This window comes from Pseudomonas sp. SW-3, from assembly GCF_016615645.1.
In the GTDB taxonomy this organism is placed as follows: domain Bacteria; phylum Pseudomonadota; class Gammaproteobacteria; order Pseudomonadales; family Pseudomonadaceae; genus Aquipseudomonas; species Aquipseudomonas mandelii.
In genome coordinates, this window is sequence record NZ_CP067098.1 from 3,602,845 (window position 1) to 3,718,187 (window position 115,343).

Sequence of the window (115,343 nt, forward strand, 5' to 3'; positions counted from 1 at the left end):
CTACACAATGCTTCTGGATCGTTCATTATGGCCGTCGGTTTCAGGTTGACATCAAACCGCCCTTCTCCAGCATCCCGAAGTGTCCAGTTGAGCAAACGCCCTGTGCTGGTCGAACGCATTACGATGCCATCCACCCCCTGCAAATCGCCAGGAACAACGGGCATTGTCCGCCCCTCCAACCACTGCGGAGCTGCAACAGCGACAAGATGAAGTTTGGCCAACTCTCTCGCTACGATTCCCGGAGATAATTCAATACCGCCACCAATGGCCACATCAAAACCTTCACCAATCAAATCGACGCGACGGATTTCCAAGTGCCAGTCCGGAACTACCTCGGGGTAACGCTGTTTGAAACTTTTGAGTAGTGGCAGGACATAATCGTAAGCGAAAGACGGAGACAAATTGACCCGTAATCGCCCTGCCGGGACTTCTCGGGCATCACCTATTTGCGCGATAGCACCTTGGATGGTTTCGACGCTGCCCGAGACTTGCTGGTAGAACAATTCTCCTGCCTCAGTGAGGGTCAGGCTTCTTGTGCTGCGCTGGAAGAGTCGGGTGCCTAAATTGGCTTCGAGCCGTGCCACATTCTTACTCACGGCAGCAGCGGAAATCCCCATACGCCTGGCTGCTTCGGAAAAGCTGCTGGCCTCCGCGGCGCGAACGAACGATTCCAGATTGCCGAGGGTTTCCATGGTCATCTCCAACTTTTGGTTGAAGGTGATTCTACCGATTGGAGACTAATTTATCCCTGATGCTTTGGTCATGATTGTGCCTACCGGATCATTACGATTGGAAAGCAAAGACTCATGACAAAAATTCTAGTTACTGGCGCGACAGGCAGATTGGGCAATGCAGTCTTGCGTTCACTGGTACAAAAAATCCCGGCATCAAATGTTGTGGCAATGGCACGTGATACTGAAAAGGCTGAGCCTCTGGCTGCCTTAGGCATAGAAGTGCGCTACGGGGATTACACCGACTACGATTCGTTGGTGGCGGCATTCGAAGGAGTTGAAAAAATCTACCTGGTATCAGCCGTTGCGTTCAGTGATCGTGTTGCCCACCATACAAACGTGATCGTTGCTGCCGGCCGGGCGGGTGTTCGCCATGTGGTTTACACCAGTATTCAACGGATCAACGATGAGCTGGCACCTATTGAAGGGGTGACGGAGAGCGATATTGCTACCGAGCGACTTCTTGAAAAGTCGGGCCTCACGTACACGATTATTCAACATCCGTTATACGCCGACGACTTGCCCTTCTTCATCGGTGCCAATGCGGCAAATGAAGGCTTCAGCGTCCCAGCAGGCCAAGGTCGAATTGGGCCAGTCACCTACGCAGAGCTTGCAGAAGCAGGTGCTGCCTTGCTCACCCAGACTGGGTACGAGAACCGCACCTGCTTGCTAAATGCAGGACAGACGTGGTCATTCCAAGATGTCGCAGACGGGTTTTCTCGATTGACGGGCATGCCCATTGAGTACCAGCCAATTTCCGCTGAAGCATTCATTGCAGCTCGGGAAAGTGAAGGCTGGCCAACTGCGGTCGCGAAATTCATCAGCGGCTGGGGTAACGCCATCGATAATGGCGCTTTTGACCAGAGCAGTCGTACGCTTGAAAAACTGTTGGGCCGTAAGCCAAAACATTTGGAAGGGATGCTAAAGGAAGTCTTCAAACTTTAAGTAAAGCCACTTCCCCAAGCCCAATCTCTTGTAGCAACCGCTGGAGAAACGCCAAGCCGTTTAACCCCACTTTCTGCACCTAACCATTTTCTGTACGCCGGCAAGACTCCGGCAAAGCAGGCTGTGATCAGGTTCGGAAAGCCTGGAGGCATACAATCCCCAAACCGCTGGCGCTCCTGCGACACCACATATTGGCAATGACCTGGACCTTGAAGGACTCGAAATAGGGACGGCATTCTTGTGGAATGGGCGTCCGCTTAAAAAGGCTAAAAAGAGTGAGAGATGTACGGGTCCGGAAATGCGTCATCTATCTGGAAACGGCTATCAGCAAAGCGCGGATTTCAATGTACTCATTGATGTACTTAAAATTCGTGGCTGCAGGTAGATTTCGGTAGAATTCGCCGGAACGAAAAAAGAGGCCGAAGCCTCTATTTTCTAGATTTGCAGAGCTCAATGGAGCTCTGCAAAACAACATCTGGAGCGGGAAACGAGACTCGAACTCGCGACCCCGACCTTGGCAAGGTCGTGCTCTACCAACTGAGCTATTCCCGCGTCTTGGTGTGGCGCATTCTATAGAATCCAGAAGCCCCGTCAACCCTTTGATTCAAAAAAGTTTTATTTCTTTTCCACGTCGGTCTTCAGATGCGGCCAGGCAGCCCGCAGGTATTGGACCATGGACCACAATGTCAGTCCGGCAGATACCAGCAGCAAGGCATAACCGATCAAGACCCAGAAGGTAAAGTCCGATGGATTGGCCAGCAGGATCACCAGCGCCAGCATTTGCGCGGCGGTTTTCCATTTGCCCAGGTTCGACACGGCAACGTGAGCCCGTGCACCGAGTTCGGCCATCCACTCGCGAAGTGCCGAGACGACAATTTCGCGACCGATGATGACGGCCGCCGGCAGCGTGAGCCACAGGTTGCCGTGTTCTTGCACCAGCAACACCAGCGCAACGGCCACCATCAGCTTGTCAGCCACGGGGTCAAGGAACGCCCCGAATGGTGTGCTTTGCTCCAGACGACGGGCCAGATAACCGTCCAGCCAGTCTGTGGCGGCGGCAAATGCGAAGACCGAAGCGGAGGCCATGTAGCTCCATTGGTACGGCAGGTAGAACAGTAAAATGAAGATCGGGATGAGCAGGACGCGTAGAACGGTAATCAGATTAGGGATATTCATCGGCACAACTGGCTACGAGGTGAGGTGGCATTCTACTCGCTGTGCAGATTTGCATAAATCAACTCTGCGAGCTTTTTACTGATCCCGGGTGCTTTGGCGATCTCTTCGATGCTGGCACGAGACAGCTCCTGCAATCCACCAAAATGTTTTAACAAATCTCGGCGGCGTGTCGGTCCGACGCCTGCAACGCCCTCAAGTGTCGAGGTGCGCCGGGTTTTACCACGGCGGGCCCGGTGCCCGGTAATGGCGAAACGGTGGGCTTCATCGCGTATCTGTTGAATCAGATGCAGCGCGGGGGAATCACCGCGCAAGGTAAATTCGTGAGCTGCGTCGTTGAGGTACAGGGTTTCAAAACCGGCCTTGCGCGTCGCCCCCTTGGCCACGCCCAGCAGAATCAGATCAGGCACCGCCAGCTCATTGAGCACGTCGCGGGCCATCGACAGCTGACCCTTGCCGCCGTCAACCAGCAGAATGTCCGGCAACTTGCCCTCCCCGTCCTTCAGTTTACTGAAGCGTCGGGTCAGGGCCTGGTGCATGGCCGCATAGTCGTCGCCCGGGGTGACGCCTTCGATGTTGTAACGACGATAGTCGGACTTGATCGGGCCTTCCGGACCGAACACCACGCACGACGCCACGGTGGCTTCGCCGCTGGAGTGGCTGATGTCGTAGCACTCCAGGCGCTGTGGCGGCTCGTCCAGGTTCAAGACTTCTGCCAGGGCATCGAAACGCGCGGCGACGTGTTGACGGTTGGCCAGCCTCGCGCCCAACGCCTGCTCGGCATTGGTGACCGCCAATTGTTGCCAGCGTGCTCGCGTACCCCGTACCCGATGGCTGATGGTCAACTCGCGACCGCGCAGCTCTTCAATGGCCGCAATGAGGGTCGGAAAGTCTTCGTGAACCACGTTGACGATCAGTTCGCTCGGCAGGTCGCGCTCAGGACTGGTAATGAAGTACTGGCCGAGAAAGGCAGCCATGACCTCGGAAACGTCCTCGTCGATGCCGACCTGAGGGAAGAAGTTCTTGCTGCCCAACACCCGCCCACCGCGCACGCTGATCAGGTGAACACAGGCACCGCCCGGATTGACGAACGCAGCGATCACATCGATATCGCCGGTTCCGCCTTCCATGCTTTGCTGATCCTGGACTCGACGCAGCAGCGAAATCTGGTCACGCAACTCGGCGGCGCGCTCGAACTCGAGGTTGATCGCCGCCTCTTCCATGCCCGCGGACAACTCGTCGGTCAGCGCATTGCTGCGGCCTTCAAGGAACATCACTGAGTGGCGAACGTCCTCGGCATACACTTCGGGCTCTACCAGCCCGACACACGGGGCCTTGCAGCGCTTGATCTGGTATTGCAGACAAGGGCGCGTGCGGTTCTTGTAATAGCTGTCTTCGCACTGGCGAACAAAAAACGTTTTTTGCAGCAAGCTCAAGCTTTCGCGAATCGCGCCCGCGCTGGGATACGGACCGAAATACTTGCCCTTGGCCTTTTTCGCACCGCGATGAATGCTCAGACGAGGAAACTGACCATCCGAAAGAAAGACGTAAGGGTAGGATTTGTCATCGCGCAGCAGGATGTTATACGGCGGACGCCACTCCTTGATCAGCGTCTGCTCAAGCAGCAAGGCTTCCGTTTCGTTGGCCGTGATGGTGGTTTCGACCTGGGCGATACGGGCGACCAGCGCCGCCGTCTTGGGCGCGAGACCGGATTTGCGGAAGTAGCTCGACAGGCGATTTTTCAGGTTCTTGGCTTTGCCGACATACAGAAGGCGAGCATCGCTGTCGAACATGCGGTAGACGCCGGGGCGCCCACTGACGGTCGACAGAAAAGCGCCTGGATCAAAGACTTCGGTCATTTTCAGAGGCTGGCATCGACCATGCCGTGACGCACCGCCAACAGCGTCAGCTCGACATCACTGCTGATCGAGAGCTTCTCGAAAATGCGGTAACGGTAAGTGTTGACCGTTTTGGGCGACAGGCAGAGCTTGTCGGAAATGATCTGGACTTTCTGACAGCCGACAATCATCAATGCGATCTGGATCTCGCGTTCCGACAGCGCGTCGAAGGGCGAATCGTTGGTGGGCTGAAAGGATTTGATCGCCAGTTGCTGCGCAATCTGCGGGCTGATGTAGCGTTGCCCGGCAAACACCAGGCGAATGGCCTGGACCATTTCCGGCAACCCGGCGCCCTTGGTCAGATAACCGGCGGCACCGGCCTGCAGCAGCCGCGTAGGAAATGGATCTTCCTCGCACACGGTGACCGCGACGACTTTGATGTCCGGATGACTGCGCAATAACTTGCGCGTGGCTTCAAGACCGCCGATCCCGGGCATCTTGACGTCCATCAGCACCACATCGGGTTTCAACTCACGCGCTTTAAGCAGGGATTCCTCCCCCGACTCAGCCTGGCCGACTACTTGCAGGCCATCGATGTCAGCCAGCATTCGTGTAATGCCTGTACGAACGAGATCATGGTCATCGACTACTAGCACCCTAATCAAGCAGACACCTCGCGATATGGTCTTATTGGGTTGCCGGACACCTTAGCAAAAAGCGACTGGCAGACCTAGCGGCAAGCGCTATATAAAAAGTTTCAATACATCTTGAAAGGCTTGTCGCTAGCGTGTTTCAGCGATACAGCTCATCGAGATCACGCTGCATTCTCAGGAAACACTCGTCTTGGCCGGCTACCTTCAGTCCTTTTCTCTCGTACAGCGCTTTGGCCGGATTCGTTTCAAAAACTGTCAGGCGTAATGCTGGACGCCGTTCCTTGCACGCCATGGCCAATACCTGATCGATCGCCCAGGAACCGGCACCCTGCCCCTGAAACGCTTCCAGCACGTGCAATTCGCGGATATACAAAGCCCTGGAGTCGCGACTGAGGCTCACATAACCCAGCAAGACATCGTCCCGGACAATCAACCAGTTCTCGCGCCCGGCCCAGGCGACATCGAACGCCTCGTCCTGCCAGAGCAGGTCATTTTGAATGTAATAGCGGAGCATGTTGCGACAGGTCAGTTCGCGAGCGAAATCAAGGTCGCCGGATGTTGCCGGGCGCCAGTCAAAAGCCATTAAAACCTCCGCAGGTGCCAACGATCAGTGTCGTCATGGTTCGCCCTTGTGACATCACTCGTGAGTGACGCCCAAAGTGTGTCACAAACCTCGACCACTCAAGCGATAGAAAAGGTGATCGGTCATCGATAGCATTTTCTGATTGAAACCGCGCACCGGCCTCTAGTAAGCTCGGGGCATTCATCGGAGACAGACCATGTTCAACGCCCTCTTACCGCTTCGTACCGCCAGCGCCTCGCGCTCGGTTACGGCTGCCCGGGCGACTGACGTTTGTGCTCCGGTCAGCTTTTATTTTGGGTATTGGTTTAGCCACTGGCGCGCCTGATACCCACACGGCGCCCACTTTAAACGGGTCGCCACCAGAGAATTCTCAACCCCCGGTCGGCTTCCCGACCGGGGGTTTTGTTTTTTCAGCCCCTGATTTTTTTGCGACACACCAGACAACCAGAGGATTTACGAAATGAACTACGCCACTTATTACCGTTACGACAGTTTTTCCGCCTGGCGATTTAGCAGCCTCCGCTCGGGACAGCCTGCCGCCTCCGATCGGTCACCCACAGGTGGCAAGCACACACACGCAGCCAATCCGGCCAATTGTCGAACACCCCAGTAGGGCCGAGCGCGCGGGAACGAACCCGCCGCCAGCCCAGGAAGCCTGAATATGAACTCGTCCGTCTCTGCTCTGCCGCTGTCCACCTTGAGTCCCGCCAATGAAGCGCTGACCCTGCGTCTGCCCAGCTCGTTGCAACTCAAGCAGCAACTGCCCCTCAACAACGCCCTGACCCGGCAAGTCGCCGCCCACCGCGACGCGGTCCGCGCGATCCTCAACGGTGAAGATTCCCGTCTGCTGGTCATCGTCGGCCCTTGCTCGATTCACGATCCCCAGTCCGCCCTCGAATACGCCACCAACCTCGCTCGCCTCGCCGCCGAAGTCAGCGACCAGCTGTTGCTGGTAATGCGCGCCTACGTCGAAAAGCCTCGCACCACGGTCGGCTGGAAAGGCCTGGCCTACGACCCGCAGCTTGACGGCAGCGATGACATGGCCGGCGGCTTGACCCTGTCCCGTGAACTGATGCGCGAGATGCTGCGCCTCGGCTTGCCAATTGCCACCGAACTGTTGCAACCGATGGCGGCCGGCTACTTCGACGATCTGCTGAGCTGGGTCGCCATCGGTGCCCGCACCACCGAGTCGCAAATCCACCGGGAAATGGCCAGCGGCCTGAGCATGCCCGTCGGATTCAAGAACGGCACCGATGGCGGCGTGGCCGTTGCCAGCGATGCCATGCGTTCGGCCGCCCACCCGCATCGTCATTTCGGTATCGACAGCCAGGGGCATCCTGCGATCATTCAAACCCCGGGCAATCCCGATACCCATCTGGTGTTGCGCGGCGGTCATCGCGGGCCGAACTACGATCGCGACAGCGTCGCCCAAGTGAACAGCGACTTGACCCGACTCAAGATCCCCGCACGGATCATGGTCGACTGCAGCCACGCCAACAGCGGCAAAGACCCGGCTCGTCAGCCCGCCGTATTCAACGATGTGCTTGAGCAACGCCTGCAAGGCGATCAATCGCTGATCGGCATGATGATCGAGAGCCATTTGTTCGAAGGCTGCCAGCCCTTGAGCCCATCGCTCCGCTACGGCGTATCGGTGACTGATGGCTGCCTCGGCTGGACCGGAACGGAACACCTGTTGCGACAGGCCGTCGACCGGCTGCGGGCACAGAACGGCGTTCAGCGACCGGCATAACCACCGCCGACCTTCCAGCCCTCGATTCGAGGGCTGGGCGTCTGAAAAGCGAATCGGTTGACAGGTAAACGGCGTTGACACAGTAGGCCGTTGCATTGATGCGCTCGGCGAGCGACAAAAAGATGTCCAAATATTCCGAACGGGACCTCAGGCTCTTTCGAACTTTCCTACGTTTTCTATACCTTTTTCATCAACTTACAGCGGATTCCTCATACATCGCCGAGCCGCTGGTGTGCTTTAGAGTGAGCCCATATTCACCTCTCTGAACCATCGCGAAAAAGGAATGAACATGCTACGGAATGCAACTACTCAGTATCCAATCCTGTTGATCCACGGCCTCTTCGGCTTTGATCGCATTGGCAAAGTCGAACTCTTCCATGACGTCAAGCAGGCCCTCAGAAGTGCCGGTGCAAGAGTGTTCATCCCCCACCTCTCGGCTACCCAAAGCAACGAAGTGCGCGGTGACCAACTGTTGGCACAGATCGAACGGGTGCTGGAAGGAACCGGCGCCCACCAGGTCAACCTGATCGGTCACAGTCAGGGTGCCCTCGCAGCACGTTACGCCGCCGCCATCGCGCCGGAGATCGTCGCGTCGGTGACTTCGGTCAGCGGCCCGAACCACGGCTCGGAACTGGCCGATTTCCTGCGCAAGGCCCTCACACCGGGACGCCTGCCGGAACACGTCGCGGCCACGGTTGCCACGCTGTTTGCTGATTTTCTGTCGTTGCTCAGCGGTCATCAGCGTTTGCCGCAGAACGCCATCGCCGCGCTCAACGCCTTGACCACCGAAGGTGTGGGCGCGTTCAACGACAAATACCCGCAAGGACTGCCGAAAACCTGGGGCGGCAAGGGGCGCGAACTGGTGAACGGCGTGCGTTATTACTCCTGGAGCGGCACATTGCAGGGTGACCTTCTCGATAAAGGGCTGGGGGCGGTCAGTCCGCTGCACGGTTTCCTCCAGGCCTTCTCTCGCTACTTCACCACCGAGGCAGAGCAAAATGACGGCATGGTGGGCCGCTACAGCTCCCATTTAGGCAAAGTCATCCGTTCCGACTATCCGCTGGATCATCTGGACAGCCTCTGTCAAACCGCCGGCCCGCTGCGCAAGGGCATCGATCCGATTGCCTTGTATGTGCAGCATGCCGAGCGCCTGAGAAATGCCGGCCTATAATCTGTCCGGAACTTTGTCGAGAAATAGGCCACTGAATCCGGTAGGCTCCGCACTTTACTGAACATTGAAAGGAGAATTTTCCATGGCTAAAGCCACTGCCCGTCACATCCTGGTTAGCTCGGAAGACAAGTGCAACGAACTCAAGGCCCAGATCGAAGGCGGCGCTGATTTCGCCGAAGTTGCCAAAGCCAACTCCACTTGCCCATCCAGCCGCCAGGGCGGCGACCTCGGCTCGTTCGGTCCAGGACAGATGGTCAAGGAATTCGACACCGTCGTCTTCAGCGCACCTATCAACGTGGTGCAAGGCCCGGTCAAGACCCAGTTCGGTTACCACCTGCTGGAAGTGACCAGCCGTCAGGACTGATCAGCACTCTGATATTCTGCACAGCGGCCCGCCTTTTGGCGGGCCGTTGTGTTTCGGATACGTAATACGGCTGGCGAGGGACGCGCCGCTAGCGTACAAATTGCGGTTATCGACCACCCGGCTCTAAGGCTGACAATGCGACTGGCTTTCCCCACTTTGTTGTTCACTGCCATGGCCCTGCTGTTGAGTGCCGTCGGTGTGAATGCTGCACCGCAACATGCGTTGACCGTGTACGGCGAACCGGCGAAGTACCCCGCCGGCTTCAGTCATTTCGCCTACGCCAACCCGCAAGCCCCCAAGGGCGGCACGATGCGTCGCTCGGCCATCGAGATCGGGCATTTCGACCATATATTGCCGTACATCGACAAAGGCATTGGCGTCACGCAGATCGACGGCTTGCTCTACTCGCCCCTGGCCCAGCGTTCGCTGGACGAACCCTATACCGTGTACGGTCTGGTGGCACAGAAAATGGAGCGCTCCGACGACGGTATGTCGCTGCGCTTCTATTTGAATCCGAAGGCGCGTTTCGCCGACGGCACACCGATCACCGCCCAGGACGTGCGCTACACCTTCGACCTGCTGATGACCCAGGGCAGCCTGCGCTATCGCACCCAGTTCGCCGACGTCAAAGGCGTCGAAGTCGAAGCGCCGCTAACGGTCCGGTTCGACTTCAAAAGCAACGAAAACCGTACCCTGCCCCTCGACATCGCCACGTTGCCGGTATTTCCCGAACACTGGTGGAAGACCCGTGACTTCGCCAATGGCGGTGGTTATGAGGCGCCATTGGGCAGCGGCCCTTATAAGGTGGGCAAGGTCGACTCCGGCCGCAGCATCACCTTCGAGCGCAATGCCACCTGGTGGGGCAAGGATTTGCCGGTCAGCCGCGGCCTCTACAACTTCGATCATTTCAGCATCGAGTACTTCGGCGATACCGACGTCGCCCGCCAGGTCCTGCGTGGCGGCGCCTATGACTACAACCGCGAATTCTCCGCGACCGGTTACTCCATCGGCTACGAAAGCCCGGCCCTGAGCGACGGTCGCCTGCAAAAAGCGCATCTGGCCACAGAAGCTCCGCAATCGGCCCAGGGTTTTGTCTTCAACCTGCAAAAACCGATATTCCAGGACCGACGAGTGCGCCAGGCCCTGGCCATGCTCTGGGATTTCGAGTGGAGCAATCGGCAGATGATGCGCGACCTGTACATCCGCCAGCAAAGCTTCTTTTCCAACACCGACCTCGCCGCCCGCAAACTGCCGGACGCCGGAGAGCTGGCCATTCTCGAACCGCTGCGTGGGCAGATTCCCGACGAAGTCTTCACCCAGGTCTTCGAAGCGCCGAAAACCGATGGCAGCGGTCTGATTCGCGACAAACAATTGCAAGCGCTGGACTTGCTCGAGCAGGCCGGCTGGAAACCCGACGGCGACCAACTGGTCAACGCCGATGGCACGCCACTGAGTTTCACTTTTCTGGTCAGCCAAAACGGCATGGACCGATTGCTCCTGCCATACAAGCGCACCTTGAAACAGATCGGCATCGACCTGAACATCCGCCGCATCGACGCGTCCCAGTATGTGAATCGCCTGATGAGCCGCGATTACGACATGATCGTCACCGGCTACCCGGTCACCACTTCACCGGGTGGCGAGCTGTTCAACTACTTCGGCTCGGTCTCGGCCAACGACCCCGGCGCCAACAACTACATGGTGCTGAAGAACCCGGCGGTCGACACCCTGATCAACGGCCTGGTCCGCGCCAACACCCAGCCCGAAATGCTGCGTTACGCCCACGCACTGGACCGGGTGCTGCAATGGAACTACTACTGGATTCCCAACTATTACCCGCCGGGCACTTCAACGGTGTGGTGGAACCGGTTCGGCATGCCCAACGAGCAGGCCAGTAATGACGAAGCCATCGAAAGCTGGTGGGAAGTGAGCACCACGCCGCTGACCAACCAGCAGATGACGGCGGAAAAAATCCGCCGTGGCACACCCGGAGGGCCGCATTGATGTGGGCTTACATACTGCGGCGTCTGCTGCTGATCATCCCGACGCTGGTGATCATTCTTCTGGTCAACTTCGTCATCGTCCAGGCTGCACCGGGCGGTCCGGTGGAGCAGGCCATCGCGCACTTGCAAGGCATCGGTGGCGCCAGTGTCGGCGGCGGCTCCGGGGAGACCATGTCCGGCACCTCCCGGGCCAGTCGCGGTCTCGACCCGCAATTGATCAAGGACATCGAAAAGCAGTACGGCTTCGACAAGCCCGCACACGAACGCCTGTGGCTGATGCTCACCAGCTACGCGCGCCTGGACTTTGGCAAGAGCTTCTTCCGCGGCGCCACCGTCACCGACCTGATCCTGGAAAAAATGCCGGTGACCATTTCCCTCGGGCTATGGGCGACGCTGATCACGTACCTGGTGTCGATCCCGCTGGGCATCCGCAAGGCCGTGCATCATGGCAGCCATTTCGACATCTGGAGCAGCACGGCAATCATCATCGGTTACGCGATGCCGGCGTTCCTGTTCGCGATGTTCCTGATCGTGGTCTTCGCCGGTGGCACCTCTCTGAACTGGTTCCCGGTGCGCGGACTGGTGTCGGACAACTTCGAATCGCTGTCGACCGTGGGCAAGATCGCGGACTATTTCTGGCACTTGGTGCTGCCGGTGACGGCGTTGGTGATCGGCGGTTTCGCCACGCTGACGATCCTCACCAAGAACTCGTTCCTCAATGAAATCACGCGCCAGTATGTGGTCACCGCACGGGCCAAAGGCTTGAGCGAACGACGCGTGCTGTACGGCCATGTGTTCCGCAATGCGATGTTGCTGGTGGTGTCGGGGATTCCCCAGGCGTTCATCAGCGTGTTCTTCGCCGGGTCGCTGCTGATCGAAGTGATTTTCTCCCTCGATGGCCTGGGGCGCATGAGCTATGAGGCTGCCGTGTCGCGGGACTATCCGGTGGTGTTCGGCTCGCTGTTTATCTTCACTCTGTTCGGGCTTTTGATAAAACTGATCGGCGACCTCTGCTACACCCTGGTCGACCCGCGTATCGACTTTGCCGCGAGGAACGCCTGATGTTCAAGCTCTCGCCGTTAGGCCGTCGCCGCTTTGAACGCTTCAAGAAAAACCGTCGGGGCTGGTGGTCGCTGTGGCTGTTCATTGGCCTGTTTCTGCTGACCTTGGGCGGTGAGTTGATCGCCAACGACAAACCGCTGGTGGTCAGTTATCAGGGCCAGTGGTACTTCCCGGTATTCAAGCGCCACACCGAGCAGGAGTTCGGCGGGCAACTGCCATTCCAGGCTGACTATCGCAGCGACTACGTGCAAAAGCTGATTCACAAGGACGGCGGCTGGATGCTGTTCCCGCCGATCCCGTTCAGCGATGACACGCCCAACTATGAACTCAATACACCGGCGCCGAGCCCGCCCTCCAGCGTCAACTGGCTGGGCACCGACGACCAGTCCCGGGACGTCATGGCCCGGGTGATTTTCGGCGCACGGGTGTCGATCCTGTTTGCGTTGATGCTGACCTTCGTCAGTGCCTTGATCGGCATCGCCGCCGGCGCTTTGCAAGGCTATTACGGCGGCTGGGTCGACCTGCTGGGTCAACGCTTGCTGGAGGTCTGGTCCGGTCTGCCAGTGCTGTACTTGCTGATCATTCTTTCGGGGTTCGTCGAACCGAATTTCTGGTGGCTGCTGGGGATCATGGCGCTGTTTTCCTGGCTGGCGCTGGTCGACGTGGTGCGCGCCGAGTTCCTGCGCGGTCGCAATCTGGAATACGTCAAAGCCGCCCGGGCGCTGGGCCTCACGGATCGAAAAGTGATTGTCCGGCATATCCTGCCCAACGCCATGAACGCGACCTTGAGCTACCTGCCGTTCATTCTCACCGGCGCCATCTCCACCCTCACGGCCCTGGATTTTCTCGGCTTCGGCATGCCGGCCGGCAGCGCATCGCTGGGCGAGCTGATCGGGCAAGGCAAGCAGAACCTGCAAGCGCCGTGGCTGGGGCTGACGGCGTTTTTCACCCTGGCGCTGATTCTTTCCTTATTGGTGTTTATCGGCGAGGCGTTGCGCGATGCCTTTGATCCCCGATCCTGACGCGGACTGTAGATATGAGTACCAACCTGATCGAAATCCGTGACCTCAGCGTGGCCTTCAATGGCCAGACGGTGGTGCGCAATCTGTGCCTGGACATCCATCCCGGCGAATGCCTGGCATTGGTCGGCGAATCGGGCTCCGGCAAATCGGTGACCGCCCACTCGATCCTGCAACTGCTGCCCGAGACCGGCACCCGGACCACGGGCAGCATTCGCTATCGCGGCAAGGAGTTGCTCGGGGCCCCGCCCCAGGTGTTGCGTGAGCTACGCGGCAACCGGATCGCGATGATCTTCCAGGAACCGATGACCTCGCTCAACCCGTTGCACAGCATCGAAAAGCAGATCGGCGAAACCCTGCTGGTGCACAAGGGCCTGACGGGCAACGCGGCGCAAGCGCGGATTCTGGAGTTGCTGCAACTGGTCGGCATCCAGAAACCCAAAGAGCGGCTCAAGGCCTATCCCCATCAGCTGTCCGGTGGCCAGCGGCAACGGGTAATGATCGCCATGGCCCTGGCGTGCGAGCCGCAGTTGCTGATCGCCGACGAACCCACCACGGCGCTGGACGTGACAGTGCAGCGCAAGATTCTGATTCTGCTCAAGTCCCTGCAACAGCGTCTCGGCATGTCGCTGCTGTTGATCAGCCACGACCTCAATCTGGTGCGCAGCATCGCTCAGCGTGTGTGCGTGATGAAGGCCGGGGAAATCGTCGAAGAGGCCACCTGCGAAACGATCTTCACCGAACCGAAACATCCCTACAGTTGCGTGCTGCTGAACGCCGAACCGGAAGGCGAAGCCCTGCCCCGGGACGAGCGCGAGAACGTTCTGGAAGTGGACAACCTGCGCGTGCAGTTTGCCCTTGGTGGCGGCTTGTTCCAGCGCAAGACGTATCTGAACGCGGTGGACGGCATCAGCCTCAACATTCAGCGTGGCAAGACCCTGGGCATCGTGGGCGAGTCCGGTTCGGGCAAATCGACCCTGGGCCAGGCGATTCTGCGTTTGCTCGATTCCGAAGGCAGCATTCGCTTTCAGGGCGAGGCACTGGACGGTCTGACGCAAAAGCAGTTGCGGCCATGGCGCAAGAAGATGCAGGTGGTGTTCCAGGACCCCTTCGGCAGTCTCAGTCCACGCATGTCCGTGGCGCAGATCATCAGCGAAGGGCTTGAAGTGCATAGCCAATTGACCGCTGATGAATGCAAAGCCGAAGTGATTCGTGCACTGGAAGAAGTCGGCCTCGACCCGCAAAGCCGTGATCGCTATCCCCACGAGTTCTCCGGTGGCCAGCGTCAGCGCATCGCCATTGCCCGGGCGCTGGTGCTGAAACCGGCGCTGATTCTGCTCGATGAACCGACCTCGGCACTGGATCGCACCGTGCAGAAACAAGTGGTCGCCCTGCTCCGCCAACTTCAGGAAAAACACGGCCTGACCTACCTGTTCATCAGTCATGATCTGGCGGTGGTACGCGCCCTGGCCCACGACATGATCGTGATCAAGGACGGCAAAGTGGTGGAAAGCGGTGCCAGCCACGACGTATTCGATTCGCCGCAGCATCCGTACACCAAAGAGCTGTTGGCGGCGGCGCATACGCGGTAGGCATAATCGCGTCCACATCGATGAACCGCGTCGCGGCCTTCGCGGGCAAGCCTCGCTCCCACAGGTTTTGTGGTTATCGTTGAATTTGTGGCTCGACACAAATCCTGCAGGAGCGAGGCTTGCCCGCGAAGAGGCCCGCCAAGACAACACACATTCTGGACATGAAACCCATGAACACCACCGAAAGCCTCAAGGACTACCAGCGCGTTCGCCTGCTGGCGATCCGTTCGCTGTTCGAGATCATCGAGCAATCCAGCGAGGGCACGGTGATTGTCGACCGCGACGCGAATATCGTCTGGATGAACGAGCGCTATGCCCGCCGCTTCGGCCTGGAATCAGCCGAAGTGGCCATCGGCAAAGCGTGCGAAAGCGTGATACCGGGCAGCTTGTTACGTGAGGTGGTTCGCACCGGTCGCCCGATTTTGCTGGATATGCAGGACACGCCGAAAGAACCCCTGGTGGTCATGCGCTTGCCGATCCACGACGACGCGGGCGCCGTCATCGGCGCCATTGGTTTTGCGCTGTTCGACGAATTGCACAGCCTGTCTCCGATGCTCAAACGCTACCTGAGCATGCAGGAAGAACTGGCCTCTACCCGCTCGTTGCTGCGGTCGCGCCAGACCAAATACAACTTCGCCCACTTTATCGGGACCAGCGCCGCCAGCCTGGAAGTCAAACGCCGCGCCCGGCGCAGTGCCAGTGCCGAGTCACCGGTGCTGTTGCTCGGCGAAACCGGCACCGGCAAGGAGCTGCTGGCCCAGGCGATCCACGGCGCTTCACCCCGCGCGCACAAAGCCTTCGTCAGCATCAACAGCGCAGCGATTCCCGAGTCTTTGCTCGAAGCCGAATTCTTTGGCACCGCGCCGGGCGCCTTCACTGGCGCCGATCGCAAGGGCCGGGCCGGCAAGTTGCAGATCGCCCAGGGCGGCACGCTGTTTCTCGATGAAATCGGCGACATGCCGCTGCCGCTGCAAAGCAAGTTGCTGCGCGTTTTGCAGGAAAAGGAATTCGAGCCGGTCGGTTCCAATGAAGTGATCCAGAGTGATGTGCGAGTGATCGCAGCGACCTCCACGGACCTGGAAGCGGCGATCAAGCGCGGCGAATTTCGCGCCGATTTGTATTACCGGCTCAACGTGCTGCCGATCAACGTGCCGCCTCTGCGCGATCGTCTTGATGACTTGCCAGCGCTCAGTGAAGCGATCCTTGAGGAACTTCGCAGCCAGCATGAGCTGAACACCGAAGCCTTGGACCTGCTGGCGCATCACGCCTGGCCGGGCAATATCCGTGAGCTGCGCAACGTGCTGGAACGCGCGGCGCTGCTCAGTGATGACCTGGTGCTGAATGCAGGGGACATCCGCGCGGCAATCGGGACGTTCACACCGGTGACGCGTGTGGCGCCGAGGGTCGTTGAGGCCGTTGCGCATGAGACGTTCAGTGAGGCGCGGGAGCGGTTTGACCGGCAATTGATTGAATCTGCCCTGGCACAATGCGGGGGCAAGGTGATTGAAGCGGCGGCGCGGTTGGGGCTGGGTCGGTCGACTTTGTATAAGAAGATGGTGGCGCTAGGGATTGCCGAGTCTCCATAAAGAGACATTGATCTCTATTGGTAGACAGGGCCTCTTCGCGGGCAAGCCTCGCTCCTACGGGACCAAGGCGCTCTTGTTTGTGCGGACGACCGCAAATCATGCAGGAGCGAGGCTTGCCCGCGAAGGCACTCTCACAGCCGCAAAAAAATCTCGAATAAGAGACAAATCATTCAGAATCACCTTATAAAATAGTTAAATATCCTTATATTTCAATACCTTAAACAAATGGCACGAATCTCGCTAAAGCCCTCTCCCACAAAAGTCCCACCCTACAAAAATAACAATCCAGGAGACACACCATGAGTGTGATCATTGCCTTGGCAGCCCTCGCGCTGCTGATGCTGGCTGCTTACCGTGGCTACAGCGTTATTCTCTTCGCCCCGATTGCCGCCCTCGGCGCCGTCTTGCTCACCGACCCTTCCGCCGTCGCCCCTGCCTTCACCGGGGTGTTCATGGAGAAAATGGTCGGTTTCATCAAACTGTATTTCCCGGTGTTCCTGCTCGGCGCGGTGTTCGGCAAGCTGATCGAGCTGTCGGGATTCTCACGCTCCATCGTCGCGGCAGCGATTCGGTTGCTCGGTACACGTCAGGCGATGTTGGTGATCGTGTTGGTCTGCGCCCTGCTGACTTACGGCGGCGTGTCGCTGTTTGTGGTGGTGTTCGCGGTCTACCCGTTTGCCGCTGAAATGTTCCGCCAGAGCAACATCCCCAAGCGCTTGATCCCGGCGACCATCGCCCTCGGCGCGTTTTCGTTCACCATGGACGCCCTGCCCGGCACCCCGCAGATCCAGAACATCATCCCCAGCACCTTCTTCAACACCACCGCGTGGGCGGCGCCGTGGCTGGGTGTAATCGGCGCGATCTTCGTAGTCTGCGCCGGCATGCTGTTTCTCCAACGCCAGCGCAACAAGGCGCAGGCCGCCGGTGAAGGTTATGGCACCGAACTGCGCAACGAGCCGGAAACCGCGGCCAACATCAAACTGCCGAATCCATGGATTGCCCTGTCGCCGTTGCTGGCAGTCGGCATCATGAACCTGCTGTTTACCCAGTGGATTCCGCAGTGGTATGGCAAGACCCACAGCCTCGCACTGCCGGGCATGGCCGCGCCGGTCACCACCGAAATCGCCAAGCTCACGGCGATCTGGGCAGTGCAAGCGGCCTTGCTGGTCGGCATCATCATGGTGCTGGTGTTCGGCTTCCAGGCGATTCGCGGCAAGTTGGCCGAGGGCAGTCGAAGTGCAGTCAGCGGTTCATTGCTGGCGGCGATGAACACCGCGTCGGAGTACGGTTTTGGTGCGGTGATCGCCTCCTTGCCGGGCTTCCTGGTATTGGCCGACTGGCTCAAGAGCATTCCCAACCCGTTGGTCAACGAAGCGATTACCGTAACCCTGCTCGCCGGTATCACCGGTTCGGCGTCGGGCGGCATGAGCATTGCGCTGGCGGCCATGGCCAATGACTTCATCGCTGCGGCCCACGCTGCCAACATTCCGTTGGAAGTGCTGCACCGAGTGGCTGCGATGGCCAGTGGTGGCATGGACACCCTGCCGCACAACGGCGCAGTGATTACCCTGCTGGCGGTCACCGGCCTGACCCACCGTGAAGCCTACAAAGATATTTTCTGTATTACGCTGATCAAGACCCTGGCGGTTTTTGTGGTGATCGGTACTTTCTACGCCACTGGCATTGTGTGAGGTATTCATGACGACTCTTTCGGGCAAGACTGCACTGGTCACCGGTTCCACCAGCGGCATCGGCCTGGGCATTGCCCTGAGCCTGGCCAAGGCTGGCGCCAATCTGATTCTCAACGGTTTCGGCGATGCGTCCAAGGTGATTGCCGAGGTCGAGCAATTCGGTGGCAAGGTCGGCCATCACCCGGCCGACGTCAGCGACCCGGTGCAGATTGCCGACATGATTGCTTATGCCGAGCGTGAGTTCGGCGGCGTCGACATCCTGGTGAACAACGCCGGTATCCAGCACGTAGCGGCGGTAGAAGACTTTCCCGTGGAACGTTGGGACTCGATCATTGCGATCAACCTGTCGTCGGTGTTTCACAGCACCCGCTTGAGCCTGCCGGGCATGCGCACCAAAGGTTGGGGGCGGATCATCAACATTGCCTCGGTGCATGGCCAGGTGGGCTCGGTGGGTAAAGCCGCCTATGTCGCGGCCAAACATGGCGTGATCGGCTTGACCAAGGTCGTCGGGCTGGAAACGGCAACGACCAATGTGACCTGCAACGCCATTTGCCCGGGCTGGGTATTGACGCCGCTGGTGCAGAAGCAGATTGATGCTCGCATAGCGACCGGGATCGAGCCGCAACAGGCGCAGCATGATTTGCTCGCGGAGAAGCAGCCGTCGCTGGAATTCGTCACCCCGCCGCAATTGGGCGAACTGGTGTTGTTCTTGTGCAGTGAGGCCGGAAGCCAGGTGCGCGGCGCGGCGTGGAATATTGATGGTGGGTGGTTGGCGCAGTAATTCGGCAGTAAACCGCGTTATCGTTCTTCGCGGGCAAGCCTCGCTCCCACAGGTTTTGTGGTTGCAGCCGGATTTGTGGCTCGACGCAAAACCTGTAGGAGCGAGGCTTGCCCGCGAATGAATCTGAAAATAGAAGAAGAGGCAAGCCATGTCCGACATCCTCTGGCAACCCAGCGCCGAGCGCATCAGCAAAACCCGCATGGAGGCCTTTCGGCGCTTCATCATTAAACGGCACCACATTCACCTCGACGACTACCCCGCCCTGCACCAATGGTCCATCGATCAGCGCGTAGCTTTCTGGCAGGCGATCGTCGACTTCTTCGACATCCGTTTCCACGATCAGCCGGACGCAGTGCTGGTGGAAGGCGCGCAAATGCCCAGCGCCGAGTGGTTCCCAGGCGCCACCCTGAATTTCGCCGAGCACCTGCTGCGCCGTCGCGACGATGCCGTGGCGATCATTGCGATTGGCGAGAACGGCCAGCGTGAACACCTGACCTGGGCGGAACTCGCCGAGCATGTCGCCGGTTTTCAAAACAGTCTGAAAGCCGCTGGCGTCGGCCTCGGCGACCGTGTCGCCGCGTGCATGCCCAATACCTGGCAAACTCTGGTGGCCATGCTCGGCACCACCAGCCTGGGGGCGATCTGGTCCTGCTCATCACCGGACTTCGGCACCCAGGGCGTCATCGACCGCTTCGGCCAGATCGAACCAAAAGTGCTCATCACCTGCGCCGGTTATCGCTACGCCGGCAAGGACATCGATCAGACCGCCAAGGTCAATGAAATCCTCGAACGCCTGCCATCCTTGCAACAGTTGATCCTGGTGCCCTATGCCCGACCACAGGCACGCATCGAACAGTTCCACACCCGAGCCAACGTGACGCTGTGGGATGATTTTTACGACATCGGTGGCGAGCCGGATTTCGTCCCCGTGCCGTTCGCCCATCCGCTGTACATCCTCTACTCCAGCGGCACCACCGGCGTGCCGAAATGCATCGTCCACAGCACCGGCGGCGTGTTGCTGCAACACGTCAAGGAACACGGCCTGCATTGCGATCTCGGCCCCGGCGACCGTTTGTTCTACTACACGACGTGCGGATGGATGATGTGGAACTGGCTGGTCTCTGCCCTGGCCGTGGGCAGTGCAGTGGTGCTGTACGACGGCTCGCCGTTCCATCCGGACCCCCGGCGTTTGATCGACCTGATCGACGATGAACGCATCAGCGTCTTCGGCACCAGTCCAAAATTTCTCGCCACCCTGGAAACCCACGGGATCAAACCGCGCGAAAGCCATGACCTGAGCAGCCTGAGAACCCTGCTTTGCACCGGTTCCGCGCTGTCGCCGCAGAGTTACGACTACGTGTATCGCGACCTCAAGAGCGACCTGTGCCTGGCCTCGATGTCCGGTGGTACCGACATCGTTTCGTGCTTTGTGAACAGCAATCCTTTTGAGCCTGTGCGTCGCGGCGAAATCCAGGGCAAAAGCCTGGGCATGGCGGTCGAAGTCTGGAATGACCACGGCAAGCCAGTGATCGGCGAGAAAGGTGAACTGGTCTGCACCCGGCACTTCCCGGCGATGCCCATTGGTTTCTGGAACGACCCGCAGCAAGAGAAGCTGCACGCTTCATATTTCAGTCAGTTCCCCGGCGTCTGGGCCCAGGGCGATTACGCCGAACAGCTGCCCCACGGCGCGATGATGATCCACGGCCGCTCGGACGCGGTGCTCAACCCGGGCGGCGTGCGCATCGGTACCGCGGAAATCTATCGTCAGGTGGAGAAGGTCCCACAGGTGCTGGACAGCGTGGCCATTGGTCAGCAATGGCAGGATGACGTGCGGGTGGTGCTGTTCGTGAAGTTGCGCGACGGCGTCGAACTGGATGAAGCTTTGCAGCAGCAGATCCGCCAGGTCATCCGCGCCAACACCACACCCCGGCATGTACCGGCGAAGATTGTCGCGGTGACCGATATCCCACGGACCATCAGCGGCAAGGTCGTCGAGCTGGCGGTGCGGAACGTGGTGCATGGGCAGAAGGTGAAGAACACCGATGCGTTGGCCAATCCCGAGGCGCTGGAGCAATTTCGGGATCGGCCGGAACTGGCTTTTTAAACGGTTCGATCGAACGCTCGGGCCGGGGCTGCCGTGCCCTGTGCAAACCTCTGCGCAGTCACGGGTTTGTTCAGCGTGATCAGCACCGGATCGACAATCGCACGTTCGGGGTTTGCTTCCAGCGTGCTCCGCAGGAGGGACATGTTGCGGTCAAACCCGCCTTCGTCGGTGTACAACTGGCTCAGCAGCGAAGTGACCACCGCCAGTGAGTCGGCGTTTTCAAAGGCTTTGGCACGGGCGTGACGGGCATTGCCTCCATCTGTCACCGCAAGCTGTCCGGAGGCCAGGTTCAACAGCGACGCCACGTCCAGCGACTGCCCACCGCCAACGTTGCCGGCGTCGCGGGCATAGGCGACATCACCGATCTGCGCAGGTCCGTGAAACAGCTCATGGATCAAGTCGTCTGCGACGACGTCAAGGTTGAAACCCTGGCCGATGAAGTGACGGTTGAGATTGACGGTGTAGATTTCAACGAACTTCGCGTCGGATTGCCCGGTTGCACCTTTCCACTGCTGGTAAGCGTTCGTGTCGAAAGCGGCAATGTGGTGGGTGTCCTTGAGTGGATCAAGGACGAAGTTACTGATGGAAACGCCCGCGAAGTCCGCCCTTACCGCTCTCAAATAATTCAATAACTGATTGATTGCTTCATTCGAATCGCTTCCCATCAGCAGCCTCGCGACCAGCGTGCGCTGCGCCTCAAAGTCACGGTGGATCAAGGCATTGATTGCGTTTTCAATTTTAGTCCGGGCTCGCGGCAGACTTTGTTCAATGAACTGTCGGGTGTAACTGACAGGCAATGTCTTGGTTGGGCGCGGCAAGGCGACAGGCGCCATGTAGGCAAAGTGCTCCAGTTTGGGCCCCCAGGCTTTGCCCAGGCGGTCGAGGGCATACCATTGGAGTTGGTTGCGCGCGGCCACCACTGACAGGGTCTCACCCACTGCACCACGTGGCCGCCAGCTACCCTGTCCGGTGTGGACGTGACTGGCGGCGCGGAGCAGGTCATAGGATTTGTGGCTGCCATGGAGTCTGCCCAACTGGGACTTCGCCAGTCCAAGAAGCGCTTCAGCCTGACTGCTGAAACGTAACGCGCCCTTATGGATGAGTTTGCCGGCACCATAAAACACCGTTGGCACATCATCCACGGGGTTGAAGAGGGAAATGGAGGTGACAAAGGCCAGTTTGGTCAGACGGGCGCCTTTGGACGACAGGGAGATCGCCTTCGACGAGATGCTCAGCGCTTTGGCGCCCGCCCCCACGAATGCCCCGCCCAACGCCATGGCGTCCATGACGCAACCGTAGATCCCGTCTACGACCTTGTTGTGCTCTCCGGAAGACAAATCCTCGATGCACTTTTTGAACGGAACCACCAGATTCACGATGTAATCTGCAGTCTCTTCGCCTTTTTTGCGTTCGGTTTCAAGCGCTGTCGGCACGGTGGCCATCAACTCGATTTCGTCCAACGTGCGCAACGGATGATTGTTCACAACGAACGCCGCAATTCGCGCCAGTTGCGGATTGCCAACATTCATATAAGTACTCTGCTGGCGAGCCGTTACTTGCAGTGGCGCGGGGAGTTCGCCCAGTTTTTCAATAATTGCCATGTCGCTGCTGGCGTCATTCCCGGCGAAAACGCCGTCGGTATATTCAATAACAGAAAGAGGCAACCATTCGGGGGGCGCAGGTCGTTCCGGCGCATTCAGGTCCCCGGTGAAATCCATTCTCGCGGCCGTTCGCAATTTGCCTGTTGAGATGATCAGCGAGGCGAGCGTGTTGTTTCTCCGTAACTCACCCCGCAAGGTAAACAACTCATAACACACCGCCGTGTTTGCGTGAGTTGCAAACATGACAATGCCGAAGCGTCCCTTGACAGCATCGCTACCTTGCCGGGTTTCGTAAGTCGTTGAAACAGGGACCGGCGATATTGAAAAGAAAGACTCGGTTCTGGTGGCCGGAAGACGAACGGTAAAAAAGCTGATTTTTCCGTTCAGAAAGACGTCCAGATCATGAGGAAGCATGTGTGAAAGGGCCAACTTGATGTTGCTCGCCAGCGCGTTATTCAACTGGCCGTGATAATCGCGCAATTGGCGATGGTACTCGACATTGTTGGGGGGCAGGCTTCGCAACCTTGGAAAGCGACTATAAAGGCTAGTGACGGAGGGGTCGTACTGAGTTGGTCTTTTGTAATGGGTGATACCGGCCAACAAATCAGGGGTCCCGGAAATAACTTTATCGGGAAAGACCGCAGGAAAATCCCACTGGCCACCTTCCAGATCCGCCGACATATGCAACTCGACCATGGACATGGGGTTGGAGGACGCATAAAGGCCGGGGTGTTGATAGAGCACTTTATCGTCGAGAAAATCACACTCCGGCACCGCGCCTTGCAAGGCTTCGCGCGCGATGGTTTCGCGGTTGGGCATCGGGATGGAATAGACGCGCGCCAGATGGGTGAAGTTTTCCGCATATGCCTGGAACGCGGTGATGGCCCGCTCGGTGGTGTCCTTTGCCGCTTGAGTCAGCTCGCTTGCGCTGATAACGCTGTTGATCAGGGCCCAGTCGACGATCGGATCGATCATTGCCAAATCCCGCAGTCGGGACAGCGGCTCGCTGACAGGCTCCAGTTCGACATACGCCATGATTTGCGCATACGTCAGCACACGCGACGCGCCCTTCCTGACCGCTTCCGCCAAGGCAACGCCATGGCAAAAGGTTACCCAGGCAACCGACCCCATCGTCATCGACGATGGCACGCCCCTGACCAGAAATTCCGGCGCAATGTCCGCCAGCAGCAGATGACACGCCAGTGGCACCGCCGCAGGATCAACCCAGCCCTTGGTATAGAGAAACGCTTGCAGCTCTTCGCGGACCACGGCCGGCGACCGCTCTACGTTACTCGGCGCATATAAAGCGAAACCACCGAGACTCTTGCGATCCCCGGTGCTACCAAGAGACGGATAAAGATCCAGCAACAGGCTGGTGACCAGCAGTTGCTCGAGATCTTGCGCAAAGACGTTCTGCCCGGGATGTGCGCCGAACCAGTCCGACGCTTCCAGAATCTCCCTGGCACAGGCCTGGGCCACCGGATGCTTGACCAACGCGACGATCCGCTCGGCGGCATTTTCGTGTGTCGCAACGGCGCGTCCCGTTTCGCGGTACAACATGTCCAGCAGTCTGGTGTTCTGGGTAACACGCTGAGTAACCTGCCGAATGGCGGTCCGTTGCTCAGCCGACAAGACGGCTAACGATGAATCATCCGTAACCAACTGCCCCCAATAGTGCCCCAACTCATCGACATCAGGATCAAACTCGAAAAGCGCGATCAGGTTTCTGGTTTCGCTCGCGTTCGTTGGAACCGTCAGGCCATGAAACCTCAGCCATTGGTCCACATCGACGAAATCTTCGGTGTAAATGTATCCACCGGCTTGCCTGGCAATATCACCTACCACCAGCAGCTTTTGATAATAGTGCGACGCCTGGACGATATTCACGTCGACGACTTCCCACACTTGCCGGTCTTTTCGGAATATCTCAAGTCCGCCGTTTTCGTTAATACGGGTTGCCGCCATATTCTCCGGACGGTGGCGACGGAGTTCGTCCATTACGACCGTGTAGTTGGCCAGGTTATTCCATGCCACTCGCCCCGGCATATGGACTTCATACAGCGAAGAACCTTTTGCCAGCTCAAACTCATAACCTTGCCAACAGTACGGCCCTTCATCCTCTTGATCCTCGAAGACACTTTGCAACAAGCGCGCGACCACTTGTCGTTCAGCGGCATCGGCCCTTAACCACTGGTGCTGGACTTCGGAAACGGCTCCGGACAACGGATAGTCTTTATATTTCAACTTAACAACCATAAAACAACCTTATGTATTTAGTTCACTGATTCATTAATCGAAGGTGAATCCTGACCCACCAAAAATTAACTAAACAGTAAAACTTCATAAGACAACATTTCATCGTCGCCGCCTTACCCACCTCATCAATCCACTAACCCCCAGTCCCCAATGGGCGCATTGGCGGTCGAAGGCCCACCGCCATACAGCTTGAGGCGCAACTTCAGATTGCTCAGCGAATCCGCATGTTTTAGCGCCTCTTCCTCACTGATTGCGCCTTCCATCACCAGTGCATACAGTGCGCCATCGAACGTCTGCATACCGAACTCTGCGGACTTTTCCATGATGTCTTTAAGTTCGTCCAGTTGATTGCGCCTTATCAAGTCACCGATCGTGGGTGTTCCCAACATCACTTCCACTGCCGCCCTGCGCTGACCGTCAAGAGTCCGCACCAATCGTTGGGAAACAAAGGCTTTCAGATTGTTGCTCAAATCATGCAGCAACTGCGTCCGCCGCTCTTCGGGAAAGAAATTGATGATGCGGTCCAGCGCCTGATGGGCGTTGTGCGCGTGCAACGTCGAGATCACCAGATGGCCCGTATCGGCAAACGCCAGCGCGTGCTCCATGGTTTCGCGGTCGCGGATTTCGCCGATCAGTACCACGTCCGGGGCCTGGCGCAGGGTGTTTTTCAGGGCAGCATGAAAACTGCGGGTATCGACGCCGACCTCACGCTGGTTGATGATCGACTGCTTGTGCCGATGGATGTACTCGATCGGGTCTTCGATGGTGACGATATGGCCAGTGCTGTGGCGGTTGCGGTAATCGATCAGCGCCGCGAGAGAGGTTGACTTGCCGCAATCGGTGGCGCCGACGAACAGTATCAATCCTTGTTTGAGCATCACGGTTTCGAGCAGCACCGCCGGTAGTTTGAGGTCTTCGAAACGCGGGATGTCGAGCTTGATGTTGCGTGCAACGATTGACACATCGTTGCGTTGCTTGAAGATGTTGACCCGAAAGCGCCCGATACCCGCCAGGGAGATTGCCAGGTTCATCTCCAGTTCCCGATCGAACTCCAGGCGCTGTTCGGCGTCCATGATGGACTCGGCAATGGCCGCGACTGCTCCCGGCTTGAATGGCTGGTCGGTCAGCGGCTTGAGCACACCGTCGAACCGCGCACTGGGTGGTGCGCCGGTGGAAAGATAAAGATCGGATCCATTCCGGTCAGACAGTATCTGCAACAGTGCATCGATTTCCATGGCAAAAAACACCCGCGAAGCATTCAATGAAAAAGTAATGACCCATGGCAGATCATCCAGCGTCTACCGCCCTGCAAGGATAGTAGACGCCGCGCCACCGACTTAAGTGCAGGACAATTTGATGAACGCAACACTGACGGGCAGCGATGCACAGGCCTTGATCGCCAGACTGGACTGGACACGCACCCCGCTGGGCGCTGCCAGCACCTGGCCACAGAGCCTGCGCACTGCCGTGGACATCGTGATTCATTCACCGATGCCGATGCTGTTGCTGTGGGGTCCGCACCTCACGCAGATCTACAACGACGGCTTCGCCCTCCTCGCCGGCAGCAAGCATCCACACGCTTTCGGACAACCGACGCACCAGATCTGGCCAGAACTTCAGGACTTTACCAGCCCCATTTACAGCGCTGTCCTACAAGGCCAGGTGCGTACCTACAGCGAACAACGTTTTACCTTGCAACGCGACGAAGGTGATTCCGACTTCTGGCTGGACCTGACCTACAGCCCGATCCGCGATGAAAACGCTGAGGTTGCTGGCATTCTGGTCACCGCCATCGAAACCAATGAACGCCGACGCATCGCGCTGGAACTGGAACAGCGGTCGGCCGCCAGTCTCAAGGCCCAGCACGAAACCGAACAGCGCCTGCAACTGGCGCTGGCGGCCACCGACGCCGTCGGCACCTGGGATTGGGACATCGGCGAAGATCGCTTCATCGCCGATGCGCATTTCGCCGAACTGCACAACATCGACCCACTGCTCGCCAGTCAGTTGCCCATCAGCGCCTACCTCCAGGCCGTGCACCCGGAAGATCGCGCCATGGTCGCCCGCAGCATCAAATATTCCATCACCCACGGCACCGAATACGCCGAGGAATATCGCTTGCTGCAACCCAGCGGTCACCTGCGCTGGGTGTTTGCCCGCGGTCGCTGCTACAAGGACCACCATGGCCGGCCGATCCGCTTCCTTGGCGCCGCGCTGGATCTGACCGAACGCAAGCTCACCGAGCAAGCCCTGCGCCAGAGCCAGACCGAGTTGCAGCTGATCATCAACGCCATGCCCATCCTGATCAGCTACGTGGACAGCGAGGAACGCTTTCGCTTGAACAACGCCGCTTATCTGGACTGGTATGGCCTGACACCGCAGGAACTCTATGGCCGCACCATTCGTGAAGTGCTGGGCGAGGAAGCCTATGCCTTGCGCGCCGAACACATTGCCCTGGCGCTGACGGGCAAGTCTTGCTGTTTCAGCATCAATACCCCGCACCGGGACGGCAGTAACCGCCATGCCTTGATGAATTACTTGCCGCGCCACGGTGCCGACGGCACGGTGAATGGTTTCTACATCTTTGTCATTGACGAAACCGAGCGCAAACAGACGGAAGAAGCCCTGCGCAATCTCAACGATACCCTTGAGGAACGGGTCGCGGCCCGCACCCAGCAGTTGGCCGAAGCCAACCAACGGCTGCAAAACGAGATGTTCGAGCGTGAACGCGCGGAAGACGCCTTGCGCCATGCACAGAAAATGGAGGCGGTCGGGCAGCTCACCGGCGGCATCGCCCACGACTTCAACAACATGCTGACCGGGATCATTGGCAGCCTCGATCTGATGCAGCGCTATATCGCGGACGGGCGCGCCGCCGAGATTGGCCGTTTCACCGAAGCCGCGGTGTCCTCGGCCAATCGTGCCGCCGCCCTGACCCATCGGCTACTGGCGTTTTCCCGGCGTCAGTCGCTTGATCGCAGGCCGCTGAACGCCAATGACCTGGTGCACTCCCTGGAAGACTTGTTCAGCCGGACCAAGGGCGATCACATCGAACTCAAACTGCTGCTGGCCGGCGAGGTCTGGCCAGTGAGCACTGACGTCAGCCAACTGGAAAACGCTCTGCTCAACCTCGTCATCAACGCCCGGGACGCCATGCCCGATGGCGGCGAGTTGCTGATCGAAACCGCCAACGTTTACCTCGACGGCAGCGACATCACCACGTTGGAACCGGTCAAGGCCGGGGATTACGTGATGATTGCCGTCAGCGATAACGGCACCGGGATGACACCGTCGGTGCTGGCCAAGGCGTTCGACCCGTTCTTCACCACCAAACCCATCGGCCAGGGTACCGGCCTTGGATTGTCGATGATTTATGGGTTCGCCCAGCAGTCGGGCGGGCATGTCAGCCTGTTCAGTTTGCCGGGCAAGGGCACCAGCGTTCGCCTTTACTTGCCCCGATTGCACGCCACGGAACCGGAAAAAGTACTGCTGCCGTTCACGGGCGAGGCTCCGGCGGCGATTGCCGGCGAAACCGTGGTGTTGGTGGAAGACGACCCGGCGGTGCGCATGCTGGTGCTCGACCTGCTCAACGAGCTGGGTTATCACGCCCACGAAGCCGAGGATGCGAAGACCGCCCTGCCCTTGCTGGAATCCGACCTGAGGGTCGATCTGCTGGTGACCGACGTAGGCCTGCCGGGCATGAACGGTCGGCAACTGGCAGAGATCGCTCGCCAGCACCGTCCCGAACTCAAGGTCCTGTTCATGACCGGTTACGCGGAGAAAGCCGCCGAACGCCAAGGCTTCCTGGAAGAAGGCATGGACATGGTCGCCAAACCGTTTTCCATTGACCTGTTGGCCAACAAGATTCGCACGATGATCGGCCAACCGGAGTGAGTTGAGGCATAATCGCGCGCCCCGCTGGCATCAACATAGCCACCACCGTTGCAAGGTATACCCCCCATGAAAGCTCAAGCCCGCCATATTCTGGTGAAAACCTCGGAAGAAGCCGAGCAGCTCAAACAACGCATCGCCAAGGGCGAAGCCTTTGATGTGCTGGCCAAGAAGTACTCCACCTGCCCGTCCGGCAAACGCGGGGGCGACCTGGGTGAAGTGCGGCCCGGGCAAATGGTCGGGGTGATCGACGCGGTGATCTTCAAAAAACCGCTGCGGGTGGTGCATGGGCCGATCAAGAGCAAGTTCGGGTATCACTTGGTGCAGGTGTTTTACCGGGATTGATGGGTTTGGCTTAAAGGCCCAGTGGCGAGGGAGCTTGCTCCCGCTGGGCTGCGTAGCGCCCCCAATTTACGGCTGCTGCGCACCCGAACGGGAGCAAGCTCCCTTGCCACAAAAGCTTATTTCAATCTTTGGGAATCAGTGCTCCAGGCACTTGAATCACCCGACTCGCCAACCGATGCCCCGCCTCGGCCGCCTCAACCGCACTTCCACCCTTGAGCCGACTGGCCAAATACGCCGCGCTGAACGAATCCCCCGCCGCCGTGGTGTCCACCACGCGCTCGACCTTCTGCGCGGGCACCTCGAACGACTCGCCATCACAGCGAATCAGGCACGCCTCGGCGCCACGCTTGAGCACCACTTCGGGGGTGCCAATCTGCTCGTAAGCGGCAAACACCGCCTCGCCATCGGAAAAATGAAACAGCGCCTGCTCGTCATCGACGGTCAGCAACGCCAGATCGACATAGGGCAAGACGCTGCGATAAGCCGCCCGCGCCTCTTCGACTGACGCCCACAAGCGTGGCCGGTAGTTGTTGTCGAACACGATCCGCGCATCCCGCTGGCGGGCCTCGATCAGGGTTTCCAGCAGTTTCACCCGACCTTGCACGCCGAGCACTGCCAGGGTGATGCCGCTGAAATACAGCACGTCGTAATCCGGCAGCGCGGCCAGGATCGGCGCGGCGGCCGGGGTGGTGAAGCAGTCGCGCACGGCCGCTTCGTTACGCCAATAGAGGAAGCGGCGCTCGCCCGCCGCATCAGTCTGGATGCAGTACAAACCGGGCAGTCGCCCGGGCAGGCGCTGAACCATGCCCAACCCGATGTGTTCGTCGGCCCAAGTCTGGCACATGGCATCGCTGAAACTGTCGTCGCCCAGTGCGGTGACGTAATCGACGATGCCGCGGGTGCCGAGTTCCCGGGACAGGTAGACCGCAGTGTTCAAGGTATCGCCGCCGAAGCTCTGTTGCAGCGTGCCATCGGCGCGTTGTTGCAGCTCGATCATGCACTCGCCGATCAAGGCGATGCGCGGGGTGTTGGGGCCGAGGGTGTTGATGGTGTTCATTGTTGTGGGGTCTCTGGTATTGCGGTGTTGTCTGGGAGGATGCCATCGCGATCAGGCTCACTCCCACATTGGATCTTCAGTGTTCACAAGATCCCTGTGGGAGCCCGCTTGCTGGCGAAGGCCGCGCCTCGGTCCGAAGCCTTAGAAACAGGTTTCCATGGTTTCGATGACGTTCAGCTGCTCATCCACCAGACACCCCGTGCGCCACTTGTCGAACGTCAGGCACGGGTGCGAAGTGCCGAACGAAATGATGTCGCCCACCCGCAACTCAACCCCCGGCGCCACGGTCATGAACGCGTGCTGGTCCATCACCGCCGTCACTTTGCAGGCGCTGACATCGTCGCCGGTGGCAGGCACCACGCCGGCCTTGTAACGCAGCAGCGGCACCGGCAACCCCGCGTCGTAGGCGACGTCGCGTTTGCCCAGGGCGATCACCGCGAAACCCGGCTCCGGCAACGACTGCACATGCGCCCAGACTTCCAGCGCCGGGCGCAGGCCCTCGTGCAGATCGCTGCGGCGGTCGAGCACGCAGCATTGCGCTTCCTTGTAGATGCCATGGTCGTGAGCCACGTAGCTGCCGGGGCGCAACACGCTGAGGAAGCGTCCACCCGCGTTCTGCGCTTCGAAGGATTCGGCGATCAAGTCGTACCAGGCCGAACCCGACGCGGTGATGATCGGCTTGGGAATCGCAAAGGCGCCGCTGTCCTGCAACTGCACGGCCAGGCGCACCAGGGAGGCGGCGAATTCACGAATGCCTGTGACCGCATGATCACCGTGGATCACGCCCTCGTAGCCTTCGATGCCGGTCAGCGCCAGCGCCGGTTGGGCGTTGATGGCTTTGGCCAGCGCGATCACTTCCGTTTCACTGCGGCAACCGCAACGACCACCGACCACGCCGTACTCGATCATCACGTTCAGGCGCACACCGCGCGAGGCGAAGTACGCGCCCAGGTCAGCGACGTTGTCCGGGTGATCGACCATGCAATGGAAGTCGAACGTCGGGTCCGCCAGCAAATCGGCGATCAGCGCCATGTTCGGCGTACCGACCAATTGGTTGGCCATCAGCACCCGACGCACACCGTGGGCATAGGCCGCGCGGGTTTGCGTGGCGCTGGCCAGGGTGATGCCCCAGGCGCCGGCGTCCAGTTGGCGCCGGAACAGCGCGGGCGTCATGCTGGTTTTGCCGTGGGGCGCGAGTTCCGCGCCGCTGTTGCTGACAAACGCCTGCATCCAGCGAATGTTGTGTTCCAGCGCTTCGCGGTGCAGCACCAGCGCAGGCAGGCTGACGTCGCGCACGAGATTGGCGCCAGTCTGGGCAAAGCCCTTTTCCACAGCGGCAGTGTTTTGGGCAGAAGACATGGTCGAACTCCTCACATTCGCGGCTGCAGACAGCCGCTTTTATTCGTTGATACGCCGGGCCAGGCTATTGGCGCTGTCGATCAGCACCCGGCGATAGTCGTTGTAATTGTTCTTGGCGTCGTCCCGTGGGGCGACGATGCACAGGGTCGCAATGGCCACGCCGCTCGGGTCTTTGACCGGGGCGGCGAAGCAATGGGTGAAGGTGTCGGCGACGCTATCGAAAGAGAAGAAGCCATCGATACCGGCCTGACGGATTTCCTTGAGAAACTGCTCCAGCGGCAGGCGTTCGCCGTCGGGCAGGATGAAGTCGTCGTGGTCGATCAGGTCAATGATCTCCTGATCACTCAGGTGCGCCAGCAGCAGGCGCCCGGAAGCAGTCCAGGGGATTGGCGCGTTCTCGCCGATGTCCGAGGAAATACGGAAATGCCGCTCGCCCTCTTTCATCAGCGCGACGGTGTATTTGCGCCCGTTAAGCAGGCACATCTGCGCGGTTTCATGGGTCTGGCTGACGATGTCCTGCAAAGCGTGATCGGCTTCGCGGGTCAGGTCGAAATGGCGCAAATGCGCTTGCCCGAGAAAGTACAACTGACGGCCGAGGTAGACGTGACCGTCCTTGCCCACGGGTTCGAGAATGCGTCGTTCCAGCAGGGAAGCGACCAGTTCGTAGATCGTGGATTTCGGGCTGTCGATGCCGCTGGCGATTTCATTCGGGCGCAGCGGTTTGCCGACTTCCTTGAGGAAATCGAGGATATCGAACGCCCGGTCCAGACCGCGAGCCCTGCGCTTGATGGTGTCTTCGGTCATGTCAGTGGTTCCCATACAAATTCGCCGGGGAGTTTACCGCTAATGATCGTTCCCACGCTCGACGGGGGAATGCCTCAATGGACGCTCTGCGTCCGCTTTGGGACGCGGAGCGCCCCGGGCTGCATTCCCCCGCAGAGCGTGGGATCGATCATTAGGCTCAGGCCTTTTTCTTGTACGCGATGCAGTCGATCTCGACCTTGCAATCGACCATCATGTTCGCCTGCACACAGGCCCGGGCTGGTGCGTGCTCGCTTTTGAAGTACTCGGAGAAGACCTTGTTGAAACTGGTGAAATCCCGCGGATCCTCCAGCCACACGCCAGCACGCACCACGTCTTCCAGGCCATAACCGGCCTCTTCGAGAATCGCGATCAGGTTCTTCATGGCCTGGTGGGTCTGCTCGACGATGCCACCGGTAATGATCTCGCCGTCCACCGCCGGCACCTGCCCGGAAACGTGCAGCCAGCCATCGGCTTCAACGGCTCGGGCGAATGGGCGAGGCTGACCGCCAGCGGCGGTGCTGCCGGTGCCGTAACGAGTAATACTCATGAGTGTTTCTCCTGATCGAAAAAATATAAAAGTTAAAACCGCGTGTTCTTGAGAAATTCGGCAAGACGCGGCGATTGCGGGCGTTCGAACAGCTCCTTGGGAGGCCCCTGCTCTTCGATCCGCCCCTGGTTCATGAAGACGATCTTGTCCGAGACCTCGAAGGCAAAACGCATCTCGTGGGTGACCAGCAACATGGTCATGCCTTCGTCGGCCAGGCCCTTGATCACGTTCAGCACTTCGCCGACCAGTTCCGGGTCCAGGGCCGAGGTCACTTCATCGAACAGCATCAGGCTCGGGTTCATCGCAATCGCCCGGGCAATCGCCACGCGCTGTTGCTGACCGCCGGACAACTGGCCGGGATAGTGGTCACGACGCTCCAGCAGGCCAACCCGCTCCAGCCATTTCTCCGCCAGCGCCACCGCTTCTTCCTTGTGTAGTTTCTTGACCTTGAGCAAGCCAAGGGTGACGTTCTGCAGCGCGGTCAGGTGCGGGAACAGGTTGAACTGCTGGAACGCCATGCCGGTCATTGCCCGGTGCCGGGCGATGACTTTTTCCGGGTGACGCACGCGCTTGCCGTTGACCTCGTCATAGCCGATGGACTCGCCATCGAGCACGATCTGCCCGCCCTGGAATTCTTCGAGCATGTTCACGCAACGCAGCAGCGTGGTCTTGCCCGAGCCGCTGGAGCCGATCAGCGTGACCACGTTGCCGCGCTGCATGGTCAGGTCGACGCCCTTGAGCACTTCAAGCTTGCCGTACTGTTTGTGCAGGCCGCGAATGTCCAGCAGGGCCTGGTTCTGTGTCGAAACTTGAGGTTGAGTCATGGCAAGGCCACCCGCTTTTCAATGTGCCGGCCGAGTAATTCGATGGCGTAGTTGATGACGAAAAACAGAAATCCGGCGAACAGGTAAAACTCCAGCGTCATGAAGGTACGCGCGATGATCTGCTGCGTGCTGAGCAACAATTCCGCCACTCCGATGACTGACAGCAAGGTCGACGCCTTGACGATTTCGGTCGACGAGTTGACCCAGGTCGGCAGGATCTGCCGCAACGCCTGGGGCAACAACACGTAGCCGAGCGCCTGATAAAACGTCAGGCCGATGGCCTTGCTTGCCTCCATCTGGCCACTGGGCAACGCTTGCAACGCGCCGCGCACAATCTCCGCGACGTGGGAGCCGCAGAACAGCGTCAGCCCCAAGGCACCGGCCTGAAACGCGCTGATTTGCCAGCCCAATGCGGGCGCCATGTAGAAGCAGGCCAGCACCAGTACAAACACTGGTGTGCCGCGAATAATGTCCACGTAAAACCGGAACGGTGCGCGCATCCAGAACTTGCCGTAGGTCAGCACCAGACCGGTAACAATACCGACCATCGTACCCAGCAAAATCGCCAGGGCCGAGACCTGCACACTGGTCAAAAAGCCCTGCCACAGAACTTCCCGCGCCACCCATAACTCATGCAACCAACTGGGGGATTCGTACATGGTGGCCTCCTATCGGCGGATCGCCAGACGCTGCTCGAGGTAACGCAGCATCATGGCAATGAGGTAACAGGCCGCAACATAGAGCGCTGTGGTCACCAGCCAGGTTTCGATCACCCGGTAGCTCTCGACATTGATCTTGCGTGCGTAGTAAGTCAGCTCCGGCACCGCAATCGCGGCGGCCAGCGAGGTGTCCTTGAACAGCGAAATGAAGTTGTTCGACAAGGCCGGCAACACATTGCGCAGCATCACCGGCACGGTGACGTAGGCCTTGACCTGCCACTCGCCCAACCCGATCGCCAGGCCCGCTTCACGCTGCCCCTTGGGAATGCTCAACAAGCCACCACGGAACACTTCAGTCAGGTACGCCCCGGCGTACAGCGACAGGGTGATGATGAACGACGGGATCTTGTCCAGCCGGATCCCCAGGCTCGGCAAGGCGAAGTAGATCAACAGAATCAACACCAGAATCGGCGTATTACGGACCACCGTCACATACACCGACGCCAGCACCCGCAATGCACGGTGCTTTGACAGCAAAGCAAACGCCATCATCAGGCCGATCACGCAACCGATGGCGATCGACACCAGCGCCAGCTCAAGGCCCAGACCGAGCCCCGCCAGCAAGGTGTCGAAATCGCGCCATACGGCGGCAAAGTTCAACTGATAGTTCATGGTCAGCAGTACCTTGAACGGGGCGCGTCATCGGCGCCCCGCTCTCACGGGATCATTTGAATTCGACAGGGAAACCGATGGCCGGGGTTGGCAGATCTACACCGAACCATTGCTTGAAGGATGCCGCGTAAGTCGGGAACTCAACGCCGGTCATGGCTTCATGCAAGGTGGTGTTGACGAAGTTCAGCCAGTCCTGATCGCCGCGCTTGACCGCGCAGGCGTAGGTCTGCGGGCTCCAGGCGTAGGCCGGGCTGCGATAGCGGCCAGGGTTCTGCACCATCAGGTATTTCACCGACGATTGATCGGTGGCGGCGGCGTCGGCACGGCCGGAGTTCACGGCCTGATACATCAGATCAACACTGTCGTACTGATCGACCTTGGCCTTGGGCAAGGCTTGATGCACCAGCTCCTCGGCGTACACGTTCTGCAGCACCGCCACGGTCACGCTGTCGTTGGCGGCCTTGAGGTCTTCGATTTCCTTGTACTTGCTGTTGGCCGGCAGCAGCAGTCCGACACCTTCGCGGTAGTAAGGCAGGGTGAACGCCACTTGCTGGGCACGGCTGGCGGTCACGGTGATGAACTGGCAACTGATATCGACCTTGTCCGTCAGCAGGTTGGGAATCCGCGCATCGGACGACTGCACCACGAATTCAACCTTGGTCGGGTCGTTGAACAACCCCTTGGCAATCATTTTCCCGATATCGATATCAAACCCCTGCAACTTGCCATCCGCTCCCTGGAAGTGCCACGGCGCATTGGTACTGCCCGTGCCCACGATCAGTTTCCCGCGGGCCAGCACGCTATCGAGCTTGCTGTCCGCCGCCTGGGCCACGCCCATGGCAGCAGCCGAAGCAGCGACAAGAAAAATACACGCTTTAAACAAGGAAGGTCGGCGTTGCATGGCAAGCACTCCAGGGTGATGTTTATTCCGCTATACCGGACATAGGTGTGTAACAACGGAATAGACAGCAGAAAGTGTGCCACAGACTTGGCGATAAATCCTAGGGAAACGGGAAAGCTAACGAATTCAACTGGATAGTAAATATTCGGGTTGAACCGAGAGATTGTGCGGTAGGTGGGAAAAACGCTACCGCAGGCAACAAGCTGGGAAACAAGGCCACATTTGGGTGCGTTTTCACTCACTCAAAAGCGAACGTGCATGACGGAGAAAACCGGTACGCCTACTGTGCCGTTCGTCAGGAAGTGGGCTTTACCTGTCAGATCTGACAGTTGTGGTAAATGCCAAAGGAAGGCCAAATCTGCTTGACCCCCGTATCAAGGTCCATCCGACAAGCAGTCCTGACAGGATGTGATAGGGACTCAAACATCACTTACAGGATGTCCAGCATGTCTGAACAAAACAGTAATTTGCTGCTAAATGGTGATTTCACGGAACGGGACCGGCACTGGGGAGTGCCATCCCCAGACACGGCGAAATTTGAAAACGGTTATTGCCTCGTGCAGGCAGGAGCTGAGTGTCATCAGATCATCCACGCTACAGAGGGTAAATATCGGCTCACTCTAAAAATGAAAGCAGATCCACACTTTATCTGCAAAGCGTGGGTGCTGCTGGCACCTTCATTCACGTTAATCAGCCTTGAACCCTTCAGTGGCAACGACTGGTCGGTGCAGTATTTAGATTTCGAGGCCCCTGCTGATAACACTCTTATCACTGTAAAGCTGGGATCGGACTATCGCCAGCCCCATTTCGGGGCGTACTTCGATGATGTCCGGCTTGAGCGCCGTTAAAACCTGAATGGCTGGTGACCGACGATCACGGTCACCAGTTTTTCATCGTTGTGGCGTGTTTTTCTGAATATGGGGAATTTCAATGCACTCGTTAACCGCCCACCACCCCCTGGCCCCGATCTACCGAAAAGCCCTGAAAACCTGGCGCCCAGTGATTTTGTACTTCGGCAGCCAGCACTGTCCGGCCTGCGAAATGGCCGGGCCGATCTTCCGTCAGGTTGCCGAGGCCTATCGGCATCACGCGCACGTCTACATGCTGAACACCATTGAGTCGCCTCGGCATCCGCACGTCACCGGAACTCCAACCGTGCTGTTTTATCAGAACGGTAAACTGCTGAAGAAGCTCAAAGGGATTGGAACCGAACAAACGTTGAAAGAGGATTTCGCCAGGCACATTGGCAGGGTGAAACCGGCGAAGGAGAAGCGTAAACCGACGCACGATCTGACATGGTTGCGACGGACCTTGCGCCGGCTGTGCACGGTGCCTCGTGCCACTGAGCGGTTGAATCGCCGGGTTTGCTGTTAGGTTGGGGCATTGGGGGTGTTGGGTAGATTGCTTTCGCGAGCAGGCTCGCTCCTACATTGGATCTTCAGTGTTCACAAGATCCCTGCTCGCGAAAGCTTTTGGCCTTAGCGATTTTTGACCTGCTCGATGTACCTGGACACCGCCGCCGATTTCTCGAACCGTCGATGAATCAACGACAACCACGACGTCGCCTCGCAGCCCTTGATCGTGCGGTACAACACACCGGGCAACCCGACATGCCCGACCACCGACGCCGGCACGACCGCCACGCCCTGCCCCAGCGAAACCAGCGCAATGACCGCCACCAGACCGCCCGGCTGCGCGCCCAGTTTCGGTGCAAACCCGCCCTCGGCGGCGACTTGCAAAGTGCCGCTGATTTGTTCTGGCAGGATGAACGTCTCGTTTTGCAGATGCTCCGGAGCAATCTCTGGCAGTCGGCACAACCAGGACTCGGAGGACAGCGCCAGCACAAAGCCTTCTGCATCCAGGCGAACGGCTTCCAACCCCTCGGGCAAGGTCATCGGTGAGCGGACATAGCCCACATCAAATCGCCCCTCGACCACCATGGCTGGCAATGACGCCATAGGGCTTTCCCGAACATTCAAGCTGACGTCCGGGCATTCACGACCAAAAGCCTGCACCTGTTTTTGCAGCACCCCCGAGTACACCGCCGACGCCACGTAAACGAGTTCGATATGGCCAATATCCCCGCGTCCGGCCCGCTGGGCATTGTGCTGGGCGTACTCGAATTGCCGCACCGTCGCCTCGGCTTCGATCATTAACGCCGCGCCGGCCTCGGTCAGGCTGACTTCACGTGTCTGGCGCACGAACAGTCGCGTGCCGAGTTCGTTCTCCATGTCCTGGATCTGCCGGGTCAAGGTCGGCGGCGCGATACCGAGTTGTTCGGCGGCGCGGGTAAAGTTGCCTTGCCGGGCAACGGCCAGAAAGTAGCGGAAATGCCGTATGTCCATGGGTGCATTAGCTCAAAGGTAATGAAGTCCCGGTGCCGGGCTAACAGAGCCGACAATCGACCGCGATAAGCTCAATGGCAATCACAGTAGAGAGCCAACGCCATGTACGTCAAACACCTTTGCGCCGCCACGATCAACGACCTTGCCCAAAAGGCAATCACGTCATGACCCGGGTCAGTCCGCGCCTTACGCTGCTGACGGCCTCCGGCGTGTGCTCGCTGATCGTGCTCGACACCAACATCGTCGCCGTCACTCTGCCGACCATCGCACGGGACCTGGGCGCGAACTTTGCCGACATTGAATGGGTGGTCAGCGCCTACATGCTGGCGTTCGCAGCGTTGTTGCTGCCCGCCGGGAGCATCGCCGACCGCTTTGGCCGGCAGAAAACCCTGCTCTGGGGCCTGGGGATTTTCATCCTTGCCTCCATCGGTTGCGGCGCGGCGCCCACGGCGTTGTTCCTTGACATTGCGCGGGCGGTCAAGGGTGTCGGCGCGGCACTGTTGCTGACCTCGGCCCTGGCCTCCATCGGCCACACCTTTCACGATGAAGTCGAACGGGCCAAGGCCTGGGCGTTCTGGGGCGCGTGCATGGGCGTGGCGATGACCGCTGCGCCGACGGTCGGCGGGCTGATCACCGAATATGTGGGCTGGCGCTGGATCTTCTACCTCAACCTGCCGGTGGGCGCGTTCTTGATGTTCATGGTCTGGCGCGCTGTGCCGGAATCCAGGGACCCCCAATCGGCGCGACTCGATCCCTGGGGCAGCCTGGCGTTCAGTGCGAGTTTGCTGTGCCTGATCTGGGGCTTGATCGAAGCCAATCGAATCGGTTGGAGCAACCCGCTCACCTACGCCCGGATCATCGGGGGCGCGCTGCTATTGGGGCTGTTTGTACTGATTGAGCGGATGCAACAGCGGCCGATGGTCGACCTGAAATTGTTCAGGCATCCGCGTTTCATCGGCGCCCTCCTTGGCATGTTTGCCTACGCCGGTTGCGCTCAGGTGATGATGACGTTGCTGCCGTTCTACCTGCAAAACGGCCTGGGCTTCTCGGCCATCGCGTCGGGGCTGGGGATGTTGCCGTTTGCCGTGACCATGTTGATTTGCCCGCGCATCGGCGCTCGGCTGGCCAATCGACTTGCCCCAGCCACGCTGATGGCGGCGGGTTTGACCCTGGTCGGCAGCGGCAACCTGCTCAGCGCCTGGGCCGTCAGCAGCGGCGGCTACCTGCCCTTCGCACTGGCCATCGCCGTGACGGGCGCCGGTGCCGGCCTGCTCAATGGCGACACGCAAAAGAACATCATGGCCTGCGTCCCTCGCGAGCGCACCGGCATGGCCTCAGGCATGAGCACCACCATGCGTTTCAGCGCGATCGTGCTGGCCATCGGTGTCTTTGGCGCGCTGCTGTCCAGCCACACCGAATTGCTGTTGCGCACCAGCCTGTCGACACAGGGTCCGCAATGGCTCGGCCAGACCCAGGGCATTGCCTCACGGGTGGTCGCCGGAGACATGACGGCGGCGATGAACCTGCTGCCGGAAACCGCGCGTGCGTTGGTCGAGCCACTGGCGCGTCAGGCCTTCGTCGGCGGCTTCAGCCTGCTGCTTCTGGTCGCTGGTTTGCTGGCCCTGCTGGGGGCACTGGTGGTCGGCACGCTGATGCGCAATCCGATCCCTGCGCCGAAAAGTTTTTCCCTGAGCCTGGAATAAACCCCAACGGGGCTCGTCGTACTGCCACTGAAATCGTTCAGTAGTCACTACGAGAGCCCCATCATGAAACGCATTCTGTCCGCCCTGTTTCTCATCAGCCTGAGCGGTGTTGCAGCGGCCGCCGCCGTCGACAACTCCAGCACGCCGAACGTCGAGGACTACAAGTATTCGACGCCGCTCCATATCGCCAAAGTGCTTAACATGACCCGCGACGATGGTTGCGGCCCCCTGCCGCGGGAGATGACTTACATTGATACCGCGGGCACCACCCATGTCCTGCGCTACCAGGCCTTTGGCGATAACTGTCTCGGTCAGAACTAATGCTGGATCAACGCCAGCACTCGCTCGGCATTCTCACCGCACGCCATTCCTTCGGGCCGCGTCTGGATGTTCTCGATCAACCCCAGCAACTGCGCCTTGTTTTGCGCCAGGTGCAGTTGCATCGCTTCGATCTGTTCGACTTTGCGCCCAAGGCTCGCCACCAGTGCATCGTCGTCGAACTCGCCTGTTACGGCGTCTGGCAACAATAACTTGAGCTCGTCGAGGCTGAACCCGGCCTGCTGTGCGCACTGAATAATCTTCAGGGTTTGCAGAACTTGCGGCGGGTAACGCCGATAGCCGTTGGCCATGCGCTCCACTTGCCGGATCAGGCCTTGAGCCTCGTAGAACCGAATGCGCGACGCGTTCAACCCGCTCAATTGTGCCAATTCACCAATCTTCATCTCGGCCTCATTTGCCTGCTTGACATTAAAGTTAACTTTAAGCTTAGCCTCTTCGCATTACTGATGAGGAGTCAAGCATGTCACCCTTTCAAACGCTGAAGTTACCCAACGGCCAGACCCTCGACAATCGCATCGCCAAAGCTGCGATGGATGAGAACCTTGCCGATACCGGACAAGCGCCTTCTACTGCGCTGCTCAAGTTGTATCAGGCTTGGGCCGAAGGTGAAACGGGCCTGTTGCTGACCGGCAACGTGATGATCGATCGCCGCGCCATGACCAGCCCTGCAGGTGTCGTACTGGAAGACGAGCGCCATCTTGAGCTGTTCCGTCAGTGGGCCACCATTGGCCGCTCCGGTGGCGCGCATGTGTGGATGCAGCTCAACCATCCCGGGCGCCAGATCATGGCCAACCTCGGTCAGCAAGCCTGGGCACCCTCCGCCGTGGCGCTGGACCTGGGTTCTTTTTCCAAGATGTTTGCCGAGCCCAAACCGATGTCGGAAAGCGATATCGCCGAGGTTATCCAACGCTTCGCCACCAGTGCCGCCCTTGCAGAGAAAGCCGGTTTCACCGGCGTGCAGATTCACGCGGCACACGGCTACCTGATCAGCCAGTTTCTGTCGCCCTTGACCAACCGTCGGACTGACCAGTGGGGTGGCTCCCTGGAGAATCGCGCCCGGCTGTTGCTGGCCGTGGTCAGCGCCGTTCGCCAAGCGGTGTCGCCTCAGTTTTGCGTCTCGGTAAAGCTCAACTCGGCAGACTTCCAGCGCGGCGGTTTCGACGCTGACGACGCCCGCCAAGTGATCCAGTGGCTCAACGACCAACCACTGGATTTGCTCGAACTCTCCGGGGGCAGCTACGAAGCACCAGCCATGCAAGGCGACGCCCGCGACGGCAGGACCCTGGCCCGAGAGGCGTACTTTCTGGAAATGGCCGGCGAACTGGCTAGCGTTGCGAGCATGCCGGTGATGGTAACGGGTGGGATTCGACGTCTGGCCATCGTCGAACAGGTGCTCGACAGCGGCATCGCCATGGCCGGTATCGGCACGGCGCTCGCCATTGAACCGCAGCTGGTGAAACGCTGGCGCGAAGGCCAGAACAGCCACCCGCAGTTGCCGCCGATCCTCTGGAAACGTAAACCGCTGGCCGCCCTGGCGAACATGGCCGTAGTGAAGTTCCAGCTCAATCGCCTGAGCCGCGGACGCAAGACCCGGCCACAGGTTTCAGCGCTATGGGCGCTGATCGTTGATCAGCTGTATCTCGCCCGGCGCACGCGTCAGTACCGGCAGGCGATGGGCAAGTAATCTCAAATCGGGGTGAGTCATGGTTGCCGCAGCGTTGTCCTCTTTTAACCCTGAGGACCATTCATTAACCACTGGAGCACCCCATGGCGAAAATCACCCTTGCCCAGCAACTGGCGACCACCCTTGAACAAGCAGGTGTGAAACGCATCTGGGGCCTGACGGGCGACAGCCTCAATGGCCTGACCGAAGCCCTGCGCACCATGGACAGCATCGAGTGGATGCACGTGCGCCACGAGGAAGTCGCCGCGTTCGCCGCCGGCGCCGATGCGGCGGTTACCGGGGAACTGGCGGTCTGCGCTGGCAGCTGTGGGCCGGGCAATCTGCACTTGATCAACGGGCTCTTCGATTGCCATAAAAACCATGTGCCGGTGTTGGCCATCGCGGCGCAGATTCCCTCTTCGGAAGTAGGCCTGAATTACTTTCAGGAAACCCACCCGCAGGAACTGTTCAAGGAATGCAGCCACTTCGTCGAGCTGGTGAGCAGCCCGGCGCAGATGCCCCAGGTGCTGCATCGGGCGATGCGCAGTGCCATCCTCAATCGCGGTGTCGCGGTGGTGGTGATTCCCGGCGACGTCGCGCTGCAGGAGGTCGAAGACAACCTCAAACCCTGGCCGGCGCTGTCCAAACCTCGCACCCTGCCTGCGCCTCACGACCTGGATCGGCTGGTCGAATTGCTGAGTCAAAGCAACGCCGTGACGCTGATGTGCGGCGCCGGGTGCGCGGGCGCCCACGATCAGGTGGTGGCATTGGCCGACGCCCTCGGCGCGCCGGTGGTGCATGCGTTGCGCGGCAAGGAGCATGTGGAGTGGGACAATCCGTTCGACGTCGGCATGACCGGGTTGATCGGCTTCAGCTCCGGTTATCACGCGATGCTCAACTGCGACACGCTGGTGATGCTCGGGACTGACTTTCCCTATCGCCAGTTCTACCCCTCCGACGCCACCATCATTCAGATCGACCACGACCCGCAAGCCCTCGGACGGCGGACCACGCTTGATCTGGGCATCGCCGCCGATGTTGGTGAAACCCTCGCCGCGTTGCTGCCGCGCCTGCCTTATCGTGGCGACCGGAGCTTTCTCGAGTCATCCCTCAAGCACTACCAGAAGGCCCGTCAGGGGCTGGATGACCTGGCTCAACCGTCGGCGCCGGGTCGGCCGATTCATCCGCAATACCTCACTCGCCTGCTCAGTGAGCTGGCCGATGACGATGCGATCTTCACTGCCGACGTGGGCACGCCGACCGTCTGGGCCGCACGTTATCTGAAAATGAACGGCAAGCGCCGATTGCTCGGCTCGTTCAACCACGGTTCCATGGCGAACGCGATGCCCCAGGCCATTGGCGCGCAAGCGTCATTTCCCGGGCGGCAGGTAATTTCGCTGTCTGGCGATGGCGGCTTCAGCATGTTGATGGGGGACTTCATTTCGCTGGCGCAACTCAAGCTGCCGGTGAAAATCATCGTCTACGACAATGCCTCGCTCGGGTTCGTGGCCATGGAAATGAAATCCAGCGGGCTGCTGGACACCGGTACGGACCTGCACAATCCAGACTTCGCGGCGATGGCCAATGCCATGGGGATCCTGGGGATTCGTGTCGAGGAATCCGAAGCGCTGGAACCGGCCTTGCGCCGCGCGCTGGCGCATGACGGGCCCGTGCTGGTGGACGTGGTGACGGCGACCCAGGAACTGGCGATGCCCCCGACGATCAAGCTGGAACAGGCCAAAGGGTTCAGTTTGTACATGCTCAAAGCGGTGATGAGCGGGCGTGGGGATGAGGTGATTGAGTTGGCGCGTACTAATCTGTTCCGCTGACGCGCCTGGACCGCATCGCCCCCTTCGCGAGCAGGCTCGCTCCCACATTGGATCTCGGTTGTTCACAAATCCTGCTCGCGATGGGCCCCCGTGAGGCCAACGATTACTGCCCGGAAAAACGCAATCGCGACAACTGTCGCAAATTCCCCTCGACATAATAATCATCCGTCCAACTGTCATCCGCCGCCAACGGCCGGACCTGCTTTAGCGCCAGTTTTTTCGCGTAATAGCGAAACCGGTAATGCTCATAAAACCGAAGCAACTCCAGACCATAACGGTCCGCCAGGTCGGTATCGCCGCGGATGATCAGGTAGTTCTCGTCATTGCTGTTGCTGGCCGCCGCACTGAGGTTATGACTGCCGCTGATGATCGTTGGCGTTTCGCTGGTGAAATCCGTGACGATCGCTTTGGTGTGCACCAGCAGGTTGCCCTTCTGTCCTTCCTTGCTTTCCAGGAGCCAGCCTTCAAGGCCGGTATTGAGCAACGCAACCGTAGTGAATTCGGCGCTGCGGTCGGCGTGAAAACCGGTGATCTTGCTCACGGAGTTCTGCAGGCCGTAGCGCAGAATGTCGTCGTGGGGCTTACCGAGCAACGCGTTGAGGATGGCGTCGGGCAAGGTAAAGGCAGTGACGAACAGCAGGTCTTTCTTCGCCGCATTGATGATGTCGACGAACTCATGCAAGTCGCCCTGACCCGAGCGCGGGGAGAATCCGGCGAACAACGGTTGGCTCGGGTCCATCGGGTTGTGTTCGGTAATCCACTGCCGCGCGGCACCGACATTCGCCGGTGTGCCCCAGACCTGCTCGAACGTTTGCAGATAACGGGCGCCGACCCGAGCATCGTCCAGCACATGCACCACGTTGGCCTGACGGTAAATGCCGTTGGGCGTGAAGTTGGTGCTGCCGCAGAGCACGGCTTCAGGCTGACGCAGACCCGCGGCATCGAACCGGCTCAGGACGATGAACTTGTTATGGAAAATACTGTGGGTGACGCGTCCGCGCTTGTTTGCCGCCGGGATCTTTTCCAGGCTGGCCTCGTTAAAGGCGGTGGTGTCTTCGCCCGGTTGCGCGTGATACAGAACGCGAACGTGCACCCCGCGCTCCCGCGCCGCGTTCACCGCCTCGACAATCACCGGTAACTGGTATTCATAGATGGCGACATCCAGTGCCCACTCGCTGCCGACGGCACGCTCGATAAACCCCAGCAAACGCCCGAGCAGACCGTTTTCCAGCCATCGGCGCGGGGCATCGGGCCAGGATTCCAGGGGCAATCTTTCCTTGCCGCCAAGGAGCGCGTCGAGCTCTGGAAACTTGCGCTGGAACGCCTGGCTGGCGGCCACGGCGCGGTTGAAATTGACACTCTGGTTGCCGGGATGGCCGTCGTCGGAAGTGACCGTCACCTCCAGGGATTCGCCCAGTTGCGGCGCATCGGCGCTGCCGTAAGCCAGATAGACCCGGTATTGGATCGTCAGCCCCGGATTGACCGCGTAATCGGCCCAGCGAAATTTCTGCAAAGGCGCGATATTGCTGGGGGTGGCGTGGTATTGAGGGAAGGTATGGGTCTTGCCCGGGAACGTCAGGCTGTTGAATAGAAACTGCCAGGGTTTGCTGCCCTGCTGCTTTTCGATGGCGAAACCCAGCAGGCCTTTGCGGCGGGGTTCGGCCACATCCATGGCCAACAGCACGCCATTGGTGCCGGCATAGGCTTTGACGCGGAAATCGTTCTGATGGTTAACGGCAAGTGCGCGCATGATTCACTCCTTTGATCGAATGCACTCAGAGCATAGGGGAGCGATGCGGATTCACCATGAATTCCGGAACCGGGGTGATGCCATCGGGTGCAGGCTCGCTCGCACAAGGGATCTGCGGCGTAAACAAATCCTGCACGCGATGGGGCCTTTGCAGACAACACAGTCCTCAGCCTGAAACCAGCTCATCAATGTGGCGATAATCCGCTTGCAACTCTGCCGCCATCTGTCTGGCCCGACCTAACCGAATCGGCCCGCGCTCGATATCAATCAATAACCCCGGGCAGTCCAGCACCGGCAACCCCGGCCAGTCCTTCAATCGCCCATCGGTCACCAGCAGCAACCTTTGCTGTTCCGCCGGAAAGCGTTTTTTCCGTGCCGCCAGCCAACGCCCCGCTTCACCCAGCGCCGCCAACAACGGCGTGCCGCCGCCCGCGCCCAGGCCATCGAGCCAGGCACGCAACCCCGCCGACGCTTTCAAGCCTTGCACCTGCCACTTCGGCGCCTGACCGCTGGCAGTCAACAAGGCCAGGCGCGCGCGTTGGCGGTACGCATCGTCGAACACTTGCGCAAGTAAACCCTTGGCATCGCTCAACGCCTGATGACGGCGTGTCGAGGCCGATGCGTCGACGATCACCAGCCACAGTTCATGGGAGGAACGTGTGCGCAGGTGGAACAGCACATCTTTGCGTTGACGCGGCCGACCATTGAGCAAAGTGCCGGGCCAGTTGATCGAGCCACTGCGCGCAGCGTGACGCTTGCCCTGTTTACCGTTATCCAGTCGGCCTGCGCGGGGTCTGGCATTCGCCCCCGCGTCAGATCGAGGGCGAATGCCTAGGGCTTTTTTGGCCAGCTCGGCACTTCACGTCGGGCGCCGACCGGCAGGGCCTGAGCGGGCATTTCGCCCCATTGGCCCTGGCCTTCGCTCGGGCTGGAAGATTGCGCCGAGGGCGACTGATTGTGGTGCGGCGCGGGTGGCGATTGCTCGCGACGACGATGACGCAGGGCAAACTCGGCGACGGCGTCGATGTCTTCCTCGGCGATGGCGCCCGCCCCTCGCCATGCGGCGTGGGCACGGGCCGCGCGCAACCAGACCAGATCGGCGCGCAGGCCATCGACACCGGCGGCAAAACAGCGCTCGGTAATCTGCGCCAGTGCGGCATCATCCAGGGGGATGCTCGCCAATGCGCCGCGCGCCTTCTGGCAACGTTCACGCAGGGACTGCTGCTGGCTTTCCCACTCGACGCAGAAACCCTGGGGATCGGTGTCGAAATCCAGACGCCGGCGAATAATCTGGCCACGCTCGACCGGTGCGGTGTGACCACTGAGGGCGACGTTCAGGCCAAAACGGTCGAGCAGTTGCGGACGCAGCTCGCCCTCTTCCGGGTTCATGGTGCCGATCAGGACGAACTTCGCCGAATGCCGATGGGATATACCGTCGCGCTCGATCAAGTTGGTGCCGCTGGCGGCCACGTCGAGCAACAGGTCAACGAGGTGATCGGGCAGCAGATTGACTTCATCGACGTACAGCACACCGCCGTCGGCCTTGGCCAGTACGCCGGGGGAAAATTGCGCGCGGCCTTCGCTCAGGGCGGCGTCGAGATCGAGGGTGCCGACCAGCCGTTCTTCGGTGGCACCGAGGGGCAAGGTGACGAATTGACCGCTAGCGAGCAAGTCCGCCAGGCCTCGGGCGAGGGTCGACTTGGCCATGCCGCGCGGGCCTTCGATCAGCACGCCGCCGATTTTCGGGTCGATGGCGGTCAGATAGAGGGCGAGCTTCAGATCGTCGGCGCCGACCACGGCGGAGAGCGGGAAATGCGGGGTGTCGGTCATCTTCAATACTCGGTCATGGTCTGTAGCAGGCACACTTTGTACCTGTAGGAGCGAGGCTTGCCCGCGAAGGCGTCTATTCAGTCGATATCACTATTGAATGTGAAGGCCTCATCGCGGGCAAGCCTCGCTCCTACGGGGTTTGCGGTGTATCAGCCGTCTTCTTCTATGTCCAGCAACAGGTTTTCCAGCGCCTCGCGATACGCGCCCGGTTCCTGCCACATTCCCCGCTGCTGCGCTTCGAGCATGCGCTCGGTCATGTCGCGCAGCGCATGCGGATTATGCTCACGCACAAAATCCCGGGTTGCCGGATCGAGCAAATACGCATCCGCCAGCAACGCATATTGATGATCGTCGATCAACCGGGTCGTGGCGTCGAACGCGAACAGGTTATCGACCGTCGCCGCCAATTCGAATGCGCCTTTATAGCCGTGACGCTTCACGCCGTCGATCCACTTCGGATTCGCCGCCCGGGAGCGGATCACCCGGTTCAACTCTTCCTTCAAGGTGCGGATCTTCGGCAAGTCCGGCTGACTGTGATCGCCGTGGTAACTGGCCGCCGCTTCGCCGCTGAGGCTTTCCACGGCAGCGAGCATGCCGCCCTGGAATTGGTAATAGTCGTTGGAATCGAGCAGGTCATGCTCGCGATTGTCCTGGTTTTGCAGCACCGCCTGCACCTGGCTCAGACGCTGGGCGAACTGTTCGCGGGCGGCGGTGCCTTCATCGGACCCGCCGTAAGCGTAGCCGCCCCAGTTCAAGTAAACCTCGGCCAGATCTTCGCGGCTTTGCCACAGACGACCGTCGATGGCGCCCTGCACGCCTGCGCCATAAGCACCGGGCTTGGCCCCGAAGATGCGCCAACCGGCCTGACGCTTGGCCGCGTCTTCATCAAGGCCCGATTGCATCAGTGCTTCACGTTCGGCGCGCACTTTGGCGGCCAACGGGTTGAGATCGTCCGGCTCGTCCAGCGCGGCGACCGCTTGCACGGCAGCGTCGAACAGGCGGATCAGATTGGCGAAGGCATCACGAAAGAATCCGGACACGCGCAAGGTCACATCCACCCGCGGACGGTCGAGCAAGCTCAGTGGCAGGATTTCAAAGTCGTCGACCCGCTGACTGCCGGTGGCCCAGACCGGACGCACGCCCATCAGCGCCATGGCCTGGGCGATGTCATCGCCGCCGGTGCGCATGGTCGCGGTGCCCCAGACGGACAGGCCAAGCTGACGCAGGTGATCGCCGTGGTCTTGCAGATGCCGTTCGAGAATCAGGTTGGCCGACTGGAAACCGATGCGCCACGCCGTGGTGGTTGGCAGGTTGCGCACGTCCACCGAGTAGAAATTGCGACCGGTCGGCAGCACGTCCAGACGACCGCGACTCGGCGCGCCGCTGGGGCCGGCCGGGACGAAACGACCGCTCAGGGCATCGAGCAGGCCGCGCATTTCTGCAGGGCCGCAGGCGTCCAGGCGCGGGGCGACGACTTCGCGCAGGCTGTCGAGGATGGCGCGGACGTCGGACCAACCCGCTGGGAGTTTGTCGGAATGCTGCATAATCGCGCTGGATTGCGCAGCAGTCCCATTTTCCGGGTCCGCTTCGCGAACCAACGGGAGCAAGCTCCCTCGCCACAGAGGCTCGTTCCCATGAGGTTCGGCGTTGGTATTCAGAGTTTGCGCAATGAGTTGAGCAGCGAACAGTTCGAGGCGTTCGCGGGTATCCCCGGCGGTGCGCCAGGCCTCCTCATTAAGCGATTGCAGTTCCACAGGACGCGGCCCGGTCCATGGCTCGGCCAACGCACAATCCAGCGGATCAAACCCCAGTTCAAACGCTTTGGCCAACGCCCGCAGCAGGCTTGATTGCGCGCCACGACCGTCGCCACGGGGGATGCGCAACAGCGCCAATAACGTATCGATGCGCAAGCGCCCGGTCGGCGACTCGCCAAAGATGTGCAGGCCATCGCGGATCTGCGACTCTTTCAAGTCGCACAAGTACGTGTCCAGCCGTGGCAACCAGATCGCCGCATCGACGTCGCTGTTGAGCTTTTCGTCCAGTTGCAGTTCACGGTCGATGTGCGTGTCGCGCACCAGTTGCAGGATGTCGCGCTGCAACTCTCGGGCGCGGCGCGGATCGAGCAATTGCGCTTCGTAATACTCGTCGGCCAGCAGTTCGAGATTGCGCAGCGGGCCGTAGGTTTCGGCGCGGGTCAGCGGCGGCATCAGGTGGTCGATGATCACCGCTTGGGTGCGACGCTTGGCCTGGGCGCCCTCGCCCGGGTCGTTGACGATGAATGGATAAATGTTCGGCAGTGGCCCGAGCAGCGCATCCGGCCAGCAGTTTTCCGACAGCCCGACGCCTTTGCCCGGCAGCCATTCGAGGTTGCCGTGCTTGCCGACGTGGATCACGCCGTGGGCGCCATAGGTATGGCGCAGCCAGAAGTAGAACGCCAGGTAGCCGTGGGGCGGTACCAGGTCCGGGTCGTGATACACCGCACTCGGATCAACCTGATAACCCCGCGCCGGTTGAATGCCGACGAAGGTCAGGCCAAAGCGCAGCCCGGCGACCATCATGCGGCCGTCACGGCACATCGGATCGCTTTCGGGCGTGCCCCAGCGCTCCAGCACCGCTTGCTGATTGGCTTTGGGCAATTGGTTGAACATCAGCCGATAGTCGTCCATCGCCAAACTTTGCGCGCAGGGACGCTGATCAAGGGTGTCGAGGTCGTTGCTGACGCCGCCAAGCAACTGTTGAATCAACGCAGTGCCGCTGTCCGGCAACCCGGCAGGCAGCGGATAGCCTTCGGTGTGCAGCGCCCGCAGGATGTTGAGCGCGGCGGCCGGGGTGTCGAGGCCGACACCGTTGCCGATGCGCCCGTCACGGGTCGGGTAGTTGGCGAGGATCAGCGCGATGCGTTTTTCGCTGTTCGGTACCCGGGCCAGATCGATCCAGCGCCGCGCCAGTTCGGCGACGAAATCCATGCGCTCCGGTTGCGCCCGATAGCACACCACCTCCGACTGACTGCGCTCGCTGCGCCACGCCAGGTCCTTGAAGCTGATCGGCCGGCTGATGATCCGTCCGTCCAGTTCCGGCAACGCGATGTGCATCGCCAGATCACGGGGGCCGAGGCCCTGTTCACTGGCGAGCCAACCCGGCTCGTTGTCCTGGGCGCAGATCGCCTGGATCACCGGAATATTGCGTCGAAACGGCCGCAGATGCGGCGCTTCGGGGCTGGATTGAGCGAAACCGGTGGTGTTCAAGATCACCCCCGCCTCGACGTCGTCCAGCAGGTCCTCGACCACCGTCAGGCAGCCGGGTTCTTTCAGACTGGCCACAGCAATCGGCAACGGATTCAAACCCGCCGCCTGCAAACGCTGGCAGAAAACATCGATGAACGCGGTGTTCGCTGCCTGTAAATGCGATCGATAGAACAGCACCGCTGCCACTGGTTGACCGGCCTGCCAATCGGCTTGCCAATCGTGAAGGTCGGCGGGGCTTTTTTGCGGGTGGTATATCGCCGTGCGCGGCAGGGTTTGCGGCTCGGCCCAGGCGTAATCGCGATCCAGCCAGCGATTGGCCAGGCAGCGGAAAAAATCCAGGGCATTGGCCATGCCGCCCTGACGCAAAAACTGCCAGAGCCGGTCACGGTCGGCGGCGGCTACGGTGCTCAGGTCGCTGAGTTCCGGGTCCGGGCGGTCATCGCCAGGCACCAGAATCAGCTGAACACCGCGCTGGGACAGCTCCACCAGACGCTCGACCCCGTAACGCCAATAGGCGATGCCGCCGTGCAACGAAATCAGAATGACCTTGGCGTGGCGCAACACTTCGTCGACATACAGGTCGACCGACGCGTGATTCTGCACCTGCATCGGGTTGGCCAGGCGCACGCTCGGGTAGTTGTCCGGCAACTGTTGCGCCGCTTCGGCGAGCAGCGCCAGGCTGGAATCGCCGCTGCACAGGATCACCAGCTCGGCGGGGGTTTGTCCAAGGTCGGCAATGTTGTCATCCGACACGAAACCGCCGGGCTGGGTCCTGAGCAGGTGCATGGCTTAAACGCTGAGCGCGGCGCGCAATTGCGCTTCAAGCAGCGTGGCGTCCAGCTCCTGACCGATCAACACCAGACGCGTGTTGCGCGCTTCATCGATGCCCCACTGACGGTCGAAGTGCTTGTCGAAACGTGTGCCCACGCCCTGAATCAGCAAGCGCATCGGTTTGTTCGGAATCGCCGCGAAACCTTTGACCCGCAGAATGCCGTGCTGGACCACCAGTTGGGTCAGCGCGTCCAGCAGCAGGCTTTCGTCGGCTTGGGGCAACTCGATGGAAATGGAGTCGAAGGCGTCGTGGTCGTGATCGTCTTCACCTTCGTGGTGGTGATCGTGATGGCTGTGACGGCTGTCGATGTGTTCTTCGGAACCGGCACCGAGACCGATCAGCACGTCCAGTGGCACGCGGCCGCTGCTGGCTTCGATGACTTTGACGGCCGGTGGCAGTTCTTCGGCGACTTCCAGGCGCACCCGGGCCAGATCTTCAGGGCTGATCAGGTCGGCCTTGTTGAGGATCACCAGGTCGGCGCTGGCCAGTTGGTCGGCGAACAGCTCGTGCAGCGGCGATTCGTGGTCCAGGTTCGGGTCGAGTTTGCGCTGGGCATCGACCCGATCCGGGAACGCGGCGAACGTGCCAGCGGCGACGGCCGGGCTGTCGACCACGGTGATGACCGCGTCAACGGTGCAAGCGCTGCGAATTTCCGGCCACTGGAAGGCTTGCACCAGCGGTTTTGGCAGGGCCAGGCCCGAGGTTTCGATGAGGATGTGGTCGAGATCGCCGCGACGGGCGACCAATTCGCGCATCACCGGGAAGAATTCTTCTTGAACGGTGCAGCACAGGCAGCCGTTGGCCAATTCGTAGACGCGGCCGTTGGCCTCTTCTTCGGTACAGCCGATGGAGCACTGCTTGAGGATTTCGCCATCGATGCCCAGCTCGCCGAACTCGTTGACGATCACCGCAATGCGGCGGCCCTGAGCGTTGTCGAGCATGTGCCGCAGCAAGGTGGTTTTGCCCGAGCCGAGGAAGCCGGTAACGATGGTGACGGGGAGTTTGGCCAGTGTTTTCATCGGATGCCCTTTGGCAAGGTGGCGGGCATACGGGACGACAATCGCTGCGACGGATGCGCGCGCGGAAGAGTTCGCCACCGGATCACCCCGCCCGGTTGTAGTGAGAATCTGTGTCGAGGCAGGTCTCCTGGCTGACGGTGTGCCGGTCGATGGACCTGGCATTCGCTGCGCCTTCCCGCGAACCCGTTGCACAGGGTTTGCAGTGGCGTGGCAGCGAACATCACCGTTCACAGTTGCGGGGGCAGCCGCGGCATCGACCGCGTTCCCTTCTTAGCTTCGGCAAATGCCGAAGAACCTCGAAAGCGCAAGGCTACGCATGGTGTGGGGGCGGGTCAATGTCTTGTGGCGCTCTCACCGGCGCCTTCGCGGGCACGCCTCGCTCCTGCGGGACAGCGGTGCGTTTACAGGAGCGAGGCGTGCCCGCGAAGAATTCACCTGGCTATCGAATGAGAACCCATGCCAATTGACGTCAAACCCCCGCCCATGCTCTCCTACACGCCTTGTTACGGGTGCCCTTCACAGGGTGAAACGGGAAACCGGTGAATCATGTGCTTTACTCCAAGCCATGTCAGTCCGGTGCTGCCCCCGCAACGGTAAGCGAGCGAAGCGTCAGATCCACTGTGCCAGCAGTTCGGCATGGGAAGGTGATGCTTGCAGGTTCAGGCGCAAGCCTTGACCCCTCGTGAGCCCGGAGACCGGCCCGCAACACAAAGTGACCTTTACGTCACTGAATAACAAACCCGCGGTGGGCGGGCGCTGTTTGAACCTCTGCGCGCCCGACTCGCAGGGGTCTTCCATGCGCTCTATTCACCCGCTGACAGACCAGAGGGATGCGCCATGTCGATCATCAGCAGCACCGACCACAGCACCGCCAGTACCACCACAACCCTGAGCCAACGCCTGACCGCCGCCGTGTGTGCGTCGATCCTTGGCGCGTGCCTTGTGTATTTCGCTGGGTTCTCGCACATCGAAGCGGTGCACAATGCCGCGCACGACACCCGTCACAGCTCTGCCTTCCCGTGCCATTGAGACCTGCTGACATGATCAAGCGTATTGCGCAAACCGCAGGTTTCACAGGGCTGCTGGCCGCCCTGCTGCTGACGCTGCTGCAAAGTTTCTGGGTCTCGCCGCTGATTCTGCAGGCCGAGACTTACGAAAAATCCGAGCCGGCCGCTGTTGAAGTTCACGAACACGCCGCCGGTGTCGCCGCTCACACTCACGACGCCGAAGCCTGGGAGCCGGAAGACGGCTGGCAGCGCCTGCTGTCGACCACGGGCGGTAACCTGGTGGTCGCCGTCGGTTTCGCCCTGATGCTCGCTGGCCTCTACACCTTGCGTGCACCGACCAAAACCTCCCAGGGCTTGCTTTGGGGCCTGGCCGGTTACGCGACCTTCGTGCTGGCCCCGACCCTCGGCCTGCCGCCTGAACTGCCGGGCACTGCCGCGGCTGATCTGGCGCAACGGCAACTCTGGTGGATCAGTACAGCCGCCTCCACGGCGGTCGGCATCGCCTTGATCGTGTTCAGCCGTCACTGGCTGATGAAGATCCTTGGCGTGGCGATTCTCGCCGTTCCGCACGTGATCGGCGCGCCGCAACCGGAAGTGCACTCGATGCTCGCTCCGCAAGCGCTGGAAGCGCAGTTCAAAATCGCGTCGCAGCTGACCAACGTCGCGTTCTGGCTGGCCCTGGGCCTGATCAGCGCCTGGTTGTTCCGCCGCAAAAGCGATGGCCAATACCACGCATGATTGATCCCCGCACAGCGCCGACTTTAGTCGTCGGCCTGGGCTGCCAGCGCGGCTGCCCCGCCAGCACGTTGCGGGCGTTGATCGATCAGGCATTGCAGGCTCATCAAATCGGACTTCACCAGATCAAGGCCCTGGCCAGTATCGACCTGAAGCGTGATGAGCCTGGCCTGGTCGAGCTCGCCGAACAACTGGCGTTACCGCTGATGTATTTCAGCAGTAAGCAATTGGAAGGTTACAAACCCCAACTCAGCCATCATTCGGACATCGCGTTCGAACGCACCGGCTGCTACGGCGTGGCGGAAAGTGCCGCCCTGGCCCTCGCCGAACACTTGGCCCAGGCCCCGGCAAAACTGCTGATTTCGCGACAAAAATATGCCCAGGCCACCCTGGCATTGGCCTGCGTTGCGTAAGATCCCCGATAATCCCCGCCTTCGATCATGAGCAATCTTCATCTGAAGCCTTGCCCAAGCCCCTTTTCTGACAGACTCTTTATTCAAAGGAACGGACGATGACCGTCTACTTCATTGGCGCAGGTCCCGGTGACCCGGAACTGATCACCGTCAAAGGCCAACGGCTGATTCGCAGTTGCCCGGTGATCATCTATGCAGGCTCTTTGGTGCCCGCCGCCGTGCTCGAAGGCCATGGTGCCGAACAGGTGGTCAACAGCGCCGAATTGCACCTGGAGCAAATCATCGAACTGATCAAGACCGCCCATGCCAACGGCCAGGACGTGGCGCGGGTGCATTCCGGTGATCCGAGTCTTTACGGCGCGATTGGCGAGCAGATTCGCTGTCTGCGTGAACTCGGGATTGCGTTTGAAATCATCCCGGGGGTCACAGCGACTGCCGCGTGTGCGGCGCTTTTGGGGGCTGAACTGACCCTGCCCGACATTTCACAGAGTGTGATTCTGACTCGCTACGCCGACAAAACCGTGATGCCGGCCGGCGAAGAACTGGGGAGCCTGGCCCAGCACGGGGCGACCATGGCGATTCATTTGGGGGTCAATCATCTGGAGAAGATCCTGGCGGAGTTGCTACCACATTACGGCGCCGACTGCCCGATTGCGGTGATTCACCGGGCGACCTGGCCGGATCAGGATTGGGTGGTGGGGACGATTGCGGACATTGCCGCGAAGGTTGAAGCCAAGGGATTTCGCCGCACGGCGTTGATTCTGGTGGGTCGGGTGTTGGGCAGTGATCAGTTCAGTGAGTCATCGCTGTATCGCGCCGGACATGCACATCTCTACAGGCCATAGGGCCCTCCCACATTGGATCTGCGGCGGAAACAGATTGGGTATCCAATGATAGCCCCCTGTGGGAGCGAGCCTGCTCGCGATAGGGCCAGTGAATTTCACCCATAAAAAAACGGCACTCACGGGTGCCGTTTTTTCATTTCGCAGCGAACACCTTACTTAGTAGTAGGCGTTTTCTTTCTGCGTGTGGTCAGTTACATCGCGTACACCCTTGAGCTCGGGAATGCGCTCGAGCAAGGTGCGCTCGATGCCTTCGCGAAGGGTGACGTCTGCCTGGCCGCAGCCCTGGCAACCGCCGCCGAATTTCAATACGGCGATGCCGTCTTCGACCACATCAATCAAGCTGACCTGACCGCCGTGGCTGGCCAGCCCCGGATTGATCTCGGTTTGCAGGTAGTAGTTGATGCGCTCGTTGACTGGGCTGTCAGCGTTGACCATCGGCACTTTGGCGTTGGGCGCCTTGATCGTCAGTTGGCCGCCCATGCGGTCGGTGGCGTAGTCGACGACCGCGTCGTCCAGGAAAGCTTCGCTGAACGAATCGATGTAAGCGGTGAAGCTTTTGAGCCCCAGCGCGGTGTCTTCAGGTTTCTCTTCGCCCGGCTTGCAGTACGCAATGCAGGTCTCGGCGTACTGGGTGCCAGGCTGGGTGATAAAGACGCGGATGCCGATACCCGGGGTGTTCTGCTTGGAGAGCAGATCAGCCAGATAATCGTGTGCGGCGTCGGTGATGGTAATAGCGGTCATGGAAACTCCTCGCAGGCTTGGGCGCAGTTTACGCCAATCATCGCGCCGTACAAAGTCCTAGTATTTTTGTCGGGAAAGAGCCGGAACAGCGTTGCTTGCCGGTTCGCCGTCGATCCACTCTTTAAGCCACCGATAGCTGCATTTTTCTACATATTCGTAACTTGCCCAGGAAGCCACGCCGATGGTCACCACACAAACGGCGAACATCACGTAGGGATTTACCCCATAACGCTGGGCGACAAATCCGCCGACAGACAGCACCAGCACATGCATCAGGTAAACCGAATAGGAACAATCGCCAAGCACCTTGAACAGACGGGTGTTCTCGAAAAAGCGTTCCAGCGCCATGCACGCCATCACCAACACCGCACCGGGCACGCCCCAGGCCAGGAAGCGTGGCTGCGGTGCCAGGTTATAAATCGCCAGCAACGCGCCGCCAATCCCCAGCAAGGGCAGCCAGACACCGGGCTTGATCCAGCCCCGCCGGTAGATCATGCCGATGGCGATCCCCAGCAGAAACTCATAAACAATGTCCGAGCGGTAGAACTCGCTGATCCAGCCATAACCGGTCCACGCCTGGCACACCGCAAACAGCAACGCCGCGACGATCAGCAGCCGAACCTGCAAACGGAACAGCAATGCCCAGGCAAACAGCACGTAGAACAGCATTTCGTAATTCAGCGTCCAGCCGACATTGAGGGTCGGATAGATGCCGTAGCCACCGGGGTTTTGCGTGGGAATGAATAACAGCGACAGCAGGACATGTGACCAGTCGACCGTCTGATCCGGCAACACAGGCTGTGCGAACACGACCACCAGCGCCATCAGCACCGTGTACAGCCAGTACGCCGGAACGATGCGAAACAGTCGATACAGGAGAAACCGTGCAGGTGGCAGCGATTTCCCTTCGGTGGACAGGAAGATCACCAGGCCACTGATGACGAAAAAGATATCAACGCCCACCGCGCCCTTGTCGATGAACATCTGACCCACGGGACCACGGGCCTTGAAGTCGAAAAATATCTGCATGAAGTGGTGGCAGACCACCGTCCATGCCGCGACGGCGCGCAGTGCCTGTACTGAAATCAACATCGGCGCCCCTCCGATCGCACTTCACACATCACCGCAGACCCCTGTAGGAGCGAAGCTTGCTCGCGAAGGCGATCGACCGGCCAACAATGATGTTGAATGTACCGGTCTCTTCGCGAGCAAGCTTCGCTCCTACAGGGGAATGGCGGTGCCTATTGAGTCCGACACCGACCAGCAGTCAAAGGTCGATTAAAGATTCTCGTACCGGTTCATATCCAGCACGCCCTCTTCCACCGGCTCGGTTTCGTGGATGTAGCGACTCAGGTCATGGAAGTAGAACCAGAACTGCGGATGGCTGCGGCGAATGCCCCAGCGTTCGACGATTTTCTCGAAGCGGTGCGCATCCTTGGCGTTTTCCATCGCATCGACGAACGCCGGCACCTGGTCGGCGGGTATGTTGAACATGAAGTTGGGGTAGCTGCTGAGCACGCCCGGGAAAATGGTCAAAGTGTCGAGCCCAGGCTGATAGCGCAGCGATTCACCGAGCAGGAAGGCCACATTGCTGTGGGCCCGATTGCGCAGCAGGCTGTAGACCTCGCGCTTGCCGCTCGCCGTCTCGATGCGCAGCACCGTCGCTTCCGGCAACTGATCAATGACCTTCAAACCGGCCGCCGGGCGTGACGTCAGGCGACTCAAGGCTTGCTCGGCACTCTGCAACGCCGGGTCGATGTTCGGTCGCGAACAGTAAGCGCCGTCGCAACGGTTGATCGGATCAGGCTTGGCATCGAGCTCGCCATAACGGGCCAGCAGTTGCATCGCGAAGTCGCGCTTGGGGTCCTTTTCATCCAGCTTCAGGGCCGTCGGCGTGTCATTGTCGATGGACTCGTAATCCAGCCACATTTTGAACTTGCCACCGCTTTGATACCAATCATCAAGGTAATCGTCCCGCGAATCGGCCGGCATCAGGCGCAGGAAATTCTGCTCGGCGCCGTTGCGGATCAGGTCGAAGTACAAGCGTGTCTGGGCCTGGTGAGACACGTTGCCGAACACGTCGAAGTTGACCACCAACTGATAATACGTGCGTTCCAGCAGCGGATAGTCAAACAGCCAGATGGTTTGCGGCACGTCGCCGATCAGGCCCTTGTTCACCGATGCGCTGTCGAAATGCCGAAAGATGCTCAGCAACGCGTTGTCGTTGCCTGCCCACAGGGTCGACCAGCTCGGCGCCGGCAGATCGGCGTAGTTGTCCCGGCGTAGCGCTTCGTACTCGTTGCGCTTGTCGCGGTAGTCATGCCACAGGCTCAGGACGCTGCCGACATCGTCGTTTTGTCCCGGCATCGCCAACAACGGCGTGGCCTGGCCGCGGTAGTTCGGGTCGGTGATGTAGAGGTCATGTTCCGGCGCCTGGAACAATGCCCAGAAGTTGTCACGAATCACGTCCGTGGCGATCTGGCCACGGCAGACCGGACCGCGAATGAAGGTACGGACGAAGTACTCGGCGTTATCGAGCATGAACTGATAACGCGCCTGAGCCGGGATCGCTTCAAACGTACTGAACGGATTGGCCCGGCGCTCCGGCCCGTATCCCGGCAAGGCATCGACCTGCCAGTTGCCGCTGTAAAAGAGTGTTTTGATCCGCGCCATCTTCGACGCGCTCAGCGGATAAGTGATGTGGGTCTTGTGCACGATCACACCCTGCACCGGCCACAAACGGTAATAAATCCGAGTGCCCGGATCATCATTCGGCCGGCGCGTATCGATCAGGTCGATCGGCTGCCCCGTCGGGGTGCGTGAACGGACCCATTGGAAGAAATGCCCCGGCTCACCGTCCTTGAAGTAAATATGGGCGATATACCAATGCTCGAATAACCAGCGACCGACCAGACTTTCCCGGGCACCCGGGGCGTTGAGCAGGTTTTCCCACTGCACCACCTGCATGGCCTCTTTCGCGCTCGGGACCAGGGCTTGCTCATCGATAGGCGCACCCGAAGCCAGCCAGCGCTGGAGCGTCTGGTATTGCTGGTCGGTCAGGCCGGTGACGGCCAGCGGCATGCCTTCTTTCGGGTGGGTACTGGCGTAGCCGTCGAACTCCGCCGGCATGGCGCACATGTTTTCCCGGTTGAGGCCCAGGACGATGTCTTCCGGCAACCTGGCGTTGGGTTGCAGCGGGGTTGTGTGGCCCAGCTCCAGCATTCGCGTCATCAACGCCGCCTGGCTGCCTTGGGCGTCAAGTACCGAATAGAAGCCTTTCTGCTGCCAGGCACGCTTGCCGAAAGCGTCATAAAACAACCGGGTCGGCGCCGCGGCCTGACTGCGTTCGCCGTCGTAAACCGGGGATTTGGTCCCGCCACGCGCCGCCCCTTCGCCGCTGCCCAGATTGAGCTGACAGGCGGAGTCGTAGCAGGCATGGCAGGCCACGCACTTTTCGGTGAAGATCGGTTGAATGTCACGTGTGTAGGAAATCGCCGGACCCTGCGCAGCGGCATCCCAGCTTATAAGCAGCATAAAGATGCTGGTGATGACGCGATACGACATGTCCCTGGTCCTGATCCTGAAAAAACGCCGCGATTCTACCGGTCTCGCCCCCTCACCAACATGAGCGATATTCATGCAAAACCGGAGCATGCTCTAAAAGCGCACAGGTTTGCTATTATCCCGGCCCTTCGTCATGGTCTTTTCGAGTAGTCCCAATGTCCGATCGCAGCGTTCGCCTTCAAGCTCTCAAGCACGCCCTCAAAGAGCGCATCCTGATTCTCGATGGCGGCATGGGCACGATGATCCAGAGCTACAAGCTCGAAGAGCAGGATTACCGGGGCAAACGCTTTGCTGACTGGCCAAGCGACGTCAAAGGTAACAACGACCTCTTGGTGTTGACGCGCCCGGACGTGATCGGGTCGATCGAGAAAGCCTACCTGGATGCCGGCGCCGATATTCTGGAGACCAACACGTTCAACGCCACCCAGGTTTCCCTGGCCGACTACGGCATGCAAGGCCTGGCATATGAGTTAAACGTAGAAGGCGCGCGCCTGGCACGCAAGGTGGCCGACGCAAAGACCCTGGAAACGCCGGACAAGCCGCGCTTCGTCGCTGGCGTGATCGGGCCGACCAGCCGCACCTGCTCGCTGTCACCAGACGTGAACAACCCCGGCTACCGCAACGTGACCTTCGATGAATTGGTGGAAAACTACACCGAGGCCACCAAAGGCCTGATCGAAGGCGGCGCCGACCTGATCCTGATCGAAACCATTTTCGACACGCTGAACGCCAAAGCCGCGATCTTCGCCGTGCAGGGTGTTTTTGAAGAGTTGGGTATCGAACTGCCGATCATGATTTCCGGCACCATTACCGACGCCTCCGGCCGAACCCTGTCCGGCCAGACCACCGAAGCGTTCTGGAACTCAGTCGCCCACGCCAAGCCGATCTCGGTCGGCCTGAACTGCGCCCTCGGTGCCAAAGAATTGCGCCCGTACCTGGAAGAACTGTCGAACAAGGCTGGCACCCACGTTTCGGCGCACCCGAACGCCGGCCTGCCGAACGAATTCGGCGAGTACGATGAGCTGCCAGCGGAAACCGCCAAGGTCATCGAAGAATTCGCCCAGAGCGGCTTCCTCAACATCGTCGGCGGCTGCTGCGGCACCACGCCGGGCCACATCGAAGCCATCGCCAAAGCCGTGGCCGGTTATGCACCACGTGTCATTCCGGAAATCCCGAAGGCTTGCCGCCTCTCGGGCCTGGAGCCGTTCACCATCGATCGCAGTTCGCTGTTCGTCAACGTCGGCGAGCGCACCAACATCACCGGCTCGGCGAAATTCGCCCGCCTGATCCGTGAAGACAACTACACCGAAGCGCTGGAAGTGGCCCTGCAACAGGTTGAAGCCGGTGCCCAGATCATCGACATCAACATGGATGAAGGGATGCTCGATTCGAAGAAGGCCATGGTGACCTTCCTCAATCTGATTGCCGGTGAACCGGACATCTCCCGTGTGCCGATCATGATCGACTCCTCGAAGTGGGAAGTGATCGAAGCCGGCCTCAAGTGCATTCAGGGCAAGGGCATCGTCAACTCGATCAGCATGAAAGAAGGCGTCGAGCAGTTCATTCACCACGCCAAACTGTGCAAGCGCTATGGCGCCGCCGTGGTCGTGATGGCGTTCGACGAAGCCGGCCAAGCCGACACCGAAGCGCGCAAGAAAGAGATCTGCAAACGCTCCTACGACATTCTGGTCAACGAAGTCGGCTTCCCGCCGGAAGACATCATTTTCGACCCGAACATCTTCGCCGTGGCCACCGGCATCGAAGAACACAACAACTACGCTGTGGACTTCATCAACGCCTGCGCCTACATCCGCGACGAACTGCCCTACGCGCTGACCTCGGGCGGCGTGTCCAACGTGTCGTTCTCGTTCCGTGGCAACAACCCGGTGCGCGAGGCGATTCACTCGGTGTTCCTGCTGTATGCGATCCGCAACGGTCTGACCATGGGTATCGTCAACGCCGGTCAGCTGGAGATCTACGACCAGATCCCGGCCGAGCTGCGCGACGCCGTTGAAGACGTGGTGCTCAACCGTACGCCGAACGGCACTGACGCCCTCCTCGCCATCGCCGACAAATACAAGGGCGACGGCAGCGTCAAGGAAGCCGAGACCGAAGAGTGGCGCAACTGGGACGTCAACAAGCGTCTGGAGCATGCGCTGGTCAAGGGCATCACCACGCACATCGTGGAAGACACCGAAGAATCGCGCCAGTCGTTCGCCCGCCCGATCGAAGTGATCGAAGGCCCGCTGATGTCCGGCATGAACATCGTGGGCGACCTGTTCGGCGCCGGCAAAATGTTCCTGCCGCAGGTGGTGAAATCCGCCCGTGTGATGAAACAGGCCGTGGCCCACTTGATCCCGTTCATCGAACTGGAAAAAGGCGACAAGCCGGAAGCCAAGGGCAAGATCCTGATGGCCACGGTGAAAGGCGACGTGCACGACATCGGCAAGAACATCGTCGGTGTGGTGCTCGGCTGTAACGGCTACGACATCGTCGACCTCGGCGTGATGGTCCCGGCGGAGAAGATCCTGCAAGTGGCCAAGGAGCAGAAGTGCGACATCATCGGCCTGTCCGGTCTGATCACGCCTTCACTGGATGAAATGGTCCACGTGGCCCGCGAGATGCAGCGTCAGGATTTCCATCTGCCGCTGATGATCGGTGGCGCGACCACCTCCAAGGCGCACACGGCGGTCAAGATCGAACCGAAGTACAGCAACGATGCGGTGATCTACGTCACCGACGCCTCCCGCGCCGTGGGCGTGGCGACGCAGTTGCTGTCCAAGGAGTTGAAACCGGCGTTCGTCGAAAAGACTCGCCTGGAATACATCGACGTTCGCGAGCGCACCGCCAATCGCAGCGCCCGCACCGAACGCCTGAGCTACCCGGCCGCCATCGCCAAGAAGCCGCAGTTCGACTGGAGCACTTATGTGCCGGTCAAACCGACCTTTACCGGTTCCAGGGTGCTGGACAACATCGACCTCAAGGTTCTGGCCGAATACATCGACTGGACGCCGTTCTTTATCTCCTGGGACCTGGCCGGCAAGTTCCCGCGCATCCTCCAGGACGAAGTAGTGGGTGAAGCAGCAACCGCGTTGTATGCCGATGCCCAGGAAATGCTCGCCAAGCTGATCGACGAGAAACTCATCAGCGCCCGTGCGGTGTTCGGCTTCTGGCCGGCCAACCAGGTGCGTGAGGATGACATCGAAGTCTACGGCGATGACGGCAAGCCGATTGCCAAGCTGCATCACTTGCGCCAGCAGATCATCAAGACCGATGGCAAGCCGAACTTCTCCCTCGCCGACTTCGTCGCGCCGAAGGACAGCGAAATCACCGACTACGTGGGTGGATTCATCACCACGGCCGGGATCGGCGCCGAAGAAGTGGCCAAGGCTTATCAAGACGCCGGCGATGATTACAACTCGATCATGGTCAAGGCACTGGCCGACCGACTGGCCGAGGCGTGTGCCGAGTGGCTGCACCAGCAGGTGCGAAAAGAACACTGGGGTTACGCCAAGGACGAGACGCTCGACAACGAGGCGCTGATCAAAGAGCAATACACCGGCATCCGCCCTGCCCCGGGCTACCCGGCCTGCCCGGATCACACCGAGAAAAGCACCTTGTTTGCCTTGCTCGACCCCGAGGCCAGCGAAATGCAGGCTGGCCGCAGCGGCGTGTTCCTCACCGAGCACTACGCAATGTTCCCGGCGGCAGCGGTCAGCGGCTGGTACTTCGCTCATCCGCAGGCGCAATACTTTGCGGTGGGCAAGATCGACAAGGACCAGGTGCAGAGCTACACATCGCGCAAAGGGCAGGAACTGAGCGTGACCGAACGCTGGCTGGCGCCTAACCTCGGTTACGACAACTAACCCAGGCGCCTGGCCACAATATTGTGGCCAGATGAGCCCCCTGTGGGAGCGAGCCTGCTCGCGAAGGCGTTATAACGTTCAACGAAGATGTTGAATGTTATGGCCACTTCGCCAGCAGGCTAGCTCCCACAGTTGTTTTGGGTCGTTCACAAACGTGTGGATCAACCCGATCAAGTGTGGGAGTGAGCCTGCTCGCGATGGCGTTATAACGTTCAACGAAGATGTTGAATGTTATGGCCACTTCGCTAGCAGGCTAGCTCCCACAGTTGTTTTGGGTCGTTCACAAACGTGTGGATCAACCCGATCAAGTGTGGGAGCGAGCCTGCTCGCGAAGGCGTTATAACGTTCAACGAAGATGTTGAATGTTATGGCCAATTCGCTAGCAGGCTAGCTCCCACAGTTGTTTTGGGTCGTTCACAAACGTGTGGATCAACCCGATCAAGTGTGGGAGCGAGCCTGCTCGCGAAGGCGTTATAACGTTCAACGAAGATGTTGAATGTTATGGCCACTTCGCTAGCAGGCTAGCTCCCACAGTTGTTTTGGGTCGTTCACAAACGTGTGGATCAACCCGATCAAGTGTGGGAGCGAGCCTGCTCGCGAAGGCGTTATAACGTTCAACGAAAATGTTGAATGCTATGGCCAATTCGCTAGCAGGCTAGCTCCCACAGTTGTTTTGGGTCGTTCACAAACGTGTGGATCAACCCGATCAAGTGTGGGAGCGAGCCTGCTCGCGAAGGCGATGTGACAGTCAACGAAAATGTTGAGTGTTACGACCCCTTCGCTAGCAAGCTCGCTCCCACAGTTGTTTTGGGTCGTTCACAAACGTGTGGAACAACCCGATCAAGTGTGGGAGCGAGCCTGCTCGCGATAGCGATGTGACAGTCAACGAAGATGTTGAATGTTATGGCCACTTCGCTAGCAGGCTAGCTCCCACAGTTGTTTTGGGTCGTTCACAAACGTGTGGAACAACCCGATCAAGTGTGGGAGCGAGCCTGCTCGCGATGGCGATATGACAGTCAACGAAGATGTTGAATGTTATGGCCAATTCGCTAGCAGGCTAGCTCCCACAGTTGTTTTGGGTCGTTCACAAACGTGTGGATCAACCCGATCAAGTGTGGGAGCGAGCCTGCTCGCGATGGCGATGTGACAGTCAACGAAAATGTTGAGTGTTACGACCCCTTCGCTAGCAAGCTCGCTCCCACATTTGCTTTGTGCATGCCGCGGATTGTCTATGCTTACTCTTCACACATTGATGACGAGGGATTTATGGACGATCCAGTCGACAACAAGCCACCGACCTTCTGGCAGATGCTGCAAAGCGTCATGGCGGCGGCGTTCGGTGTGCAGAGCGGGAAGAATCGGGCGCGGGACTTCACCCACGGCAAGCCGAGTCATTTCGTGATTCTGGGGATTCTGTTCACGGCCGTGTTCGCTTTGACGCTGTTCGGCATCGTGCAACTGGTGGTGCATCTGGCGGGGCGTTAGCGCATCAGGGTTTGCAGGCTGAACGGATAGCGATAGGAGGTCGGCCGGCCCTTGGCCGACAGACGACGGAAATTCACCCCGTAATCCGGTGATGCGCCCATGGCCAGCAACCGCTTGGCGTGGGCCTTGTCGATCAGTTGCAATACCGGAATCAACCGGTCGCGCCCGCCGTACTGGTCCAGATCCACGCCCATTTCCACGTCATGCAACTCCACCAGCGCCCAACCGCCCAATGTGAAGTGCCCGCCCACCAACACGCTCAGGTGACCGTCGATCATCGCCTGCAATGCAGCGGGCGACGTGTTCACCCCGCTGAACAAGGCATCTTTGCCGGGCACGCCACCCGTCTCCGAATAGGCTTGCATGGCGCCAAACGCCATTTCGTCATTGGCAGACCACACCAACGAGACATTCGGGTAACGCCGGAACAATAACTTGGCCTGCTCATAGGCCCTTCCCCGGCTCCAGCCACCGTAAACCACTTGGCGCAAGCGCACTTGCGGGTGCTCGGCCAAGGCGCGCAGCATGCCTTGTTCGCGCAGTTGCGACGACGGCGTGATCTTCAGGCCGGAGAACGCCAGTAATTCGATGACCTGGCCAGGCGCCACGGGTGGATGCTGGCGAATCAGCTCCTTGAGCATCAGGTAGCCGCCCTCCTCATCGTTCGGCACCAGGCTGCCCAATCGATCGGAACGCTCGCCCAGCAGGCTCAGCTGATTGGCGGTCAGCGAAGCGTTGACCGTAAACAGCTTCACCCCGCTGCCTTGAGCCAGGCGCAGAATCTGTGGAGCGACATACTGTTCGTTGACGAACACCAGATAGTCCGGACGATCGGGACCTTGCAGGGCCAAGCGGGCTTGCGCCACGGTGAGCTCGGGCATGCGTTGGGAATACAGAATTCGCAGATCAATGCGCAGATCCTTGGCGGCCGCCTGCATGAATTGCGAATAGCTGATCCAGAAGGCCTCATCCGTCTTGCCCGGATTGAGGAACAACACCGACTCTGCATGCGCGACAGGGCCCCAAGCCGCGCCAAGCATCAGCAGGAAGGTGTAGACAAACTTCAACATTAACGCCCGAGCCCCCGGAAATTTTCGCCGCGTATTATAGCCAGCGAAGTCCCGGCAAACGGCGTTTATTCCGGTTTTTGTCCGACAATCGTCGGAACCGGGCCCGGACGGGGTCGGTTATTGATGGCTGACCCAAAATACAGCGGTGCCCACGACCAGAATGATCAGGAACAGAATCGCCCAAGCATCGACCGTGCTATCAGGTTTTGTCGCTTTGGTAGGGTTGCTCATTGCATCGCCTCTTGTCGGTTTTATCGGTGATTGCATAAAGACTCGACCACAGTAAAGACGACGATTGCCCTCACGACAAATACGGGTTTATCAATAACGGATCTCGTTAGTCGTTTTGGTTCTTTACATATACTCAAACATCACTTTTGCGCATAACTGCAAACTGGTATCTTGCCCCGGCTCCGTAGGGAGTGCGCGGCCGTGCGCGCAGAATTGCCGAGGCAGCATCGGAGACCTCCAGGCGAAAAAACGCAACGGGATCCGACCGGCCCAAGCCTGAGAACAGGACTTATATGTACGTATATGACGAGTACGATCAGCGGATCATCGAGGACCGCGTCAAGCAGTTCCGTGATCAGACCCGACGCTATCTGGCAGGTGAGCTGAGCGAAGAAGAATTCCGCCCCCTGCGCCTGCAAAACGGGCTTTATATCCAACGCTTCGCGCCGATGTTGCGGGTGGCGGTGCCTTACGGCCAACTGACTTCGCGCCAGACGCGGATGATGGCCAAGATTGCCCGCGACTATGACAAGGGCTATGCCCACATCAGTACCCGGCAGAACGTCCAGTTCAACTGGCCGGCGCTGGAAGACATCCCGGACATTCTCGCTGAGCTGGCCACCGTGCAGATGCACGCGATCCAGACCAGCGGCAACTGCCTGCGCAACGTCACCACCGACCAGTTCGCCGGTGTCGCTGCCGATGAGCTGATTGACCCGCGCCCTTGGTGCGAGATCGTTCGCCAGTGGACCACGTTCCACCCGGAATTCGCCTACCTGCCGCGCAAGTTCAAGATCGCTATCAACGGTTCGACGTCTGACCGTGCGGCCATCGAAGTCCATGACATCGGCCTCGAGCCGGTGCACAACGCGGCCGGCGAACTCGGTTTCCGCGTGCTGGTGGGCGGTGGTCTCGGCCGTACACCGGTAGTGGGCGCGTTCATCAATGAATTCCTGCCGTGGCAAGACCTGTTGAGCTACCTCGACGCCATCCTGCGGGTCTACAACCGCTATGGCCGTCGTGACAACAAGTACAAGGCGCGGATCAAGATTCTGGTCAAGGCCCTGACGCCTGAAGTCTTCGCCCAGAAAGTCGACGCGGAAATGGAACACCTGCGCGGTGGCCAGACCACGTTGACCGAGGCCGAAGTGCATCGCGTCGCCAAACACTTCGTCGACCCGGACTACAAGGCCCTGGACAACCAGGCGGCCCAACTGGCCGAGCTCGACAAAGAACACCCGGGCTTCGCCCGCTGGCGCACCCGCAATACCCTGGCCCACAAAAAGCCGGGTTATGTGGCGGTGACCCTGTCCCTGAAGCCGACCGGTGTTGCGCCGGGCGACATCACCGACAAGCAGCTCGACGCGGTGGCCGACCTGGCCGATCGCTACAGCTTCGGTCAACTGCGCACGTCCCACGAGCAGAACATCATCCTGGCCGACGTTGAACAGTCCCAACTGTTCGCGATGTGGGGCGAGTTGCGCGAGCAAGGTTTTGCCACGCCGAACATCGGCTTGCTGACCGACATCATCTGCTGCCCTGGCGGTGATTTCTGCTCGCTGGCCAACGCCAAGTCGATCCCGATCGCCGAGTCGATCCAGCGTCGTTTCGAAGACCTGGACTACCTGTTCGACATCGGCGAGCTGGACCTGAACATCTCCGGCTGCATGAACGCCTGTGGTCACCACCACGTCGGCCACATCGGCATCCTCGGGGTGGACAAGAAAGGCGAAGAGTTCTACCAGGTCTCCCTCGGTGGCAGCGCGAGCCGCGACGCCAGCCTGGGCAAGATCCTCGGCCCGTCCTTCGCCCAGGAAGCCATGCCTGACGTGATCGAGAAACTGATCGACGTGTACATCGAACAACGTACCGAAGACGAGCGCTTCATCGACACCTATCAGCGTATTGGCATCGACCTCTTCAAGGAACGCGTCTATGCAGCGAATCATTAAGAACAACGAGGTCGTCGACGAAACCTGGCACTTGCTGCCCAAGGATTTCAACATCGACGAGATCAGCAACTGCGATGACCTGATCGTCCCGCTGCAGCTGTGGCGCGAACACAGTCGTATGCTCAAGGCCCGCGATGGCGGTCTTGGCGTGTGGCTGGATGCCGATGAAGAAGCCGAGGAAATCGGTGAAGACGTCGATCAGTTCCAAGTGATCGCCCTGAATTTCCCGGCCTTCACCGACGGGCGCAACTACTCCAACGCACGTCTGCTGCGTGACCGCTATGGCTTCAAAGGCGAATTGCGGGCAATCGGCGATGTGCTGCGCGACCAGCTCTTTTACATGCACCGCTGCGGGTTCGACGCCTTTGCCATTCGCGCCGATAAAGACCCGTATGAAGCCCTTGAAGGTCTCAAGGACTTCTCGGTGACCTATCAGGCCGCCACCGACGAACCGCTGCCGTTGTTCCGTCGCCGCTGATACCGGCAAAACCTTGAACCCCGCCCGGGGTTCAAGGCGCCCTCCTTCGCTTAGAAACCCGCACGCGCCTCCAGCGCCCGGAATGCCGCCATCGGGTGATCGAAGCGCCCGCTCCCGCGAATTATCCGCCCCCACATGTCCTCTGAAGCATCGGCCTCATGCAACAACCGCCAGACTCGCGCCTGAAGTGACAGGTAACTGACCCGAAAGTCGGCCGTCAGGCTCAGCCGGTCTATGACGGCTAAAAACCGCGTACCGGAGGGTTTACCTGCCAATCGCTGCCAAAGGGCTTGCCGGGACTGTTGCAACGCTTCGTCGCAGTCGCGCAACCACACCGTCGGCGTACCATAATCCGCGGCCGGAGCGCTCAGCCACAGATTGATGCCCGTCTGTTCACGATGACTGATCAACCGGTGCAGCGTGTCCTCGTCTGTCAACGGATTGCCCCATAGCAATACGCGGTCGTCCGCCACCGCCTGATTGATGATCGCGGGCGGAACCCGGGTAATACGGTTGTCGCGCAGGTCCAGCATCGTCAGATAAGGCTCATCCTTGACCCCGACAGGGCAGCGATTGATCGCCGTATTCCTCAGGTTGAGCTGGCGTAAATTGTTCATGCCCAGCACCACCGGCGGAACGCCCAACGGGTTGTCGCTCAGGTCCAGGGTTTGCAAGTGGGTCAGATCACTCAATTGTGAAGCGGCGCGCTCAGTGAATGCCAACTGTGTGGCTCGCAGATTGAGTGAGACCAGTTTCGGCAACTGCCCGATAACGGGCGGCAAGGCGCGCCCTGCGTCACCGCCCACGAAGAAAGGACGCAAATCGAAGCCTTCCAGATTCAACACTTCAAGGTTCGGAAAGCCCTCCAGGAACCCGTTCAGACTCTCGTGCTCGGTCAGGTGAAAACCATGCATCGACAATTCGATCACATCGTTGAGCCTGGCATTCAGCGTGGGTAATCGGTGAAAGTCCTCGAAGGTCAGGTCCAGCCTGACACCACGCAGTTGCCCGTCGACATAGACACGATCTTGCAGCGGCCCGCGTTTTTGCCAAATGGCGACAAGCTCCACGGCAAGCTCAGTCCTGACCCCGCGCTCCTGTTGCAGGGCGGTGTGCAGGACGTGGGCATTGTGCACGGCGATTTGCGCAGGGTTCATCCCCTCCGCCTCCTCATCGCCCATGGCCACGAAGGGAACGTCCATATCGGCAATGTCTTGTACCGCTTGATCGACCCATTCGGTCAAATCGACATTGAGCTGTTGCAGTTGCAGAGCCAGCAGGTCGATATACGCCTGCACCCTGCCCTCTGCCAGCAGCAACACCTGATCAATGCTCGCGTCGCTGATGTCCGGATAAATATCCTTGAACTGCAACTTGATCGCTTGCAACTTCAGGGCGTCACCCTGAGGGGTTGTCGGGTAACCGCCGCCGCGCAGTCCCTGCCGTTCAAAGGTCAGCCCCTTGTCCAGCCTTTGCAGGCCGAGCAGGGTATCGGCACGGGACAATGCCCGATCGCCGAGGTTGAGCCGCAACGCCTTGGCCGGGTCTGGTGACGTGAGGTGCAACGCCGAGCGTTCCTCGTCCGTCAGCACGCCGAGGACCGCGTCATAGACATCCGTTTGCCGGCCTTGGCGCAGGTAACGGTTTCCCACCTTGATGATGTTTCGGCAGTGAGGGCTGTCAAGGGGGCCGCAACGATCAAGCACCCGGCCAGAGGACGCACCGTCGAGGACCTCGATGCGCAGGTCTTTCGGCCAGCCGGGCAGATTGTTCAGCGAGTGCAATGCCAGCGTGTCCGTCTCGGCATTCGCGACCGAGCGCAGGTAAAAGCCTTCATAGACCCGGTCGAGACGGACATGCTGTTGGTATTGCCGGGCTTTGCCGTCCAGTCGCGCGAATACCTGCCTGGCCTCGTTCGCATCTGGCAACGACGTGATGTCGATGCCATAGCGGTCGAGCATCTGCTCGATGGCGATTGTCGGCAGGTCGGGGTACTCGCGCTGAAATAGCCGGACCCATTCATGCTCCGACTTTTGCAGCGCTTCGTAGCGTTGGTTGAAAAGCACAGTGTCTGCTTCCAGACCGAGATCCTGATCGATCTTGAAGCGGCTGATGGTATCCGCCAATAAAGGGGTCGGTGGACGGCCCGTCTGCATCAACCGCAGCATGTCATCGTCGACCGCGCTGACCTTGGCGATCTGCGCCAGGACCTCATCGCTGAAGGAGGCCACCGAGGGGCCGATTCCACGGATCAATTCGATGCGAGAGTTCAAGGGCGTCGGCGCAACGGCCGGTTCCGACGCAGGACGGGCGCCCGGCTCTGCCGGATCGACGCTGGGCTCGCGGACGCGCTCCGCCATGCTATCGGCCTGCGCAGCGCTCCCATTGAGCGCTGACTCGGCACCCAGCATCGGCAACGCATTCAGCAAGCCAAACACCGTGCGTGTCCGGCCCTCCGAGCGTTGGCCCGGCGTTTTTCCATTGACCGCCTGATTCAGGCCATACCCGGCGTCAATGAGCCCGGCCAATGCCAGCACCCCCTCGCCTCCTGGGACAAACAAGGCGAGCGGACCAAACCGGTTGACCCATTGCACAACGGGTTCGACGACGGCGCTCAACTGATCCCGGTTGACCTGCGCATCGTCATGGATGGCCTGAAGCTCTGCCCGTGCGGCCTGTTTCATTGTCATTAGCAGGCGGGCAAAAGGGTCGGTCGCCGCCGCCGGATCATCGAAGCCGATGTAATCGTTCGGGTCCCAATAGCCATCGTTGTTGAAGAAACCGGCGTTGTTGCCCAGCCAATGTTTAGCCGGATAAATCGCCATGCCATCCAGCGCTGTCAGGACACCGGCGTGAAACGTTCCATCTTCGCGATCGTCCTCGGCAAAGTGACGGGCCAAGGCCTGCCTGGTCGTGTCTAGCTTGCCCTGCGTGGCAACCCACTGGCGCAACTGCGCGGTATTGGCGAATTCATGCAGCGGGGAAGAATTGCCAGGGATGTACACCAGCACACGGGCACTGACGGTGTCACGGAAGGCCCAGATATCGGTCGCGGTGTAGCGGTACAGTTTCAGAAGGCCGAACTTGACGGTTGAAGGCACGCGAGTCGGTGCTTGCAGCTGCTCAAGGGTCAGCGTTTGCCAGGACTGATCGGCGGACAGACCTGCCGCCCGCATCGCCAGCGCCAGACCTTCTTGCGTCAGGCGTTGTTCATGTCTCTGCAACCAGGCCGCCATGACGAACGCCGCCTTGACCGACGTTCTCAATGCGGACGGTCTGGCCGCCACCTGCACAGCGTCGGCTGGCCATGCCTGATCGAGATACGCTTGGTACAGGTCCTTGAGCTCCAGCTCCCAGACCCATTTCTTGAAATAGGCGGGCCTGAGATTGAGCTGAGTCAGCGGCCCATACACCTGCGGGGTGGTCTGCCGGTAGATGCCTTCATAGGTCTGGTGATTGCCGCTGCCGTGGTCGGCGAATTCGTCGACGTGCTCGACGATCCGAATCGTCGGTCCCACGTCCGGCGGCGTGTACAGGCCGAACGCCGTCTCGGCAAAACGCCCGTCACCCACCGTCTGGTCGTTGGACAGCAGCGCGTGCAGCAGCGACCGGGAACTTGCCACTCGTCCCTGCTCGAAACCGTTCTCGGCAGGATGTCCCTTGTAATGGTAATCGAGCGTGACCAGCAAGGCCGTCTGCGGGTCGATGCCCGCGCCCCACTTTTGCTTGATCAGGCATTCGCCGAACTGGCCTGGGGATTGTGGCAAGGCGAGATCGATAACGGCTTTCAATTCATCACGCCATTTCGGCGACGCCGACGGTGTCGGGCTATCAGCAGACTCGTGAGCGATGTCGTTCATTGAGCGGCCCCCGAATGGCTGGGCCCCGGGACTGGCGGCGCAGGATGGCGCATCAGCGCCGCACCGGTGAGCTGCCTGATCAATGCCCGACGTTCATTTTTGAAGTTATCGAAAATGGCGTTCAGGCGTTCGGTGGCCACTGGACGGGTGAGTTCAGCCTGCCTCTCCACCTGGGCAAAATCTCGTGCCGAGCGGTCGGCGATTGCCAGGAAACGATCTGGATTTGACACCTCCAGATACTCCACCCAAAACCGTTGGATGATCATCCATTCCAGCAACGCGCTGGTGCGTTCGGTGGTCAGGACTTTCTGATAAGCCCGTTCCAGCGCCGCCGGCGCCACCTCGACATCCAACGCCGATGTCACCATTCTGGGCTGAGCCGGCAAGCTCAGGCGTTCGGCCAGCCCCACGCGATACGCCAGACTGATTTCCAGAGCTTGTTCGTAGCTTCCGGACTGTGGACCGGTGCGCGCATTGATATCCGCCAGCGCAAACCCCTCGACCTCATGCAGCCTGAACAACCCCCTGAGCAGGGTGATCAGTTGCTGCTCCACCGAAGCAGGCCCGGTGAGGGCTGCGGCCATGGCCCGATAAAACAACACCTGCACTTCCATCTCACTGAAGAGTGCGGAGTAGCCATCAGCGCTGAACCTTCCGACCCGGGCCAGACGAAACAGCCTGCGTCGCAAGCCATCATCTTCCGTCGCAGCCTCCACGACACTCCACACCCGCTGGCTGAAGTGGCTGAACAGTCGTTTGTAATCGGCCGTCTCGGACAGTTGCGCAAGCACAGTGAAAAAGCTCCTGGATTCCGGATAGGCGCGCAATGAATCCCACAACCCGCGCTTGCGCCGGGTTTCGGTAGAGCCAAGCCCGGTCAGCCACGCGGAACTGTGAGCCTCGGTCGGCGAGTAAGCGCCTGGGCGACGGTAGTCCGAAGCAATGATCCCCAGGCTTGCACCGGTCTTCTGCTGATGCACCACGACCTTTTTCAACGTGTCGGCGGACAGAGGATTGCCATACAGGTTGGTGCCTCTGTTTGGGACCGCATGCCCCTTGAAGACATCTTCAGGCAGGGTTTCGATCTGATTGTCTCGTAAATCCAGCTCACTCAGCCTGGGCAAACCGGAGGCGCCCAAAGGCCAGTTTTTTATCCCGGTGCCTTGCAGGTTCAGGTGTTCCAGGTGCTGCAACTTGCTGACATCGGGAGCCCTCACAAGGTTTGGGTTAAACGCCAGGTTCACTGATTGCAGGCTGGTCATATCGGCCAATTGAGTCACCGACTCAGAGGTCAGTTGAATGAGGTTGTCGCTCAGGTCCAGATGGGCCAACCCGGACATTGAGCTCAACGCCAGCGGCAGCCTCGTCAGTTGATTGCCTCTCAATGACAAGCTTCGAAGAGTGCGGAAGTTTCTCAGGAAGGCGTTCAGCCCGGCGCTGGCGCCCACGCCGTCCAGCACCAACCTCTCGACGTGGCTGAAGTCCCCGACGATAACCGGCAATTCGCCCAGAGGCTGGGCGTCAAAGCTGAGTGTGGAGCGTAGGTTAGCGCCCGCTTCACTCGCCTCGGGCTCGTTGCGCCAGCAGCGAATGATCGCCTGAGCGATGCGATATTTGCTGAGACGACTGACCTCCTGCCTTGAGCCATCGGGCCGCAGATACCAGGTTTGCCGACTGACCCAGTGACTCAGTACCTGCCTGATGGTCTGAAATTGAAGCCTCAACGCTTCCAGCTTCTTCAAGACGACCGTCACGTTCTGCCCCAGATCATTTACCAACGCGTGAATGCGAACCGGGGAATGCATCGGATACAGTTCCAGCGCCCTGCGGACCAGGACGTCTTGGGTGGTTTTGATGAGTACGGGCCTCGGCATAACGGGAGAAGACGACGTCGCGTGCCTGTCTGCCAGCCGCATGGGGGAGGTGTAGCCCGCTCGCGGGGGGCGTGCATCGATCAGTTGCGCGATGGCGGTTCGCCGTGTCAGGGCGAGCTGCGTTATTTTCTCTCGCAACGCTGCCCCGCCGTCGCTCAGGTTAACGCCCAGTGCTGTTTTGAGCGGCGTCGAGAGGCCATGCCAGAGGGCCTTGAAATACTGTTCGCGCGTGCGTCCCGCGAATGCGGTGGCGGGAGCAATGTCGTCGATCGACACGCTGTATCGATCAGGATGGACGTCGATCTGCAGCTTCTGCGCAGCGTCCGCCGATCCAATGCTGGTCGACTCGCTTTGCACACCTGACGAAGCCTGTAACTGAACCCTGGTATTACCCGTCCATCCCGGCAGTTGCTCAAGGGTGTTGAGCACCAGGCGGTCGGTGGCCAGCCCACCCACGGCATTAAGGTACAACCCTTCGTAAGCGCGACTGACCTGCACCCGTTGCAAATAACGACGGGCTTCCTCCGCCAGACGCAAGGGTACGTTGCCCTCCTCCAGGCTGCTCAACTCAGCAGCATCGGCATGCCGCACCAGTTCTTCGGCAATCGCCGAGGGCAACTGGGCGATCTTGTCGATCAACACCGTGACCCGGGCATCAGCCGGTACTTCAGTACGTTTGTAAATCCGCTCGAACAGCGCGAGTTTGCTGCTTTCGGCTTGATCGGCAATGAGCTTTGTCAGGGCCTTTGCCCGCGCGCTCGCGTCCTGGGTAGTGGAGCCCAGAAGGCTTTGGCGTTGGGCGCTGTCCATGGCTGTCAGCAGCGAGGTGTGTAATTGGCCCTTATGCAAAGCATCCTGATTGAGGCTGACGGTTTTCCCCGGTAACGCCGTGGCCGCGCCATAGAAACCCGTTTGCCTGCCTGCGGCAGTGACGACTTTGATGGCCGAGTTGTCTGGCCAATGACGGGACGTCGTCAGCAGGTGCAATTGCAGATCCGGGTCTGCCAAGACTGCCGACGACGGGGTTTTCAACTGCTCGATAAAGTCGGTGACCGCAGCATCCGCCCGAAACCGCTGCACTGTATCGACCAGCAGTGCCGGTGGCCGGCTGCGGTCGACGTGTGCCTGGCGCAAGACCGTGTCCTCGATCCCGCAGACGGCAAGGATGTGCGTCGCCGTGGTATCGGGCACCTTGTCGCGGGTGTAACCGAAACGGCGAAACAATTTAAGCCGATCCCATTCTTGCGGCAGCTCAGAGTCATGGCGCCACGCCCCGACATCGTTGGTTTCGAGCTCGGGTGAATAGGTGCCGCCGCTCCCCACCGGGGCAATCACCTCCCACAGGTCCGTCGCCGTTTTTGGCCGCACGGCATACAGATGTGTATCGATTGGAAGGTACGCCTGACCGTCCATCCAGTGCAGTCCTCTCGGATCCGCTGCGAGTGCCGGGGGTAACCGTCGGCTCTGTTGATACACCGTAAGATCGGGATTCCACAGACGGCCCCGAGCGTCCACACCCGGAACCTTTCTCAGGCGCTCGATGAAGACGGATGTCCTGATGTTTTTAAACGCGGTACCAACAGCCGCCGAACCGGCGGCAAACGCGGCCATCAGGATCAGGTTTTCGATGGTATCGAACAGATAATCCGTGGCTTGCTCCTGCTCGCCCCTGGACCAACTGGCCACGCTTTCATACACCTCCGACAGCAACTGCATCACCGTCACAGCCAAGAGGATGTGGCCAACAAACGGCACAAACGATGCACCGAACAACAGGACATTAAGGCTGATGGCCTTGTAGGTCTCCAGCCTGTCCAGTCGGGATTTTTCGTCTTCGTCGTCCGTGGGCACCACCAGAAGCCGGGCATCGGCGATGACCTGATTCGCATACTGACGAAAAATTTCCTCGAACATGTCGCCTTGTATGTCCACACCCGACAGCGACACGTAGACACTGGTCGCGGGAAGCGGCGAGGAAACGGGGACGGACAAGCGTTTTTCAAGGGCTTGCAGAAACGCGGACCGTTCACCCAGCTTGATGTAGCGCATGAAGAATTTTTGGAACGCGGAGGTTCTCAGACGCTTACTCAATTCCACCTCGAAATCCGTGAAGGACGCGTATTCCTTCAACGGGTGCAGCGGGTCATCCGGCAGGTAGACCACGCAGCGGTAATCGTCATCGTCATGCTCCTCGACCGGCCCGATAAACATCGCGCCATTGACCGTGACATCAAACATTTCCAACGCCTGGTAACCCAGCGTGTGTTTGCCAAGTTTGACGGGGCGCTGTTCCTTGACTGACTTCAATGCCTGGTGCATTTCGACACTGATGGCTTTCTTCATCAGCGCGACATGCCGCTGTACTTCAAAGCTGTTCTTGGCGTGCGCAACATACTTGTTAGATAAGTGGTTGATACCTGACGCTGGCTCAAACAGTGATTTGACATGCGCCTGGTATTGTTTTCCAAGATCAAGTTTGCGGCACAACGCGGCGAACTCATGCGGCTCTATCGATAAGACTTTATTGACTGTGCCGGTGATGGTTTGCGGGATATAAATTAACGATGTATCGCTATAGTTTCCGGCCAGTGTCTCGCTGAGTTCAAAATTTTCACAGGCGGCCGACAGCAGATCCCGATCAATCGGCAGCACCAGTTTCTTGCGAAGTCCCAGCAGGCTGGACGTTGACCGCACGTGCTGGAAAATGACGCCCTGCGTATCCAGTGGCGTACCCAGCTTGTCCGACATGGCTTGAGCCAGTAAGGGGCGACAGACGCTTTCAGGCGATTTGAAGCCTTTCAGGAGGTCGGCAAGTTCACCTCTTGAACGATGGCTGGCGGTCAGGCTTTCATAAAGTTCACTTCGCCGTTGACTTGAGGCAGTCAGCAACCAGGCAGGAGCATTACTTTTAATCAGATCAAAAAAGACACCCTGTTGATCTGGCGTCAACACAGGCGTGTTTGAGTTTGTGGGCGGAGAAGACATTGTGATCACTCGAAACTGACTAGGATCGCTAGCCTATCGAGCCACTTTTTTAAAAAGCGCTATCTATATACCGCCACAAAAAAACGGTCGCTTTCACTGCAAGGCAGTGCAAGCGACCGTTAATTTAATGTGTTACCAAAAGCGTTGCTGGGTCAACCGGCTCCACCAGCTCAGCAATACGCGATCCACCGACCCACTGGCCGCCATCCCGATACGCTCTTGCAGGCTTTTGCGTTCGGCGTAATGCAAATGGTACAGCTCCGACTTCTTCGCTCGTTCAGCGAGGTATTCGTCGCTGGTCTTGAGTTCGTCCACCAGTTGCTTGTCCAGCGCGGCGATGCCAAGCCAGATTTCACCGGTGGCCACTTCGTCAATGGCCAGTTGCGGGCGATAACGCGAGACGAAGTTCTTGAACAGCTGGTGGGTGATGTCCAGGTCTTCCTGAAACTTCTCACGGCCTTTCTCAGTGTTTTCGCCAAACACAGTCAAGGTGCGCTTGTATTCGCCGGCGGTCAGGACTTCGAAGTCGATGTCGTGCTTTTTCAGCAAGCGATTGACGTTAGGCAACTGCGCCACGACGCCGATCGAACCCAGAATCGCAAACGGGGCGCTGATGATCTTCTCGCCGATACACGCCATCATGTAGCCACCACTGGCCGCGACCTTGTCGATGCAGATGGTCAACGGCACGCCGGCATCGCGGATGCGCGCCAGTTGCGAGGACGCCAGGCCATAGCTGTGAACCATGCCGCCGCCGCTTTCCAGACGCAGTACCACTTCGTCTTTGGGCGTCGCCAACGTCAACAGTGCCGTGATCTCGTGGCGCAGACTTTCAGTGGCCGACGCCTTGATGTCGCCGTCGAAATCCAGCACGAATACCCGCGGCTTGGCCTCGGGTTTCTTCTTTTGTTTTTTATCGGTTTTAGCCTGGGACTTGCGCAAGGCCTTGAGCTGGTCCTTGTCGAGCAAGGTTTGCTCCAGGCGTTCGCGCAGCTCTTTGTAGAAATCATTCAGTTTGCTGACTTGCAACTGGCCGGCCGATTTGCGCCGACCTTTGCTGCGCAGCGCCGCGAAACTGGCCAGGACCACCAGAATGGCGATCACCAGTGTCACGGTCTTGGCCAGGAAACTGGCGTACTCGGACAAAAACTCCACAGTGACTCCTTCAAAACGATGCGCGGCTTAAAACACGCGCGGGACAACGCCAGCATACCCATGCTCCGCCTCGGCGGCCAGCCGTGAAACCTCTGGCAACAGGCCTGTAACGGGCATTTCAAACAAGCGTATGTTTTTTCATTGACAGCTCACTGTCATCCTCATAACCTCGCCAAACCTTCAACGTACCGGGATGACGCGGACGTGGGCAGCATCTATCTGATTCGACATGGCCAGGCCTCCTTTGGTGCAGACGACTATGACGTCCTGTCGCCGACCGGTGTTCGCCAGGCAGAAATCCTCGGCCAGCACCTCGCCGAGCTGGGTGTCAGCTTTGACCGCTGCCTGTCGGGCGACTTGCGCCGCCAACAGCATACGGCCACCAGCGCGCTGGAACAGTTCGCTGCCGTGGGCCTGCCGGTGCCGACCCTGGAAATCGATTCTGCCTTCAACGAATTCGACGCCGACGCGGTGATCCGCGCGCTGCTGCCGGCCATGCTGGAGGATGAACCCGAAGCCCTGGACATCCTGCGCAATGCCGCGCAAAACCGCGCCGAGTTCCAGCGCATCTTCGCCCTGATCATCGAACGCTGGCTCGCCGGCACCTATGACACGCCGGGGCTTGAAAGCTGGCTTGGGTTTGTCGAACGCGTACAGGCCGGTCTGCACCGCCTCCTCGAAAGCGCCGACAACACCCAGAAAATCGCCGTGTTCACCTCCGGTGGCACCATCACTGCCCTGCTCCACCTCATTACTCAGATGCCCGCAAGGCAGGCATTTGAACTGAACTGGCAAATCGTCAACACCTCGCTAAACCTGCTGAAGTTTCGCGGTCGCGAGGTGGCATTGTCTTCTTTCAACAGTCATGCGCACTTGCAGCTGTTGAAGGCACCGGAACTCATCACGTTTCGCTGAGTCCGGACTATTGTGACCCTGGCTGTAATCACCCAGCTCTAATTACCCAAGAAAGGATCGAACCATGACCTCCGTAGCTGATGCCGTACAAGCAATGAAAGCCAAGTTCAACCCAGCCGCCGCTGCCGGTCTGGACCTGGTATTCGGTTTCCGCATCGACGACACCAAGAACTTCTCGCTGGTCGTCAAAGATGGCACTTGCGAGCTGCAGGAAGGCGAAAATCCTGACGCCCAGGTCACTCTGGTGATGGACGGCGAAACCCTGCAAGGCATCGTCGACGGTTCGACCGACGGCATGCAAGCGTTCATGGGCGGCAAACTGCGCGCTGAAGGCGACATGATGCTGGCCATGAAACTGTCCGAGCTGTTCCCAAGCTAAGACGGCGGTTCCCGTCTTCGGGAACCTCTCTGGCTGCACACGAATCCCGCCCCTTGTGGCGGGATTCGTCGATTTCCGCCCCCGCAAATCGGCTACCGGTGAATTTGCCGTCTATATTCCTTGTGGCCGCATGCGTCAGACATCGGCTGTTTGCCCCTCGATGAATTGACGGAGCGCACTGCCATGAGTCCACCTGACAACCACGAAGGTCTGAACCGCCGACGTGTACTGCAAGGCCTTTCGGCAGGCGCCGTCGGTGCCTGGATCAGCCCGCTCATCGCAGGGAGTAAAACCATGCCCGACACCCCGGCCGACCTCATTCTGTACAACGGACGCCTGCACACCGTCGACCGCAAGAAACCCCAGGCCAGCGCCGTCGCGATCAAGGACGGACGCTTCGTGGTAGTCGGCAGCGACGCCCAGGCCATGGCCCTGCAAGGCCCCGGCACACAGATCGTCGACTTGCACGGACGCACGGTGATTCCCGGCCTCAACGACTCGCACCTGCACCTGATCCGCGGTGGCTTGAACTACAACCTCGAACTGCGCTGGGAAGGCGTGCCATCGCTGGTCGATGCCCTGCGCCTGCTCAAGGACCAGGCCGACCGAACGCCCACACCGCAATGGGTGCGGGTGGTCGGTGGCTGGAACGAATTCCAGTTTGCCGAGAAGCGCCTGCCGACGATTGATGAACTGAACAAAGCCGCACCGGACACCCCGGTGTTCGTGCTGCACCTTTACGACCGCGCCCTGCTCAACCGCGCGGCGCTGAAAGTGGTCGGTTATACCCGCGACACGCCGAACCCGCCGGGCGGCGAAATCCAGCGGGACGCTAATGGTGATCCCACCGGCATGCTGATCGCCCGCCCGAACGCGATGATTCTCTACTCGACCCTGGCCAAGGGGCCGAAGTTGCCGCTGGACTATCAGGTCAACTCGACCCGCCAGTTCATGCGCGAACTCAATCGCCTCGGCGTGACCAGCGCCATCGATGCCGGCGGCGGTTATCAGAATTACCCGGACGACTATCAAGTCATTCAGCAGCTGGCCAAAGACCAGCAACTCACCGTGCGCATCGCCTACAACCTGTTCACACAGAAACCCAAGGAAGAGCTGACCGACTTCAAAAACTGGACCAGCACCTCCCATTACGGCCAGGGCGACGATTTCCTGCGGCACAACGGTGCCGGGGAAATGCTGGTGTTTTCGGCGGCCGACTTCGAAGACTTCCTCGAACCACGCCCGGACTTGCCGCAAACCATGGAACAGGAGTTGGAACCAGTGGTGCGGCATCTGGTGGAACAGCGCTGGCCGTTCCGCCTGCATGCCACCTACAACGAATCCATCAGCCGCATGCTCGACGTGTTCGAGAAGGTCAATCGCGACATCCCGTTCGACGGTTTACCGTGGTTTTTCGATCATGCGGAAACCATCACCCCGCGGAACATCGAGCGGGTCAAAGCCTTGGGCGGGGGCATCGCCATTCAGGATCGCATGGCTTTCCAGGGCGAATATTTCGTCGACCGCTATGGCGCCAAAGCCGCCGAACACACGCCGCCGATTGCGCGCATGCTCGCAGAAGGTATTCCGGTGGGGGCCGGCACCGATGCCACGCGGGTGTCCAGCTACAACCCCTGGACATCGATGTATTGGCTGGTCAGCGGCCGCACCGTTGGCGGACTGGAACTGTACCCGCAAGGCTTGAGCCGCGATACGGCGCTGGAACTCTTCACCCACGGCAGCGCCTGGTTTTCGTCCGAACAAGGCAAGAAAGGCCAGATCAAGGTCGGGCAACTGGCGGATCTGATTGCACTCTCGGCGGACTATTTCCACATCGACGATGAAGCGATCAAATGGATCGAGTCGGTGCTGACCATTGTCGACGGCAAGATCGTCTACGGCAGCGTCGAGTTTGAAAAACTCGGGCCGCCGCCGATTCCTGTGGTGCCCGAGTGGTCGCCCGTCGCCAAGGTGCCGGGCCACTGGAAACCCGTGGCGCCACTGACGGCGCAGGTGCATCAATGCATCGGCGCGTGCGCGGTGCATGCGCACAGCCACGAGCGGGCGCGATTGTCGTCAGCGCCGGTCAGCGACTTTCAGGGGTTCTGGGGCGCGTTTGGCTGTTCGTGTTTTGCGTTTTGAACAATGATTCCCCCACACCCACTGGGGGTCTGCCTCAGGCATGACTCCCAGGCTGTAGCCGCACTCGCGAATCCCCCTTCTTTAGCGACCGCCGACATCGCAAACTCGTCTAAAAAACTGTTAGTTCTTACAGGTGCCAGCACAAGGACGTCGGCCCTATTCTTTCAACTGACAGGCAAGTCGGAATGGTTTGACCCACATCAAGGTCCAGCGCCTGTCATTCCCGCAACCTAACTTGCATCGAAAGCCAATGAAGGCTTATTCGAGGCTGATGGCCGGCCATTCTCAAGGAAGAGTCAAACATGCGTTCACTCAACATTATCCTGTTGTCATCGGCATTCAATGGTCTGAGCCAAAGGGCCTGGCTCGAATTGCGCGAGTTGGGACATAGCCCCAGCGTAGTGCTGTTCACCGACGAAGAAGCTGTCTGCGAGCAGATTGAGCAGTCGGGGGCCGACCTGGTGATTTGCCCATTCCTCAAGGACCGGGTGCCGCAACTCCTGTGGAGCAACCGTGATCGCCCGGTGGTGATTATCCATCCGGGCATTGTCGGTGACCGGGGCGCCAGCGCACTGGATTGGGCCATTACCCGTGAGCTGACCCGCTGGGGTGTCACCGCGCTTCAAGCCGTGGAAGACATGGATGCCGGGCCGGTCTGGTCTACGTGCGAGTTCAACCTCCCCCAAGGCCTGCGCAAATCCGAGCTGTATAACGGCCCGGTCAGCGATGCGGCGATCCGCTGCATTCGTGATGTCGTGGACAAATTCATCGACGGTTATGAGCCCGTACCGGTCGAACATCATCCCCGGGTGATGGGCCACTTGCAGCCGAACATGAACCAGGCTGATCGGACCTTCGGTTGGCATGACTGCTCGCGATTCATCAAACGCTGCATCGACGCAGCGGACGGGCAACCTGGCGTATTGGCGAGCCTGGCAGGTGGTCAGTATTACGTGTACGACGCCCATCTGGACTCACGCAGCGGCACACCTGGAGACATTCTGGCGGTGCGCGACGACGCGGTACTGGTCGCCACCGGCGATCACAGTGTGTGGATCGGTTCGATGCGACGCAAACCCCGGCCGGGCGAAGAAACCTTCAAACGTCCAGCCCGGCATGTACTCGCTGCTCAACTGAATAACGTGCCCATCCTCCACGGATCGATCGCCTCGTCCCCTGACACCGAAACCTATCAACCGATCCGCTACCGTGAATCGGGGACTGTCGGCGAGCTCACCTTCGAGTTTTATAACGGCGCCATGAGCACCGAGCAATGCCAGCGACTGGTCACCGCTCTGCGCTGGGCCAAGACCCGAGATACCCAGGTGCTGCTGATCAAGGGTGGGCGCGGCAGTTTCTCCAATGGCGTGCACCTCAACGTGATCCAGGCTGCCGAGGCGCCGGGGCTGGAGGCCTGGGCCAATATCCAGGCGATCGACGACGTCTGCGAAGAAATGCTCAGCGCCCGGCAACTGGTGGTCAGCGGCCTGACGGGCAGTGCCGGGGCCGGCGGCGTGATGCTGGCGCTGGCCGCAGATATTGTCTTCGCCCGCGCGGATATCGTCCTCAACCCGCACTACAAAACCATGGGGCTGTACGGCTCTGAATACTGGACCTACAGCCTGCCCCGCGCCGTCGGTCCGCGGATGGCGGAAAAACTTTGCGAGGAGTGCCTGCCGGTCAGCGCGACGCATGCCATGCAACTGGGCATGGTTCAGGAAATCGGCCCACGCTGCCCGGACGCGTTCGGCCGGTGGTTGTTGCAACGGGCGGGCAATGCGCTGACCGATCCGGCGTATGCCGCTGTGCGCGAGCGCAAGAGCCGGCTCGATACCCAACTCATGCAGCACTGCAGAAACGCCGAGCTGGCGGCGATGGAACTGGACATGGTGCACGACCGCAAACAGTTCGCCGAGAAGTGCCGACATTTTGTGTTCAAGCGCAAGGCGTGCGGCACACCGGTGCGGCTGGTGGCGCAGTGGGCACGCCAGCGCAGCCGGACGCAGCCGTTGGCCGCTGCTACATAAGCCGGCCCCCGCAGATCCGTTTACAATGCCGGCACCTCCCGCACCGGCCGCCCCATGGACATTGATCTCGCTCGCACCTTCCTGGAAATTGTTCGCCACGGCAGCCTGGCTGCCGCGGCGGAAAAACTTCACGTCACCCAGACCGCAATCACGGCGCGAGTGCAAAAACTCGAGAGCCAGCTGGGCAGCACGTTATTCGTGCGCAACCGTGCCGGCGCGCGGCTGACACCCAATGGCGAGGCCTTTGTGGTGTACGCCAATCAACTGGTCGAGACCTGGGAAGCCGCGCGGCGGGACTTGCCGTTGCCCGATGGTTACCGCGATGTGCTGCACATTGGCGGCGAGGTCAGTCTGTGCAATCCGCTGATGCTCAGTTGGGCCGGCGAACTGCGCGAGAAGATTCCCAGTCACGCCTTGCGCATGGAAATCCGCGACGGCGAGACCCTGCTGCGCCAACTGGAACTGGGGGTGCTGGACGCGGCGCTGGTCTATCAGCCCGAATATTGGCCGCGCCTGCAAGTCGAGCAGATCCTCGAAGAAAAACTCATCCTGGTACGCCTCGCCGGGCAGCCCGATCCTTATGTGTATATCGACTGGGGTCCGGACTTCCGCCGCCAGCACGATGCCGCCCTGCCGGAAAAAGCCAAGGCCGCCCTGAGCTTTAACCTCGGCCCCCTGGCCTTGCAATACATTCTGGAAAACGGCGGCAGCGGCTACTTCCGTACACGCGTGGTGCAGAGCTACCTCGAAAGCGGCGTGCTGGAGCCCGTGCCCAAAGCCCCGGAATTCAGTTACCCGACCTACCTGGTTTACTCGCGGGATCGCGACTCGGCGACCCTGCAACGGGCCTTCGATTTACTGCGTGAAGTGATCAAGATCGACGACGACTGGTCCCAGCGCTGGAATCCGCTGACCTGAATACACCGGATCATGGCGCTTGTGTCATCCAGGTTTGCTCAAGCTTGCGCGGGCAGATCAGCTAATCTGCTGGTGATAACAATAAGCAGAGGTGAACGCAGTGAGGCAAACCACCCAGGCATTCCGCGACCGCTATCGCGCTGACATCCATCCGCTCTACAACCCCTGGCTGCACGGGGCCTTTGTGCTGCTGTTCGGCGTGCTGGCCATCGGTGGGTTCTGGAGCACTGTGCATCAGGTCCGGCCGCTGGAATGGCTGACAGTGCCGTTGACGCTGTTGTTCTTCAACTTCGGCGTGTACCTGGTGCACCGGCACTTGGGGCATCACAAAAAGAGCTTCGCGCGGATGTTCTACGCCCGCCATGCCGGCGACCATCACAGTTTTTTCGCCCCCGGCCACATGACCTACGATACTGCCCGGGACTGGCGGGTGATTCTGTTTCCAGCCTGGCTGATCGTGATCCACACCGTGGTCTTCACCCTGCCCGCCTGGTGGCTGTTCAAGCAGGTCAATGCCAACGTCGCCGGATTGTTTGGTGGCTGTCTGGTCCTAGGGTACCTGATGTACGAGGTGTTCCATGCCTGCGAGCATTTACCGCCGGACAACCCGGTCACGCGTCTGCCGTGGATCCGCCAGATGCGCCGCCTGCATGAACTGCATCACCGCCGCGAGCTGATGCAGGAACGCAATTTCAATATCGTTTTCCCGCTGATGGACTACCTGTTCGGCACCCTGTACTGGGAGCCGGTGCCTGCCCCCCTGACGAGTACGACCATGACCCGCATGCAGCACCAGATCGCTATCGCTGGAACTCCGATTGACGTGCTCGCCTATGCCAGCACCGTCACCCGTTGGCCGGAGTGGCATCCTTCGTCCCTGAAGGTCGAGGGCCAGGGTGGGCCGCTGCATGCCGGCCTGCGGTTCGAGGAGGAAATCAGTGCCGGCGGGCGCGCGGGGCACTTGAGTTGGGAAGTCAACGAATACCTGCCAGGACGCCGCTGGAGTGCCTGGGCGCGCGGTGATCACGGGTTGTCGCTGGTCGTGACCTACGAATGTGAGGCGCAGGGCGAAGGCACACGTTTTGTACGGACCCTGGAGTATCAATTCTCGGGCCTGGCGATGCGCATCACCAATCGATTGCTGCTCAAGCGACGTATCGAGCGTGAGTCCGCAGCATCGATGCTGGCGTTGCGTGACATGGCGCAGAAAAACCTGAATCCGGCTGGAGTCAGCGTGTGAGAAGCGCCTTCAGGTTTCGCCATCTATTGTCGCTGCTGATCATTGTCCTGGGGGCTTTTCTATTGTTGTTCCCGACCAAGGTTCGGCCGGTGGCCTGGACACCGCCGCCGGCGCCTTCCCTGACCAGCGGGGTGTATGCCGACAATCAGCGGCTCAAAGGGGTGGAGCGTGTCGGCCCGGCGGACATCGAAGGGCCCGAGGCGCTGCTGCTGGAAGATAACGTGCTCATCACCGGGCTGCACGACGGCCGGCTGATCCGCACCAGCCTCGACGGCAAGGACACCAAAGTGCTGGCCGATACCGGCGGCCGGCCTCTGGGCCTGGCGCGGCACCCGAACGGGTTGCTGGTCATCGCTGACGGCGTGAAGGGTTTGCTGTCCCTGGATGCCCAGGGCCGGTTGATCCCGCTGACCACCTCGGCCGGCGGCGTGCCTTTCGGGTTTACCGATGACGTGGCCATCGATAAATCCGGGCACTACGCCTATTTCAGCGACGCTTCCAGCCGCTGGGGCTACGGCAAGGATGGCGAGGCAATCATCGAGCACGGGGGCGACGGCCGTTTGTTGCGTTACGACTTCCAGACCGGCAAGACCACGGTGTTGCTGGACACGCTGGAATTTGCCAACGGCGTGACGCTGGGCCCGGACGACAGCTTTGTGCTGGTCAACGAAACCGGCGCTTACCGCATCATCCGCTTCTGGTTGAGCGGGCCGAATGCCGGAACCCACGATGTATTTATCGACAATCTGCCGGGGTTGCCGGACAACCTCGCGTTCAATGGCCGCGACCGTTTCTGGGTGGCGCTCTACGCACCCCGTAATGCGCTGCTCGACGCCACGGCGCAGCACCCGTTCGTGCGCAAAATGATTGTTCGGGCATTGACGGTACTGCCCAAACCCGTGGAAAAGCGCGCCTTTGCGCTGGGTCTGGACCTGGACGGCAAGGTGATTGCCAACCTGCAGGATGCGAGCACCGGTAATTACTCGCCGATCACGACAGTGCGCGAGTATGGGGACTGGTTGTACCTGGGTTCGTTGAAGGCAAAAAACATGGCGCGCCTGCCCCTGAACACCGCGCTCCAGAAATAACGCACACCAAAAATGTGGGAGCGGGCCTGCTCGCGCGGGCAGTCTGCCATTCAATAGTGATATTGACTGGCAGGCTCGCTCCTACAGGGGGTATGTGGTGGTTTTGGCTAGCGGGGATCTATCTCGTTATCGCGCACGGCATTGTCCGTCTCTTCAAGCACCCGCTCAGGGTCCATCGCGGTGGAGTCGTCTTCATCCAGCGGGCGCACGCCTTCGTTGTTCGGCAATTCGTCGATGCCCGGCTCGTCTTCGGGATTGACCGTCGTGCGGCCGGGGCTTAGCGGTTCGGGATGAGTCGGAATCGGGTCGTACCCGCCCTGCTCTTCGCTTGGAAATCTGGGCTCGTTCATAAGGCACCTCGCAAGGAGTCGAAAAGGTCGGACTCTGATCTTTCGAGGTGCCGGTCTTGATCACCGTTCCAATTTTTCATTCACCGGTTGTCGGTGGGTGGACAAGGCGTGTCAGGACGGCGATTGGAGCCGGTCAACGATCTTTTGCTTAACCTGCACGCGCGTCTCCTTGAGCTTCTTCAGTGCGTCATCGCTGGGCGCATCCGATTTTGCGGTTTCAGCCTTTACTACCTCGGCGTCCGCTTGCGAATACTTGTTGATCAGTGAATCCAGTAACGGATCCTTGGAGCGTTTTTGCTGGATATCTTCCTTTGAAAGTTTCAGGTCCTGATAAAGGTCGTGTGGCACCGGCATGGAACACCTCCGTTTGTTGATCGGCAGCAAACGCGATCGATTGCGTTCGCCAACTATCAGAATGGCCTCGGTTGGCCGGTTCTGTCGACCGCCTATCAGACCAGCGGTGTCCGTTCGTCGTCCTGGCGCAAACCCGATAAAACCTTTAACGCAGCGCCTGCCTCCATTGAATAACGATCACCTCGATCGCTAACCCGAACCCTGTGTGGAGAATGACCAATGGACGGATTCACCCTGCGCCATCTCGCCCTGGCCGTCGCCTTGAGCACCAGCATGGGCACAGCTTTTGCTGCCACTTCCAATGACTTTGTCGACAACGCAGCCGCAGGTGGCATTGCGGAAATCGAGACCAGCCGACTGGCGCTGGAAAAAAGCTCATCGGCCGACATCAAGAAATTCGCCAACATGATGATCACCGATCATTCCAAGGCCAACGATGAACTGGCGGCCCTGGCGAAAAAGAATGACATCGAGGTCCCGGACGAGACGACGCTGGTCAAACAGGCCAAGGAAAAAATCCTCGACATGCGGGACGAGTCCTTCGACGCGGCCTATGCCAATAACCAAGTGAAGGCCCACGAAGACACGATCAAGCTGTTCGAAAAACAGGCCAACACGGTGACGGACGACAAGGTCAAAGGCGCCACCGATTTGAAAGGCTTCGCGCAAAAAATGCTGCCGGCACTGGAAAAACACCTGGAGATGGCGAAAGAGCTCCAGGCCGCCCACCCCAGCAAATAACCGGTAAAAAGAAGGCCGCATCGATGGATGCGGCCTTTCTGCATACTGCCGGCACTAGCCGCCATCGGTATCGATGTCGGCATCCGTGTCATCGCCGGGTTTCGGCCGGTCGGGATTCGGTTTGAAGCCGGGGCTGAACTCGTTGTCATTGTCGGTATGGCGGTTCTTCTGATCCACCGCTGCGTCAGCGCTTTCTGAGTCGGAGGATTGGCTCTGACGCTGACCGCCTGGCGCACCCTCACCCGGCGTCTGCGGGTCAATCGCCGGGTCATTGCGGTCGACCGGCATCCCCGATTGATCCTGTTGTTGTGTCGATTCGTCTTTCATACACACCTCGCTCGTAACGGCCAGCCCACGATTCAAACAGCCGGGGGCTTAAAGGTTCGAAGCCACCCCGGGACAGGGGTTCAATCCAATGGACAGGCAACGTCAGGCTCAAGGTCAAAAAATCGCCGTCTGCGGCAGTGCCGACTAGAGTTACCGGGCAAATGCCGGCCAGGACGAAAAATTCTTGTCGGGACGAACAACTATTTCAGACGGCAAATGTCACTGATTCGGGTCGATCGTTTTTGGGGAATCGGCCAGCCATCTTTCAGGAGCACAAGGACATGGCAGCAATGCAGATCAACACACTCGACGCGATGAAAAACAATCACACGTATTTGCTTGGGGAATGGATCAAGAGCCTGGAAGCCGGTGGTGCCAATCGTAATGTCAAAGACCACGATCTCAAGCAGCAAACCTCGGATTTTCTGCAACTGGTGACCGCGGGCCTGGAAAACGGCAACGGTCCCAACATCGCCGCGCCGGGTTGGGATGAGGCTCGTCAGTTCCTCGAAAAACTCTCCCACAGCCGCGCCCTGCTCGGCCAGGATTCGCACCAGACCGCCAGTTTCATTTTTTCACTGAAAGGTCCGCTGTTTTCCCTGCTGCAGTCCCACTACAAAGAAAATCCTGGGGTACTGGCCGAACAGCTCTGGCAAGTGTCCGAGCTGCTCGACGCGCTGGGCATGCACACCATCCGTACCTTCCAGAAATCCCGCGAAGCAGTGATCAAGCGTCAGCAGGAAGAACTGCTGGAACTCTCCACCCCGGTGGTCAAGCTCTGGGATGGCGTCCTCGCACTGCCGATGATCGGCACCCTGGACTCGCAACGCACCCAGGTGGTGATGGAATCGCTGCTGCAACGCATCGTCGATACCGGCTCGGAAATCGCCATCATCGACATCACCGGTGTGCCGACCGTTGACACCCTGGTGGCTCAGCACCTGCTCAAAACCGTGACTGCAATTCGCCTGATGGGCGCCGATTGCATCATCAGCGGCGTGCGCCCGCAGATCGCACAGACCATCGTTCACCTGGGGCTGGACCTGCAAGGCGTGGTCACCAAGGCCAACCTGGCCGATGCCCTGAAACTGGCCCTGACCCGTCTGGGAATCACCGTCAGCAAGACGGTTTAAGACGATGGAGCGCATTCCGATTTTGCAGATGGGCGACTTCCTGCTGGTGACCATTCAGGTGGACATGCATGACCAGCTTGCCCTCACGCTCCAGGACGATCTCTCTGAACGCATCAGCAAGACTTCCGCTCGCGGCGTGTTGATCGACATCTCGGCGCTGGACATGGTCGACTCGTTTATCGGTCGAATGATCGGCACCATCTCCGGCCTGTCGAAAATCATGGATGCCCAGACCGTGCTGGTCGGCATGCAGCCTGCGGTCGCGATCACGCTGGTAGAGCTCGGGCTGACCTTGCCCGGCGTCAGCACCGCGCTGAACGTCGAGCGCGGGATGAAACTGCTCCAGGAACGAGTACGCGAGCAATGACCCTGCGCAGCAGCGGCACTCAGCCCATTCAAATCGAGCAGGACGTGGTCCTGGCCCGGCAGACGGCGCGCAAGCTGGCCACCGAGTGCGGCATGCGCCTGATCGACCTGACCAAACTGGTGACCGCCGTCAGCGAGCTGGCGCGCAACACCATGGTCTATGGCGGCGGTGGCGACATGGACTGGCAGATCCTCGACGAAAACTCGCGGGTCGGCCTGCGCCTGACGTTTCGAGATGAAGGCCCGGGCATCCCGGACATCAAACTGGCAATGACCGACGGCTGGACTTCCGGCAGCGGCCTGGGCCTTGGCCTGACCGGCGCGAAACGGCTGGTGGATGAGTTCGAACTGGACACCGTACCCGGACAGGGCACTCGCATCACGATCACCCGATGGACATGAACATCGGGGGGTCGCTGACCCAAGTGCTGTTGATCGAGGACAGCAGCCAGATCGGCCATGCCCGGCGCACGGCGCAGAAGCTCGCCGAAGACAACGGTTTCGACGCGACGGATGCCGGACGCGTGGCACTGGTGGCCACTGAATTGGCCAGCAACGTGCTCAAGCATGCGGCCAGGGGCGAATTGCACCTGCGCATCCTGCCGGGCAGCAGCGCCAACGGCATCGAGATACTCGCGGTGGACCGTGCCCAAGGCTTTGACCTGCAGGCGTGCATGACGGATGGGTTTTCCACGGGCGGTACGCAGGGCATTGGCCTGGGGGCAGTATCGCGCCAGGCGGAAGTCTTCGATGTTCATACCGACTCGCGCGGCACCGTGTTATTGGCCCGGTTATACCCACGCGCCAGCAAGGCCGCCGACTTGCGCATCGGCATCAGCCAGCACTCGCTGCACAACGACCCGGCGTGCGGCGATGTCTGGCACCTGGCGTTTGACGGGGCGAACCTCAGCGCGTTGGTGATCGACGGCCTGGGTCATGGCGAAGAAGCCGAACGCGCCGCCCGCGCCGGTGAAAAAGCTTTCGCCCTGGCCCCTTTTGCCTCGCCGGTGTACCTGCTCGAAGACATTCACCAGGCCATGACAGGCACCCGCGGCGGTGCGCTGGCGATTGCGCAGTTCGACGGTCATCTCGGTACGCTGAGATTCACCGGTATCGGCAATATCGGCGGCAGCCTGATCAGTGCGGACAAGTCCCGTGGCCTGGCGTCCCATCCGGGAATCGTCGGCGGGCAATACCGCAAAGCCCAACCCTTTGACTACGCTCATGTGAACGGACATCTATTGATCATGTACAGCGACGGCCTGCAATCCCGTTGGAACCTCCACGATTACCCCGGCCTGGTGTACCGCCATCCCGCCGTGATCGCCGCGGTCCTGCATCGCGACTTCTGTCGCGGCCGGGACGATGTAACGGTACTGGTCGTTGCACTGGAGGCTGCCCATGGCTGAATCGCCCCTGCTGCCGATCGAAGAACAATCGGCATTGATCGAGCGCTTGCAAAGTGAAGCCACGGCGCTGCGCGAAGAGCTCGACGAAACCAATCAGGGCGTGCTCGCGCTCTACGCCGAACTCGACAACCAGGCCGAAGAATTGCGTCAGGCGTCGGACCTCAAGAGCCGCTTCCTGTCCTACATGAGTCACGAGTTTCGCACGCCCCTGGGCTCGATCCTGAGCATCGCCAGCCTGCTGACCGATGAACTCGACGGCCCGCTCAGCCCCGAGCAGCACAAGCAGGTCGCATTCGTCAGCACGGCCGCGCGGGAACTGAGCGACATGGTCGACGACTTGCTCGACCTGGCGAAAATCGAGGCCGGGCGCATCACCATCTCGCCCGCCTGGTTCGACATGTTCGACCTGTTTGCCGCCCTGCGCGGCATGTTTCGCCCGATCGTCAATGCATCCGCCGTGGACCTGATCTTTGAAGAACCGGTTGGCCTGCCGCGCCTGTACACCGATGACAAGAAGCTCGCGCAGATCCTGCGCAACTTTATTTCCAACTCGCTGAAGTTCACCACACGCGGTGAAGTGCGGGTCTCGGCCTCGCTCGAAGGCTCCAGCCAAGTGCGCTTTGCCGTCACGGATACAGGAATAGGTATCGCTACCGAGCTACATGGCGCATTGTTCGAGGACTTTTCCCAAGTCGATTCGCCCTTGCAGAAACGCTTGCGCGGTACTGGTCTGGGCTTGTCTTTGTGCAAACGCTTCGCCGCGCTGCTGGGAGGCGACGTCGGGGTAGAAAGCACGCCCGGGGTCGGCTCGACCTTTTTCGTGATCATCCCGCTGGCCATCGCCATGGAGCCCGCCGATGAAACGTGACATCCGCCTGTTGATCGTCGATGACAACGTCGCGACCCGCTATGCCCTGCGTCGACGCCTGGAACGCCACGGTTACCTCGTGCTCGAAGCCGGGACCGGCGGCGACGGCCTGGCGCTGATCGACAGCGAATTGATCGACGCGCTGATCCTGGATGTCAACCTGCCGGACATGAGTGGCTTCGATATCGTGCGCAAGCTGCGTTCGGAGCCGGCCACGGCGCTGTTGCCGGTGATTCACGTGTCGGCGGCGTCGATCCAGACCGGCGACATCATCACTGGCCTGGACGCCGGGGCCGATGCCTACCTGATCCATCCCGTGGACCCGGACGTATTGCTGGCCACCCTGCGCACCCTGCTGCGGGTGCGTGAAACGGAAAACGCCCTGCGAGAAAGCGAGGCGCGTTTTCGGGAGATTTTCGTCAACGTCTCGGCCCCCATCGCGGTGCTCGACGCGCAATTCAAAGTCCACGAATGCAATCACGCCTTCGCCCGACTGATTCAGGACAATCGCGATCCACAGAGCTTGCGTGAATGCTTCGCCGAGCAACAGGAGTCGATCCTCGATGAATTGCGGGTGCGCCTGACGGCGGGTGAACGCTGGAAAGGCACGCTGAATATGCGCATCGACGGGGAGCTGCGGGAAACCGAGTGGCAGATTTCGCCGTATCGCACCCCTGAACTGAGCCTGGTATTCGTAGAAGACGTCACCGAGCATCGCCATCGCGAGCGCTCGCACCTGGCCCGTCTCGACGATGCCACCTCGCAACTGGAACACGAGATCGCCGCACGCGTGCGCACCGAGAGCCAGTTGCTGCAAGTGCAGAAAATGGACGCACTGGGCAAGCTGACGGGCGGCATCGCCCATGACTTCAACAACCTGCTGACCGGCATCATCACCAGCCTGGAACTGATCCAGAAACGGGTGGCCGATTCGCGTACCGAGAAGGTCCAGTTCTATGCCGAAGCGGCGCTGAACTCGGCCATGAGCGCCGCCTCGCTGACCCATCGTTTGTTGGCGTTCGCGCGCCAGCAACCGCTCAATACGCGTCCGGTGGACATCAACGAACACATCCGTTCCCTTGAGGATCTGCTGGTGCGCACCATCGGCGAACACATTGCGCTGAGACTCGAATTGACCTCCAAGGCCGCGATTGCCCTGGTCGACCCGATCCAGCTGGAAAGCGCCGTGCTCAACCTGGTGATCAACGCCCGCGACGCCCTTCCCCAAGGCGGAAATATCTGGGTCAGCACCTATGCGGCGTATTCCCACGGCGACCTGAAACTGGCGGACGGGGCATATGTCGCCCTGTCAGTGCGCGATGACGGGACGGGCATCGAACACAGTGTGATCGACAAGGTGTTCGACCCGTTTTTTACCACCAAGCCACTGGGCCAGGGCACCGGGTTGGGGTTGTCGAGCATTTACGGGTTCGCCCGGCAATCGGGGGGCGATGCGCACATCCGCAGCGTGGCCCGTCGCGGCACCGAAGTCACGATCATGTTGCCCGCCAGCGCCGACCCGACCACCACGGAAGCGGAACCGGCGACCGTCGATCAACAGGGCGCGGGCGAGCATGTCCTGATTGTCGAAGACATGCCGTCGGTGCGCATGTTCGTTGCCGAGGTGTTGGTGGATGCCGGGTACCGCTGCACGCAGGTGGGCGATATCGAAGGCGCCCTTGAACGCCTGCAGAACGACCCCTCGATTGACCTGATGCTCACAGACGTGGGACTGCCGCGCATGAACGGCCGGGAGCTGGCCGATGTCGCCCGAGGCTGGCGTGAAAGCTTGCCGATCCTGTTCATGACCGGCTATGCGGAGAACGCGATCAATCGCCAGGTATTCCTCGGCGATGGCATGGAGATGCTGATCAAGCCGTTTCAGATCAATGAGCTGTTGGACAAAGTCCGACGCACGCTCGATTGCGCCTGACACCCATCCTGTAGGAGCGAGGCTCGCCCGCGAAGAACGATCACCGGATCTTGATCGTTCCCACGCGTGGGAACGATCATAGGACCCGGGCCAGGAACGGCGCAGTCCTGCTCTTCTTGCTCCTGGCGACTTTCTGCGGCGTGCCGGCAACGACAATCTTGCCGCCCTGATCCCCCGCCCCCGGCCCGATATCAATCACCCAGTCACTCTGCGCCACCACGCGCATTTCATGCTCCACCACAATCACCGTGTGCCCCGCCGCGACCAGCGTATTCAACTGTTCGAGCAACCGGTCAACGTCCCTTGGATGCAAGCCGGTGGTGGGTTCGTCGAGCACATACAACGTCGCCGCGCGCTGGTTGCGTTGCAGCTCGGTGGCCAGTTTGATGCGCTGGGCTTCGCCACCCGAGAGTTCCGTGGCTGGCTGGCCGAGGCGCAGATAGCCCAGGCCGATGTCGCGTAGCACTTCCAGCGAACGGCGAATGCCCGGTTGCTCGGCGAACACCTCGACCGCTTCGTCCACGGTCAATTGCAAGACCTGAGCAATGTTCAGACCTTGCCAGACGATCGCAAGCGTCTCGGGGTTGTAGCGAGCGCCATGGCACGTCGGACACGGTGCATAGACGCTGGGCATGAACAGCAACTCAACGCTGACAAACCCCTCGCCTTCGCACGTCGGGCAACGGCCTTTGGCGACGTTGAACGAGAACTGCCCGGCGTCGTAGCCCTCGGCCTGCGCCTGGGGAGTGGCGGCGTACAGTTTGCGCACGTTGTCGAACAGCCCGGTGTAGGTCGCCAGGTTCGAGCGCGGCGTGCGGCCGATGGGTTTCTGATCGACCTGCACCAGGCGCTTGATCGATTCCAGCCCCGCCGTGACCTGACCGCCGCTGACTTGTGGCGCATCGTCCTCAAGGCTCAACTCTTCAGGTTCGCTGGCGCTGGTCGCGCGCCCCAGATGCGCGCCCACCAACTCGAGCAAGGCCTGACTGACCAGGCTCGATTTGCCGGAACCGGAAACGCCGGTCACCGAGGTAAAACACCCCAAGGGAAACTCGACGCCGAGGTCGTTCAGGTTATTGCGCGTGATGCCTTCCAGGCGCAGCCAATCGGTCGGCTTGCGGCTGGTTCTGGCTTCGGTGACTTGCTCGGCGAACAGGTAGGCGCGGGTCTGGGAATCTTTGATTTCGGTCAGCCCCTGTGGCGGTCCGCTGTAGAGGATCCGACCGCCATGCTCACCCGCCGCCGGGCCGACATCGATCAGCCAGTCCGCACGGCGCATGGTTTCCAGGTCATGTTCAACCACAAACAACGTATTGCCAGCCGCCTTCAAGCGTTGCAGCGCTTCGAACAGCGCTTCCCCATCGGCCGGATGCAGACCGGCCGACGGTTCATCCAGCACGTAGATCACGCCGAACAACTGCGAACCCAATTGCGTGGCCAGGCGCAGCCGTTGCAACTCGCCGGACGACAGTGTCGGCGTGCTGCGCTCCAGCGCCAGATAACCAAGACCCAGATCGGTCAACGTGCTGACCCGTTCCAGTAAATCCTGGGCGATGCGTTGCGCGGCCAGGCGTTTCTCCACCGACAAGTTAGGCGTATGCCGCACATCCGGCGCGTTGGCGTGGCCGCTGGCGCCGTGGGCCACGCGCTGTTCACGGGCCTCGCGGGTCTGACGGTGAGTCAACACCTCGCCCGCCTCATCGGCCTGTTCAAGGTAGCTGTGGGCCGCCACCGGTTTCAGCACCTCGGCCACTTGCAGCAACGGCATCTGCGACAGCTCGCCGATGTCATAGCCGGCAAAGGTCACCGACAACGCCTCGCGCTTGAGCCGTTTACCGTCGCACAACGGGCAAGGACTGCCGAGCATGAATTGCGCGACGCGCTTCTTCATCAACGCACTTTGCGAGTGGCTGAACGTGTGCAGGATGTAGCGTCGGGCGCCGGTGAAGGTGCCCTGGTAGCTGGGCTCCATTTTGCGTTTGAGCGCCACTTTGGTTTCTTCCGGGGTGAGCCCGGCATACACCGGAACAGTCGGTGTTTCCTCGGTGAAGAGGATCCAGTCACGCTGCTTTTTCGGCAGATCACGCCAGGGTTTGTCGACGTCGTAGCCCATCGTCACCAGGATGTCGCGCAGGTTCTGCCCTTGCCACGCCGTGGGCCAGGACGCCACCGCCCGTTGGCGGATGGTCAGGCTCGGGTCCGGGACCATCAAGGCTTCGGTGACTTCATACACCCGGCCCAGGCCATGACATTCGGCGCAGGCGCCTTGAGGCGTGTTGGGTGAGAAGTCCTCGGCGTACAGCATCGGCTGCCCCGGCGGATAACTGCCGGCCCGGGAGTACAGCATGCGGATCAGGCTCGACAGCGTCGTCACGCTGCCCACCGAAGACCGCGTACTCGGCGTGCCGCGCTGCTGTTGCAGGGCCACGGCCGGGGGCAGGCCTTCGATGGAATCCACGTCCGGCACACCGACCTGATCGATCAGCCGCCGCGCGTAGGGCGCCACGGATTCGAAATAACGGCGCTGCGCTTCAGCGTACAGCGTGGAAAACGCCAGCGACGACTTGCCCGACCCCGAGACGCCGGTGAACACCACCAGGGCATCCCGTGGAATGTCGACGTCAATGTTCTTGAGGTTGTGTTCCCGGGCACCGCGTACCCTGACCATGCCGGAAGGAGGATTGGAGGTACGCGTTGAAGTCATCGTGAGCCCTTATTGGATAGCAGAAAAAACACAAAATCCTAGGGAGCGAGCGTGCTCCCACCTGATCATTCCCGCGCAGGGCGAGGGAACGATCATTCAACCCCCCATAATGTGTGCGTGGTCAGCCACTGAGGACGGTGTGGATCATGTGTGTCAGGGCTTCGGGCCCATAAGGTTTGCTCAGCAGATGGGTATCCGGGCTGAGCTGGTGATTGCGCGAGATGATGTCCCGGGTGTGGCCGGAGGTAAACAGCACCGCCACCGGGGGATTCTGCACCTTGGCCCAGGCTGCCAGGTCCGAGCTTTTGATCAGGCCGGGCATGACAACATCGGTGAAAATCAGGTTCACCCGCACGCCCTCCAGCAACATCTGCATCGCCTGGTCGCCGTTGGCCGCGGTGAGGACCTGATAGCCCTCTTCGCTCAGCAATTCCACCGCCGAGCTGCGCACCGCTTCGTTGTCCTCCACCACCAGGATGGTTTCGTGCCCGCCCTGCCGGGGTGAATTACGTAATGTTGTTTCACTGGGCAACGCACGCAAGCTGCGCGGGAAGTAAAGCTGCACCCGAGTGCCCTGCCCGACGATGCTGGAGATCTCGATGTGCCCGCCGCTCTGTTTGACGAAACCGAACACCATGCTCAGTCCCAACCCCGTGCCCTGACCATCGGCCTTGGTGGTGAAAAACGGCTCGAACGCCTGCCCGAGTATTTCGGGCGACATACCGGCGCCGCTGTCGGCCACCGCGACACGCACATAATCACCCGCCGCGATGCCCTTACCGGCACAGAATTTACGATCGAGCGCCACATTCCCCGCACTCAGCTCAATGGTCCCTTCGCCCTGCATGGCGTCACGGGCATTGATCGCCAGGTTGAGAATGGCGTTTTCCAACTGGTTGCGGTCGACGTTGATGTACCAAGGTTCTTGCGGCACCTGCACATCGATCTGGATGGTTTCCCCCAGCGCCCGTTGCAACAGCTCACCCAGCCCTTCGAATATCAGTTGTGGGTCGCACACCGCCGGCGACAACGGTTGCCGGCGGGCAAACGCGAGCAATTGCGAAGACAGTTTGGCGCCGCGCTCGACGGCCGCAATCGATGCACTGACCCGGCGCTGCACGTTGGCGTTGTCCGGCTCATGCCGCGCCAGCAGGTGCAGGTTGCCGGCGATCACCTGCAGCAGGTTATTGAAGTCGTGGGCCACGCCGCCGGTGAGGCCGCCGATGGCTTCGAGCTTCTGCGACTGGCGCAGTTGCTCTTCCGCCGCCAGCCGCGCATCGACTTCGTCGGCCACGCGCTGCTCCAGGTTGCGGGTGAATTTGAGCAGAGATTCTTCAGCAATCTTGCGTTCATGAATGTCAATCAACACGCCGGGGAAGCGGAACGGCTCGCCCTGTTCGTTGAACTCGCAGCAGCCGCTCGCCTGCACCCACAAATAGCTGCCGTCGGGGCGCAAGACCCGGTACTCGGCGTTGAAGGGCTCGCCGGTCGCCACTGACTGACTGACCCGTTCCTGGACCCAGCTGCGGTCGTCGGGATGAATCTTGGCTTCAGCAATGTCGGCGGGCAGGTCGGCCAGGTTCTGCTCGGTCGGGTAGGAGAACGTCCGGGCGAAGCGCTCGTCACCGGACAGTACGTTGCCCTTGATGTCCCAGACGAACGAGCCGAGCAAAGCCCCGGCATTGAGCGCCAGGCGCACCCGTTCGTTGTCGGCGCGATAGGCGTCTTCGGCTTCCTGGCGCCGGCGTTCGGAGATCACATATTCAGTGGTTTCAACGACCATCGCCATGACCCCGGCGGGGCGCCCTTCATCATCGGCGACAGGGCTGTAATAGAGGTCCAGCCAGACGTCTTCGGGGACCCCGTCGCGTAGCAATTCCAGCAATTTATTACGATAGGACAAGGTGCCGCCGGCCAGGCATGTATCCACCACATGTCGATTGAACTCGGCCACTTCCGGCCAACCCAACTCGACCGGCGAGCCCAGCAGATACGGATGGCGGCCACCGGCAAACGTCGAGTAGGCATCGTTATAGATCATGTAGCCCTCGCGCCCCCAGAGCATCACCATCGGCAGTGGCGACGCGAGCATCAGCCGCACCGTGCTGCACAGACTGGCGGGCCAGGTGTCGATGTTTCCAAGCTCGGTCTGGCTCCAGTCGAACGCGCGGATGCGCCCGGCCATTTCACCGTTCCAGCCGGCACACCCGTGGCTATCAGATAGAAACTGCATCGACTGGCTCTTTGTCCCTGTGAGTGACTGAAATGCGGGATCGCAGTGCGAGGACGGCGCGTGCCCGTTTGTTTCGAGCATCGCCGACGCCAATGGTTTCATATGAGGTTAGCCGATTCAAACCGTGCGGGCTCTTGTGGCGAACGCTAGACCTCAATCAGGTGCTTGAGCGGGTGGTAGCCGGTTTTCAGTGTGGCGGCGACGTCGAGGATCGCCTTCTCGATACCATTCAAATGCATGCAGGTCAGCTCGATGGCCGCGCTTTGATTGCCGGCCTCGATGTATTCGATCAGCCGAAGGTGTTCATCATCGCGGCACGCCTCGTGGCTGTCGTCGTCGAGGGCGGCGGCGTACAGCGAGGCGCGGGAAATCAGCTTCTGGAACCAGTCCAGCAGCACCGGGTTGTTCAGGCTTCGCGCGAGTTTGATGTGGAACTCGCCGAGCAGATGAATCAGCCGTTCGTGGTCGCCGCTGCGGTGCGCTTCATCTTCCAGCAACAAATGATCGCGCAAGTCCTGGGTCACCGCGGTGTCCCGACGACGGCAGAGTTCGCTGACGATGCCGATCTCGATCAACCGCCGGGTTTCGAACAGCGAACGGATCTCTTCGTCGCTGGGCAACGACACCGATGCCCCCTTATTGGGCTCGGTGGTGACCAGCCCATCCGCTTCCAATTGCTTGAGCGCGGCACGAACCGACGTGCGGCTGACATTAAAAAGTTCGGCCAGCGAAGCCTCTCCGAGCTTCATGCCGGGGCGCAACGAACGTTTGCTGATCGCCTCGTAAACCCCTTGGTAGACGCGGTCGACCGTGGTTTCGAGTTTCTTATCGGTCATTTCAACCCTCCTTTAGCGCTAAACAACCGGCCCCAGGCGATGAGCAGCCTTTGAAAAAGGGGGTTGCACGGGCAGATTAATCCGGTTATTTGTAGATTGCATCCAGATATTGCATACAATAATTAGAGGATTGCACCATTATGGGTCAACCAATAGCTATCGAAGTGCGTAATGTCTCTAAACGGTATTCCGACGATCCGGGACTGGCTCCAGCCCTCGACAACGTATCAGTCGACATTGCCGACAACGAATTCTTCACCCTGCTCGGCCCTTCCGGCTGCGGCAAAACCACCCTCCTGCGCACCATCGCTGGCTTCGAACATGTCAGCGACGGCGAGATCCGTCTGGCGGGCGAACCGGTCAACGATCTGCCGCCGTTCAAGCGTCGGGTCAACACCGTCTTTCAGAGCTACGCGCTGTTTCCGCACATGAGTGTCGCGCAGAATATCGCCTTCGGCCTCGAGATGCAGGGTCTTGATCACAAGCAAATTGCCCAGCGTGTCGATGAGATGCTGGCGCTGGTGCAAATGCAACACCTGGCCAGGCGCAAACCGGCCGAATTGTCGGGCGGTCAACAGCAACGCGTAGCCCTGGCCCGGGCCCTGGCGCCGAAACCCAAAGTACTGTTGCTGGATGAGCCGCTGTCGGCGCTGGACCTCAAGCTGCGCAAGGAAATGCAGGTCGAACTCAAGCGCGTACAGAAGGAAGCCGGCATCACCTTCATTTTCGTGACGCACGATCAGGAAGAAGCCCTGACGCTGTCTGATCGCATTGCCGTGATGTCCGCTGGCAAGATTCTGCAGATCGGCACGCCCAACGACATTTACGAACGCCCGCAACATCAATTCGTCGCCCAGTTCATCGGCGACATCAACTTCCTCCCCGGCCACCTCAAGCGCGGCCAGCAGAACGAAAAACTCTTCGTGCCGAGCGGCATGCCGGTGGAAATTCCTTGCCCGGCTCAAGGCTTCGACGGCGCCAAGGTGCAATTGGCCTTTCGCCCGGAACGTTCGCAACTGGTCGATCCGGCGCAACCGCATCACCTGCGCGGCGTAATCGAAGCGGTGTTGTATGTCGGCACCGCGACGCTTTATCAGTGCCGCTTGAACAACGACATCAAGGTCATGCTGCGCGAAAACAACGAAGGCCTGAACCGTGGCCGGGTGGTCGGTGATCGCGTGGCGGTCAATCTGCCGCCCCACGCCTGCCTGTTGATGGAGGCCTGAGATGAGCGTCAGCAGCACTTCTCCCGCCCTCAACCGCGCCCTGTTACTGAGCCCGGTAATTCTGACCTTGCTGGCGCTGATCGCGATTCCGCTGGGGATCATGGGCTACATCAGCCTGTTGCCGCGCAATGTGTATGGCGGCGTCGACTGGCAGGCCGACTGGCAATTGCAAAGCTACGTGCAGCTGTTTTTCCAGGAAGGATTCGACGGTGAACTGGAACTGAACTGGGTCTACGCCCAGGCGTTGTTGCGCTCGGTGTTCCAGGCGGGTGGCACCACCATGCTGTGTTTCCTGTTCGGCTTTCCGGTGGCGTTGTGGATGTCGAGCCTCACGCCGCATCGGCGCAACCTCATGGTCTTGCTGATTACCATCCCGTTCTGGACCAACCTGCTGATCCGCAACTACGCCTGGCTGATCATCCTGCGCGAGCACGGCTGGGTCGCGCAAAGCCTCAACGCGCTGTTCCCCCAGGCCGGCGGCATCACCCTGCTCTACAACGACTTCGCCGTCTGTGTCGGGCTGGTCTACAGCTTCTTGCCGTTCATGATTTTGCCGATCTATTCGACCCTGGAAAAACTCGACTGGCGCTTGGTGGAAGCCGCCTACGACCTCGGTGCCAATCGCTGGCATGCGCTGAAGCGGATCATCCTGCCGCTGTCGATGCCGGGGGTGATTGCCGGTGCCCTGCTGGTGTTTGTGCCGAGCCTGGGGGCCTTCATCACCCCGGCGATTCTTGGCGGTGGCAAGACGCTGATGATCGGCAACCTGATCCAGCAGCAGTTCGGCACCGCGCGCAACTGGCCGCTGGGCAGTTCGCTGTCGTTCCTGTTGCTGGGGATTCTGCTGCTGTCGCTGGTGGGTTACGCCCTCTATAGCCGCAGCGCTGCCAAAACACTACGTCGGGGAGCCACCGCATGATCGCCCTGCACCTGAAAAAACTGCCACTGACCCGCGAAGTCAGCCTGCTGATCCTGGCCTATCTGTACGTGCCGATCTTCGTCCTGATCGCCTACAGCTTCAACGCCAACCGCTCGGCGACGGTGTGGACCGAGTTTTCGTTCGCCTGGTACGGACGGATTCTGGCCAACCCGTCGATCCAGACGGCGGCATTGAATTCGATCATCGTCGCCAGCATCGCCACGGTCTGCGCCACGGCGATTGCGCTGCTCGCGGCATTGGCGACGTACCGGCCGTTCTATGGACAGAAGATGGTCGAGGGCGGGATCAACCTGCCGCTGATCCTGCCGGAAATCGTCACCGCCGTGGCCACGCTGCTGCTGTTCATGGCGCTGGGAATCAAGCTCGGTTTGCTGACGGTGATCGTCGCGCACATCGGCTTCTGCATTCCCTTCGCGTACCTGCCGATCCGCGCACGCCTGAATGATCTGGACAAGAGCCTGCTGGAGGCGGCGAACGACTTGTACGCCAACCCGTGGCAGGTGTTCCGCCGGGTGACGCTTCCGCTGTTGTGGCCGGCAGTGCTGTCCGGTTCGGTGCTGGCGTTCGTGGTCAGCCTCGACGATTTCATCATGACCTTCTTCGTCGCCGGCCCGGGTTCGACCACCTTGCCGGTGTACATCTTCTCGGCAATCAAGGCCGGCGTAACACCGGAGATCAATGCGATCTCGACCCTGATGCTGTTGATTTCCATCGTGCTGGTGGTGCTGGCCTTCTGGCTGGGACAGCGTGGTAAACAACAATGAGCCTGGAGCGTTCTCGAATGAAAACAAAAAGCATGCGTCCCGCTGTCGCCGGTCTGGCCCTAAGCTGCTTCACTGCACTCACTGCGTTCGGCGCGCACGCCGCCGAACCCAAGGAACTGTTTTTCTACAACTGGACCGATTATTACCCGGTCGACCTGCTGGCCAAGTTCGAAAAGGAGACCGGAATCAAGGTCACCATGGACGGCTACGACAGCAACGAAACCCTGCTGGCCAAGTTGCAGGCCGGTGGCGCGGCGTATGACGTGATCGTGCCGTCGCAGTCGATCATGCGCACCTTGATCAACCAGAACCTGCTGCTGGAAATCGACGCCTCCACCCTGCCCAACTTTCAATACGTGAAACCCGCATTCCGCGATCCGGTATTCGACCCCGGCCGCAAGTTCTCCGCACCGTATTTGTGGGGCACCACCGGGTTCTCCTATGACAGCGCGCGCGTGCCCGGCGGCAAGCTCGACGATTCGTGGAAAGAGTTCTTCGAACCGCGCAAGGAACTGCAAGGGCAACTCGCCGCCCTCGACACTTCCAGCAGCGTGATCAACGCCGCCAGCCATTACCTGAACGTCGACGAATGCAGCGAAAACCCGCAGGACGCCAAGCGCATCCTCGAACTGCTGCAAAAACAGAAACCGTTCCTGAAGATGTACAGCTCGGACAACACCGTCGACCGCATGGCCTCCGGTGAAGTGATCATGATGCAGAACTGGAACGGCTCGACCGCACGCGCCACCTTGCAGAAGAGCACCATCAAATACGTGTATCCGCGCGAAGGCCTGGCGATGTTCCAGGACAACTTCGCCGTGCCGAAAAGCGCACCGCACCCCGGTAACGCGAAGATTTTCATCGACTGGATGATGAAACCGGAAAACGCCGCCGCCGTGTCCAATTCCATCGCCTACGCCAACGGCATCCAGAGCGACAAGCTGCTCGACGCCAAGTGGAAAGTCATGGACGCCATCAACATGCCCGACGAATTTGCCTCGCGCTTGCGGCCGGAGAAAGAGTGCAGCAACAAGGCGCGGGAGCTGCAGGATCGGGTTTGGTCGAAGCTCAAGGGCTGAGTGCCTGACTTTAGACCGAGGCGCGGCCTTGGCGGGCAAGCCTTGTTCCTACAGGGGAATGCGCATCCTTGTAGGAACGAGGCTTGCCCGCGAAGACGCCGGCCAATCCACCATCAAATTTGAGGTGTATGCAATGACTCACCCCCGCTGGCTACGCAACGTGCGCCCCTACGGCGCCACAGCCGAAGACCTGCTGCTGGAAAACGGCGTGTTCAAACAACGCCGCCCGGCCTCCAACACCGCGCTGGCCGCCACCGACATTGACGGCCAATACCAGCTCCTCACCCCTGCCCTGGTGGAAAGTCACGTCCACCTCGACAAAACCCTGTGGGGCCAACCCTGGCGCCCGAACAGCGCCGGCCCGACCCTCAAGGACTACATCGCCAACGAGCGCCGCGTCCTGCGTGAAGTTGACGTGCCCATCGCCCATCGTGCCGGCGCGTTGCTGGAAAACTGCATCGCCCGTGGCTCGCTGACGATGCGTTGCCACGTCGACATCGACCCGGAATTCGGCCTGCGCCATGTCGAGGCCATGCAACAACTGCGCGACATCTACCGCGACCTGATCGACCTGCAACTGGTGGTGTTTCCGCAAACCGGCCTGATCAGCCGCCCCGGCACCGCCGAACTGATGCGCGAAGCCATGGCGCTGGGCGTGGAAAACGTCGGCGGCCTCGACCCGTGCGGTATCGACAACGACCCGGTCGCGCAACTCGACTTCGTGTTCAAGCTGGCCAGCGAATTCGACCGTGGCGTCGACATTCACCTGCATGACAAAGGTGAACTGGGCCTGTGGCAAATCGCGTTGATCGCCGATTACACCGAGCGCTTCGGGCGGCAAGGTCGGGTGATGATCAGTCACGCTTACTGCCTGGGGATGTTGCCGTGGAATCAGGTCAAACCGCTGGCCGAACGCTTGGCGGCGTTGAGCATTTCGCTGATGAGTTCGGCGCCGGCCGATTGCGCGGTGCCGCCTTTCCTTGCGTTGCGTGAAACAGGCGTGAATGTCTGCCTGGGTTCGGACGGCATTCGCGATGCGTGGTCGCCGATGGGCAACGGCGACATGCTGGAACGGGCAATGCTGCTGGCCTTGCGCTTTGACTTGAACAAGGACGATGAACTGGCCGCAGCGTTCGAAGCGGCGACGGTGAACGGTGCCCGGGCGCTGGGTTGTGAACGGTATGGATTGGAGATCGGCCAAGCGGCGGACTTCCTGCTGATGCCGGTACAGACTTTGGGCGAAGCCGTGGTTTCTCGACCCGTGCGGCAGGTTTATCGCGGCGGTGAGTTGATCGCCTCAGGTGGTCGGCTGCTGGAAAGCCGCTTGTGAAATGCATCGGTCTGAAGGCCAGTTGCGTGGTCGGCTTCGACGGCACGCAGCATGTGCTGTGGCGCGACGGCGAAGTGGTGTTCGAAGGTTCGCGCATTGTGTTTGTCGGGCGTGGTTTTACCGGGCCGGTCGATCAGTGGGTCGACTATGGCAATGCGTTGATCGGCCCGGGTTTCATCGATCTGGACGCACTCGGGGATCTGGATTCCACGGTGCTGACGCTGGACAACGGCGATGAACGCGACATGGGCCGGATGTGGTCTGAGGACTATCTGGCGGCCGGTCCGCGCGAGAGTTTCGACCCTGATGAAGAAGTCTTCAAATACCGCTACGCCTTCACGCAGTTGATCCGCAACGGCATCACCACGGCCCTGCCAATCACCTCGATGTACTACCGCGAGTGGGCCGAGACCTACGACGAATTTGCAGCGGTGGCCGGCGTGGCGGCCGAACTGGGGCTGCGCACTTACCTCGGCCCCTGCTACATGAGCGGCATGAGTTATTGGCGGGCCGATGGCACCCTCGGGCATCACTGGGATGAAGCCCGGGGAATGGCCGGACTCGATGCGGCGGTTCGGTTTTTCCATGATTTCGAAGATGCGCACCAAGGCTTGATTCGCGGCGCCTTGTTGCCGGATCGCATCCAGACCTGCACCCCGGCGCTGCTGCAACGCACCGCCGCGCTGAGTCGCGAATTGAGCGCGCCGATGCGTTTGCATTGCTGCCAGGGGCTTGGCGAGGTGGCGATGGTCGAGCAACTGCGTGGTGTGTCGCCGCTGCACTGGTTGCAGCAACTGGACCTGCTGACCCCGCGCAGCCTGCTGCCCCACGGCATCTACACCTCCGGCGATGACGATCTGCAACGGGTGGTGGATGGCGGCGCAAGCCTGGTGCATTGCCCGGTGGTGTTTGCTCGCGATGGTGAGGCACTGAATTCGTTTGGGCGCTATCGGGCCAAGGGCATCAACTTCGCCTTGGGCACTGACACCTGGCCGGCGGATCTGCTGGAAAACATGCGCCAGGGGTTGAACATCGCCCGTTTGGTGGAGGGCGGCGATGCGTTGACCTCCACGCTGGACATGTACAACGCCGCCACCCTCGGCGGTGCGAAAGCCTTGGGCCGCGATGATCTCGGTCGCCTGGCAACCGGGGCCAAGGCCGACATCACGGTGTTCAGCCTTCGCGGCCTGCACCTGGGGCCGTTGTTCGATCCGCTGAAAAACCTGGTGCTGGCCGGGCGCGGTGACGACTGCATCGCCAGTTACATCGACGGCCGCTGCGTGATGCAAGACGGCCAGGTTCAGGGCATCGATTACCCCGCTCTGCAACGCCAGGCCCAACAACAATTCGAAAAACTGATGCGCAGCCACAGCGACCGGGCCATGGGCCGACCGGACTGGAAAACCCTGTTCAAACCGGCCATTCCGTTCGCCGATGACTACAGCGCAGACGCGCCGTTGAGCGCAATCGATCCCCTTATTTAGAGATATCTGCCTATGCAAAGCTTCGACTTCAGCACATTGAGTGCGCGGGACAAATACAAGATTCTGATCGGCAGCGTGGTGCCTCGGCCGATTGCGCTGGTCACCACGATTGATGGCGAAGGCCGGATCAATGCCGCGCCGTTCAGTTTCTTCAATGCGCTGTCCGCCGACCCGCCGATCCTGGCGCTGGGCGTGGAAAACTACGGCGACCAAAGCCCCAAGGACACCACCCGCAACATCCAGCTCAATCAGGAATTCACCGTCAACATCGTCAGCGATGCGCTGGTGGAGGCGATGAATGTGTGCGCGGTGCCCTTCGCGCCCGGCTTCGATGAGTTGACGGCTGCGGGGCTGACGGCGATTGCCGGCACCACGGTCAAATGCCCGCGCATCGGCGAGGCGCCGGTGGCGTTGGAGTGTCGGCGGATGATGGCGCTGTCCATCGGGCAGTCGCGGGAAATTATCTTCGGGGAAGTGTTGATGGCGCATGTGCGGGACGAATTGATCGACCCGAAAACCTTGTACATCGATCAGCTGGGGCTGGATGCGATCGGGCGCATGGGTGGGCATGGCTATGCGCGGACCCGGGATTATTTCGATTTACCGACGCGGTCGTTGCAGGCGTGGACGGATGCGCCGGGGGGTGGGGAGCGGTTTTGGCCTGTCACCAAATGATCGTCCCTTAACTGATCGTTCCCACGCAGCGTGGGAACGATCTCACTGGGTTCAATCAGTACCGTATTTCGGCGAACGCGGTCCGTACAGCAAGCCCGCCGGTTGACCGGCCGACAGCAGGCGCGCACTGGCCACACCGGCAATCGGGTGACCGGCGTCGGTGGCGCTGTTGATCACTTGCTTGACCGCTGCCGTAATCAGCATGCCAACCAAGCCGCCGCCACCGTTGTTGCCGCCCTCTTCGCTCGAAGCCCGGGCCGAGCCGGTCCACAGGGTGGTGCCGCTCTTGAGGTCTACCAGTTTCGCGGTGGCGGTCACCACGGTTTCGCTGCTGATGATCATGTAGCGCGTACCGTAGTCCGTCACGGTGATGTACAACGCCGCATCGGCACCGAAAATTTCCTGCAGCTTGTTGGCCGGGGCCTGGTGAATGTCCGCCGGTGTGGTCAGGCCATTCTGGCGGAATGTCTCATCGACCAGGGTGATCGGCAGCACGTAGTAACCGGCTTCTGCCAACGGGTACGTGACCTGCGACAACATGCTGTAGGACGCCTTGACGTCCGGCGAGTTGTTCAGCGGCGGCAGCACCAGAATGGTTTTCGGACGGGCTTGCTTGTACGCCGAATAGTCCACGGTCTTGGGGCTGACGCAGCCACCGAGCACAGCCAGCGCCAGCAACCCGGCCATCAGTTTCAATGAACGCGCGATCATTGGGTGTCTCCGGTCTTGGCGTTTTTAAGCAGAAAATCCATGTACGGCGTCGACTCGGGAAACAGGGTTTTCTCAGTCCTGAACTGCTGCACCATCTGATCGTCCTTGCCCATGCTCAGGTACAACAGACCGAGGTGCGCGTGATAGCCAGGCGGTGGCGTCTTGCCGGTGGACTTGATCTTCTGCAGGTCGCGTTCCAGCGCTTCGGCCTGGGCTTCCTTGGGTGCTTCACCCTTGAAGTACTCGTAAACTTCCGGCTGGTAGCTTTCCCACTGGTAAAGGGTTTTCGGGCCGGCGCAACCGGCCAACAGGCCGCTGACCAGCAATGTCGACGCCATCAGCGCCCACGACACATACGTCTTGAACATGTTTTTACCGCTCCTTGTCATCAACCTTGATCAGTTACCCGGTTTCCATGCCCCGGCGTTCATCCCGTCTACCAGGCGATTGATCGCCTCGCGCATGGCCAGGTCGAGCACTTTGCCGTTGAGGGTCGAATCGTAGGCAGCGGTGCCGCCGAAGCCGATGACTTCACGGTTGGACAAGGCGTACTCGCCCGCGCCCTGAGTCGAATAAACCACTTCGGAGGTGCTGATATTGACGATGTTCAGGTTGACCTTGGCGTAGGCCACCTGGGTCTTGGCGCGACCGAGAATGCCGAACAGTTGGTGGTCGCCGGTTTCTTTGCGGCCGAACTCGGTGACATCACCGGTGACCACAAAGTCAGCACCCTTGAGGCGCTGGGACTGGCCCTTGATCGCGGCTTCCTGCTGGATCTCGCCCATGTTGTCGCGGTCCAGCACGCTGAAGCGGTTGGTTTGCTGCAAGTGAGTGATCAGGATGGTCTTGGCCTGACCGCCGAGGCGATCCACGCCGTCGGAGAAGATCCCGCGCATGTAGCTTGAACGGTTGTCGAACTTGCCGACCGCCATGGGTACACGAACACCGGCATACGGCACGCTGGCGCTTTCGACTTTTGCGACTGGCAAGGCGCGCGAGCTTTCCGTGGCGCAACCGGCCATGCTGCCCAAAAGGGCAATCGCTGCCGCCGATACCAACATCCGAGAGATCATTCTCACTGTGCATTCCTTCTGAAAAACGGTTTATCCCGGCACGGCAATAGCCAACCGCTGCGGGTTGCAGCGGCGAAAAAGCGAGGGGGAATCAAATCGATAATCGACGTGCGGGACGTCGGCGGCCGGCATTATGCCAAAGTGCCATCACTGATAACAGTGTTTAATTTTTTATTGGCGCCAATGCATTGGCTGTCGCGATCAGTGGTTGGGATCAGTGGAAATCGCGGCTGCGCACGCTGATGCCATCCAGCAAGGGGCTCAGGTCGCTCAAGCGTCCGGCAATCAGGTGGCGCACCCCGCCTTCCTTTTCCCAGCGGCCATCGACCTTGAGCAACTGCGAGCCGACCAGCACTTTTCGCTGCCGATCAGCCAGGTCGCGCCAGACGATGACGTTGATGTTGCCGAATTCGTCTTCGAGGGTGACGAAGGTCACGCCACTGGCCGTGCCCGGCCGTTGCCGGCCGGTGACCAGCCCGGCGACGCTGACCGGTCTCCCGTGCTCGACCTCCATCAGCTCTTTCGAACTGCGGCAACGTCGGGCTTTCAACTCACCACGCAACAACGCCAATGGATGCGGACCCAAGGTGGTGCCGACACTGTTGTAGTCGGCCAGCAGGTCCTCGCCCACTGTGGGTTTGGGCAGATAGATCGCAGGTTCTTCCTGACTCGGCAGGCCGGCAAACAAACCGAGTTGCTTCTGCACCCCCGCCACTTCCCAGCGCGCCCGATGACGATCGCCGGCCAGCCCCCGCAACGCACCGGCATCGGCCAGTTGCTCCTGGGCACGGGCGTCGAGTCGCGCGCGCTCGCCCAGGTCGGCGATGTCGACAAATACACCCTTTGCCCTCGCCGCTTCGATGCGCCGGGCATTGTCCTCGCGAAAGCCCTTGATCATCCGCAGCCCCATGCGAATCGCCGGCTGCGCGCCGGTGATCGGTTCGAGGCTGCAATCCCAGTCACTGGCGCGCACGTCCACCGGGCGAATCTGCAAATGATGCCGGCGCGCGTCCTGCAGAATCTGGTCCGGGCTGTAGAAACCCATGGGCCAACTATTGATCAGCGCACAGGCGAAGGCCGCCGGTTCATGGCATTTCAACCAGCAACTGGCGTAGGTCAACAAGGCGAAACTGGCGGCGTGGGACTCTGGAAAACCATAACTGCCGAAGCCTTTGATCTGTTCGAAGATCTGCGCGGCGAACTCGGCCGTATAGCCGTTTTTCTTCATCCCGGCGGCCAGCCGATCCTTGTGCGGTTCCAGTCCGCCATGGCGTTTCCAGGCGGCCATGGATCGACGCAACTGATCAGCCTCGCCGGGGCTGTAGTCGGCGGCAACAATCGCAATCTGCATCACCTGTTCCTGAAACAGCGGCACGCCCAAGGTGCGTTTGAGCACGACTTCCAGCGCCGGGGACGGGTAAACCTCGGGTTCCTCCTTGTTTCGCCGTCGCAGGTACGGATGCACCATCCCGCCCTGGATCGGCCCCGGACGGACGATTGCCACCTCGATCACCAGGTCATAGAAGGTCCGGGGCTTGAGCCTCGGCAGCATCGACATTTGTGCCCGGGATTCAATCTGGAACACGCCGATGGTGTCGGCACGGCCGATCATGTCGTAGGTTTGGACGTCTTCGGCGGGGATCGTCGCCAGGCTCAAGTCCAGATGGCGATGACGGCGCAGCAGATCAAAACAGCGGCGGATCGCACTGAGCATGCCCAAGGCCAGAATATCCACCTTGAGCAGCCCCACCGCATCGAGATCGTCCTTGTCCCACTGAATGATGGTGCGCTCGGCCATGGCAGCGTTTTCCACCGGCACCAGGCTGTCCAGTGGCTGCTCGGAAATCACGAAACCGCCGGGGTGTTGGGACAGATGCCGGGGGAAACCGATCAGTTGCTGAGTCAAACTCAGCACCCGGCGCAGCACCGGGCTCTCGGGGTCGAAACCGCCTTCAAGCAGGCGCTCCACGGGCGGCGTTGCATCGCTCCAGTGGCCGCAGCAATCGGCCAGGGCGTTGATCTGATCCGGTGGCAAACCCAGGGCCTTGGCCACATCGCGCACCGCGCCGGCCGCGTGATAGGTGCTGACCACTGCCGTGAGCGCGGCGCGGGTCCGGCCATAACGCTGGAACACGTACTGCAAGACCTCCTCGCGGCGCTCGTGTTCGAAATCGACGTCGATGTCCGGTGGTTCATTGCGCTCTTTGGAGAGAAAGCGTTCGAACAACAGCGTGGTGCGGTCCGGGTCGATTTCCGTGATGCCCAAGGCAAAACACACCGCCGAGTTCGCGGCAGAACCCCGGCCCTGACAGAGGATTTTTTGTTCACGGGCAAACCGCACAATGTCGTGCACCGTGAGGAAGTAGCTTTCATAGCCCAGCTCGGCGATCAGCTCCAGCTCCTTGTCGATCTGCACCAGCACCTTGGCTTGCGGACCGTCCGGCCAGCGCCACGCGATCCCTTCTTCGGTCAGATGCCGCAGCCAGGACGTGGCCGTCTGGCCTTGCGGCACCAGCTCGCGGGGATACTGGTAACGCAACTGGCCGAGGTCGAAGGTGCAACGCCGGGCAATGGTCAGCGTTTCATCGAGCAGTGCTTGCGGGTAGATCGATTGCAGGGCATCGAGGCTGCGTACATGCCGCTCGCCGTTCGGATGCAGCCGCAACCCGGCCTCGGCCACCGGCAGGTGATGACGGATCGCGGTCATGGTGTCCTGCAAGGCGCGCCGTCCACGGGTGTGCATGTGCACATCGCCGCTGGCCACCGCAGGAATCCGCAGTTCCCGAGCCAGGGTCAACAGCGCGTCCAGTCGCCGGGTGTCGTCCTGCCCGCGATGCAACTGCACCGCCAGCCACAGGCCATCGGTGAACGTCTGTTTGAGCCAATGACCGCTGGCAAAATCATCGACCGTGTCCGGCACCCACAGCGCCAGCAACCCCGGCATCGGTTCACTGAAGTCCTCACGCAGCACTTGATACTGGCCTTTCTCCGTGCGGCGCCGCGCCCGGGTGATCAACCGACACAGGGTCTGGTAACCCTCAAGGTTTTCCACCAGCAGCACCAGCTTCGGACCGTTCTCGATGCGCACTTCACTGCCGATAATCAGCGGCAGCTCCACGGATTTGGCCGCTTGCCAGGCGCGGACGATACCGGCCAGGGTGCATTCATCGGTGATCGCCAGCGCTTGATAGCCGTGTTTTTTCGCCCGCTGAAACAATTCCAGGGCACTGGAAGCACCGCGCTGGAAACTGAAGTTCGACAGGCAGTGCAGCTCCGCATACTCGACGCTCATGCGAACCAGCCTTGCAGCCACAGCGGGCCACCCTCACCCACCGCACGGTAGGCCCAGCCCTGCTGGCCGGAACGGGTTTCGATCAGGTAGTAATCGCGGCGCACGTCGTCGCCGTCCCACCAGCCGGACTCGATGCGCTCCGGCCCCATGAGGATCCGTGTCGAGCCTTCGTGTACGGCCTGCGGCTCCGTCAGCAACCAGCCCGGACGCTGCACGCCCGCCAATCCCGCACACAGTTGTTTGTCGGCCCGCGCCTGCCACGCGCACTCTGGCCGGTGATCGGCCTGGAAACGCAAGCCATGCACCGCGTCATCCCCGAGCCGTGCACGCAAGCGTTCGCGCAGTTGCTCCCAGGGCAAGGTCTGCTGCGGACGGTCGTCGAACAGTTCCTGACGTTGCGGGACGAAGCTCGGCAGGTCTTCGGCGCGCAGCCGAAAACCGCGCACCGGGGCCTCGACCTGCACCTGTTCCAGCCGTCCCCGGGCCAGTTCGAAGAGCATCGCCGGATCGCGCTCGGCGCTGAGCAGGCCGACCTTGATCAGCGTGTCCGGCAAGCCGGCGTGTTCCAGGTGCAGGTCGAAACGCTGCACGCCACTGTCCCGGCCACAAAGGAAGGCCGACAGATCGCCGGTCAAGCGACGCAATGGAAACAACAACGCCTGATGGGATTGCACATCGAAGTTGAGCTCGATGCGCACATCAAACCGGTCCGGCGGCAGGTAGAACGCCAGCGCCAGCCGCCGCTCGCCGAACAGCGCATCCAGGTGCTTGAGCACTTTGGCCTCGAAACGTCGCGCCAGGCTGTTGCGCGGCAACGCCTGAACCTGGCTCAAGGTGCGCAACCCCATGCGCGACAACGCCGTGGCCACCGCCGGTTCCAGGGCGATCCGGTCAACCGGCAATTGCCCCAGGTGATAGCGCAAGGCTTGATCGTCCGGCACCACCAGGCCGTCATACATATTGGCCAACACCCGCGCAGCCACCGGGTTGGGCGCGGCGACGATCCGATGCCGAAAGCCCAGTTCGCCGAGCTCGGCACGCAACCGCGCCTCGAACTGCGGCCACGGCCCGAACAACCCCAGGCTGGATTCGATTTCAAACACCACGGCACGCGGGTAATGCACGCTAACCTGAGAGCTGAACCGATAGGCCCACGCCGCCAGGAACTGTTGCCAGTGCTCGATCTCGGCGACATCGTATTCGGCCGTGACAAAACCTTTGCTCAAGGCCTGGGCGGCGGTCATCGACTGCCCCGGGCGCAAACCCAGCGCCCGCGCCGGAGCGTTGACCGCTTGCAACACCCGGCGCTGTGCCGGGCCCGTCAGCAGCGCCAACGGTTCATCAGGATCGGGGCGCTGACGCAGTACCGCGTCCAGCGCCAATTGCGGGAAGAGAATGCACACCCAGCGCATGGCAACCTCAATGCCCCACGGGAAAGGCAATCGGCGCCGAACGCGCCAGCCCGCCCCGACACTTGAGCACACGCAACTGTGCAGGCCGGGCATCGATGGCGATGCGCAGCGCCGCAGGCGAAGGGTTGATGGCTTCGTTGATCGAGCGATAGGCGAACGCCAGGGTCGAGCCGGTTTCGGCCGCCACCTGCAAGCGTCGCAGCGCCCGGTCATCGGCCTTGTGCGGCCAGCACAGCACCGCGCCGCAACTGCCCGAACGCAGGCATTGTTCCGCTGCCCACAGCGCATCGCGCTCGCTGGCCTGGATGATCGACAACTGGCGCAGATCGACCCCGGCGTTCTGCCAGGCCTGGGGATACGGCACGTAAGGCGGCGCCACCAGCACAATGCGCTCGCCCGCCGCCGACAGCCGCGCCAGGGCCGGCCACACCAGTTGCAACTCGCCAACGCCCTGCCCGGCCAGGAGGATTTCGGTCAGCGCCGCCTCCGGCCAGCCGCCGGTGGGCAACGCCGCGTCCAGCGCGGCATGCCCGGTCGGTTGCGGGCTGACAGATGGTGGCGCAGGCCGGCCCTTCCAGACCTGGCCGCCATTGAACAGCGTATCCAACGCAACGAC

General features: G+C 60.3%; 90 protein-coding genes, 1 tRNA gene and 2 riboswitches (2 of these 93 only partly in view). Of the genes, 49 read left to right on the top strand and 42 right to left on the bottom strand.

Annotated features, from left to right (window positions below; genetic code table 11):
* On the bottom strand, window positions 1-692 hold the 5' portion of the coding sequence (locus tag JIO00_RS16065; protein ID WP_169857653.1) for a LysR family transcriptional regulator. It extends 229 nt beyond the left edge of the window; the window shows 692 of its 921 coding nt (coding positions 1-692); the start codon lies at window positions 690-692; the stop codon falls past the left edge of the window.
* Between the two features lie 114 nt (window positions 693-806).
* Here JIO00_RS16065 and JIO00_RS16070 point away from each other — a divergent pair, with 114 nt between their 5' ends.
* On the top strand, window positions 807-1,676 hold the full coding sequence (locus tag JIO00_RS16070) for an NmrA family NAD(P)-binding protein (RefSeq protein ID WP_010460826.1): 870 nt from the start codon (window positions 807-809) through the stop codon (window positions 1,674-1,676).
* A 476-nt stretch (window positions 1,677-2,152) separates the two neighbouring features.
* On the opposite strand, the gene JIO00_RS16075 is transcribed toward JIO00_RS16070, so the two are convergent.
* The 5 genes from JIO00_RS16075 to JIO00_RS16095 form a co-directional block, all read right to left on the bottom strand.
* A tRNA-Gly gene (locus JIO00_RS16075) sits at window positions 2,153-2,228 on the bottom strand.
* Between the two features lie 63 nt (window positions 2,229-2,291).
* Entirely contained in the window at window positions 2,292-2,852 is a 561-nt protein-coding gene (pgsA, locus tag JIO00_RS16080; RefSeq protein ID WP_010460829.1) for a CDP-diacylglycerol--glycerol-3-phosphate 3-phosphatidyltransferase, read from the bottom strand.
* Window positions 2,853-2,884: 32 nt separating this feature from the next.
* Window positions 2,885-4,708, bottom strand: coding sequence for an excinuclease ABC subunit UvrC (uvrC, locus tag JIO00_RS16085; protein WP_010460831.1), 1,824 nt, complete (start codon window positions 4,706-4,708; stop codon window positions 2,885-2,887).
* A 2-nt stretch (window positions 4,709-4,710) separates the two neighbouring features.
* Window positions 4,711-5,352 carry a response regulator transcription factor GacA gene (gene gacA / locus JIO00_RS16090; RefSeq protein ID WP_008015884.1) on the bottom strand — a complete coding sequence of 214 codons (642 nt, stop codon included), beginning with the start codon at window positions 5,350-5,352 and terminating at the stop codon, window positions 4,711-4,713.
* Between the two features lie 127 nt (window positions 5,353-5,479).
* Complete coding sequence (locus tag JIO00_RS16095) at window positions 5,480-5,923, bottom strand: GNAT family N-acetyltransferase (protein ID WP_010460839.1); 444 nt, start codon at window positions 5,921-5,923, stop codon at window positions 5,480-5,482.
* A gap of 661 nt (window positions 5,924-6,584) precedes the next feature.
* Between JIO00_RS16095 and JIO00_RS16100 the strand changes: the two genes are divergently transcribed.
* The 11 genes from JIO00_RS16100 to JIO00_RS16150 all read left to right on the top strand — a co-directional run bounded on the left by JIO00_RS16100 (window position 6,585) and on the right by JIO00_RS16150 (window position 21,046).
* Window positions 6,585-7,673, top strand: coding sequence for a 3-deoxy-7-phosphoheptulonate synthase (locus tag JIO00_RS16100; RefSeq protein WP_200666279.1), 1,089 nt, complete (start codon window positions 6,585-6,587; stop codon window positions 7,671-7,673).
* Between the two features lie 289 nt (window positions 7,674-7,962).
* Window positions 7,963-8,844, top strand: a complete 882-nt coding sequence (locus tag JIO00_RS16105) for an esterase/lipase family protein (RefSeq protein WP_083376594.1) — start codon at window positions 7,963-7,965, stop codon at window positions 8,842-8,844.
* 82 nt (window positions 8,845-8,926) lie between these two features.
* On the top strand, window positions 8,927-9,208 hold the full coding sequence (locus tag JIO00_RS16110; RefSeq protein ID WP_007912303.1) for a peptidylprolyl isomerase: 282 nt from the start codon (window positions 8,927-8,929) through the stop codon (window positions 9,206-9,208).
* 135 nt (window positions 9,209-9,343) lie between these two features.
* The gene (locus JIO00_RS16115) at window positions 9,344-11,212 is read left to right on the top strand and encodes an extracellular solute-binding protein (protein WP_010460848.1); all 1,869 of its coding nucleotides are present in this window, start codon (window positions 9,344-9,346) and stop codon (window positions 11,210-11,212) included.
* Entirely contained in the window at window positions 11,212-12,273 is a 1,062-nt protein-coding gene (locus JIO00_RS16120; RefSeq protein ID WP_010460849.1) for a microcin C ABC transporter permease YejB, read from the top strand. The genes JIO00_RS16115 and JIO00_RS16120 overlap by 1 nt, the downstream gene beginning before the upstream one ends.
* Window positions 12,273-13,295, top strand: coding sequence for an ABC transporter permease (locus tag JIO00_RS16125; protein WP_010460851.1), 1,023 nt, complete (start codon window positions 12,273-12,275; stop codon window positions 13,293-13,295). Before JIO00_RS16120 ends, JIO00_RS16125 begins: the two co-directional genes overlap by 1 nt.
* A gap of 14 nt (window positions 13,296-13,309) precedes the next feature.
* Window positions 13,310-14,884 (top strand): ABC transporter ATP-binding protein, encoded by a 1,575-nt coding sequence (locus JIO00_RS16130; protein WP_083376592.1) that lies wholly within the window; start codon window positions 13,310-13,312, stop codon window positions 14,882-14,884.
* Between the two features lie 170 nt (window positions 14,885-15,054).
* A complete protein-coding gene (locus JIO00_RS16135) occupies window positions 15,055-16,470 on the top strand; it encodes a sigma-54 interaction domain-containing protein (protein ID WP_169857651.1) in 1,416 nt (471 codons plus the stop codon).
* A 299-nt stretch (window positions 16,471-16,769) separates the two neighbouring features.
* A complete protein-coding gene (locus tag JIO00_RS16140) occupies window positions 16,770-18,161 on the top strand; it encodes a GntP family permease (RefSeq protein WP_200666281.1) in 1,392 nt (463 codons plus the stop codon).
* A 7-nt stretch (window positions 18,162-18,168) separates the two neighbouring features.
* Window positions 18,169-18,942, top strand: a complete 774-nt coding sequence (gene hbdH / locus JIO00_RS16145; RefSeq protein WP_010460859.1) for a 3-hydroxybutyrate dehydrogenase — start codon at window positions 18,169-18,171, stop codon at window positions 18,940-18,942.
* Window positions 18,943-19,090: 148 nt separating this feature from the next.
* Window positions 19,091-21,046, top strand: coding sequence for an acetoacetate--CoA ligase (locus JIO00_RS16150; protein ID WP_200666283.1), 1,956 nt, complete (start codon window positions 19,091-19,093; stop codon window positions 21,044-21,046).
* Here JIO00_RS16150 and JIO00_RS16155 read toward each other — a convergent pair.
* Both JIO00_RS16155 and JIO00_RS16160 read right to left on the bottom strand, forming a co-directional pair.
* Entirely contained in the window at window positions 21,043-24,903 is a 3,861-nt protein-coding gene (locus JIO00_RS16155; RefSeq protein WP_200666285.1) for a hypothetical protein, read from the bottom strand. The genes JIO00_RS16150 and JIO00_RS16155 overlap by 4 nt on opposite strands.
* A 125-nt stretch (window positions 24,904-25,028) precedes the next feature.
* Window positions 25,029-26,138: a PilT/PilU family type 4a pilus ATPase gene (locus JIO00_RS16160; protein WP_200666287.1), complete on the bottom strand. Its 1,110-nt coding sequence runs from the start codon at window positions 26,136-26,138 to the stop codon at window positions 25,029-25,031.
* Between the two features lie 121 nt (window positions 26,139-26,259).
* Between JIO00_RS16160 and JIO00_RS16165 the strand changes: the two genes are divergently transcribed.
* Both JIO00_RS16165 and JIO00_RS16170 read left to right on the top strand, forming a co-directional pair.
* Window positions 26,260-28,797: a PAS domain-containing hybrid sensor histidine kinase/response regulator gene (locus tag JIO00_RS16165; RefSeq protein ID WP_172791115.1), complete on the top strand. Its 2,538-nt coding sequence runs from the start codon at window positions 26,260-26,262 to the stop codon at window positions 28,795-28,797.
* A 66-nt stretch (window positions 28,798-28,863) separates the two neighbouring features.
* Complete coding sequence (locus JIO00_RS16170; RefSeq protein ID WP_007898282.1) at window positions 28,864-29,139, top strand: peptidylprolyl isomerase; 276 nt, start codon at window positions 28,864-28,866, stop codon at window positions 29,137-29,139.
* A gap of 121 nt (window positions 29,140-29,260) precedes the next feature.
* Here JIO00_RS16170 and JIO00_RS16175 read toward each other — a convergent pair whose 3' ends face one another.
* The 8 genes from JIO00_RS16175 to JIO00_RS16210 form a co-directional block, all read right to left on the bottom strand.
* The gene (locus JIO00_RS16175; protein ID WP_083376588.1) at window positions 29,261-30,196 is read right to left on the bottom strand and encodes a sugar kinase; all 936 of its coding nucleotides are present in this window, start codon (window positions 30,194-30,196) and stop codon (window positions 29,261-29,263) included.
* Window positions 30,197-30,337: 141 nt separating this feature from the next.
* Window positions 30,338-31,555: an amino acid deaminase gene (locus JIO00_RS16180; RefSeq protein ID WP_200666289.1), complete on the bottom strand. Its 1,218-nt coding sequence runs from the start codon at window positions 31,553-31,555 to the stop codon at window positions 30,338-30,340.
* A gap of 39 nt (window positions 31,556-31,594) precedes the next feature.
* On the bottom strand, window positions 31,595-32,359 hold the full coding sequence (locus JIO00_RS16185; protein WP_010460880.1) for an IclR family transcriptional regulator: 765 nt from the start codon (window positions 32,357-32,359) through the stop codon (window positions 31,595-31,597).
* Between the two features lie 157 nt (window positions 32,360-32,516).
* Window positions 32,517-32,906 carry a RidA family protein gene (locus tag JIO00_RS16190; RefSeq protein ID WP_010460883.1) on the bottom strand — a complete coding sequence of 130 codons (390 nt, stop codon included), beginning with the start codon at window positions 32,904-32,906 and terminating at the stop codon, window positions 32,517-32,519.
* A gap of 32 nt (window positions 32,907-32,938) precedes the next feature.
* A complete protein-coding gene (locus JIO00_RS16195) occupies window positions 32,939-33,730 on the bottom strand; it encodes an amino acid ABC transporter ATP-binding protein (RefSeq protein WP_010460885.1) in 792 nt (263 codons plus the stop codon).
* Entirely contained in the window at window positions 33,727-34,389 is a 663-nt protein-coding gene (locus JIO00_RS16200) for an amino acid ABC transporter permease (protein WP_077747697.1), read from the bottom strand. The genes JIO00_RS16195 and JIO00_RS16200 overlap by 4 nt, the downstream gene beginning before the upstream one ends.
* Window positions 34,390-34,398: 9 nt before the next feature.
* A complete protein-coding gene (locus JIO00_RS16205; RefSeq protein ID WP_010460889.1) occupies window positions 34,399-35,061 on the bottom strand; it encodes an amino acid ABC transporter permease in 663 nt (220 codons plus the stop codon).
* A 52-nt stretch (window positions 35,062-35,113) separates the two neighbouring features.
* Window positions 35,114-35,962 (bottom strand): transporter substrate-binding domain-containing protein, encoded by an 849-nt coding sequence (locus tag JIO00_RS16210; protein WP_010460890.1) that lies wholly within the window; start codon window positions 35,960-35,962, stop codon window positions 35,114-35,116.
* Between the two features lie 446 nt (window positions 35,963-36,408).
* Between JIO00_RS16210 and JIO00_RS16215 the strand changes: the two genes are divergently transcribed.
* A complete protein-coding gene (locus JIO00_RS16215) occupies window positions 36,409-36,810 on the top strand; it encodes a hypothetical protein (protein WP_200666291.1) in 402 nt (133 codons plus the stop codon).
* 82 nt (window positions 36,811-36,892) lie between these two features.
* Window positions 36,893-37,336 carry a thioredoxin family protein gene (locus tag JIO00_RS16220; protein ID WP_200666292.1) on the top strand — a complete coding sequence of 148 codons (444 nt, stop codon included), beginning with the start codon at window positions 36,893-36,895 and terminating at the stop codon, window positions 37,334-37,336.
* A 104-nt stretch (window positions 37,337-37,440) separates the two neighbouring features.
* On the opposite strand, the gene JIO00_RS16225 is transcribed toward JIO00_RS16220, so the two are convergent.
* Complete coding sequence (locus tag JIO00_RS16225; RefSeq protein WP_200666294.1) at window positions 37,441-38,307, bottom strand: LysR family transcriptional regulator; 867 nt, start codon at window positions 38,305-38,307, stop codon at window positions 37,441-37,443.
* 164 nt (window positions 38,308-38,471) lie between these two features.
* On the opposite strand from JIO00_RS16225, the gene JIO00_RS16230 reads away from it, so the two are divergent.
* Together JIO00_RS16230 and JIO00_RS16235 are read left to right on the top strand one after the other, a co-directional pair.
* Window positions 38,472-40,010 (top strand): MFS transporter, encoded by a 1,539-nt coding sequence (locus JIO00_RS16230; protein ID WP_169857647.1) that lies wholly within the window; start codon window positions 38,472-38,474, stop codon window positions 40,008-40,010.
* Window positions 40,011-40,073: 63 nt separating this feature from the next.
* Window positions 40,074-40,331, top strand: a complete 258-nt coding sequence (locus JIO00_RS16235; RefSeq protein WP_200666296.1) for a DUF2790 domain-containing protein — start codon at window positions 40,074-40,076, stop codon at window positions 40,329-40,331.
* Here the strand turns inward: JIO00_RS16235 and JIO00_RS16240 are convergent.
* The gene (locus tag JIO00_RS16240; protein ID WP_200666298.1) at window positions 40,328-40,732 is read right to left on the bottom strand and encodes a MerR family transcriptional regulator; all 405 of its coding nucleotides are present in this window, start codon (window positions 40,730-40,732) and stop codon (window positions 40,328-40,330) included. The two genes, JIO00_RS16235 and JIO00_RS16240, sit on opposite strands and share 4 nt — an antisense overlap.
* Window positions 40,733-40,809: 77 nt before the next feature.
* Here JIO00_RS16240 and JIO00_RS16245 point away from each other — a divergent pair, with 77 nt between their 5' ends.
* Window positions 40,810-42,033, top strand: coding sequence for an NADH:flavin oxidoreductase/NADH oxidase family protein (locus JIO00_RS16245; RefSeq protein ID WP_200666300.1), 1,224 nt, complete (start codon window positions 40,810-40,812; stop codon window positions 42,031-42,033).
* 83 nt (window positions 42,034-42,116) lie between these two features.
* Entirely contained in the window at window positions 42,117-43,841 is a 1,725-nt protein-coding gene (poxB, locus tag JIO00_RS16250; protein WP_077747689.1) for a ubiquinone-dependent pyruvate dehydrogenase, read from the top strand.
* Window positions 43,842-43,944: 103 nt separating this feature from the next.
* Here the strand turns inward: poxB and JIO00_RS16255 are convergent, their stop codons facing one another.
* The 5 genes from JIO00_RS16255 to cobW all read right to left on the bottom strand — a co-directional run bounded on the left by JIO00_RS16255 (window position 43,945) and on the right by cobW (window position 52,517).
* Complete coding sequence (locus tag JIO00_RS16255) at window positions 43,945-45,591, bottom strand: phospholipase D-like domain-containing protein (protein ID WP_200666302.1); 1,647 nt, start codon at window positions 45,589-45,591, stop codon at window positions 43,945-43,947.
* Window positions 45,592-45,757: 166 nt separating this feature from the next.
* Complete coding sequence (locus JIO00_RS16260) at window positions 45,758-46,369, bottom strand: vWA domain-containing protein (protein WP_083376582.1); 612 nt, start codon at window positions 46,367-46,369, stop codon at window positions 45,758-45,760.
* A gap of 53 nt (window positions 46,370-46,422) precedes the next feature.
* Window positions 46,423-47,421 (bottom strand): ATP-binding protein, encoded by a 999-nt coding sequence (locus JIO00_RS16265; RefSeq protein ID WP_154504927.1) that lies wholly within the window; start codon window positions 47,419-47,421, stop codon window positions 46,423-46,425.
* Between the two features lie 149 nt (window positions 47,422-47,570).
* Entirely contained in the window at window positions 47,571-51,452 is a 3,882-nt protein-coding gene (cobN, locus tag JIO00_RS16270) for a cobaltochelatase subunit CobN (protein ID WP_200666304.1), read from the bottom strand.
* Window positions 51,453-51,455: 3 nt separating this feature from the next.
* Complete coding sequence (gene cobW / locus JIO00_RS16275) at window positions 51,456-52,517, bottom strand: cobalamin biosynthesis protein CobW (RefSeq protein WP_102595006.1); 1,062 nt, start codon at window positions 52,515-52,517, stop codon at window positions 51,456-51,458.
* A 100-nt stretch (window positions 52,518-52,617) separates the two neighbouring features.
* A riboswitch (cobalamin riboswitch) is annotated at window positions 52,618-52,831 on the bottom strand.
* A 176-nt stretch (window positions 52,832-53,007) separates the two neighbouring features.
* Window positions 53,008-53,235, top strand: a riboswitch (cobalamin riboswitch).
* A gap of 119 nt (window positions 53,236-53,354) precedes the next feature.
* Here cobW and JIO00_RS16280 point away from each other — a divergent pair.
* The 4 genes from JIO00_RS16280 (at window position 53,355) to cobM (ending at window position 55,517) form a co-directional block, all read left to right on the top strand.
* Complete coding sequence (locus tag JIO00_RS16280) at window positions 53,355-53,546, top strand: CbtB domain-containing protein (protein ID WP_010460909.1); 192 nt, start codon at window positions 53,355-53,357, stop codon at window positions 53,544-53,546.
* A gap of 11 nt (window positions 53,547-53,557) precedes the next feature.
* On the top strand, window positions 53,558-54,262 hold the full coding sequence (locus JIO00_RS16285) for a CbtA family protein (RefSeq protein ID WP_200666306.1): 705 nt from the start codon (window positions 53,558-53,560) through the stop codon (window positions 54,260-54,262).
* Window positions 54,259-54,672: a cobalamin biosynthesis protein gene (locus tag JIO00_RS16290; protein ID WP_102595008.1), complete on the top strand. Its 414-nt coding sequence runs from the start codon at window positions 54,259-54,261 to the stop codon at window positions 54,670-54,672. The genes JIO00_RS16285 and JIO00_RS16290 overlap by 4 nt, the downstream gene beginning before the upstream one ends.
* A 98-nt stretch (window positions 54,673-54,770) precedes the next feature.
* Entirely contained in the window at window positions 54,771-55,517 is a 747-nt protein-coding gene (gene cobM, locus JIO00_RS16295) for a precorrin-4 C(11)-methyltransferase (RefSeq protein WP_077747683.1), read from the top strand.
* Window positions 55,518-55,673: 156 nt separating this feature from the next.
* Here cobM and nfuA read toward each other — a convergent pair whose 3' ends face one another.
* From nfuA to JIO00_RS16310, 3 genes are all read right to left on the bottom strand, one after another.
* Window positions 55,674-56,258: a Fe-S biogenesis protein NfuA gene (gene nfuA, locus JIO00_RS16300; protein WP_007898222.1), complete on the bottom strand. Its 585-nt coding sequence runs from the start codon at window positions 56,256-56,258 to the stop codon at window positions 55,674-55,676.
* A 57-nt stretch (window positions 56,259-56,315) separates the two neighbouring features.
* Window positions 56,316-57,350, bottom strand: a complete 1,035-nt coding sequence (locus tag JIO00_RS16305) for an acyltransferase family protein (RefSeq protein ID WP_172791124.1) — start codon at window positions 57,348-57,350, stop codon at window positions 56,316-56,318.
* Between the two features lie 186 nt (window positions 57,351-57,536).
* Window positions 57,537-59,822, bottom strand: coding sequence for a fatty acid cis/trans isomerase (locus JIO00_RS16310; RefSeq protein ID WP_200666308.1), 2,286 nt, complete (start codon window positions 59,820-59,822; stop codon window positions 57,537-57,539).
* Window positions 59,823-59,977: 155 nt separating this feature from the next.
* On the opposite strand from JIO00_RS16310, the gene metH reads away from it, so the two are divergent.
* Together metH and JIO00_RS16320 are read left to right on the top strand one after the other, a co-directional pair.
* The gene (metH, locus tag JIO00_RS16315) at window positions 59,978-63,688 is read left to right on the top strand and encodes a methionine synthase (RefSeq protein WP_102595011.1); all 3,711 of its coding nucleotides are present in this window, start codon (window positions 59,978-59,980) and stop codon (window positions 63,686-63,688) included.
* A 1,266-nt stretch (window positions 63,689-64,954) separates the two neighbouring features.
* Window positions 64,955-65,173 (top strand): DUF2970 domain-containing protein, encoded by a 219-nt coding sequence (locus JIO00_RS16320; RefSeq protein ID WP_010460924.1) that lies wholly within the window; start codon window positions 64,955-64,957, stop codon window positions 65,171-65,173.
* Here JIO00_RS16320 and JIO00_RS16325 read toward each other — a convergent pair.
* On the bottom strand, window positions 65,170-66,243 hold the full coding sequence (locus tag JIO00_RS16325; RefSeq protein ID WP_169857641.1) for an ABC transporter substrate-binding protein: 1,074 nt from the start codon (window positions 66,241-66,243) through the stop codon (window positions 65,170-65,172). The two genes, JIO00_RS16320 and JIO00_RS16325, sit on opposite strands and share 4 nt — an antisense overlap.
* A 524-nt stretch (window positions 66,244-66,767) precedes the next feature.
* Here JIO00_RS16325 and JIO00_RS16330 point away from each other — a divergent pair.
* Window positions 66,768-68,426, top strand: a complete 1,659-nt coding sequence (locus JIO00_RS16330; protein WP_145310434.1) for a nitrite/sulfite reductase — start codon at window positions 66,768-66,770, stop codon at window positions 68,424-68,426.
* Window positions 68,410-68,904, top strand: a complete 495-nt coding sequence (locus tag JIO00_RS16335) for a DUF934 domain-containing protein (RefSeq protein ID WP_010460931.1) — start codon at window positions 68,410-68,412, stop codon at window positions 68,902-68,904. The genes JIO00_RS16330 and JIO00_RS16335 overlap by 17 nt, the downstream gene beginning before the upstream one ends.
* 50 nt (window positions 68,905-68,954) lie before the next feature.
* Here JIO00_RS16335 and JIO00_RS16340 read toward each other — a convergent pair whose 3' ends face one another.
* From JIO00_RS16340 to sohB, 3 genes are all read right to left on the bottom strand, one after another.
* Window positions 68,955-72,764 (bottom strand): dermonecrotic toxin domain-containing protein, encoded by a 3,810-nt coding sequence (locus tag JIO00_RS16340; protein ID WP_200666310.1) that lies wholly within the window; start codon window positions 72,762-72,764, stop codon window positions 68,955-68,957.
* On the bottom strand, window positions 72,761-77,623 hold the full coding sequence (locus JIO00_RS16345) for an NEL-type E3 ubiquitin ligase domain-containing protein (protein ID WP_234452891.1): 4,863 nt from the start codon (window positions 77,621-77,623) through the stop codon (window positions 72,761-72,763). The genes JIO00_RS16340 and JIO00_RS16345 overlap by 4 nt, the downstream gene beginning before the upstream one ends.
* Window positions 77,624-77,755: 132 nt before the next feature.
* Complete coding sequence (sohB, locus tag JIO00_RS16350; RefSeq protein WP_010460936.1) at window positions 77,756-78,778, bottom strand: protease SohB; 1,023 nt, start codon at window positions 78,776-78,778, stop codon at window positions 77,756-77,758.
* A 204-nt stretch (window positions 78,779-78,982) separates the two neighbouring features.
* Here sohB and JIO00_RS16355 point away from each other — a divergent pair, with 204 nt between their 5' ends.
* The 7 genes from JIO00_RS16355 to JIO00_RS16385 all read left to right on the top strand — a co-directional run bounded on the left by JIO00_RS16355 (window position 78,983) and on the right by JIO00_RS16385 (window position 87,487).
* Window positions 78,983-79,693: a histidine phosphatase family protein gene (locus tag JIO00_RS16355; protein ID WP_077749673.1), complete on the top strand. Its 711-nt coding sequence runs from the start codon at window positions 78,983-78,985 to the stop codon at window positions 79,691-79,693.
* Between the two features lie 64 nt (window positions 79,694-79,757).
* Window positions 79,758-80,072, top strand: coding sequence for an SCP2 sterol-binding domain-containing protein (locus tag JIO00_RS16360; protein ID WP_102593993.1), 315 nt, complete (start codon window positions 79,758-79,760; stop codon window positions 80,070-80,072).
* A gap of 294 nt (window positions 80,073-80,366) precedes the next feature.
* The gene (locus tag JIO00_RS16365; protein ID WP_010460943.1) at window positions 80,367-82,214 is read left to right on the top strand and encodes an amidohydrolase; all 1,848 of its coding nucleotides are present in this window, start codon (window positions 80,367-80,369) and stop codon (window positions 82,212-82,214) included.
* Between the two features lie 302 nt (window positions 82,215-82,516).
* Complete coding sequence (locus JIO00_RS16370) at window positions 82,517-84,241, top strand: hydrogenase maturation protein (protein ID WP_077749675.1); 1,725 nt, start codon at window positions 82,517-82,519, stop codon at window positions 84,239-84,241.
* Between the two features lie 54 nt (window positions 84,242-84,295).
* Window positions 84,296-85,159: a LysR family transcriptional regulator gene (locus JIO00_RS16375; RefSeq protein ID WP_010460947.1), complete on the top strand. Its 864-nt coding sequence runs from the start codon at window positions 84,296-84,298 to the stop codon at window positions 85,157-85,159.
* Between the two features lie 100 nt (window positions 85,160-85,259).
* Window positions 85,260-86,399, top strand: coding sequence for an SRPBCC family protein (locus JIO00_RS16380; protein ID WP_200666312.1), 1,140 nt, complete (start codon window positions 85,260-85,262; stop codon window positions 86,397-86,399).
* Window positions 86,396-87,487 (top strand): SMP-30/gluconolactonase/LRE family protein, encoded by a 1,092-nt coding sequence (locus JIO00_RS16385; protein ID WP_010460951.1) that lies wholly within the window; start codon window positions 86,396-86,398, stop codon window positions 87,485-87,487. Before JIO00_RS16380 ends, JIO00_RS16385 begins: the two co-directional genes overlap by 4 nt.
* Before the next feature lie 107 nt (window positions 87,488-87,594).
* On the opposite strand, the gene JIO00_RS16390 is transcribed toward JIO00_RS16385, so the two are convergent.
* Together JIO00_RS16390 and JIO00_RS16395 are read right to left on the bottom strand one after the other, a co-directional pair.
* Window positions 87,595-87,837 carry a hypothetical protein gene (locus JIO00_RS16390; protein WP_010460953.1) on the bottom strand — a complete coding sequence of 81 codons (243 nt, stop codon included), beginning with the start codon at window positions 87,835-87,837 and terminating at the stop codon, window positions 87,595-87,597.
* Window positions 87,838-87,948: 111 nt separating this feature from the next.
* On the bottom strand, window positions 87,949-88,191 hold the full coding sequence (locus tag JIO00_RS16395) for a hypothetical protein (RefSeq protein ID WP_010460955.1): 243 nt from the start codon (window positions 88,189-88,191) through the stop codon (window positions 87,949-87,951).
* 219 nt (window positions 88,192-88,410) lie between these two features.
* On the opposite strand from JIO00_RS16395, the gene JIO00_RS16400 reads away from it, so the two are divergent.
* Window positions 88,411-88,932: a DUF4142 domain-containing protein gene (locus tag JIO00_RS16400; RefSeq protein ID WP_077749678.1), complete on the top strand. Its 522-nt coding sequence runs from the start codon at window positions 88,411-88,413 to the stop codon at window positions 88,930-88,932.
* Window positions 88,933-88,986: 54 nt separating this feature from the next.
* Here the strand turns inward: JIO00_RS16400 and JIO00_RS16405 are convergent, their stop codons facing one another.
* Window positions 88,987-89,259, bottom strand: a complete 273-nt coding sequence (locus tag JIO00_RS16405) for a hypothetical protein (RefSeq protein WP_077749679.1) — start codon at window positions 89,257-89,259, stop codon at window positions 88,987-88,989.
* Between the two features lie 281 nt (window positions 89,260-89,540).
* Here JIO00_RS16405 and JIO00_RS16410 point away from each other — a divergent pair, with 281 nt between their 5' ends.
* Genes JIO00_RS16410 through JIO00_RS16435 form a run of 6 tightly spaced genes read left to right on the top strand, consistent with a single transcriptional unit; the run spans window position 89,541 to window position 94,968 of the window.
* Window positions 89,541-90,392 carry an STAS domain-containing protein gene (locus JIO00_RS16410; RefSeq protein ID WP_010460961.1) on the top strand — a complete coding sequence of 284 codons (852 nt, stop codon included), beginning with the start codon at window positions 89,541-89,543 and terminating at the stop codon, window positions 90,390-90,392.
* A 4-nt stretch (window positions 90,393-90,396) separates the two neighbouring features.
* On the top strand, window positions 90,397-90,759 hold the full coding sequence (locus JIO00_RS16415) for an STAS domain-containing protein (protein WP_077749680.1): 363 nt from the start codon (window positions 90,397-90,399) through the stop codon (window positions 90,757-90,759).
* A complete protein-coding gene (locus JIO00_RS16420; RefSeq protein WP_010460966.1) occupies window positions 90,756-91,160 on the top strand; it encodes an anti-sigma regulatory factor in 405 nt (134 codons plus the stop codon). The genes JIO00_RS16415 and JIO00_RS16420 overlap by 4 nt, the downstream gene beginning before the upstream one ends.
* A complete protein-coding gene (locus JIO00_RS16425; protein ID WP_077749701.1) occupies window positions 91,157-92,167 on the top strand; it encodes an ATP-binding protein in 1,011 nt (336 codons plus the stop codon). The genes JIO00_RS16420 and JIO00_RS16425 overlap by 4 nt, the downstream gene beginning before the upstream one ends.
* Window positions 92,160-93,035, top strand: coding sequence for a sensor histidine kinase (locus JIO00_RS16430; RefSeq protein WP_200666314.1), 876 nt, complete (start codon window positions 92,160-92,162; stop codon window positions 93,033-93,035). Before JIO00_RS16425 ends, JIO00_RS16430 begins: the two co-directional genes overlap by 8 nt.
* Window positions 93,025-94,968, top strand: a complete 1,944-nt coding sequence (locus tag JIO00_RS16435) for a response regulator (protein WP_200666316.1) — start codon at window positions 93,025-93,027, stop codon at window positions 94,966-94,968. Before JIO00_RS16430 ends, JIO00_RS16435 begins: the two co-directional genes overlap by 11 nt.
* A gap of 76 nt (window positions 94,969-95,044) precedes the next feature.
* On the opposite strand, the gene JIO00_RS16440 is transcribed toward JIO00_RS16435, so the two are convergent.
* The 3 genes from JIO00_RS16440 to JIO00_RS16450 form a co-directional block, all read right to left on the bottom strand.
* Complete coding sequence (locus JIO00_RS16440) at window positions 95,045-97,672, bottom strand: excinuclease ABC subunit UvrA (RefSeq protein ID WP_200666318.1); 2,628 nt, start codon at window positions 97,670-97,672, stop codon at window positions 95,045-95,047.
* Window positions 97,673-97,793: 121 nt separating this feature from the next.
* Window positions 97,794-99,905: a hybrid sensor histidine kinase/response regulator gene (locus tag JIO00_RS16445; RefSeq protein WP_200666320.1), complete on the bottom strand. Its 2,112-nt coding sequence runs from the start codon at window positions 99,903-99,905 to the stop codon at window positions 97,794-97,796.
* Between the two features lie 146 nt (window positions 99,906-100,051).
* The gene (locus JIO00_RS16450; RefSeq protein WP_010460977.1) at window positions 100,052-100,741 is read right to left on the bottom strand and encodes a GntR family transcriptional regulator; all 690 of its coding nucleotides are present in this window, start codon (window positions 100,739-100,741) and stop codon (window positions 100,052-100,054) included.
* Between the two features lie 140 nt (window positions 100,742-100,881).
* Here JIO00_RS16450 and JIO00_RS16455 point away from each other — a divergent pair, with 140 nt between their 5' ends.
* From JIO00_RS16455 to JIO00_RS16485, 7 genes are all read left to right on the top strand, one after another.
* On the top strand, window positions 100,882-101,967 hold the full coding sequence (locus JIO00_RS16455; protein WP_010460980.1) for an ABC transporter ATP-binding protein: 1,086 nt from the start codon (window positions 100,882-100,884) through the stop codon (window positions 101,965-101,967).
* A gap of 1 nt (window position 101,968) precedes the next feature.
* Window positions 101,969-102,886 carry an ABC transporter permease gene (locus JIO00_RS16460; protein WP_200666321.1) on the top strand — a complete coding sequence of 306 codons (918 nt, stop codon included), beginning with the start codon at window positions 101,969-101,971 and terminating at the stop codon, window positions 102,884-102,886.
* Window positions 102,883-103,671, top strand: coding sequence for an ABC transporter permease (locus tag JIO00_RS16465; protein WP_010460984.1), 789 nt, complete (start codon window positions 102,883-102,885; stop codon window positions 103,669-103,671). Before JIO00_RS16460 ends, JIO00_RS16465 begins: the two co-directional genes overlap by 4 nt.
* A gap of 17 nt (window positions 103,672-103,688) precedes the next feature.
* Window positions 103,689-104,750, top strand: a complete 1,062-nt coding sequence (locus JIO00_RS16470; RefSeq protein WP_010460986.1) for an extracellular solute-binding protein — start codon at window positions 103,689-103,691, stop codon at window positions 104,748-104,750.
* 133 nt (window positions 104,751-104,883) lie between these two features.
* Complete coding sequence (locus JIO00_RS16475; protein ID WP_200666323.1) at window positions 104,884-106,080, top strand: amidohydrolase family protein; 1,197 nt, start codon at window positions 104,884-104,886, stop codon at window positions 106,078-106,080.
* Window positions 106,077-107,564 carry an amidohydrolase family protein gene (locus tag JIO00_RS16480; protein ID WP_200666325.1) on the top strand — a complete coding sequence of 496 codons (1,488 nt, stop codon included), beginning with the start codon at window positions 106,077-106,079 and terminating at the stop codon, window positions 107,562-107,564. Before JIO00_RS16475 ends, JIO00_RS16480 begins: the two co-directional genes overlap by 4 nt.
* A 12-nt stretch (window positions 107,565-107,576) precedes the next feature.
* Entirely contained in the window at window positions 107,577-108,239 is a 663-nt protein-coding gene (locus JIO00_RS16485) for a flavin reductase family protein (RefSeq protein ID WP_010460992.1), read from the top strand.
* Between the two features lie 51 nt (window positions 108,240-108,290).
* Here the strand turns inward: JIO00_RS16485 and JIO00_RS16490 are convergent, their stop codons facing one another.
* The 6 genes from JIO00_RS16490 to imuA all read right to left on the bottom strand — a co-directional run.
* Window positions 108,291-108,950, bottom strand: a complete 660-nt coding sequence (locus JIO00_RS16490; protein ID WP_010460994.1) for a DUF799 domain-containing protein — start codon at window positions 108,948-108,950, stop codon at window positions 108,291-108,293.
* The gene (locus JIO00_RS16495) at window positions 108,947-109,288 is read right to left on the bottom strand and encodes a DUF4810 domain-containing protein (RefSeq protein WP_370655164.1); all 342 of its coding nucleotides are present in this window, start codon (window positions 109,286-109,288) and stop codon (window positions 108,947-108,949) included. Before JIO00_RS16495 ends, JIO00_RS16490 begins: the two co-directional genes overlap by 4 nt.
* A gap of 60 nt (window positions 109,289-109,348) precedes the next feature.
* Complete coding sequence (locus JIO00_RS16500; protein WP_169857804.1) at window positions 109,349-110,023, bottom strand: CsgG/HfaB family protein; 675 nt, start codon at window positions 110,021-110,023, stop codon at window positions 109,349-109,351.
* A gap of 214 nt (window positions 110,024-110,237) precedes the next feature.
* Window positions 110,238-113,336, bottom strand: coding sequence for an error-prone DNA polymerase (locus JIO00_RS16505; RefSeq protein WP_200666327.1), 3,099 nt, complete (start codon window positions 113,334-113,336; stop codon window positions 110,238-110,240).
* Complete coding sequence (locus JIO00_RS16510; RefSeq protein WP_200666329.1) at window positions 113,312-114,727, bottom strand: Y-family DNA polymerase; 1,416 nt, start codon at window positions 114,725-114,727, stop codon at window positions 113,312-113,314. Before JIO00_RS16510 ends, JIO00_RS16505 begins: the two co-directional genes overlap by 25 nt.
* A gap of 7 nt (window positions 114,728-114,734) precedes the next feature.
* Window positions 114,735-115,343 carry the 3' portion of a translesion DNA synthesis-associated protein ImuA gene (imuA, locus tag JIO00_RS16515; RefSeq protein WP_010461005.1) on the bottom strand. Its footprint extends 9 nt past the window's final position, so 609 of the gene's 618 nt are visible here — the last part of the coding sequence; its start codon lies off the right edge, out of view — the gene reads right to left on this strand; it ends in the stop codon at window positions 114,735-114,737.

Coding starts and splice junctions, on each gene's coding strand:
- JIO00_RS16285 (WP_200666306.1), top strand. CDS start 53,558: ATGATCAAGCGTATTGCGCAAACCGCAGGTTTCACAGGGCTGCTGGCC.
- JIO00_RS16445 (WP_200666320.1), bottom strand. CDS start 99,905: ATGCAGTTTCTATCTGATAGCCACGGGTGTGCCGGCTGGAACGGTGAA.
- JIO00_RS16235 (WP_200666296.1), top strand. CDS start 40,074: ATGAAACGCATTCTGTCCGCCCTGTTTCTCATCAGCCTGAGCGGTGTT.
- JIO00_RS16320 (WP_010460924.1), top strand. CDS start 64,955: ATGGACGATCCAGTCGACAACAAGCCACCGACCTTCTGGCAGATGCTG.
- JIO00_RS16310 (WP_200666308.1), bottom strand. CDS start 59,822: ATGTCGTATCGCGTCATCACCAGCATCTTTATGCTGCTTATAAGCTGG.
- JIO00_RS16470 (WP_010460986.1), top strand. CDS start 103,689: ATGAAAACAAAAAGCATGCGTCCCGCTGTCGCCGGTCTGGCCCTAAGC.
- JIO00_RS16420 (WP_010460966.1), top strand. CDS start 90,756: ATGACCCTGCGCAGCAGCGGCACTCAGCCCATTCAAATCGAGCAGGAC.
- JIO00_RS16435 (WP_200666316.1), top strand. CDS start 93,025: ATGAAACGTGACATCCGCCTGTTGATCGTCGATGACAACGTCGCGACC.
- JIO00_RS16135 (WP_169857651.1), top strand. CDS start 15,055: ATGAACACCACCGAAAGCCTCAAGGACTACCAGCGCGTTCGCCTGCTG.
- JIO00_RS16140 (WP_200666281.1), top strand. CDS start 16,770: ATGAGTGTGATCATTGCCTTGGCAGCCCTCGCGCTGCTGATGCTGGCT.
- JIO00_RS16345 (WP_234452891.1), bottom strand. CDS start 77,623: ATGTCTTCTCCGCCCACAAACTCAAACACGCCTGTGTTGACGCCAGAT.
- JIO00_RS16370 (WP_077749675.1), top strand. CDS start 82,517: ATGCGTTCACTCAACATTATCCTGTTGTCATCGGCATTCAATGGTCTG.
- JIO00_RS16430 (WP_200666314.1), top strand. CDS start 92,160: ATGGCTGAATCGCCCCTGCTGCCGATCGAAGAACAATCGGCATTGATC.
- cobM (WP_077747683.1), top strand. CDS start 54,771: ATGACCGTCTACTTCATTGGCGCAGGTCCCGGTGACCCGGAACTGATC.
- JIO00_RS16105 (WP_083376594.1), top strand. CDS start 7,963: ATGCTACGGAATGCAACTACTCAGTATCCAATCCTGTTGATCCACGGC.
- JIO00_RS16410 (WP_010460961.1), top strand. CDS start 89,541: ATGGCAGCAATGCAGATCAACACACTCGACGCGATGAAAAACAATCAC.
- JIO00_RS16465 (WP_010460984.1), top strand. CDS start 102,883: ATGATCGCCCTGCACCTGAAAAAACTGCCACTGACCCGCGAAGTCAGC.
- JIO00_RS16230 (WP_169857647.1), top strand. CDS start 38,472: ATGACCCGGGTCAGTCCGCGCCTTACGCTGCTGACGGCCTCCGGCGTG.
- JIO00_RS16195 (WP_010460885.1), bottom strand. CDS start 33,730: ATGACTCAACCTCAAGTTTCGACACAGAACCAGGCCCTGCTGGACATT.
- cobW (WP_102595006.1), bottom strand. CDS start 52,517: ATGAAAACACTGGCCAAACTCCCCGTCACCATCGTTACCGGCTTCCTC.
- JIO00_RS16110 (WP_007912303.1), top strand. CDS start 8,927: ATGGCTAAAGCCACTGCCCGTCACATCCTGGTTAGCTCGGAAGACAAG.
- JIO00_RS16225 (WP_200666294.1), bottom strand. CDS start 38,307: ATGGACATACGGCATTTCCGCTACTTTCTGGCCGTTGCCCGGCAAGGC.
- JIO00_RS16255 (WP_200666302.1), bottom strand. CDS start 45,591: ATGCGCGCACTTGCCGTTAACCATCAGAACGATTTCCGCGTCAAAGCC.
- JIO00_RS16265 (WP_154504927.1), bottom strand. CDS start 47,421: ATGACCGACACCCCGCATTTCCCGCTCTCCGCCGTGGTCGGCGCCGAC.
- JIO00_RS16330 (WP_145310434.1), top strand. CDS start 66,768: ATGTACGTATATGACGAGTACGATCAGCGGATCATCGAGGACCGCGTC.
- JIO00_RS16450 (WP_010460977.1), bottom strand. CDS start 100,741: ATGACCGATAAGAAACTCGAAACCACGGTCGACCGCGTCTACCAAGGG.
- JIO00_RS16165 (WP_172791115.1), top strand. CDS start 26,260: ATGAACGCAACACTGACGGGCAGCGATGCACAGGCCTTGATCGCCAGA.
- JIO00_RS16510 (WP_200666329.1), bottom strand. CDS start 114,727: ATGCGCTGGGTGTGCATTCTCTTCCCGCAATTGGCGCTGGACGCGGTA.
- JIO00_RS16475 (WP_200666323.1), top strand. CDS start 104,884: ATGACTCACCCCCGCTGGCTACGCAACGTGCGCCCCTACGGCGCCACA.
- JIO00_RS16245 (WP_200666300.1), top strand. CDS start 40,810: ATGTCACCCTTTCAAACGCTGAAGTTACCCAACGGCCAGACCCTCGAC.
- JIO00_RS16210 (WP_010460890.1), bottom strand. CDS start 35,962: ATGCAACGCCGACCTTCCTTGTTTAAAGCGTGTATTTTTCTTGTCGCT.
- JIO00_RS16220 (WP_200666292.1), top strand. CDS start 36,893: ATGCACTCGTTAACCGCCCACCACCCCCTGGCCCCGATCTACCGAAAA.
- JIO00_RS16460 (WP_200666321.1), top strand. CDS start 101,969: ATGAGCGTCAGCAGCACTTCTCCCGCCCTCAACCGCGCCCTGTTACTG.
- JIO00_RS16305 (WP_172791124.1), bottom strand. CDS start 57,350: ATGTTGATTTCAGTACAGGCACTGCGCGCCGTCGCGGCATGGACGGTG.
- nfuA (WP_007898222.1), bottom strand. CDS start 56,258: ATGACCGCTATTACCATCACCGACGCCGCACACGATTATCTGGCTGAT.
- JIO00_RS16100 (WP_200666279.1), top strand. CDS start 6,585: ATGAACTCGTCCGTCTCTGCTCTGCCGCTGTCCACCTTGAGTCCCGCC.
- JIO00_RS16205 (WP_010460889.1), bottom strand. CDS start 35,061: ATGAACTATCAGTTGAACTTTGCCGCCGTATGGCGCGATTTCGACACC.
- JIO00_RS16405 (WP_077749679.1), bottom strand. CDS start 89,259: ATGAAAGACGAATCGACACAACAACAGGATCAATCGGGGATGCCGGTC.
- uvrC (WP_010460831.1), bottom strand. CDS start 4,708: ATGACCGAAGTCTTTGATCCAGGCGCTTTTCTGTCGACCGTCAGTGGG.
- JIO00_RS16185 (WP_010460880.1), bottom strand. CDS start 32,359: ATGACCGAAGACACCATCAAGCGCAGGGCTCGCGGTCTGGACCGGGCG.
- JIO00_RS16175 (WP_083376588.1), bottom strand. CDS start 30,196: ATGAACACCATCAACACCCTCGGCCCCAACACCCCGCGCATCGCCTTG.
- JIO00_RS16455 (WP_010460980.1), top strand. CDS start 100,882: ATGGGTCAACCAATAGCTATCGAAGTGCGTAATGTCTCTAAACGGTAT.
- JIO00_RS16200 (WP_077747697.1), bottom strand. CDS start 34,389: ATGTACGAATCCCCCAGTTGGTTGCATGAGTTATGGGTGGCGCGGGAA.
- JIO00_RS16400 (WP_077749678.1), top strand. CDS start 88,411: ATGGACGGATTCACCCTGCGCCATCTCGCCCTGGCCGTCGCCTTGAGC.
- JIO00_RS16150 (WP_200666283.1), top strand. CDS start 19,091: ATGTCCGACATCCTCTGGCAACCCAGCGCCGAGCGCATCAGCAAAACC.
- JIO00_RS16240 (WP_200666298.1), bottom strand. CDS start 40,732: ATGAAGATTGGTGAATTGGCACAATTGAGCGGGTTGAACGCGTCGCGC.
- JIO00_RS16390 (WP_010460953.1), bottom strand. CDS start 87,837: ATGAACGAGCCCAGATTTCCAAGCGAAGAGCAGGGCGGGTACGACCCG.
- cobN (WP_200666304.1), bottom strand. CDS start 51,452: ATGCACCTGCTCAGGACCCAGCCCGGCGGTTTCGTGTCGGATGACAAC.
- pgsA (WP_010460829.1), bottom strand. CDS start 2,852: ATGAATATCCCTAATCTGATTACCGTTCTACGCGTCCTGCTCATCCCG.
- JIO00_RS16485 (WP_010460992.1), top strand. CDS start 107,577: ATGCAAAGCTTCGACTTCAGCACATTGAGTGCGCGGGACAAATACAAG.
- metH (WP_102595011.1), top strand. CDS start 59,978: ATGTCCGATCGCAGCGTTCGCCTTCAAGCTCTCAAGCACGCCCTCAAA.
- JIO00_RS16395 (WP_010460955.1), bottom strand. CDS start 88,191: ATGCCGGTGCCACACGACCTTTATCAGGACCTGAAACTTTCAAAGGAA.
- JIO00_RS16425 (WP_077749701.1), top strand. CDS start 91,157: ATGAACATCGGGGGGTCGCTGACCCAAGTGCTGTTGATCGAGGACAGC.
- JIO00_RS16070 (WP_010460826.1), top strand. CDS start 807: ATGACAAAAATTCTAGTTACTGGCGCGACAGGCAGATTGGGCAATGCA.
- JIO00_RS16170 (WP_007898282.1), top strand. CDS start 28,864: ATGAAAGCTCAAGCCCGCCATATTCTGGTGAAAACCTCGGAAGAAGCC.
- JIO00_RS16160 (WP_200666287.1), bottom strand. CDS start 26,138: ATGGAAATCGATGCACTGTTGCAGATACTGTCTGACCGGAATGGATCC.
- JIO00_RS16440 (WP_200666318.1), bottom strand. CDS start 97,672: ATGACTTCAACGCGTACCTCCAATCCTCCTTCCGGCATGGTCAGGGTA.
- hbdH (WP_010460859.1), top strand. CDS start 18,169: ATGACGACTCTTTCGGGCAAGACTGCACTGGTCACCGGTTCCACCAGC.
- JIO00_RS16280 (WP_010460909.1), top strand. CDS start 53,355: ATGTCGATCATCAGCAGCACCGACCACAGCACCGCCAGTACCACCACA.
- JIO00_RS16115 (WP_010460848.1), top strand. CDS start 9,344: ATGCGACTGGCTTTCCCCACTTTGTTGTTCACTGCCATGGCCCTGCTG.
- JIO00_RS16130 (WP_083376592.1), top strand. CDS start 13,310: ATGAGTACCAACCTGATCGAAATCCGTGACCTCAGCGTGGCCTTCAAT.
- JIO00_RS16095 (WP_010460839.1), bottom strand. CDS start 5,923: ATGGCTTTTGACTGGCGCCCGGCAACATCCGGCGACCTTGATTTCGCT.
- JIO00_RS16125 (WP_010460851.1), top strand. CDS start 12,273: ATGTTCAAGCTCTCGCCGTTAGGCCGTCGCCGCTTTGAACGCTTCAAG.
- poxB (WP_077747689.1), top strand. CDS start 42,117: ATGGCGAAAATCACCCTTGCCCAGCAACTGGCGACCACCCTTGAACAA.
- JIO00_RS16495 (WP_370655164.1), bottom strand. CDS start 109,288: ATGGCGTCGACATTGCTGGTCAGCGGCCTGTTGGCCGGTTGCGCCGGC.
- JIO00_RS16375 (WP_010460947.1), top strand. CDS start 84,296: ATGGACATTGATCTCGCTCGCACCTTCCTGGAAATTGTTCGCCACGGC.
- JIO00_RS16325 (WP_169857641.1), bottom strand. CDS start 66,243: ATGTTGAAGTTTGTCTACACCTTCCTGCTGATGCTTGGCGCGGCTTGG.
- JIO00_RS16155 (WP_200666285.1), bottom strand. CDS start 24,903: ATGGTTGTTAAGTTGAAATATAAAGACTATCCGTTGTCCGGAGCCGTT.
- JIO00_RS16340 (WP_200666310.1), bottom strand. CDS start 72,764: ATGAACGACATCGCTCACGAGTCTGCTGATAGCCCGACACCGTCGGCG.
- JIO00_RS16335 (WP_010460931.1), top strand. CDS start 68,410: ATGCAGCGAATCATTAAGAACAACGAGGTCGTCGACGAAACCTGGCAC.
- JIO00_RS16365 (WP_010460943.1), top strand. CDS start 80,367: ATGCCCGACACCCCGGCCGACCTCATTCTGTACAACGGACGCCTGCAC.
- JIO00_RS16120 (WP_010460849.1), top strand. CDS start 11,212: ATGTGGGCTTACATACTGCGGCGTCTGCTGCTGATCATCCCGACGCTG.
- JIO00_RS16215 (WP_200666291.1), top strand. CDS start 36,409: ATGTCTGAACAAAACAGTAATTTGCTGCTAAATGGTGATTTCACGGAA.
- JIO00_RS16490 (WP_010460994.1), bottom strand. CDS start 108,950: ATGATCGCGCGTTCATTGAAACTGATGGCCGGGTTGCTGGCGCTGGCT.
- JIO00_RS16415 (WP_077749680.1), top strand. CDS start 90,397: ATGGAGCGCATTCCGATTTTGCAGATGGGCGACTTCCTGCTGGTGACC.
- JIO00_RS16190 (WP_010460883.1), bottom strand. CDS start 32,906: ATGAGTATTACTCGTTACGGCACCGGCAGCACCGCCGCTGGCGGTCAG.
- JIO00_RS16290 (WP_102595008.1), top strand. CDS start 54,259: ATGATTGATCCCCGCACAGCGCCGACTTTAGTCGTCGGCCTGGGCTGC.
- JIO00_RS16500 (WP_169857804.1), bottom strand. CDS start 110,023: ATGATCTCTCGGATGTTGGTATCGGCGGCAGCGATTGCCCTTTTGGGC.
- JIO00_RS16180 (WP_200666289.1), bottom strand. CDS start 31,555: ATGTCTTCTGCCCAAAACACTGCCGCTGTGGAAAAGGGCTTTGCCCAG.
- JIO00_RS16360 (WP_102593993.1), top strand. CDS start 79,758: ATGACCTCCGTAGCTGATGCCGTACAAGCAATGAAAGCCAAGTTCAAC.